Origin of the sequence: Agromyces sp. LHK192, from assembly GCF_004006235.1 — a bacterium.
In the GTDB taxonomy this organism is placed as follows: domain Bacteria; phylum Actinomycetota; class Actinomycetes; order Actinomycetales; family Microbacteriaceae; genus Agromyces.
Genome location: NZ_CP034753.1, coordinates 1,777,149 through 1,891,353, shown reverse-complemented (window position 1 = coordinate 1,891,353; position 114,205 = coordinate 1,777,149). Strand labels below are relative to the sequence as shown.

Sequence of the window (114,205 nt, the reverse complement as noted above, 5' to 3'; positions counted from 1 at the left end):
GCGCCGGTGCCGGACGGGCCAGCACGTCGCACACCGCCGATCCGGAACGACGGCGCACCCCTGCGACGCCCAGTGCGATCATGGCGACCGCCCAGGCGACGACCGGCGCCAGCCAGCCCGACACCCCCAGGTCGGGCAGCCCGGTCGCGACCCATCCTGCCGCCCACGCCGCGGCCGCGGGTGCGAGCAGCCGCAGATCACGAACGCGCACCGCACCTGCTCGGGCCGGTCCATCCGTCGCGACGGTCACAGCGCGACGAGGTCGACGAGGCCCGAGAAGGTGGCGTCGCCGATCCCGGCGACCTCGCGGAGCTGCTCGACGCTCGTGAACCCGCCGTTCGCCTCGCGCCAGTCGAGGATGCGCTGGGCCATCGCCGGGCCGATGCGCGGCAGGGTGTCGAGCTCCGCGAGCCCGGCGGAGTTGAGGTGCACGAGCCCGTCGGCCGGCGCTGCAGCCGAACTGCCCGCACCCGAGCCGGCCTCACCCGAGCCGCCGGCACCGGGCAGAACCTCCCCCGCCTTCGGCACGACGAGCTGCTCGCCGTCGCCGACGGGGCGCGCGAGGTTCACGCCCGCGGGATCCGCCTCCGGGGTGAACCCGCCCGCGGCCGACACCGCGTCGACCACCCGGGCGCCCGGGGCCAGTTCGACGAGACCCGGTTCGACGACCGCACCCAGCACGTGCACGAGCAGGTTCGGCTGGACGCCCGCCTCCCCGCCGCCGGCACCGCCGGATCGCCCGCCCGATCCACCCGCGCCGTCGCCCGCGGAGGCATCCGGCCCCGATCCGTGCGCGGAATCGAGCCCGATGGTCTCCTGGACTCCCCCACCGGCCGAAGCGGCGGACAGGACCGCCGCGACCGCGACCGCGGCGACGAAGCAGACGACGGCGGCACCGACAGCGATCCGCGCGCGCCGTGGCGCACGACGCGCCGACGGATCGAGCAGCGCGAGGCCGTCACTCGTGTCGGGCGGGAACCCACCGTCGACCGGCTCGCGAACGGTTCGTGGCTCGGGCATACGGCGACGCTAGGGTCGCCGGGTGCTCCATCCACGGTCCTCGCGGAGAGGTGTGGGGCGATCCGTTCGACGACCGCCTGTCAGGGAGCAGTCACGACGCGCACACGGGCCCATCGCGCAGCGCATCAGCTCGGCTGCGCGTCGGCTCAGCCGCGCGTCGCGATGCTCACGATCTTCGGCGCCCGCACGATCACGTTGACGATCTCACGGTCGCCCACCGAGCGCTGCACGGCGGCGGATGCGCGAGCGAGCTGCTCCAGCTCGTCGGCGGAGACCTTCGCCGAGACCTCGAGGCGGTCGCGCACCTTGCCGTCGACCTGCACGACCGCGGTCACCTGCTCCTCGACGAGGAGCGCCCGGTCGGCCTTGCGCCACGGCACGAGCGCGACGGACGGCTCGTACCCCAGTCGCTCCCACATGTCCTCCGCCGTGTAGGGGGCGAACAGGTCGAGGATCATCGCGGTGACCTCGGCCGCCTCGCGCACCGCGGCATCGCCCGGGCCGGGGCCCTGGTCGATCGTCTTGCGGGTCGCGTTCACCAGTTCCATCAGGCGGGCCACGATGACGTTGAACTTGTAGGACTCCGCGAGGCCCGGGGCATCCGCCAGCAGTCGGTGCGTGACCCGGCGCAGCGCCGGGTCGCCCGACTTCCACTCGACGTCGGGGCTCGAGGTCACCTCTCCGGCGATGCGCCAGGCGCGGGCCAGGAACTTCGCCGAACCGACCGGCGAGAGGTCGGCCCAGTCGATGTCGTCCTCCGGCGGGCCGGCGAACGCCAGCGTGACGCGCAGCGCGTCGGTGCCGTGTGCGTCGAGCTCGGTCGCGAACTCGACCAGGTTGCCCTTCGACTTCGACATCTTCGAGCCGTCCATGAGCACCATGCCCTGGTTCAGCAGCGACGTGAACGGCTCGGTGAAGCCGAGGTACCCGAGGTCGAACAGCACCTTCGTCACGAATCGCGAGTACAGCAGGTGCAGGATCGCGTGCTCGACACCGCCGACGTACTGGTCGACGGGCGCCCACTTCTCGGCCTGGGCCGGGTCGAACGCACGGGTGTCGTCATTCGCGTCGAGGTAGCGCAGGTAGTACCACGAGCTGTCGACGAACGTGTCCATCGTGTCGGTGTCGCGCTCGGCGGGACCGCCGCACGACGGGCACGAGACGTTCACCCAGTCGGTCGCGGCGCCCAGCGGGCTCTTGCCCTTCGGCTTCAGGTCGAGCCCCGCCGAGTCGGGCAGGCGCACCGGAAGGTCGGACTCGGGCACCGGCACCTCGCCGCACGTCGGGCAGTGGATGATCGGGATCGGCGTGCCCCAGTACCGCTGGCGGGAGATCAGCCAGTCGCGCAGGCGGTAGTTCTTCGCCGGACCGCCGAGTCGGCGCTCCTCGAGGATCTCGACCGCGCGGCGGATCGCGTTCGACTTGCTGAGCCCGTCGAGCGGGCCCGAGTTGATGAGCCGGCCCTCGCCGGTCAGCGCGACGCCGGTCGAGGCGGGGTCGAGCGGCGGCAGGTCCTCGGGCAGCATCGGCACGCCGTGCTCGTCGAGAGGGATGACCGGGATGACCCCCGTCACGGGCTGGTTGACGTCGACGACGACGCGCACGGGCAGGTCGAAGGCGCGTGCGAAGTCGAGGTCGCGCTGGTCGTGCGCCGGCACCGCCATGATGGCGCCGTGTCCGTAGTCGGCCAGCACGTAGTCCGCGGCCCAGATCGGCAGTCGCTCGCCGTTCAGCGGGTTGACGGCGTAGCGCTCCAGGAAGACGCTGGTCTTCGGCCGGTCGGTCGACAGCCGGTCGATGTCGCTCTCGGCGCGCACCGAGTCGACGTAGTCGGCGAAGCGCGCCTGCACCTCGGCGGAGGCCCCGGCGGCGAGTTCCGCGGCCAGCGCCGCATCCGGGGCGACGACCATGAAGGTCGCGCCGTACAAGGTGTCGGGCCGCGTCGTGAACACCGTGATGGGCTCGTCACGGCCCTCGATCTCGAACGCGACGTCGGCGCCGCTCGAGCGACCGATCCAGTTGCGCTGCATCGAGACGACCTTGGCGGGCCAGGCGCCCTCGAGCTGGTTCAGGTCGTCGAGCAGGCGGTCGGCGTAGTCGGTCACCCGGAAGTACCACTGGGTCAGCGGCTTCTTGGTGACGACGGCCCCGCAGCGCTCGCAGTGCCCGTCGACGACCTGCTCGTTCGCGAGCACCGTCTGGTCGACGGGGCACCAGTTGACCATGCCGTCCTTGCGGTAGGCGATGCCCTGCTCGTACATCTTCAGGAACAGCCACTGGTTCCACTTGTAGTACTCGGGGTCGCTCGTGTGCAGCTCCCGCGACCAGTCGAACGACGGTGCGTACCGGCGGAACGAGCGTTTCTGCTGGGCGATGTTGTCGTAGGTCCAGGCACGCGGGTCGGCACCGCGCTTGATGGCGGCGTTCTCGGCCGGGAGGCCGAACGAGTCCCACCCGATGGGGTGCAGCACGTCGAAGCCCTGGTGCCGCCAGTACCGAGCCGAGATATCGCCGAAGCCGAACGCCTCGGCGTGGCCCATGTGCAGGTCGCCCGACGGGTACGGGAACATGTCGAGCACGTACTTGCGCGGGCGGCGATCGCCCTCACGGCCCGCCCGGAACAGGTCGAGTTCCTCCCACCGCGGAAGCCACTTGTCCTGCAGCGCAGCGAAGTCGTAGGCGCCGGCGCGCTGGGCCTGCTCGGCGTTCTCGGGCGTGGTGGTGTCCTGCTCGGTGGCCACTGGTCTCGCAATCGTGTTCGTGCTCGGCCGCGATGCGGCCTGCTGACGGGCGCGCGGAACGGGGAGCGCGCACTCCGAGGAACCAGCCTATTCGATTCCGGGGTCCTGCCGCCCGGCTGTCCGGCCGCCCGGTCCGGACGTCACCCGTCCGGACACCGCGCCCGCCCGGACGCCACCGACCCGGACCTCACCCGGTCGAGTCGGATCCGAGCAGCACCTCGAGGAGCGCCCTGGCCTTGATGCGCGTCTCCTCGATCTCGGCTTCGGGCTCGGAGAGCGCCGTGATGCCGCCGCCCGTGCCGATCGACGCGCCGTCGGCGGTGAGCACGATCGACCGGATCACCATCGCGAGGTCGGCGCTGCCGTCGACCGCGAGCGTCCCGAAGGCGCCCGAGTAGACGCCGCGCGGACCGCGCTCGAGCGTGTACAGGATCCGCATGGCGCTCTCCTTCGGCGCGCCGGTCATCGACCCGGCCGGGAATGCCGCGGCCACTGCGTCCACGGCGGTGAGCGGAGGCCGCAGGCGCGCGCTGACCGTCGAGACGAGCTGGTGCACGTGCGCGTACTCCTCGGTCTCGAGGAGCACCGGCACGTGCACGCTGCCCGGCGCCGCGATGCGCGTGAGGTCGTTGCGCATGAGGTCGACGATCATCAGGTTCTCGGCGCGCTCCTTGTCGCTGGCCGCGAGCTCGGCCCGCAGCATCCGATCGATCTCGGCGTCCGCGTCGCGACGCCGTGTGCCCTTCATCGGTCGGGTCGACACGGTGCCGTCGCGCTCGACGAACAGGAACTGCTCGGGCGACGCCGACAGCAGCGCGACGTCGCCGAACCGGAGGAATCCACCGTGGTGGCTCGGGCTCGATCGGCGCAACCGGAGGTACGCCTCGACGGGGTCCGGGCGCACGTCGACGTCGACCCGGTTGGTCAGGCAGAGCTGGTACGCGTCTCCGCGCACGATCGCGGCCCGGCACTCGGCGATCATGCGCGCGTACTCGACGTCGTCGTGCCGCCAGTCGACCGTGGGAGCAGGGGTCGCCGGATCCGGCGCGCGGCCGCGGTGGGAGGGCACGGTCGACGCGACGTCGGCGAGCCGTTCGATGCGCTCGGCCGTCACGTCGGCCCACTCGGCCCCCGACGCCGAACCGGATGCCCCGAGGTCGAGCCATTCGAGCCGAACCCGGCGGGCGGCGTGGTCGAACACGACGACGCGCTCGACGAATACGAACGCGGCGTCGGGGGTCGAGGCCGCGGCGACCGGAAGTCCGAGGGCGCGTGCGCCGAACTCGTACCCGAACCAGCCGATCCACCCGAGTGCGGTGCGCTCCGCATCGGACGCTCCCCCGTGCCCGTCCCGTGTGCCGGCGCCGATCCCGTCCCGCGCCTCGTCTCCGTCGTCGATCACGGCTCGGAGCGCGGCGAGCCGTGCGGCGAGGTCGTCGAGCACCGTCCGGGGATCCTCCGCGTTGTGCACGACGAGCTCCGGGCTCGACTCGTCGACGACCGCGATGACGCTGCGCCCCGAGACGGCGTCGATGCCGCCGTCGAGCCACGCCGCCGTCGACCGGCCGGCCGTCAGCTCGAGGAACACGCGCTCGGGGTCGACCCAGCGCGCGAGTTCGCGGACGCGGACGGTTCGGGGCATCCCACCAGCGTACGTCGACGGGCTCAGCCGGCGGCCCGGGCGCCGAGTTCGACGACCCGATCGATGCCCGCGGGAATCCGGTCGGTGTGCATGATGAGCAGCACCGTGCGATCGGCCGCGGCGGCGAGCAGGTCGGCGAGCAGCCGGTCGGCGGTCTCCGGGTCGACGTTCGCGGTGGGCTCGTCCAGCACGATCACCGGGAAGTCGGCGAGCATCGCCCGAGCGAGCGCGATGCGCTGCGCCTGCCCGCCGGAGACGAGGGCGCCCCGCTCCCCGACCCGGCTGTCGAGTCCGCCTCGCTCGCGCACCCAGTCCCCGAGACCGACCCGCGCGAGCGCATCGAGCAGGTCGTCGTCATCGGCCGTGTCGCGCGCGAACAGCAGGTTCTGCCTGAGGTTCTCGTCGAACAGCCACGGACGCTGCTCGAGGAGCCCGATCCGCCGCCGCACCGCGGCCGGTTCGAGCCCGCGAGCCTCCACGCCGTCGATCAGGTAGGAGCCCTCGTAGTCGAGGAACCGGACGAGCACGTGCGCGAGGGTCGTCTTGCCGGCGCCCGACGGACCGCGCAGCAGCACGCGCTCGCCGGGGCGGAGGTCCAGGTCGACGCCGTCGATCGCCGCGGGCGTTGCTGCTTCGGTCTGGTCGCCGGAGCTCCGCGGCCAGTGCGCGCGAACCCCTTGCAGGACGAGGGTGGGTGCGACGCCCGATACGAGGGAGTGCGCGACCGGCGACGCCTCGCTGCCCTCCGCTGCAGCCGTCGCACGTTCGGCAGGTGCGTCAGCCGCCCGCAGGACCACGGCCGCCGGGATCCCGGCCGGCGGCTGCTCCGGAACCGCGGACGCGACGCGTTGCGCGCTGACCGTCGCCGAACGCCACGCGGCGACCGCGACCGGCACCGCCGCGGCGACCTCCGCGATCGCCAGCGGTACGAGGCACAGCACGGCGAACGTCGGGCCGTCGATGGAGCCCGCGGCGAGCCCCTGCGCACCGCCGCCGATACTCGCGAGCGCGGCGAAGCCGCCGAGCGCGCTCATCACCGCGGCGGATGCCCCGACCGACGCGGCCTGCACGCGCGTCGCGCGCGCGAGCCGCTCTCCGATCCGTTCGATGCGCGCCCGGCTCTGCGCGGCCGCGTCGAAGGCCACGAGCACCTCGAGGGCGGCGACGTGCTCGACGATCGCCGACTGCAGTTCACCGCGGATCGGCGCGACCCGACGGGCGCCTCGATCGGCGGCGAAGCGCTCGGCGAGGACCGCGACGGCGATGCCGACGACGAGGCATCCGAGGATGCCGGCGGCCGAGGCCGGCGCCACCAGCATGACCCCGACCAGGGCCGCGACGAGCACGATGCCCGCGCTCACGAGCGGCTGCACGGCGCGCAACGAGACGAACTGGAGGTCGTCGACGTCGTCCGTGAACCGGGTGAGCAGTTCGCCGCGGCGGAGCATGGCGACGCCGTCGGGCGCCGAAGGCAGCAAGCGCTCGTAGATGCCCGTCCGGATCGCGGAGAGCCTGCGGAACGCGGCATCGTGCCCGGCGAGGCGTTCGAGGTAGCGGAACGTGGCGCGGCTGAGCGCGAACGCCCGAACACCGACGACGCCGAGCGAGAGGTACAGGATCGGCGGCTGCTCCGCCGCGCGCGTGATCAGCCACGCCGAGCAGGCGAGCAGGGCGACGCTGGACCCCGCGGACACCACACCCAGCAGGATCACCGGGATGAGGCGACGCGCGGGCGGCACGGCGGAGCGGAGCATCGCGCGCGTTCGACGCCGGTCAGCCATGGTCGGCTCCATCCCTGCGCGACGACCCGTCGACGCCGATGGGCTCGGCGGCTGCCTCCTCGGCCCGAGGGGCGGGTTCGACGCGCACGATCCGATCAGCGGATGCCGCGAGCCCCGCACGATGGGTCGCGATCAGCACTGCGCGTCCCTGGACGGCGAGTTCCTGCAGCCCTCGGCCGAGCGCCGTCTCGCGATCGGCATCGAGCGCCGAGGTCGGCTCATCGAGGATGAGGAGCGGCAGATCCCGTGCCAGCAACCGGTGGATCGCCCGCGCCACGGCGACGCGTTGCGCCTGGCCGCCCGAGAGTCCGCGCCCGTCGGTGCCGAGGACGAGGTCGAGGGGCACCTCGTCGGCCGCGGCGAGTCGCAGTGCGGTCGACGCGAGGTGCGGCGGGGCATCCGCGTCGCCGAGACGCACGTTGTCGGCCACGGTGCCCGCCTGCAGCGCCGCGCGCTGCGGCGCCCAGGCGACCGCGCCGTGCCCGGCGAGCTCGACGCCGTCGATCGCGACGGTTCCGTCGGCGCCGGTGAAGCCGAGGATCGCTGCGATCACGCTCGACTTCCCGGAACCGCTCGGCCCGGTGAGCGCAACGACCTCACCCGCGCCCACGTCGAGGTCGAATCCGTCGATGACGAGCACGCCGCCGCGCCGCACGCCGAGCCCGCGGGCCTGCAATCCGGACGCCGAGGCGGCGGGCGTGGCGGCCCGCGAACCCGATCCAGCGCCCTCCCCTGCACCGTGACCCGCCCGATCCCCGATGTCGACCGACCGTTCGTCGAGCGGGCGTGCCCCGGCGGCCGCCAGCAGGTCGAGGGCAACACCCGACGCGGTCACGCCACCCGCGGCGGAATGGAAGGCGGCGCCGACGTTGCGCAGGGGCAGGAACACCTCGGGCGCGAGGATCAGCACGAACAGGCCCACCACCAGGGTCAGTTGGCCTTCGACCAGCCGCAGCCCGATCGAGACGGCGACGAGCGCGACCGAGAGGCTCGCCGCCAATTCGAGTGCGAAGCCCGAGAGGAAGGTCACGCGAAGCACCCGCATCGTCCGCCGGCGGTAATCCTCGGTCGTCGCGCGGATCCGCTCCACCTGCCGGCGTTCACGGCCGAACACCATCAGCGTCGAGAGCCCGCCGAGCACCTCGAGGAACGCGCGCGAAAGCATCGTGAGGCTGTCCCACTGGCGGCGCTGCACCGCCTGCGTGGCCATGCCGATGAGTGCCATGAACACCGGGATGAGCGGCAGCACGATGAGGAAGGTGAGCCCCGACAGCCAGTCCGCCCACCAGGCGACGGCGATGAGCACCGGCGTGGCGACCACGGTCAGCACCAATTGCGGCAGGTACCTGCCGAAGTACTCGTCGAGGGCGTCGAGTCCCGGCCCGAGCAGCGTGGCGATCCGCGCGGTCGGGAACGCGGGCACCCCCTCGGGCCGCCCGTCGAGCGCGGAGAGCAGGTCGGACCGGAACTCGAGCTTGACCCGCTGTGCACCGGCCGAGCTCGCGACGTCCCACCCCCACGCGGCGACCGCCCGCACGACCACGGCCGCAGCGACGAGGGCCGCATCGGTTGCGAGCCCCGCAGTGCCGCCTCCGAGGAGTCCGGTGACGAGGCCCGCGAGCGACCATGCGAACACCACGATCGCCCCCGTCTGCACGATCGCCAGCACCGCACCGATCAGCAGGAATCGGCGGGCCGCGCGTGAGCGGCGAACCAGCCTCGGGTCGAGCGGTCTCACGTCAGTGCGCGGCCCCTTCGACCACGCTGCGGGTCACGCGCTTGCGGAACACCCAGTACGTCCAGCCCTGGTACAGCAGGATGAGCGGCAACGAGATCACCGCCACCCAGGTCATCACCGTCAACGTGTACTCCGTGCTCGACGCGTTCTCGATGGTGAGGCTGTTCGCGGGATCGTTGGACGCCGGCATCACATCCGGGAACAGTGCCGCGAACAGGGCGAGCACCGCGGTGGCCACCGTGACGCAGAGCAGGGTGAACGAGACGCCCTCGCGTCCGCGCAGGTTCGCGAGCCACGCGCCGATCAGTGCCACGGCCGCGACGGCCGCCAGGCCCCAGAACCACGCCGTGCCGAACGCGAGGCCGGTCCACAGCAGGAACGCCGCGGCGACCACGATCGTGACGACGCCCGACCTGGTCGCGAGCCGTTGCGCGCGCAGGCGCAGGTCGCCGTCGGTCTTCAGCGACGCGAACACCACGCCGTGGGTGAAGAACAGCAGCAGCGTGGTGAGTCCGCCGAGCAGTGCATAGGGGTTCAACAGGTCGAACAGGGTGCCCGTGTAGTTGTGGTCCGCGTCCAGCGGGACGCCCTGCACGATGTTCGCGAACGCGACGCCCCAGAGCAGTGCCGGCACGGCCGACCCGACGACGATCATCCAGTCGAACCGGCGCTTCCACTCGGCCTCGGGTCGCTGGTGCCGGTACTCGAACGAGACGCCGCGCGCGATGAGCGCGAGCAGGATCAACAGCAAGGCGAGGTAGAAGCCCGAGAACAGCGTCGCGTACCACTCGGGGAAGGCGGCGAACAGGGCCGCGCCCGCCACGATGACCCACGTCTCGTTCAGGTCCCACACGGGGCCGATGGTGTTGATGAGCACCCGACGGTCGGTGTCGTCCTTGCCGAGGAACGGCAGCGACATGCCGACGCCGAAGTCGAACCCGTCGAGCACGAAGTAGCCGACGAACAGCGCAGCGACGATCCAGAACCAGATGACGGCGAGATCCATGATCGGTTCCTCCTAGTAGACCGTCGTGGCCGGTTCGACGCGGCCGGACTCGGGATCGGGCTCCCCCACCTCGGGTGGGCCCTTCTGGATCGAGCGGATGATGAGCTTGAACTCGACGACGGCCAGGATGCCGTAGATCACGGTGAACGCGACGAGCGAGATGAGCACGTCGAGTCCCGTGACGTTCGGCGAGACCGCGGATTCGGTGGGGAGCAGGCTGAACACGATCCAGGGTTGGCGCCCCATCTCGGTGAAGATCCAGCCGACGATCATCGCGAGCAGCGACAGCGGGAAGCTCCAGATCGCGATGGCCCACACCCAGCGCTGCTTGGGCAGCCGGCCCTTGCGCGTGAGCCAGAGGCCGACGACGGCGACCGCGGCGTGCGCGAGGCCGAGTCCGATCATCCAACGGAACGACCAGTAGGTGACCCAGATGATCGGCGTGTAGTCGCCCGGTCCGTACAGCTCCTGGTACTGGGCCTGCAGGTCGTTGATGCCCTCCACGCAGCCGTCGAACGTGTGCGTCGAGAGGAACGACAGGAGGTAGGGCACTCGGATCGAGAAGAGCTCCGTGGTGCCGTCCGGCGTCCCGAGGGTGAACAGCGAGAACGAGGCGTCCGCGCCGCACACGGTGTCGTACGTCGCCTCAGCGGCGGCCATCTTCATGGGTTGCGTCGCCACCATCGCGAGGCTCAGCTGGTCGCCGAACAGCGTGGTGAGGATCGCGGATCCGACCATCGTCCACAGGCCGAACTTCAGGGCCGGCCGCATGGTGTCGAGGTGCTGTCCGCGCGCGAGGTGCCAGGCCGCGGCCGAGATGATGAGGCCGGCGGCCACCATGAAGGATGCCGCGATCGTATGCGGGAACGCTGCCAGCGCCACGGGATTCGTGAGCAACGCCCCGATGTCGACGAGCTCGGCCCGCCCGGCCTCCGCGTTCATCTCGTACCCCACCGGGTTCTGCATGAACGCGTTCGCGGCGATGATGAAGTAGGCCGAGAGGATCGTGCCGACCGCGACGCACCAGATCGTCGCGAGGTGCACTCCGCGTGGCAGCTTGTCCCAGCCGAAGATCCAGAGGCCGATGAACGTCGCCTCGAAGAAGAACGCCAGCAGGCCCTCGAGCGCGAGGGGCGCGCCGAACACGTCTCCGACGAACCGCGAGTACTCCGACCAGTTCATGCCGAACTGGAACTCCTGCACGATGCCGGTGACGACGCCCATCGCGAAGTTGATCAGGAAGATGTTGCCGAAGAACCGGGTGATCCGCAGGTACTCGAGCTTGCCGGTGCGGTACCAGGCGGTCTGGAAGACGGCGGCCGAGGTGGCGAGCCCGATCGTGATCGGAACGAAGAGGAAGTGGTACACCGTGGTGAGGCCGAACTGCCACCTCGCCAGGAGCAACGGATCCAGCAGGTCGTTCACGGATGTCCCCTCTCGTGGCCCCGCCCGCCCCGTTTCCGGGACGATCTTCTACACAGCGTAGAACATACACCGCAGAAGCGATACTCTCGAAGCATGGCGGGTCTCGGCGAACTCGAGCGCTCCGTGATGGAGCAGCTCTGGGCGGCCGACGCTGCCCTGACGGCGAACGAACTCCGCGACCGGCTCACCCTCGTCGGAGACCACAGCGACCGGGCTCCCGCCACCACGACGGTCCTGACCGTCCTCGCGCGGCTCGAACGCAAGGGGTTCGTCACCCGCGCTCGCGACGTCCGCCCGCACCGCTACCACGCCCTGCTCTCCCGCGAGGAGCACACCGCGGAGCTCATGCACGAGGTGCTCGACCGCGCCAGCGACCGCGACGCCGCACTGGCGCGATTCGTCGGCACCGCCTCTCCGGGCGAGACCGCCACGCTCCGCCGACTCCTCGACGAGCTCGCCCGCCGCTGACGATGCTCGCGATCGCCGCCCTGCTCGGCGCGCTGGCGGTCGCGCTCGCGTGGCCCGTCCCCGTGCTGCTGGCCAGGGCGACCTGGCCGTCGCGCGCGCCCGGACTCGCCCTGGCCCTCTGGCAGGCGATCGCGCTCGGCGGCGGACTGTCCATGATCGGATGCCTCGTCGTCATCGGCACCGCTCCCGACGGCTCGCTCGGCGGTTCGGTCGCAGCCCTGCTCCCCCACCTGCTGCACGGGCCCATCCCGCCGGAGTTCGGCGTCGTGCACCTCGCCGCGCTCACCCTCGCCGCCGGTCTCGCCGCCCACCTCGCCCTCAACCTCGTCACGACCGCGATCCGCGCCGAGCGCGAGCGACGCCGGCAGCACCAGCTCATCGCCATCCTGAGCGACCCGCTGCCCGGGGCGCCGAGGACCCGGGTGCTCGCGCATCCGGTGCCCCTGGCGTACTGCGTCCCCGGCCTGCGAACCGCGACGGTGCTCACCGAGGGCCTCGTCGCCGCGCTCTCCGCCGACGAGCTGCGCGCCGTCGTCGCCCACGAACGCACCCACCTCGAGCAACTGCACCACCTCGTCCTGCTGACCTTCCGCGCGTGGCATCAGGCGCTGCCATGGTTCCCCATCGCGAACCGGGCGGAGCGCGCAGTCACGATCCTGACCGAGATGCTGGCCGACGACGGGGCGCGCCGGGAGACCGGCCCGGCATCCCTCGCGGGCGCACTCGAACGACTCGGGGCCGACGCCGAGCCCGGCGCATACGCGGAATCCGGCGGCGTCGCCCCCGACCGCGAGATGGTCGATGCCCGACTCGCGCGACTGCGCGAGCCCGGTCGCCCGCTCGGCCCAGGCGCCCGGTTCGGCGTCGGGGTGATCGCGGTCGCGCTGGTCGCGGTTCCGACGGTGGCGATCGCCGTCGCGCTCTGAACGGAACCCGCGACCGGCTGGGCCCGCCGACCTCATGTGTCGGACCGAACGCGGGCTGAGCCGAACCCTGTCAGTCGGCCGCGATCATCCGCCGGAGTGAGGCGCTCGACCGTGCCGGCTCGTAGGCTCGACCCGTGAACGACCTGCTGGACTGGATCCTCGACACGGTACAGGCGGTCGACCCTGTGCTGCGGACGTTGCTGGCAGGGCTCGCCATCATGCTCGAGACCTCGATCCTCATCGGCCTCATCGTTCCGGGCGACACCGTCGTGATCGTCGCCTCGACCGCGATCGAGGGTTGGCCCGAGTACGTCGCGCTCGTGATCACCGTCATCGTCGGCGCACTCGTCGGCGAGAGCATCGGGTTCGCCCTCGGCCGCTGGTTCGGCCCGCACATCGTCGACTCCCGGCTGGGCCGGCGCATCGGCGAAGACCACTGGCGTCGCGCACAGCTCTACCTCGATCGACGCGGCGGACCGGCGGTGTTCATCTCGCGCTTCCTGCCGGTGCTGCACTCGCTCGTTCCGCTCATCGTCGGGATGAGCACGATGAGCTACCGCCGGTTCCTCGCCTGGACGGCGCCGGCCTGCGTCATCTGGGCGTTCGCCTACGCGACGGTCGGCTGGCTGGCCGCGGGCAGCTATCGCGAGCTCAGCCGCGACCTCCACTGGGCCGGCTACATCTTCGTGGCGATCATCGCCGTGTTCCTCGTCGCCGTGTGGGGCGCGAAGAAACTCATCATGCGGGCCGAGGCGCGACACCTCGCGTTGCACGAGGATCCGAAGTCCGACCGAGGGCCGGATGCCGCCGATTCCGGGCAGGCATCCGACCCCTCGGTCGACGACGCGGCCAGGTGAGCCGCGCCGGGATCCCGCCTAGGCGAGGCCCTTCTCGGCGAGCCAGTCGGCTGCGATGTCCTCGGCATTGCGCTGCTCGTTCACGCTCTGGTCGTTCAGCGCGACGAGGTCGGCGGCGCTCATCGCCGCGCTCACCTCGTCGATCACGGCCGCGATCTCGTCGGTGACCTTCTCGCTCGCGATCGGCACCACGTGCGAGGCGAGGAACAGGCCCTCCGGGTCCTCGAGGGTCACGAGGTCGTTCGTCGCGATATTGGGGTCGGCGCTGTAGATGTTCACCATCTGCACCTGGTCGTCGACCAGGGCCTTGACCGTGAGTGCACCGCCCGAGTCCTCGATCGCCGTGAAGCCGACATCGACGCCGTAGGTCGCCTTCAGGCCCTCGGGGCCGTACGGCCTCGTCTCGAGTTCCGCGTTGCCACCGAGCGTGATCGGCTCGGTGACGCCCGCGAGGTCCTCGAGGCTCGTGACCCCGAACTCCTCGGAGAAGGCCGAGGTGACGTTGTACGAGTCCTGGTCCGTCGCGGGCGACTGGTCGAGCGCGCGGAGCCCCTCGGGGAGCGCGCCGGTCAGCTCCTCGTACACGGCCTCTGACTCCGTCGCCTCCGTGTCGGGGACGTAGTACTGCAGGAGGTTGCCCGTGTACTCGGGGAACAGATCGATCTCGCCCGCCTCGAGCTCGGGCAGGTACACCTCGCGCTGACCGATCTCGAACTCGCGCTGCACCGTGTACCCCTCGGCCTCGAGCGCCTGCGCGTAGATCTCGGCGATGATGACGTTCGAGTAGTACGCCTGCGATCCGATGACGATGGTCTCGCCGCCGCCGGACGTCTCCCCACCCGACCCCTCGTCCAGCGGATCACCCGATGCGCACCCTGCCAGGGCCACTGTCGCCCCGACCGCGACCGCCGCGAGCGCGACGAGCCGGCCTCTTCCAGTTCGGAACATGATGGATTCCCTTCGGTGACGGGCCTCAGCCCATGGCCGCGCGCGCCCGTGGCGTGCGTGCGCGGAGGTTCTGGTCGGTGCGCCCGGCCCGGACGCCCTCGGGCACCACGAGCCGTTGCACGATCGCGAACACGCCGTCCAGCGCGAGCGCGAGCGCGATGATCAGGATCGACGAACCCAGCATGACGGCGTAGTCGCGTGTCTTGAGCCCGAGGAACAGGTAGGTGCCGAGCCCGCCGGCGCCGACGTACGCGGCGAGCGTCGCGGTCGCGACGACCTGGAGCATCGCCGCCCGGATCCCGCCGATGATCGTCGGCAGGGCGAGCGGAAGTTCGACGCCGAGCACGATCTGCGACTCCCGCATGCCCATCGCGCGCGCCGCGTCGACCGTGCGACGGTCGACCGCACCGATACCCGCGTACGCCCCCGCGAGCACCGACGGCAGGGCGAGGACGACGAGTGCGATGAAGGGCGCCACCGCGCCGATGCCGACCGCCAGCGCGACGAGCGTGAGCAGGCCGAGCGTCGGCAGCGCGCGCAGGCCGCCCGAGACGAGCACGGCGGACTCGCGGCCCCGGCCCGTATGGCCGACGTAGGCGCCGATCGGCAGCGCGACCACGCACGCGACCGCGACCACCGCGACGCTGAACACGAGGTGGTAGGCCAACTGGGCACCGATGCCGTCGGGACCGGCCCAGTTGGCCGGGTCGAAGAGCCACGCGAATGCCTCGGCGAAGACGTTCATGCGGTCGCCTCGATCTCCACGATGCGGGACACGCCCCGCCGCCGTCGCTGGAGGCGCGTCCACGGCATGAGCAGTCGACCTGCGAGCACCGCGGCGACGTCGAGCGCGAAGGCGAGGAGCAGGGTGACGACGATCCCGGTCACGATCTCGACCGGGATGTTGCGCTGCAGCCCGTCGGTGAACAGGCTCCCGAGGTTCGAGATGCCGAGCACCGCGCTCACGGTCGCGAGGCTGACGGTGCTGACGATCACGACGCGCAGCCCCGCGAGCAGGGTGGGCCCGGCGAGCGGGAGCTCGACCGCGAAGAACCGGCTCACCGCGCCGTAGCCCATCGCCGTCGCGGCCAGCCGGACGTCGCGATCCAGGTCGCCGAAGGCGTCGGCAGCCGTGCGGACCATGAGCGCGACGCCGTACAGCGTCAGGGCGATCACCACGTTCAGCGGCGACCGCAGCGGGGTGCCGATGATCCCCGGCAGCGCGATGAAGAGCGGGAGGGACGGGATCGCGTACAGGATGCCGCAGAGGCTCAGCAGCACACCGCGCGACCAGCGGTACCTCCACGCGGCCCAACCGATCGGGATCGACAACACGAAGCTCAGTATGATCGCGGGCACCGACAACGCGACGTGGACGGCGAGCAACTCGCCGACGCGGTCGAGGTTCGACCAGAGCCAGTTCACCGTTCGAGCACCCCGGCCGGCCGGCCGGCCGCATCGACCACGATGCGGCGACCGTCGACCTCCTGGATCTGCAACGTCCGCTGGGCGCGGTCCGCGCCGATGAACCCGGCGACGAACTCGTCGGCGGGGGCCGCGAGGATCTCCGCCGGCGTCCCCTCCTGGACGATCCTTCCGCCGGATCGCAGGATCGCGACGCGGTCGCCGAGTCGGAACGCCTCCTCGATGTCGTGGGTCACGAACAGCACCGTCTTGCCGAGCTCGCGCTGCAGGCGCAGCAGCTCGTCCTGGAGCTCGGTCCGCACGATCGGATCGACGGCCCCGAACGGTTCGTCCATCAGGAGGATGTTCGGGTCGACCGCGAGTCCGCGGGCGACGCCGACCCGCTGCTGCTGCCCGCCGGAGAGCTGGGACGGGTACTTGCGTGCCAGCGATCGGTCGAGCCCGACGGTGTCCATGAGCTCGAGCGCCCGGGCCTGGGCATCCCGCTTGGACTCCCCCCGCAGTATCGGCACGGTCGCGATGTTCTCGACCACCCGACGGTGCGGCAGGAGGCCGGCGTTCTGCATCACGTATCCGATCGATCGGCGCAACTGCACGGCATCGACCGAGGCCACATCCTCGCCGTCGATCAGCACCTGGCCCTTCGACGGATCGACCATGCGGTTCACCATTCGCAGCAGCGTCGTCTTGCCCGAGCCCGACGAACCGACGAGGACGGTCGTCGTGTGCGGCGCGACCACGAGGTCGACGTGCTCGACGGCGACCGTGCCGTCAGGGAACTGCTTGCCGACGCCGCGGAACTCGATCATGCCGTCTTCCCCACCCGGGACGATCGGCGCCCCGCCGGTTCAGCCAAACACGTCCGGCCCATCCCGGCAAACCCTTGCGCCCGGTTCGCCCGCTCGGTAAGGCCGGACGACGCGTCGCGGCTCAGGCCGCCTTGGGGTGGGACGCGTGCTCGAGGTGCGTCGCGAGGTACTCGCGCACGACCACGCGCGCCTCGGAGAGGTACCGTGCGTCGCCCTCGGGGTTCCGGCTGAACGCACGGTGCACCAGGGTCTCGCCGAGTTCGAGCGCGATGCCCAGACGGAACCGGAGGGTCTCGGCGTCGGCGGGCTCGCCGAACTCCGAGATGATGAGGTTCGCCATCCGTGCCGCGAATTCCGGCTCCCCGCCGTCGGCCGACAGTTCCCGGTCGTCGCCGTGCACGACGCCGAAACCGGGTTCGTCGCGGTAGAGGTCGACGCTCGCGTCGAGGGCGGCCACGATCAGGTCCCACCAGGTCTCCGGCCGGATCTCGTCGATCCGCGCCGCGACACGGGCGCGGAAGCGCTCGACGCAGCGGTCGCGCAACCCGTGCAGGATGGCGACGCGGTCCGGGAAGTACCGGTAGACGGTGCCGATCGAGGCGCCGGCTCGTTCCGCGACCATCTGCGTCGTCAGCCGGTCGAACCCGATCTCGTCGACGAGTTCGGCCGCGGCATCGAGCAGCGCATCGAGGCGCTGCGTGCTGCGCCGTTGGGTGGGCTCGGTGCGGATCGCACGTCGTCGCCCTGGGTCCGCCCCAAGGATCAGGTCGATATCGGGCACGGATCCTCCTCACTTGCGGCCACTACTCTAACCCGGCGCGGAGGGCGGATCCGACCATCGCGGGCCCGGATCGACGAGCCTCCGCCGGGCGTGCGAGACTGTACGGATGCCGGAGACCAGCCCAGAACCGGCCGGATCCCGACACAGCACGGTCCGGCACCGCGCTGCACGCTTCGAGGACCGAGTGCACGGCATCCGTGCCCGGTGCGCACGGCGTCGCGGACATGTGCCGACCGTGATCCCCTACGTCGGATACGGATCGAACGGCTGGGTCCGCGTGCTCTGCCGGGTCCTGCTGTCGAAGCCCGCCCGCGGCGAGGAGCGATCCGAGCGGCGGAACCCCCGCGAGGGCATCCGCGGCTGGCGCAGTTTCACGAGCGTCCCCGTCGGCGACGTCGACGTCACGATCGAGGTCGGGGGCCAGCGGATCGAGGTGCCGGCCGACCGCGGCGGCGTCGTCGACACCCGCGTGCCCGTCGACCTCACTCCCGGTTGGCATGTCGCCACGCTCCGGGCGGCGGGGTCCGCCCCCGTCGAGGCGCAGATCCACGTCATCGACGCCGCCACCGAGTTCGGCATCATCTCCGACGTCGACGACACGGTCATGGTCACGGCGCTCCCCCGCCCCCTGCTCGCGGCGTGGAACACGTTCGTGCTCGACGAGCACGCGCGTATCCCGACGCCCGGCATGGCGGTGCTGTTCGAGCGCCTCGCGCGCGAGCATCCCGGCGCTCCCGTCATCTACCTCTCGACCGGCGCCTGGAACGTCGCCCCCGCGCTGTCCCGCTTCCTGGCACGGAACCTCTACCCCCTCGGCCCGCTGCTGCTCACCGACTGGGGACCGACCCACGACCGCTGGTTCCGCAGCGGTCGTGCGCACAAGGAGGAGAACCTGCGCCGACTGGCCGAGGAGTTCCCCGCGATGCGCTGGTTGCTCGTCGGCGACGACGGGCAGCACGACGAGGAGCTCTACGCCCGCTTCGCCGAGGAGTACCCCGACCGAGTTGCCGCGGTGGCGATCCGGCGGCTCTCCACGGGCGAGGCCGTGCTCGCCGGCGGGCGCACGAACATCGGCGGTCCCGCAGCCGACGTCCCCTGGGTGAGCGCCGGAGACGGGTCGACCCTCGCCGACGGGCTCGCCGAGGCCGGCATCATGCGCGACGAGGACGCCGGACCGAGAACCGACGCCTGATCGGATGCGCCGTGCGACGGGCAGTGGTGCGACGGGCCGTGCGCACGCGCAGCCGTGCGCGCCCGCGCCCGTTCAGGCGACGCGAGCCCGGCGCTCCTTCGCGAAGCGTTCGAGGCCGCGGTTCACCGCCCGCGCCCAGAGCGGGCCACGGTAGATGAACGCCGAATACCCCTGCACCAGCGTCGCTCCGGCGTCGAGTCGGTCCTGCACGTCCGAGGCCGTCTCGACGCCGCCGACCGAGATGACGCAGAGTTCGGCGGGAACGTGCGCCCGCACCAGCCGCAGCACCTCCATCGAGCGGTCGCGCAGCGGGGCGCCCGACAGGCCGCCGGCGCCGATCCGCTCGATCTCCGCGGCCGAGGCCCGGAGGCCGTCGCGGGAGATCGTCGTGTTCGTCGCGATGATGCCGTCGAGGCCGAGGCGGACCGCGAGCTCGCAGATCCGCCGGATCTCGTCGTCGGCGAGGTCGGGTGCGATCTTGACGAGGAGCGGCGTGCCCCCCGAGGCCAGCCGGACCGCCTCGAGCAGCGGCGCGAGCGCGTCGAGTTCCTGGAGCCCGCGCAGGCCCGGCGTGTTCGGGGAGCTCACGTTCACGACGAGGTAGTCCGCGAACGGGGCGAGCACCTTCGCGCTGCGCTCGTAGTCGGCGACGGCGTCCTCGACGGGGGTCACCCGGCTCTTCCCGATGTTCACGCCGAGGACGGGACGCACCCGACGTCGCGACAGTCGAGAGAGCCTGCCCGCCGCGGCATCCGCCCCGCCGTTGTTGAAGCCCATCCGGTTGACGAGCGCCCGGTCGCCGATCAGGCGGAAGAGCCTCGGCCGGTCGTTGCCCGGCTGCGCGATCGCGGTCAGCGTGCCGACCTCGACATGGCCGAAGCCGAGCTGGCCGAGCCCGCGGACCGCGAGCCCGTCCTTGTCGAAGCCGGCTGCGACGCCGAACGGCGAATCGAAACGCAGGCCCAGCGCCTCGACCGCGAGCTCGGGCGCCGGCTTGGTGAACCGGTTCACGAGGCGCCCGATGCCGAGCGTGGGAAGCGCACGGATGACCCGGAAGGCGAGGTGGTGCGCCTGTTCGGGATCCATGCGCGAGAAGACGAGGGAGAAGAGGAGTCGATACATGCCGGGTTCAGGCTACTCGACGCTACTCGACCGGCCGTGCCGGGAGCCGGCCGTGCTCCGCGCGGAGCGCGCCGATCGCCGACTCGAAGTCCTCGAGCGACTCGAAGGCCTGGTACACGCTCGCGAACCGCAGGTAGGCGACCTCGTCGAGTTCGCGCAGCGGCGGGAGGATCGCGAGGCCGATGTCGTTGGCCTCGATCTGCGAGGCGCCCGTCGAACGGATCGTCTCCTCGACGGTCTGCGCAAGCACGGCCAGGTCGGCGTCGGTCACCGGACGGCCCTGGCAGGCCTTCCGCACGCCCAGGACGACCTTCTCGCGGCTGAACGGCTCGACGACACCGCTGCGCTTGATGACCGAGAGGCTGGCCGTCTCGGTCGTCGAGAATCGGCCGCCGCACTCCGGACACTGCCGGCGACGCCGGATCGAGAGGCCGTCGTCGCTGGTGCGGGAGTCGATGACCCGGGAATCGGGGTGGCGGCAGAAGGGGCAGTACATGGTGCTCCCAGACTAGCGGCGCGCGCCGCGCCGGCGCCGCCGGAGCGCGGCACCCGCCGTCAGGATCGCTCGAAGCGCGCGGTGACCGCCTCGCCGTGCGCGGGGAGTTGCTCCTCGGCCGACAGCGCCGCGATCACGGGGGCGACCTCGCGAAGCGCCCGCTCGTCGTACCTGACGACCTGCTGCGGCCGGAGGAACGTCGCCGCGGACAGCCCCGCGACGAACTTCGACGTGCCGCCCGTCGGCAGCACGTGGTTGGACCCGGCCGCGTAGTCGCCGAGGCTGACCGGCGAGAACGCCCCCAGGAAGATCGCCCCGGCGTTCTCGATGCGCGCGAGCGTCGCGTCGACGTCGGCGACCTGGATCTCGAGGTGCTCGGGTGCGAACGCGTTCGAGAACGCCGCGGCCTGCTCGAGGTCGTCGACGAGCACGAGCGCCGACTGCGGCCCCTCGATCGCCCGGCGGACGCGTTCCGAGTGCCGGGTCGCTGCCACCCGGGCGGCGAGCCGTTCGAGCACCGCGTCGGCAAGCTCGGCGGAATCGGTCACGAGCACGGACGCCGCGAGCTCGTCGTGCTCGGCCTGGCTCACGAGGTCGGCGGCCACGAAGTCGGCGTCCGCGCCCGCGTCGGCGATGACCAGGATGTCGGTGGGGCCGGCCTCGGCGTCGATGCCGGTGACGCCGGCCACGAGCCGCTTGGCGGCGGCCACGAAGACGTTGCCGGGGCCCGTGACCCGCTGCACCGGCACGAGGCCGAGGTCGTCGACGCCGTACGCGAACGCGCCGATCGCACCCGCGCCGCCCATCGCGTAGACCTCGTCGATGCCCAGCAGCGCCGCGACGGCCGCGATCGTCGGGTGGACCCGCCCGTCGTGGTCGGCCTGCGGCGGCGACGCGAGCGCGATCGAGCGCACCCCGGCGACCTGGGCCGGCACGACGTTCATCACGACGCTCGACGGGTACACGGCCTTGCCGCCGGGCACGTAGAGCCCCACGCGCTCGACCGGCTGCCACCGCTGCTCGATCACCGCACCCGAACCGAGTGTCACGATCTGCGATGCGGGAACCTGCGCGGCGCTCGCGACGCGAACGCGCTCGATCGTCGACTCGACCGCCCGGCGGATCTCGGGGTCGAGCGCGTCGAGCGCCGCCCGGAGCTCCTCGGCCGGCACCCGGACCGAGCGCGGCCTCACCCCGTCGAACCGCTCGGCCTGGTCGAGCAGCGCCCGCGCGCCGTGTTCGCGCACCTCGTCGATGATCCGGCGGGCCGGGTCGAGCGCTCTCGAGACGTCCGTCTCGGCGCGGGGCACGAGGGCGAGCAGCTCGGTGGGCGACGGGCGGGTGCCGCGGAGGTCGATGGTGCGCAACATGATCCCCAAGCGTAGTCAGCGCCGCCGGCGCGGATTCGGCCCGGCGTCACAGCAGGCAGTTCGGACCGAGCAGCCCCTTCAACTCGCCGTAGAGGTCGGCGGTGACCTTGACCGGGTATTGCGGCACCTCGAACACGCGCCCGACGCGACCCTTCGTCAGGGTCAGCCGCACCTCGGCATCGCCGCGGTGCCGCAGCAGGATCTCCTTCAGCGCCGCCGTGAGCTCGGGCGTGGCCCGCTGATCGGGCAGCGTGAGCTTGACGAGCCCGGTGTCGTCGTCCTGTCCGAGGTCGGGCGTGAACACGCTGTGGGCGTGCAGGTTCATCCCGTCGTCGCGCATGCTGACGCGACCGCGCACGACCGCGATCGTGTCGGCCTGCAGCCCGGGGGCGAACTCCTGGTACGCCTTGCCCATGAACATCACGGTGACCTCGCCCGAGAAGTCCTCGACCTGGATCATGCCGTACTGGTTGCCCGACGACTTCGCGATGCGGTGCTGCACGCTCGTGACGAGCCCGGCTACGACGACCGTGTCGCCGTCCTGCGTGGACTCGGAGGTCGTCAGGTCGAGGATCGACGCCGACGCGTGCTTCGCGAGCGCGACCTCGAGGCCGTCGAGCGGATGCTCGGAGACGTACAGGCCGAGCATCTCGCGCTCGAACGCGAGCTTCTGCTTCTTCGGCCATTCCGGACGCGTCGGCACCTGCGACGAGGCATCCGATCGTTCGGCGTCGTCGAAGAGGTCGTCGAAGTCGAAGCCCGCCTGCCCGGTGGCCTCGACGCGCTTGGTCGCGACCGCACCGTCGACCGCGGCCTCATGCGCCTCCATCAGCGCGCGTCGCGTGTCGCCCATCGTGTCGAAGGCGCCGGCCTTGATGAGGGATTCGACCGTGCGCTTGTTCGCGACCTGCAGCGGCGACTTCTTCAGGAAGTCGTGGAAGTTCTCGAAGCGCCCCTCCTGTTCGCGGGCCGCACGGATCGCGTCGACGACGTTGAAGCCGACGTTCCGCACGGCGCCGAGCCCGAATCGGATGTCGTCGCCGACGGCGGCGAAGAACCCGATCGACTCGTTGACGTCGGGCTGGAGCACCTGGATGCCCATCCGCCGACACTCGTTCAGGTACAGCGCGAGCTTGTCGCGCGCGTCGCCGACGCTCGTGAGCAGCGCCGCCATGTACTCCGCCGGGTAATGGGCCTTCAGGTACGCGGTCCAGTAGCTGAGCACGCCGTAGGCGGCCGAGTGCGCCTTGTTGAAGGCGTAGTCGGAGAAGGGCAGGAGGATGTCCCAGAGCGTCTTGATCGCGGCCTCGGAGTAGCCGTTCGCGATCATGCCACCGGAGAAGCCCTCGTACTGCTTGTCGAGCTCGGACTTCTTCTTCTTGCCCATCGCGCGCCGCAGGATGTCGGCCTGGCCGAGCGAGAACCCGGCGACGCGCTGCGCGATCGCCATGACCTGCTCCTGGTAGATGATCAGGCCGTAGCTCGTGTCGAGGATGTCCTTGAGCGGCTCCGCGAGCTCGGGATGGATCGGCGTGATCTCCTGCAGGCCGTTCTTGCGCAGCGCGTAGTTCGTGTGGGAGTTCGCGCCCATCGGTCCTGGACGGTACAGCGCGATGACCGCGGAGATGTCCTCGAAGTTGTCCGGCTTCATGAGCCGCAGCAGCGCGCGCATCGGCCCGCCGTCGAGCTGGAACACGCCGAGCGTGTCACCGGAGCCGAGCAGGGCGTAGGCGGCCTGGTCGTCGAGGGCGAGGTCTTCGAGCACGGGCCGGAAGCCGCGGTTCGCCTCGATGTTGTCGAGCGCGTCGTCGATGATCGTGAGGTTCCGCAGGCCGAGGAAGTCCATCTTGATCAGGCCGAGCGACTCGCACGCGGGATAGTCGAACTGCGTGACGATCTGGCCGTCCTGCTCCCGCTTCATGATCGGGATGATGTCGATCAGCGGATCGCTCGACATGATGACGCCTGCGGCGTGCACGCCCCACTGGCGCTTGAGGTTCTCGAGGCCGAGCGCGGTGTCGAACACCGTGCGCGCTTCGGCATCCGTCTCGATGATCGCCCGGATGTCACCGGCCTCCTTGAACCGCGGGTGATCGCGATCGAGGATGCCCGAGAGCGGGATGTCCTTGCCCATGACGGCCGGCGGCATCGCCTTCGTGAGCTTCTCGCCCATCGAGAACGGGAAGCCGAGCACCCGGCCCGAGTCCTTCAGCGCCTGCTTCGCCTTGATCGTGCCGTACGTCACGATCTGCGCCACGCGCTCCGAGCCGTACTTCTCGGTGACGTACCTGATGACCTCGCCGCGCCGGCGCTCGTCGAAGTCCACGTCGAAGTCGGGCATCGACACGCGATCGGGGTTCAGGAACCGCTCGAAGATGAGGCCGTGCTGCAGCGGGTCGAGGTCGGTGATCTTCATCGCGTACGCGGCCATCGACCCGGCGCCCGAACCACGGCCTGGACCGACCCGGATGCCGTGCTCCTTCGACCAGTTGATGAAGTCGGCGACGACGAGGAAGTACCCCGGGAAGCCCATCTGGCTGATGACGCCCACCTCGTAGTCGGCCTGCCGACGCACGTCGTCGGGGATGCCGCCCGGGTACCGCACGTGGAGGCCGCGCTCGACCTCCTTGACGAACCAGCTCTCCTCGTTCTCGCCGTCGGGTACGGGGAACCGCGGCATGTAGTTGGCCGACGTGTTGAACTGCACGTCGCAACGCTCGGCGATGAGCAGGGTGTTGTCGCACGCCTCGGGGTGGTCCCGGAAGACGTGCCGCATCTCGTCGGCGGTCTTCAGGTAGAAGTCGTCGGCGTCGAACTTGAACCGGTTCGGGTCGTCGAGCGTCGACCCCGACTGCACGCACAGCAGTGCCGCGTGGCTCTTCGCGTCGTGGGCGTGGGTGTAGTGCAGGTCGTTCGTCGCGACCAGCGGGAGGTCGAGCTGCTTCGCGAGCCGCAGCAGGTCGTCCATGATGCGCTTCTCGATACCGAGCCCGTGGTCCATGATCTCGGCGAAGAAGTTCTCCTTGCCGAAGATGTCGCGGAAGTCCGCCGCCGCCTTGACGGCCTCGTCGTACTGGCCGAGCCGGAGGCGGGTCTGCACTTCGCCGGAGGGGCATCCGGTCGTCGCGATGAGCCCCTTCGAGTACGTCTGCAGCAGTTCGCGATCCATGCGGGGCTTGAAGTAGTAGCCCTCCATGGACGCCAGGCTCGACAGCCGGAAGAGGTTGTGCATGCCCTCGGTCGTCTCCGAGAGCAGGGTCATGTGCGTGTACGCGCCGGCACCCGACACGTCGTCCCCGCCGCCGTCGCCCCAGCGCACGCGCGTCTTGTCGCCGCGGGCCGTCCCCGGCGTCAGGTAGGCCTCGGTGCCGATGATCGGCTTGATCCCGGCGTCCGTCGCCTGCTTCCAGAAGTCGTAGGCGCCGAACACGTTGCCGTGGTCGGTCATCGCGACGGCGGGCATGCCGTACCCGGATGCGGCCTTCATGAGCTCGCCCACCCTCGCGGCGCCGTCGAGCATCGAGTACTCGGTGTGCACGTGCAGGTGGACGAAGGAATCGGCGGCCACTGGGCTCCTCATCGGGTACTGCTGGTGGAACTGGATGGTCCCGAGTCTATGGCGACCCGGTGACGCCGCCGGGGCGACCCGACGGCCTCGGGTCAGTCGCCGCGGAGGACGTCCAGCGCGTGCGCCAGGTCGGCGGGATACGTCGACTCGAAGACCGCCCACTCCCCCGTCGCGGGGTGCACGAACCCGAGCTCCTGGGCGTGCAGCCACTGGCGGGTGAGCGCCAGCCGCGCCGACAGCTTCGGGTCGGCGCCGTACATCGCGTCGCCGACGCACGGATGCCGCTGCGCCGCCATGTGCACCCGGATCTGGTGCGTGCGGCCGGTCTCCAGGTGCACCTCGAGCAGCGACGCGTACGGGAACGCCTCGACCGTCTCGTAGTGGGTGACGGCGTGCTTGCCGTCCGAGGTCACCGCGAACTTCCAATCGGACCGCGGATGCCTCCCCACGGGCGCGTCGATCGTGCCGGCCAGCGGATCGGGATGCCCCTGCACGATCGTGTGGTAGATCTTCTCGACCTCGCGGTCGTGGAACGCCCGCTTGAGCGCCGAGTAGGCGCGCTCCGACTTGGCGACGACCATGAGGCCGCTCGTGCCCGCATCGAGCCGGTGCACGATACCCTGACGTTCGGGCGCGCCCGAGGTCGAGATGCGGAACCCGGCCGCTGCGAGTGCGCCGCCGACCGTCGGGCCGTCCCACCCGACCGATGGGTGGGCGGCGACGCCGGCGGGCTTGTCGACCACGACGAGATCGTCGTCGTCGTGCACGATGCCCAGGTCGGGCACGGCGATCGGTTCGACCTCCAGGGCACGCGGCGGTTCCCAACTCACCTCGAGCCAGGTGCCGCCCTTGAGGCGGTCGGACTTGTCGGCGGGGCGGCCGTCGACCTGGACGCCGCCGGCAGCGGCGATGTCGGCGGCCTGCGTGCGCGAGAACCCCAGCAGCTTCGCGAGGCCCGCGTCGACGCGGCTCCCGTCGAGCCCGTCCGGTACGGGAAGCGATCGGTACTCCATCGGCGTCACCGCTCGGTCGGCAGTGCCGACCCGGACGACGGCGCCTGGTCGTCGCCCGCGGCGACGGAGTCGACCGCCTCGGCCCGCGTTTGCTCGCGCGTGCCGTCCAGCCCGATCCCGCGGATCGTGAGGATCATGAAGAGCACCATGCTGGACACGATCGCGATGTCGGCGATGTTGTAGATCGCGGGAAGCATCCACGGTGTCGAGATGAAGTCGACGACGTGCCCGAGGCCGAAGCTCGGCTCCCGGAGGAGCCGGTCGGTGAGGTTTCCGAGCACCCCGCCGAGGAGGAGTCCGAACACGACGCCCCACGCGACCGAACGGATCCGCCTCGCGAACCAGATGATGAACGTGATGACGCCCGCGGCGAGGATCGTGAAGATCCAGGTCATACCGCTCGCGATGGAGAAGGCCGCCCCCGGATTCCGGACGAACTGCCACTGCAGCACGTTTCCCAGAACGGGGACGACCTCTCCTTCTGCGAGGTTCGCGACCACGAGCGCCTTGGTCAGCTGGTCGACGCCGTAGGCGACGACGGCCGCGCCGAGGAGGACGAGGAGCGCGGTGGTGGAGCCGGCTGCCTTGCCGTCCGGCTCAGCCGCCAAAGCCCTGGAACGTCGGCGCCGGCGCGGAGTCGCCCTGACGCGACGGCGCGCTCACCGGAGCCGAGAAGCCCTGGTTGCCGGCGACCTGCACGGGCGCCGCGGTGTCGAGGTCGCGGAGCTGGCCCTCGATGTAGCTCTTCAGCTTCTGGCGGTAGTCGCGCTCGAAGTCGCGCAGCTCGTCCACGCGCTTCTCGAGCGCGACACGCTCCTGGTCGAGCACGTTCATCTGCTGGCGCGACTTCGCCTCGGCCTCGGCCACGACGCGGGCAGCGGTCGCGTGTCCTTCGGCGATGAGCGCGTCGCGCTTCTCGACGCCCTCGCGCACGTGCTCCTCGTGGAGGCGGCGCGCGAGCTGCAGGAGGTTCGTCGTCGAGGTCTGCTCGTCGAGCTCCGACTGCGGCGCGGCGACCTGCGTGGGTACGGCCACCGTGGGCGGCGGAGCCGCCGGCTCGGTGTACGCCGGCTGCGTCGGCGCAGGCGCGGCGGATGCGGTGCGCGCAGCCTCGGTGGCACGGGCCTCCGCGGCGGCCAGACGCTGACGCAGGTCGTCGTTCTCCTGGTTCAGTCGACGCAGCTCGACGACGACCTCGTCGAGGAAGTCGTCGACCTCGTCCTGGTCGTAGCCCTCACGGAACTTCGTCGCCTGAAAGCGCTTGTTGACCACATCTTCCGGAGTTAGCGCCATGGCTGCCCACCCTCACATCTGTCGATAACGGTTCGGTCGGTTCTGCCAACGTTAGCAGGGTCGTCGGAGTCGAAGCAGTGCCGTTCGTCTCGTCCGCGATGCTTGCAGAAGATCGTCAGGTGCGCCAATCGACTACGCCATCGCCGAGGTCGCGACGGACAGCCCGGAGACGATCGTCATGAGGACGATGACGAGCAGCATCGCCAGGCTCCACCCGAGGTCCAGCGCGATCTGGCCGATGCGGATCGGCGGCACGAGCCTGCGGAAGAACCGCACCGGCGGATCGGTCACGGTGTACACCGCCTCCACCACCACGAGCCAGAACCCGCGTGGGCGCCACTGGCGGTTGAACGTGCGGATCAGGTCGAGCACGAACCGTGCCCACATCACGAAGAAGTAGATGACGAGGATCGTGGAGAGCGTGCTCCAGACGAATGACAGAACTCCCACGTCGGGAGAGTCTACGCGTGCGAGAAGAAGGTCGAGTCCTGTTCGCCGTCGCCGTCCGCCGTGTCGCCCGAGACGACGACGTGCGCCGGCGAGAGCAGGAACACCTTGCTGGTGACGCGCTCGATCTTGCCGTGCAGGCCCTGCGAGAGCCCGCTGGCGAAGTCGATGAGGCGACGGGCGTCGCCGTCGGACATCTGCGAGAGGTTGATGATGACCGGCACCCCCTCGCGGAACGATTCGGCGATGACCTGCGCATCGCGGTACTGGCGGGGGTGGACGGTCAGGATCTCGTTCATCTCAGCCTGCGGAGGGGTCGGTTGCGGGGTGGACTTGCTGCGCAGCGGCGTGACGGCCGCTCCGCCCTTGTGCACGGGCGCCGGTGCGACCGGTGCGGGTGCGGGTGCCGCGGCTTGGACCTGCTGCGCAGGCGGGGCCTCCGCCTCGAGCTCCTCGTCGGCGAGTCCCAGGTAGACCATCGTCTTCTTCAGCGGGTTCGACATCGCTGCCCTCCGTCGTTGTTCCGTCTGGTTCGAGGCTAGCCTCAGGCCGGCCGATTCCCCGTGATTGCGGTTCCGATGCGAAGGTGTGTCGCACCCTCCAAGATCGCATCCGAATAGTCGTGGCTCATCCCCATCGACAGCGCCCCGGCGTCGGGCGCGATGCGGCGGATCCGCTCCGAGAACCCGCGCACCCGCGCGAAGGCGGGTCGGGCCGGTTCACCGAGGGGTGCAACCGCCATGAGGCCCCGCAGGCGGAGACCCGGCGACGACACGACGTGCTCGACGAGCGCCTCGAGCTCGGCCGGGGCCACCCCGCCGCGCCCGGGGTCGTCCGTCAGGTTGACCTGGACGAATGCGTCGAGCTCGGACTCGTCCGATGCCAGCGCGTCGACCAGGGACGGTCGGTCGATGGAGTGGATCGCCCCCGCGTAGGCGCGAACCTGACGCGCCTTCTTGCCCTGCAACTGGCCGATGAAGTGCCAGGTGACCTCGAGGTCGGCGAGCTCCGCCGCCTTCGCACGCGCCTCCTGGTGCCGGTTCTCGCCGATGTCGTGCACGCCGAGCGCGGCGAGCTGCGCGACGAGCGACGCGGGGTGGAACTTGGTGACGACGATCGTCGTGATCTCGTCGGGCTGCCGCCCCGCGGTCAGGGCGGCAGCCGAGACATCCGCTCGCACGCGTTCGAGGCGCGTCGCGAGGCCTGGATCCGGGTGGTGCTCGTCGGTCACTTCAGGAAGTCGGGGATGTCGAGGTCGTCGCCCCCGTCGTCGAACGCCGGGTCGCTCACGATCTGGTCGCCGGTGGACGTGGGCAGCTCGCCCCAGTTCGCGGACTCGACGAGTTCCTCGATGTCGAGTTCGCCGATCGTGTCGCCGGTCTCTGCCGACGACGACGACGCAGCGGATGCCCCTGCGCCGGCCGCGACGCCCACTGCCGCGCCGACGGCGGCCGGCACCAGGTTCGAGCGGCGGGCGTCGACCGCGGAGTCCTTGGCCTGCGGTTCGCCGCCGTCGAACCCGGCGGCGATGACGGTGACCCGCACCTCGTCGCCGAGGGTGTCGTCGATCACCGCACCGAAGATGATGTTGGCCTCGGGATGCACGGCCTCCTGCACGAGGCGCGCGGCGTCGTTGATCTCGAAGATGCCGAGGTTCGACCCGCCCTGGATCGAGAGCAGCACGCCGTGCGCACCGTCGATCGACGCTTCGAGCAGGGGACTCGCGACCGCGAGCTCCGCCGCCTTGATCGCCCGGTCGGCTCCCCTCGACGAGCCGATGCCCATGAGCGCGGAACCCGCGCCCTGCATCACGGACTTGACGTCGGCGAAGTCGAGGTTGATCAGGCCCGGCGTGGTGATGAGGTCGGTGATGCCCTGGACACCTGCGAGGAGCACCTGGTCGGCGGTCGCGAACGCCTCGAGCATCGAGATGCCGCGGTCGCTGATCTCGAGCAGGCGATCGTTCGGCACCACGATGAGGGTGTCGACCTCTTCCTTCAGCCGCGCCACGCCCTGCTCGGCCTGGGTCTGCCGGCGCTTGCCCTCGAAGCTGAACGGCTTGGTGACGACACCGATCGTGAGCGCGCCGATCGACTTCGCGATGCGCGCGACGACCGGGGCGCCGCCGGTGCCGGTGCCGCCTCCCTCGCCCGCGGTCACGAAGACCATGTCGGCGCCTGCGAGCGCCTCCTCGATCTCCTCGGCGTGGTCTTCGGCCGCCCGGCGGCCGACCTCGGGGTCGGCGCCCGCGCCGAGGCCTCTGGTGAGGTCGCGGCCGACGTCGAGCTTGACGTCCGCGTCGGACATCAGCAGCGCCTGGGCGTCGGTGTTGATCGCGATGAACTCGACGCCGCGGAGGCCGAGCTCGATCATGCGGTTGACGGCGTTCACGCCGCCGCCGCCGATGCCGACGACCTTGATGACGGCGAGGTAGTTCTGGTTTGTCGACATGTCCGGCCCTTCGTGCGAACTCTGGAACTTTGAACCTCTAGTCGAAGGTTAAAGTCTTGCCGAGTATGCAATTCCTGTGACAGACGGTAGGCGGTGCTCCCCCGTCGGCGTTCCAGCCGCGCCCGCGTGTCGCGAACCGATCCCGAGATCGGTCGCGGGTCACCCCGTGACGGGATTCATCGGCGCCGACACGTCGTAGTGCGACACCGTGTCGGGCGGCGCCGAAGCCATCATCCGCGCCAGCACGGTCGCCTTCGTCGACGAGTCCTCGCTGCTGCCCCAGAGCACGGATGCCCCGCCCGCCAGCTCCAGCCGGACGTCGTCCACGGTCTCCGCCGTCGCGCGGACCACCTGCCCGCGAACCTCCGGCGGCAGGCTCCGGACGACCGCGGCCGCGGCGCGGAACCCCTTCGACGCCACGCCGCCCGCATCGATGAGCGGCTGATCGGCCGGCCGCTCCTCCGGCCGGTCGATGACCACCCCGGCGGCGTCCACGAGTTCGAGTCCGCGCGGGGTGTCCACGACGCCGACCGGGGTCCGCTCGACCACGCGGACGACGAGCGTCCCGGGCGGCACGGTCTCGGTCGAGTAGGTCTCGATCAGCGGGAACTCCCCGAGCGCGGACCGGACGTCTGCCGACGTGATGAGCGGCAGCGGCGTGCCGTAATCCTCGGCGAACGCGGCCTGGAGCTCGCCCACCGGGATGCGCTGCGCACCCTCCACCCGGACCTCGCGCAGCGCCATCAACGGCGAGTACGCCGCACCGACGAGGCCGCCGGACACCACCACGACCGTGCCGGCGCCGACCAGCCAGGCGAATCGCCGATGCCGGGAGCGGGCGGTGAACCTCCGCACCTCCTCGCGCTCGTAGCGCCTGCGGTCGCGCATCGCCTTCGCGTGCGCGCGACGAGCCGCCTTCGGATCGGGGTCGGAGCCTGCAGCACTTCCCACGACGCTTCCGGGCCGCGTCCCTGCGGCCCCGGCAGCGGGGTCACCGCGCTCGCGGCCCGCCCGTTCGCGATCCGGCCCGGCGATCGTCGGCGCCTGCACCCGCGCCGTCTCCGGCTCCGGCGCCGCCACGATCGCGATCGGCTCCGTCGTCACGCGGTCCTGCACGGTCGTGACGGCATCACCGGCGTCCGCTGCGGCGTCCGCCCGCGGATCGCGCGACTCCGGGACGACCGGACCGGGACGCCCCGGTCGCGGACCGTCGAAGCCCTGCGGCCGCTTCACGAACCGGCCTCGTTCACCCGCGCTCACGCTCCAGCGCGGCGAGCAGCTGCGGCACGATCCGGTAGACGTCCCCGCAGCCGAGGGTGATCACGTAGTCGCCATCACGGGCGATCTGCGCCGTGCGGTCGGCGGCCTCCTGCCAGTCGGGGATGAAGGCGACGCGGCCCTGGTCGGCGAAGCGCTCGCTGACGAGCGCACCCGTGACGCCGGGCACCGGGTCCTCGCGTGCGCCGTAGACGTCGAGGACCACGGTCTCGTCGGCGAACTCCTCGAGCACCTCCGCGAACTCCTTCGCGAACGCCTGGGTGCGGCTGTACGTGTGCGGCTGGTGCACGGCGATGATCCGGCCTTCGCCGACGACGGTGCGTGCCGCTGCGAGTGCGGCCGCGACCTCCGTCGGGTGGTGGGCGTAGTCGTCGTACACGCTCACGCCGCCGACGGTGCCGTGCAGTTCGAACCGGCGTCCCGTCCCCGCGAACCGCTCGATTCCCGTCAGCGCGACCTCGGGATCGATGCCCAGCTGCACGAGCACCGCGAATGCGCCCGCCGCGTTGACGGCGTTGTGCCGCCCCGGCACGCGGAGCCTGCCGTGGAACGTCCGACCGTCGTGGTCGATCGCGAACGCGACCGGGCCGTCGGTCACGATCGAGTGGACCCGCACGGTCGCGTCGGCGGCCTCGCCGAAGGTGACCACGTTGCGGTGCGCGAGCCGCGCCGAGACGCGCAGCGCACTCGCATCGTCGCTCGAGATCACGACCGCCTCGCGCGCCCGGTCCGCGAAGTCGACGAACGCCTGCTCGAAGGCCTCCCGCGAACCGTAGTGGTCGAGGTGGTCGGGGTCGACGTTGGTGATGAGCGCGATCGAGGTGTCGTACAGCAGGAACGAGCCGTCCGACTCGTCGGCCTCGACGACGAAGAGCTCGCCGTTCCCGGCCGCGGCGCTCACGCCCAGCTCCTCGATCACGCCGCCGTTGACGAAACTCGGGTCGGCGCCCGCGCCCAGCAGCGACGTGACGATCATGCCCGTGGACGTCGTCTTCCCGTGCGCACCGGCCACCGACACGAGGCGTCGACCGCCGATCAGGGCGGCGAGGGCCTGCGATCGGTGCAGCACCGGCACGCCGCGCTGGAGGGCGAGCTGGTACTCCGGGTTGTCCTGCCAGAGTGCCCCGGTCACGACGACCGTGTCGACGTCGTCGGGCAGGTGCTCCGCCGCATGGCCGATCGCGACCCGAGCTCCCAGCGCGCGCAGCGCCTGGATGTTCGCGGACTCGCGCGCGTCCGAGCCCGTCACGCGGTGACCGTCGCCCAGCACGAGTCGGGCGATGCCGCTCATGCCGGAGCCGCCGATGCCGACGAAATGCACGTTGCCGAGGTCGGCGGGGATCTGAACGGTCGGGTCGGGCTTGATGGTCACGTGCGAGGGGCCTTCCAGCGGTGCTCGGTCTGCGGGTCGCGGCTTCGGTGCCGCGGCGGAAGCCGGGGGCGTCCGCGGTTCCAACGTTACGCGGGTTCGCGATCGTCGCGGGCTCCCCCGCCGGATCCGCCGGCACCGAGCGCCCGGTCGACGAGGGCGACCATGCGATCGGTCCCGTCGAGGAACCCTGCGGAAGCCGCGGCATCCGCCATCGCGCGCACCCGGCCGCCGTCGGCCAGCAGCGGCAGCAGCTCGCGCGACACCCACGCCGGCGTGAACTCCGCGTCCTCGACGAGGATGCCTCCGCCGGCGACGACCACGGGCGCGGCGTTGAACCGCTGCTCGCCGTTGCCGACCGGGTACGGGACGTAGACGGCGGGGATCCCGAGCGCCGCGAGTTCGCTCACCGTGCTCGCACCCGCGCGGGACACGGCCAGGTCGGCCAGGGCCAGCGCGAGGTCCATCCGGTCCGCGTACTCGACCATGCGGTAGTCCGCGAGATTCGGGTCGGACACCTCGCTCTTCGCGCCCGTGATGTGCAGCACCTGCCACCCCGAACCGGCGAGCTCGGCCGCGCTCGCGACCATCGTGGCATTGATGCGCCGAGCGCCGAGCGACCCGCCCGTCGCGAGCAGGACCGGGCGCGCGGCATCCAACCCGAAGAACGCGGCGGCCTCGTCGCGCAGGCCCGACCGGTCGAGCCGTTCGATCTCATGCCGCAGCGGCATCCCCACGACCTCGGCCCCCCGCAGCGGCGTACCCGCGAAGGCCACGCCGACCGCCTCGGCGAAGCGGGCGCCGAGGCGATTCGCGAGTCCGGGTCGGGCGTTCGCCTCGTGCACCGCGAGCGGGATGCCCGCGCGGCGGGCCGCGAGGTAGGCGGGCGTCGACACGTAGCCGCCGAAGCCGACGACGACATCGACGCCCCGATCGGCGATGATGCGCGACACGTCGGCGACGGAGGCGCGGAAGCGCCCGGGGAACCGCAGTGCGGCGCCGTTCGGCCGACGCGGGAACGGCACCTTGGCGATCGTGAGCAGTTCGTAGCCGCGTTCCGGCACGAGCCGGGACTCGAGCCCCTCCGCGGTGCCGAGCACCAGCACGACCGCGCCGGCGTCGCGCTCGCGCAGGCGATCGGCGACGGCGAGCAGCGGATTCACGTGGCCGGCGGTGCCCCCGCCGGCGAGGAGGTACGTCGTCATCGGGCGGACCGGCCCGACGCCTTCACGCGTCCCGCGCGTCGCGCGGCGACCCGCGCAGCGTGGCGCGCCGGAGCCTCGGGATCGCGGGCGACCGACAGGACGATGCCGATGGCGAACAGGGTGGTCATGAGCGCCGTGCCGCCTGCGGAGACGAGCGGGAGGGGGACGCCGAGGACGGGGAGGACCTTGAGCACGACTCCGATGTTGACACACGCCTGCCCGATGACCCACACCATGACCGCGGCGGTGACCGTCTTCGCGAACGGGGTCCGGGCGTTGCGGAGGATGCGCGCGAACGCGATCCCGAGCATCACGAACAGCGCGAGCACCACGACGGCGCCGATCAGTCCCAGCTCCTCGCCGATGATCGCGAAGATGAAGTCGTTGTCGGCCGCGGGCAGCCACGACCACTTGGCCGCGGAGTTGCCGAGCCCGACACCGAACACACCGCCGTTCGCGAGGGCGAACATGCCGTGCTGCACCTGCCAGCAGTCGTCCTGGTCGATCGTCGTGCAGTTCTCCTGCAGGAACGACGTGATGCGCCGCACGCGGCTCTCGCTCGAGGCGGCGACGATGCCGAACACGAGCCCTCCGACGAGCAGCGGCACGAGCAGGAGGCGGAAGCGGACGCCGATGAGGAACAGCGCGCCCAGCAGCATGGCCGCCATGATCAGCACCGTGCCGAGATCCCCGCCGAGGAGGACCAGCGCGATCGCTCCACCGCCGACGAGCAGGATCGGCAGGATCCCGTGCACGAGGTCGCCCAGGCGGTCCTGCTTCTTGGTCACGATGAGCCCGAGCCACATCACCATGGAGACCTTGATCATCTCCGACGGCTGGAACTGGAACCCGGCGATGTTGAGCCAGTTCGTGTTGCCGCCCACCGAGACGCCGAGATCGGTCGCCACGACCAGCAACTGCAGGGCGCAGGAGATCGCGAGGGCCGGCCAGGCCAGACGCATCCAGACCCGTTCGGGCACGCGGCTGGCGAGGAGCATCAGTGGAACGCCGAGGAGCGCCCAGATGCCCTGCCGCGCGGCCTGCGCGAGGAAGTCGCCCTCCTCGAGCTTCGACTGCACGAGCGAGGACGAGAACACCATGACGAGGCCGAGGACGACCAGGAACAGCGTCGTGCCGAGCAGCAGGAAGTAGTCGGCCGATTCGGCCTGGAACACCCGGCCCAACCTGATGCGTGCGGCGGTGACGCCGCGCGCGTCAGCCGTCTTCGCGGGGCGGCCGGCCTTCTGCGGATTCGCCACCGGCCTCACCTCCCAGCATCGCGCGGACCGCCTCGTGGAACCTGCGCCCCCGGTCGGCGTAGTCCGCGAACTGGTCCATCGACGCGGCCGCCGGCGCCAGGAGCACGGTGTCGCCCTCCTCGGCGACGGCCGCCGCGAGTGCGACCGCCTCGGGCATCACCAGCCCAGTGTCATCCGCGGTCACCTCGAACAGGGGCAGCTCCGGCGCGTGTCGGCCGAACGCGGCGACGAGGGCGACGCGGTCGCGCCCGATCACGATCGCCGCTCGCAGGCGCGACACGTGCGCCGCCACCAACGCATCGGCGTCGACCCCCTTGAGCAACCCGCCCACGATCCAGACGACCTGGCCGAACGCGCGGAGGGATGCCTCCGCAGCGTGCGGATTCGTCGCCTTCGAGTCGTCGATCCAGCGGATGCCGCCCGCCAGGGCGACGGTCTGGATCCGGTGCGCGTCGAGCCGGAAGCCGAGCAGCGCATCATGCACCACGGGCACGGGTACGTCGTAGGACCGTGCCAGCGCCGACGCCGCGAGGATGTTCGCCACGACATGCGGGGCGCTGAGCCCCAGCGGCTCCAATTCCTCCAGCGTGACCAGTTCGAGCGCCGCGGTCCGGCGCTCCTCGAGGAACGCCCGATCGCACAGGATGCCCTCGACCACGCCGAAGTCGCTCGGCCCCGGGGTGTCGAGCCCGAACCCGATCGCGCGGGCGCCCTCCTCGACGTCGGCCTCCTCGACCATTCGCCTGGTCGCCTCGTCGGCCCGGTTGTACACGCATGCGACCCGGGTGTTCGCGTAGACCTTCGCCTTCGCCGCCGCGTATGCCTCAGCCGTGCCGTGCCAGTCGAGGTGGTCGTCCGCGAGGTTGAGGCAGACGCTCGCCCACGGGTGGATCGCACCCGGGCCCTGCGTCGGGAGGTGATGCAACTGGTAGCTCGACAGCTCGACGACCAGCACGTCGAATCCGCCGGGGTCGCGCACGGCGTCGAGCACCGGTACGCCGATGTTGCCGCACGGCGCCGCAGCGAGCCCGTTCGCGGCGAGCAGCGTCGCCGCGAGCTGCACGGTGGTGGTCTTCCCGTTCGTCCCGGTGACGAGCATCCAATCGGCGGACCTCACCTTGTCGCGCACCCGCCAGGCCAGCTCGATGTCACCCCAGACCGGGATGCCGCGGGCGTGCGCCCATTCGAGCACCGGATGGTCGGGGTGGAAGCCCGGGGAGGCGACGAGGAGCTCGGCGTCGAACGACTCGAGTTCGACGGGGACCTGCTCGAGCGGGTCCGTGACCAACCGGGCGCCGATGACCTCGAGGATCTTCGCGCGGTCGTCGTCGCGGGCGGGCGCGAGCACGAGCACCTCGGCGCCGAGCTCGGTGAGCGTGTCGGCGACGGCGAACCCCGTGACGCCGAGGCCGAGCACGGCGACGCGCAGCCCGCGCCAGTCGGCATGCCAGCTCGTCAGCGCGTCGAGCCGTGACGACGCAGCATCCGGACCGGTCATTGCTGCAGCCACTCGAAGTAGAACGAGCCGACGCCCGCCGCGGAGAGCAGGCCGCCGATGATCCAGAACCGGACGACGATCGTGACCTCCGCCCACCCCTTCAGTTCGAAGTGATGGTGGATCGGGCTCATGAGGAAGATGCGTTTGCCGCCGGTGATCTTGAAGTAGGCGCGTTGCACGATCACGGAACCGGTCTCGATGACGAACAGGCCGCCGATCAGCAGGAGGAGCAGCTCGGTCCGACTCAGGATCGCGAGCGCGGCCAGCGCCCCGCCGAGGGCGAGCGAGCCGGTGTCGCCCATGTAGATGTGGGCCGGATTCGTGTTCCACCACAGGAACCCGACCAGTCCGCCGACGATCGCCGTCGCGACGATGGCGAGGTCGAGCGGGTCGCGCACGTCGTAGCACCGGTAGGCATCGGAGTCGTTCAGGTTCTCGCCGAAGCACGACTGGTTGAACTGCCAGAATCCGATGATGATGAAGGAGCCGATCGCGAGGATGGATGCTCCCCCCGCGAGTCCGTCGAGGCCGTCGGTCACGTTGACGCCGTTCGAGGCCCCGGCCGCGAGCAGGCAGATCCAGACGACGTACAACGCGACGCCGACGACGGTGCCGAACACCATGAAGTCGAGCGGCAGGTCGCGGATGAACGAGATCTTCGTCGACGCGGGCGTCTCCTGCTGGGCGTTCGGGAACTGCAGCGCGAGCAGGGCGAAGACCCCGGCGACGAGGACCTGGCCGGCGACCTTCGCCCAGCCGCCCAGCCCGAGGCTCTGCTTCTTGCGCGTCTTGAGGAAGTCGTCGACGAACCCGACGATGCCGAGTCCGACCATCATGAACAGCACGAGCAGTCCCGATGCCGTCGGCGGCTCGTTGCTCACGAGCAGCGTCGCCGTGAAGTAGCCGAACAGCGTGCCGAGGATGAAGATGATGCCGCCCATCGTGGGCGTGCCGCGCTTCACGTGGTGACTCTGGGGACCGTCGTCGCGGATGAACTGGCCCCAGCCGAGCTTCGTGAAGAGCCGGATGAACAACGGGGTCAGGAAGAGGGTGAAGGCGAGCGACAGCGCACCCGCGGTCAGGAGGGCTCTCACGCGGACCACGCTCCCAGCCGGTCGCCGCGGAAGCCCGCGAAACCTGCAGCCCCGCTGCGTCCTCGAACCGCGCTCACGCGAACCATTGCGCCCTCACGGTCGCCGCGGAAGCCCGCGAAACCTGCAGCCCCGCTGCGTCCTCGAACCGCGCTCACGCGAACCATTGCGCCCTCACGGTCGCCGCGGAAGCCCGCGAAACCTGCAGCCCCGCTGCGTCCTCGAACCGCGCTCACGCGAACCATTCTCCCAGTCGGTCGCCGAGGAAGCGGAGACCCGCCGAGTTCGACGATTTCACCAGCACGGTGTCTCCGGGCTGCACGTACGACGTGACGAGGTCGAAGGCCTCGTCGGCCGTCTCGACGAATGCCGATTCGCCGTCCCACGAGCCCTCGTTGATCGTCGAGATGTGGAGGCGCCGCGCCCCCTGGCCGACGACGACGAGCTGCGAGATGCCCAGGCGCACGGCGAGCAGCCCGATCCGGTCGTGCTCCTCCCCGGAGAATTCGCCGAGCTCGCTCATCTCGCCGAGCACGGCGACGGTACGGGTGCCGGGCGCCTGGATCTGCGCGAGGGTCTTCAGCGCGGCGGCCATCGAGTCCGGGCTGGCGTTGTAGGCGTCGTTGATGACGGTGATGCCGTCGCGGCCGCCCTGCACCTCCATCCGCCAGCGCTCGGCGAGCGTGACCTCCTCGAGGGCGTCCGCGATCGTCGTCAGCGGGACGCCGAGTTCGACGGCCGCCGCGGACGCCGCGAGCGCGTTCATGACGTGGTGCTCGCCGAGCACGCCGAAGTGGACACGAGCGGATGCCCCGCCGGGAACGGTGACCGTGAACTCGGTGCCGCGCGAGTGGAGCTCGACCTCGCTCGCCCGGACGTCGGCGTCGTCGCCGAGGCCGAAGGTCACGACGCGAGCTCGCGTGAGTCCGGCCATCGGAGTGACGCGGGGGTCGTCCGCGTTGAGGATCGCGACGTCGCCGTCGAGGAGGTCGGTGACCATCTCGGACTTGGCGCGCACGGTCTGCTCGATGCCGCCGAACTCGCCGGCGTGCGCGAGGCCGACCTTGAGCACGATGCCGACGTCGGGTCGCGCCATCCTGACGAGCCTGGCGATCTCGCCGACGCCGGAGGCGCCCATCTCGGCGACGAGGAACTCGGTGGTCTCCGTGAGTTCGGACATCGTGATCGGCCCGCCGACCTCGTTGTTGAACGACTTGCGGCTGGCGACGGTCTCTCCGACGCGCTCGAGGATCGTTCGCAGGAGGTTCTTGGTGGTGGTCTTCCCGTTGGATCCGGTGACGCCGACGATCCTGAGCCGGCCGAGGGCGCGGACGCGGGCGACGACCTCGGTCGCGAGCGCGCCGAGCGCGTCGACGGAGTCGGCGACCACGACCTGGGCGACCGGCAGGTCGAGTTCGTGCTCGACGATCAGGAGCGCTGCGCCGCGCTCGACCGCGGACGGCGCGAAGCGGTGGCCGTCGTCGAACTCGCCGCGCTTGGCGACGAAGATCCAGCCGGCTTCGACTTCGCGGGAGTCGGTGGTGACCGGGCCGGACACCACCACGTCCGCCGTGGCGTCCTCGATGAGGTGCAGCCGCCCGTCGACCGCTTCGGCGATCTCCGCGAGGGTGAGGGCGATCATTCGAGCCACCCCGCTTCGCGGAGCGCCAGTCGGGCGTCGTCTCGTGCCGAGTAGGGGATCTTCACTCCATTGACCTCGTGGTAGTCCTCATGGCCTGGGCCGGCGTACAGGATCGCGTCGCCGTCCTGGGCGAGCGCGAGTGCGGCGCGGAAGGCCGCTCGCGGGTCGGGCACTTCGTGGATCTCCGCGTCGGGCACCGCTGCGCGGGCGCCCGAGATGAGCGCCGCGCGGATCGCGGCCGGGTCCTCGGAGCGCGGGTGGAAGTCGGTGATGACGACGACGTCCGCACCGCGTGCGGCGATCGCGCCCATCTCCGCGCGCTTGGTCGTGTCGCGGTCGCCGTCGGCGCCGAACAGCATGATCAGGCGGCCCGCGACGAACGAGCGGATCGCACCGAGGGTCTGCAGGAACGCGTCGGGACTGTGGCCGTAGTCGACGTACACGACGGGTCCGCGTTCCCCCGAGACCCGTTCAGCGCGACCGGGGATGTACGCCCGGACACCCCCGTCGCGTTCGAGCGCGTCACGGATTCGGCGGGCATCGACGCCCGACTCGACGAGCATGACGATCGCCAGCGCCGCGTTCGCGGCCATGTACCAGCCGAGCAGCGGAACGCTCGACGCGATGCTGACCCCGTCGGGGCCCTCGAGCACGAAGTCGGTGTGGGTCGCGGTGGCCTCCCCGACCGACAGGCGCCAGTCCGCTTCGACGCCTTCGACGGACGTCAGCGTCGTGACCGGGACGCCGCTCTCGGCGGCGAGCCGTCGGCCCCACTCGGAATCCACGGTGACGACGGCTCGGCGGACCCGATCCGGCTGGAAGAGCCGGCGCTTCGCGAGGTAGTACTCCTCCATCGACTCGTAGTCGTCGAGGTGGTCGTGGGTGAGGTTGGTGAACCCGGCGATGTCGAACACGATGCCGTCGACCCGGTGCCGGGTGAGGGCCTGGGCGGAGACCTCGACGCCCACCGCGGCGACGTCGACCTCCCGCATCCGGGCGAGGAGCGCGTGCAGTTCGCTCGCCTCGGGCGTGGTGAGCGAACTGGTGACGGCCTCGTCGCCGATCCGACGCTCGGCGGTCGAGGTGAGCCCCGCGATCACGCCGAGCTGGCGGAGGATCCCGTACAGCAGGTAGACGACGCTGGTCTTGCCGTTGGTGCCGGTGACGGCGAAGAGCGTGGCGGGATGCTCGGAGGTCCGGTGGATCCACGCGGCGACCTCGCCGAGGGCGGCGCGCGCGTCGTGGACGACGAGCACGGGAAGGCCCGGCGCGGTCTGCGCGACGATGCGTGCGCCGTCGTCGTCGGTGAGCACGGCGACGGCGCCCGCCTCGCGGGCATCGGCGGCGAACCGCGCGCCGTGCACGTTCCGACCGGGCACGCCGACGTACAGGTCGCCGGGTTCGACGGCCTTCGACGACAGGCTGACGCCGGACACCTCGAGGTCGCCGAGTTCGCCGCGGACGTCGAACGCGAACGCGTCGGCGAGTCCGCGCAGCGACCTCGGGATCGGATGCCGCGGCCGGAGAGCCGCGTGGGGCGTTCCGGTCACGAACCCAACTTTCTCACCAGGTTGCTGGCAGTTCGGGCGCCGGGGCGCCGGATGGAGCGGTCCGATACTTCTTCAGCACCTGGCTCATCACGTCTCGGAAGACGGGGGCGGATGCGGCGGACGAGTTCATCTTAACGGGATCCATGATGCTGACCGAAACGACGTACTCGGGATCGTCGGCCGGCGCGAAGCCGGCCACGGACACCAGGTAACCGCTGCCGTAGGCGCCCGACCCGTCGGAGACCTGCGCGGTTCCCGTCTTCGCGGCGACCCGGTATCCCGGGATCTCCCACTCGTCGGCCAACCAGCCGTCCTGGTAGACCATCTCGAGCATCTGGGTCACCTGGTCGGCCGCCTGCTCCGACACCACCTGGCGCCCCTTGGTCGAGGCACGTTCGGTCACCTCGCCGTCGGGCGTGGTGCAGTGGTCGACGAGGGTCACCGGCATCCGGACCCCGCCATTCGCGATCGTCTGGTACGCGCTGGCGAGCTGGACCGCGGTGACCGTCATGCCCTGGCCGAACATGGTCGCATACCTGGTCTGCGCCTCCACGCCCCAGAGATCGGGACCGCCGTGCAGGTCGCCGGACGCCTCGGCGGGAAAGCCGACCTCGGATTCGACGCCGAAGCCGAAGTCGAGCATGTCCTGGTACCGCTGTGCATCGGGGACGCGCTCGCCGAACAGCGACATCCCGGTGTTGGACGACTCGATCATCATCCCCGTCATCGTCAGCGGCAGGTCGTCGTGGACCGACGAATCGTTGATGTCCGCGCCGTCGGGCCTGATGCGGTACGGCGCGGTGATGCGGCTCAGCGGGTCGCCCTGACCGGCATCGATGACGGATGCCGAGGTGATCGCCTTGAACGTCGACCCGGGCTCGAACGGGGCCGTGAACGCCCTGGAGCCGCGATCCTCGGCCGCCACGTCGCTCGGCTCGTTCGGGTCGACCGTCGGCACGTCGGCGACCGCCAGCAACCGACCGGTCTTGGCTTCCATCACCGTGACCGTCGCCCATTTGGCGCCGAGCGCCTGCACCTGCGCGGCCGCGATCCGCTGGACCGCGAACTGCAGGTCGGAGTCGATGGTCAGGTGCAGCGTGCCGCCGTCCTCGGCCTGCTCGATCACCCGCTCGCTGCCGGGGATCGTGATCCAGTCCTCGAGGCTGCGGAGCGTGGAGACCGCTCCATCCCGACCTGCGAGGCACGCGTCCTCCGACAGTTCGAGCCCTGCCTGAGGTGCGCCGTCGGGGTCGGAGAACCCGACCAGGTTGCCCGCGACCGCGCCGTTGGGATACCGCCTGCTCGGATGCGCCTCCGCGTAGACCCAGGCGATGTCGAGCGCATCGACGGCCTCGTAGGTCTCGGTGTCGACCAGCTTCGAAAGGTATGCGTAGTCGGAGTCGGGGTCGGCGGCGAGGGCGTCGTCGACGACCTGCAGCACCTGCTCGGCCGTCATCCCGAGCAGGCCGGCGACCTCGGCTGCAGCCTGCTCGATCGGGACGTCGACCGACGTCCTCTTCGTCGGATCGGCCGGGTCCTCGATCTCGCGCTGGAACGGGGCGGACCTCGCCTGCTTGGGCGAGATCACGATGTCGTACCGCATGACCGAGTCGGCGAGCACCACGCCGTTCGCGTCGACGATGTCGCCGCGCGAGCCGAACACGGCGACCTCCCTCGAACGCACCGCGTCCGCGGCCGCGTTGTACTCGTCCGCACGGACGACCTGGATGTCCACGAGCCGCGTGATGAACACCCCGACGACGGTGACGAGCACGACCCCGGCCGCGACGACCCGGCGCATGGGGTGCGTGCTCGTCCGTCGCATCCTGGTGGTTCCTCCGTCGTCGTGGTTCGGGTTCAGTGCGTGGCCGGTGTCGGAAGGCCCACGGCCGGTGCGACCGCCGCGCCGTCCGCCGGGGCCGCCGCTCCCCCGGCGCCCGGGCCTGCTGCGTCAGTCTCCCCCGCCGCCCCGGTCGCCGGTGCCTCCGCGCTCGGCACGTCGTCGATCAGCGCGTTCGGCACGAGCGACGAGGTCGCGACACCGCCGCCCGCCGCCGCCGTCGGCTGGCCGAGCACGGCGCCGTCCGACAGGCGGAGGTAGACCGGCGCCGATTGCGGGACCATGCCGAGCGCTTCTGCCTGCGCCGCGATCGACTGCGGCGACTCGAGTGCGTCGATCTGCTCGCGGAGCTTCTGCTGTTCGCGCGCCAGTTCGATCTTCTGCAGCTCGTAGCCGTCGATCTCGTACGCGCCCTCGGTCATCGCGAAGGAGAGGACGAGGCGTGCCACAACGATGACGGCGATGCTCGCGACCGCGACGACGGCGTACGCGAGGCGGGGCCGACGGGTGTCGGGCTCGGGCGCGGGGCGGAGGCGACGCTCCGGTCGCTGCTCGTCGCGGCGACGCGGTGCGGGCAGGGTCCCGGTCGGCAGGGCAGCGGTCATGACGACCTCCTCACGCGTTCCGCGGCTCGCAACCGCACCGGCTTCGCACGCGGGTTCTCCGCCTGCTCGGACTCGCTCGCGAGTTCCGCGCCTCGGACCAGCAGCTTGAACTGCGGGCGGTGCTCCGGCAGTTCCATGGGCAGTCCGGCAGGGGCCGTCGAGCTCGACGCCGCCTGCAGCACCCGCTTCACGATGCGGTCCTCGAGCGACTGGTACGACAGCACGACGGTGCGGCCGCCGATGGCGAGCACGTCGAGTGCCGCAGGAACCGCACGCTCGAGCACGGACAGCTCTTCGTTGACCTCGATGCGCAGTGCCTGGAACACCCGCTTCGCCGGATGCCCCGCCCGCTGGAGGGCGGCAGGCGTCGCCCGGTCGATGATCTCGACGAGCTCGGCCGACCTCAGGATCGGCCGCTCGGCCCGCGCGCGGACGATCGCCCGCGCATACCTCGCCGCCAGCTTCTCCTCGCCGTAGTCGAGGAAGATCCGGCGCAACTGGTCCTCGTCGGCCTCGGCGAGGACGTCTGCGGCCGTGCGCCCGCGCGTCGCGTCCATCCGCATGTCGAGCGGTGCGTCCTTCGCGTACGCGAATCCGCGCTCGGCCCGATCGAGCTGCAGCGAGGAGACGCCGAGGTCGAACAGGACGCCCTGGACCTCGTGGAATCCCTGGGACCGCACGGCCCGCCCGATGCCGTCGTAGACGGTGTGGACGAATCGTGCCCGGTCGCCGAAACGCGCGAGCCGCTCGCGCGCGATGGCCAGCGCATCCGTGTCGCGGTCGAGGCCGATCACGGTCAGCCGCGGGAAGCGTTCCAGCAGCGCGCCGGTGTGACCGCCCATGCCGAGCGTCGCGTCGACGAGGACCGCGCCCTCACCGGAGACGGCCGGCGCCAGCAACTCGAGCGTTCGCTCGAGCATGACGGGAGTGTGAATGCGTTCGATGTCCATAGTGCGTTCGGGACCTCTGACCCGAATTCCGATCCCCATCCGTTCGTCCTGTCGCGGGGAAGTGCGTCAGGCGCGTACGGCTGGGAGTCGCAATCCGAGTCAGAAGAGACCCGGGATCACCTCCTCCGCCGTATCCGCGAAGGCCGCCTCCTGCTCGGCGAGGTACGTGTGCCACGCCTGCGCATCCCAGATCTCCACCCGGCTGCCTGCGCCGATGACCGCGAGGTCCCGGTCGAGCCCCGCGTAACCGCGGAGCGAGGCAGGAATGGTGATCCGGTTCTGCTTGTCGGGGGTCTCCGCGGACGCCCCCGAGAGGAAGACGCGCATGTAGTCGCGCGCTTGCTTGCTCGTCACTGGGGCCTGGCGGATCTTCTCGTTCATGCTCTCGAACTCCCTCGCGCTGAACACGTAGATGCAGTGCTCCTGCCCACGTGTGAGAACGAGGCCGTTCGACAGCTCCTCCCTGAACTTGGCCGGAAGAATGATGCGGCCCTTCTCGTCGAGTTTGGGCTCGTACGTACCAAGGAACACTGCATCGCCCCCTTTTCCTCCGGCCGGGATCCAGGTGACACCACTTTACTCCACTCTCATCCACAACACCAACGATTCTTGCGTGTCGGAGGTCCCCGGAGGTCAGGGGCAGCCCTGATTCCCGCGCAATTCCGCCGATCTCCCAGGGTGGATCGCAGTGGAGGGAAATTCCGCAACGGGGCGCCTCATCGCCATACGGATGCCGCGTACGGGGCTCCGCAGAGGCGCGTCCGCTGCACCTGACGCACGAAAACGGGCCGATCGAGATCGATCGGCCCGTGGGGTGGTGCGAAGTGGAGTGCGGCTAGTCGCTGCCGTCCTGCCGGCGATCCCAGCGCTCGTTCAGGCGGTCCATGAAGCCGGAGTGCTCAGCCCCCCGCGATGTGGCGGGACGAGCGGCAGGTCCGGCCTGCGCGGCGGTGGCCCCGCGCTTCGACGGCGTGATCGCCAGCAGGACGCCGACGAACATGACGGCGAACCCGATGATGCCGACGACGAGCAGTTGGAGCGCGACGCCGGCGATGAGCCCGCCGATGCCGACGACCGCGAGCAGGACGCCGAGCACGATGGATCGGTAGTTCGGGCGTCCTCGCCCGCTGACCGCGGCGACGAAGTCGGCGTCGTTGCGATAGAGGTTGCGCTCCATCTCGTCGAGAAGACGTTGCTCCTGCTCTGAAAGCGGCATCTCATTCCCCTCAGGTCCGGGATCGACGCGTGGTCTTGACATTCTAGCCCCGCGCGCCGTCGGTAGGCTAGGCGGGTGGCACACGGTTCCGAGCTCGTCGACCTCGTTCACCATCGCATCGAGGACTTCCTCGCCGACCGCTCTACGATTCTCCGCTCCATCAGCGCCGACTTGGGACCGCTCGACGCATTCTCGAAGCGATTTCTCAGCGGCGGCAAACGCTTCAGGGCGCGCTTCTGCTACTGGGGATGGGCGGCGGTCGCACCCGGCGGCGACGACCTGGCCGCCGAGAGGGATCCGATCATCGCCGCGGCGGCCGCACTCGAGCTGTTCCACGCCGCCGCACTGGTACACGACGACCTCATCGACAATTCCGACACCCGACGCGGCGCACCGAGCGCCCACCGGCTCTTCGAGAGCCTGCACGCCACGTCGGGATGGACCGGCGACGCCGGCGAGTACGGTCGCGCCGCCGCGATCCTCCTGGGCGACCTGCTGCTCGGCTGGAGCGACGAGCTCCTCGACGAGGGACTCGACCTGCTCGAGGAGCGGACGACCGTGCGCGCGGCCAGAGCCGAGTTCATGCGCATGCGCACGGAGGTCACCGCCGGACAGTACCTGGACATCCTCGAGGAACGGGCGTGGCTCACCCGCCCCGATAGCGAGCAGCGGTCGCGCGCCGAACGCGTGATCGTGTACAAGGCTGCGAAGTACTCGGTCGAGGCCCCGCTCGCGTTGGGGGCGGCCATCGCGAGCGCCGCCCCCGCGCAACTCGACGCGCTGCGCGCATACGGGCTGCCGCTGGGCATCGCCTACCAGCTTCGCGACGACCTGCTGGGCGTGTTCGGCGACCCGGAGGTCACGGGCAAGCCCGCCGGGGACGACCTGCGCGAGGGCAAGCGCACCATGCTGATCGCCATCGCCCGCGAGCGTCTCGCGCCCGGCGAACGCGTCCGCCTCGACGAACTGCTGGGCGACCCCCTGCTCACCGCCGAGCAGATCTCCGACCTGCAGTCGTCGATCCGGCGGTCGGGTGCGGTCGACGACGTCGAGTCCCTGATCGCCGGGCACCTGGCCGCCGCGACGTCCGCGCTGGAGGGCGCCCCGCTCGACCCGGCCGCGACGTTTGAACTGCGCGCACTCGCCGAGGCCGTCTCACGACGGATCAGCTGAGCCGCCGCCTGTCCCCTACAGCGCGAGCGCCTGCGCGACCCGTCGCACTTCGGATTTGCGCCCGGCGAGCAGCGCCGCGATCGGGGTGGTTCCCAGGCTGTCCTCCGCGGTGATCAGCCACTCGAGCGCCTCCTGGTCGGTGAATCCGGCGTCGGCGAGCACCATCGCGGTCCCGTGGATCTCGGGGAGCGGGGCGTCGTCGCGCAGGAAGGCGGCGGGCACCTTCAGCACGCCGTCGATGCGCGTGGCGAGCAGGTGTCGCTCGTCGATCAACTTGCGGATGCGGCTCGGGCTCTCGCCCAGGCGCTCGACGAGGTCGGGAACGGTCAGCCAGTCGGTCTCTGCGGCGTCGGTCACGGGTCAAGCCTGCCATGGGGTGCGGGCGCACGGTAGCCGACGACGCGCCGGAACCTCGCATCGGATGACTCGCGGCGAGGGTCGTTGACTCGGCCGGGGGCGCGTGCGACGGTGGCCTCGATCCGGGGGGATCGTTCAGGGGGAACGCATGTACGACGCAGAGGCGGTCGGAGGCGGATCGCGACCGGAACGTCGGGGCAGTGTCCTCCGACGGCTGCTGGCGGTGCCGACCGCCATCATCGGCACGGTCGCGCTCGCGCTCGGCTCGGCCGCCCCCGCTGAAGCCGACACGACCCAGGCGCCCAAGCGGCAGCCGAAGCCGAAGGCCACGGCGCGCACCGCGGCACCCGCGGCCTCGCCCGCCCAGGCGGGTGCGACGCCGATCGCGCCGACCGAGTACGTCGTCGCGGCGGGCGACACCGTGAGCGGCATCGCGGAGCGCTACGGCATCCCGACCGCGGAGGTGCTCGCCCGCAACGGGCTCGGCTGGTCGACGCTGATCTTCCCCGGCCAACGCCTCATCCTCGCCGCAGCGCCGGCCGAGCCCGCGAGCGCCCCCGCCCCGCCCGCGCCCGCGCCCGTCGAACTCGGAATCAGCCGCTACACCGTCGTCCGGGGCGACACCCTCATCGGCATCGCCGAGACGCACTCGGTGAGCCTGGAGGACCTGCTCAGCGTCAACGGACTGAGCCGGTCCAGCCTGATCTTCCCCGGTCAACCGCTGGTCCTCCCGGGCGCGCCGGCGGCCTCGGCGGAGGCGCCGCCCGTCCCGCCGACACCGGTCACGGACTCGGCGGCGCCGGTGGAGGTCGCGCTCGTCGCATCCGTCTCGATGCCGTTGACCCACGAGACGCGCGCGAACGCGCGCGTCATCGTCGACGTGGGACGGGCCGTCGGCGCGCCCGATCGCGCCATCGTCATCGCCCTCGCCGCAGCCGCACAGGAGTCGGGCCTGCGCAACCTGCACCACGGCGACCAGGACTCGCTCGGCCTGTTCCAGCAGCGACCGAGCCAGGGCTGGGGAACTCCGGAGCAGATCCTCGATCCCGTCCGGGCGGCGACCGCCTTCTACGGCGGCGAGGCGAACCCCAACCCGGGGCTCACGGCAGGGCTCCTCGACGTCCCCGGCTGGGAGTCGCTGAGCCTCACGCAGGCGGCGCAGGCCGTGCAGCGCAGCGCACACCCCGACCACTACGCGAAGTGGGAGCAGCAGGCCGCGGCCTGGCTCTCCGAACTCGGATGACCCTCGACCCGATGCGGGCGCGGCCCCCGCTCGCGCCCATGGCATCACGATGGCGTTTCGATTCGCGCCGCACGCGGTGTCTATCCAGCCCCGGACATATACCGCTTCGTACACTCGTCTGGTGACCACCGCGCCTGCCGACCCGATGATCGGCCGTCTCGTCGACGGCCGGTACCAGGTGCGCTCGCGCATCGCGCGCGGCGGCATGGCCACGGTCTACCTCGCGACCGACCTGCGTCTCGAGCGCCGGGTCGCGATCAAAATCATGCACGGCCACCTCGCGGACGACAACACGTTCAAGACGCGCTTCGTGCAGGAGGCGCGCAGCGCCGCCCGGCTCGCGCACCCCAACGTGGTGAACGTCTTCGACCAGGGCCAGGACGCCGACATGGCGTACCTCGTCATGGAGTACCTGCCCGGCATCACGCTGCGCGATCTCCTGAAGGACTACCGCAAGCTCACGCCGGAGCAGACCGTCGACATCATGGACGCCGTGCTCGCCGGGCTCGCCTCCGCGCACAAGGCCGGCATCGTGCACCGCGACCTCAAGCCCGAGAACGTGCTACTCGCCGACGACGGACGCATCAAGCTCGGCGACTTCGGGCTGGCGAGGGCGGCCTCGGCGAACACCGCGACCGGGCAGGCGCTCCTGGGCACGATCGCGTACCTGTCCCCCGAACTCGTGACCCGCGGCGTCGCCGACGCGCGCAGCGACATCTACGCCGTCGGCATCATGATGTACGAGATGCTGACCGGCGAGCAGCCGTACGTCGGCGAGGCGCCGATGCAGATCGCCTACCAGCACGCGAACGACTCGGTGCCGACGCCGAGCTCGAAGAGCCCGGCGGTCCCTGCGGAACTCGACGAACTGGTGCTCTGGGCGACGGCGCGCGCACCCGAGGAACGCCCCGTCGACGCCCGCGAGATGCTGGACCGGCTCCGCGAGGTCGAGCCGGAGGTGCGGGGCGCGGTGCCCGCGATCACCCAGGCGACGGCGGTGCTCACCGACGCGATGGCCGTGACCGGGGCGACGCGGGTGCTGGAGCCGGCCGGCGCGACGGCGCTCGCGACGCTTCCCGCAGTCGCTGAATCGGTCGACGACCCGGATGCCCCGGGCGAGGACACCGCGGCGCTCACCGCCTCCGCCGATCGACGCAAGCGCCGCGGATACTGGCTGTTCGCGCTCGTCCTCGTGCTGGCCGGACTCGCCGCCGGAACGGGTTGGTATTTCGGCCAGGGCCCCGGCGCACTCGCCACGGTTCCGGCGATCTCCGGGCTGGAGCCCGCCGCGGCCACCGAGGTGCTCGAGGAGGCGGGGTTCGAGGTCACGACCGAGCAGCGGAACGACCCGGTCGTGCCCGAGGGCCTGGTCGCCGGCAGCGATCCCGCCGAGGGCGCGGAAGCCCAGCGCGGCTCGACGGTGACGCTGCTCGTCTCGCTCGGACCGCAGATCCTCGACGTGCCGGATACGGTCGGGCTGCCGGAGGCCGAAGCGCGAGCACAACTCGTGGCGTTCACGGTCGCGACGGAACCGCAACGGCAGTTCTCCCCCGACGTCGAAGCCGGGATCGTCCTCGCGGTGCTCGACGCGGACGGCAATCCGATCCCGTCGCAGTACGCCGAGCTGGGCGCCGTCACGCTGGTCGTCTCGGCCGGTCCGGTGCCGGACGTCCGCGGGCTCGGCGTCACCGACGCGCAGGCGGCGCTCGCGGAGGTCGGACTCACGCTCAACGAGGTCGGGGCGGAGTTCGACAACTCCGGCGAATTCCCCGAGGGAACCGTGCTCAGCGCCACCACCACGACCGATCCGGTGCGGCCCGGCGACCCGGTCGACGTGGTCGTCTCGAAGGGACAGGACCTCGTCGCCGTGCCGAACGTCGTCGGGATGACGCTGGACAAGGCGATCGAGGCGCTGCACGCGGCGGAGTTCACCGTGGACCACTCGTTCCCCGAGCTCTTCTGGCCCGCCGTGAGCGTGACCGCCCAGGATCCCGCCGGGGGCGCCGAAGCCGTGCGCGGCAGCTCGGTCCGGCTTACCGGGACGCTCACCCTCTGATCGACGTGCCGTCGACGGAGTGACCGGCAGGCCATCGGACCGCCGTCGGCGACGGCAGGTCGCGTTCGGCGTACGCCGATGGCACGGACGTACGCGGAGGCATCCGGAGCGGTATCCGGATGCCCCCCACGACGGCTGATCGAAGTCGCGTGCTCAGCGCGACGCGAGCTCCTCGGCGACCAGGAATGCGAGCTCGAGCGACTGCATGTGATTGAGGCGCGGGTCGCAGAGCGACTCGTACCGGGTCGCCAGCGTCGCCTCGTCGATGTGCTCCGAGCCGCCGAGGCACTCGGTGACGTCGTCGCCCGTGAGCTCCACGTGGATGCCGCCCGGGTGCGTGCCCGCCGCGCGATGCGCCTCGAAGAATCCCTTGACCTCGTCCACGACGTCGTCGAACCGACGCGTCTTGTATCCGGTGGGCGTCGTGATGCCGTTGCCGTGCATCGGGTCGGTGACCCACAGCGGAGTCGCGTCGCTGCGCTTGACCGCCTCGAGCAGCGGCGGCAGTGCCTCGCGGATCTTTCCCGCGCCCATGCGCGTGATGAAGGTCAGGCGGCCCGGTTCGCGCTCGGGGTCGAGCTTCTCGATGAGCTCGAGCATGACCTCGGGCGTCGTGGTCGGGCCGAGCTTCACGCCGATCGGGTTGCGCACCCGCGAGAGGAAATCGACGTGGGCGCCGTCGAGTTCGCGCGTGCGCTCGCCGATCCAGACGAAGTGCGCCGAGGTGTTGTACGGCGTGCCCGTGCGCGAGTCGATGCGGGTCATCGGTCGCTCGTAGTCCATCAGCAGGCCCTCGTGCCCGGTGTAGAACTCGGTGCGCTTGAGCTCGTCGAAGTCCGCACCGCAGGCGTCCATGAACTTCACGGCACGATCGATCTCGCGGGCGAGCTTCTCGTACCGCGCGTTCGCCGGGTTGGCGGCGAAGCCCTGGTTCCACTGGTGCACCTGGCGGAGGTCGGCGAAACCGCCCTGCGTGAACGCGCGGATCAGGTTCAGCGTGGAGGCGGCCGTGTGGTAGCCCTGCACGAGTCGTCGCGGGTCGGCCGCTCGGGATTCCGGCGTGAAGTCGTAGCCGTTGACGATGTCGCCGCGGTACGCGGGCAGGGTGACGTCGCCGCGCGTCTCGGTGTCGCTCGACCGCGGCTTCGCGAACTGTCCCGCCATCCGGCCCATCTTGACGACCGGCATCGAGGCGCCGTACGTGAGCACGACCGCCATCTGGAGGACCGTCTTCACGCGATTGCGGATCTGATCCGCCGTGGCGCCGGCGAAGGTCTCGGCGCAGTCGCCGCCCTGCAGCAGGAACGCCTCGCCCCGAGCGGCTGCACCGAGCCGCGAGCGGAGCATGTCGACCTCACCCGCGAACACCAGCGGCGGGAGGGTGGCGAGCTCGGCCGACGCGGACTGGGCCGCGATGGGGTCGGGCCACTCCGGCTGCTGCTTGATCGGCAGTGTGCGCCAATAGTCGAGGCCCGCGATCACGGAGGGATCTGCGTTCACGATGGGCTCGACGAGCTGGGTCACTGGAATCGTCCTGGGGTTCGGGGCGCTGGCGCGCAGGGAATGGAGAAGGCGGCGCCGCCGTGCGGACACCGCTCGGACGAGCCTATCGCGACTGCGAGACGCGCTGTTCCTTCACCGAACTCGCATACACGTCGACGTATTCCTGCTCGCTGAGCAGGCGGAGTTCGCGGACGAGCTCATCCGTCACACTCCGCAACACGAACCGGTCGCCCTCGAGCCCCTCGAACCGGCTGAAGTCCATCGGCTCGCCGATGATGATGCCGATGCGACGGACCTTGGGCAGTCGCGTGCCGATCGGCATCACGTGCTCGGTGCCGATCATCGCGACGGGCACGACGGGAGCCCCGGATTCGAGCACCATGCGGGCGACACCCGTCCGGCCGCGGTAGAGCTTGCCATCGGGACTGCGCGTGCCCTCCGGGTAGATGCCGAGGATGCTGCCCTCGGCCAGCACCCGAAGCCCCGTGTTGAGCGACGCCTCGGACGCCTTTCCCCCTGAGCGGTCGATCGGCAGCTGGCCGGCGGACTGGAAGAACATCCGGGTCGCCCAGCCTTTGAGGCCCTTGCCCGTGAAGTACTCGCTCTTCGCCAGGAACACCACCGGGCGGTCCACGACGAGCGGCAGGAAGATCGAGTCGATGAACGACAGGTGGTTCGAGGCCAGGATGACCGGGCCGTTCGCGGGGATGTGCTGCAGGCCGACCACCCAGGGTCGGAAGATCGAGAGCAGGATCGGGCCGACGATGATGTGCTTCATCACCCAGTAGAACACCCGGCCTCCTTCCCGACGGACCGCCCCAGCCTACTCGCCCGGGGCTCAGGCGTGATCGGCGACCCAGACGCGTGCCAGGTCGGCGGCGCCGACGACGCCGGCGTCGTTCACGAGCTCGGCGATCACGAAGTCGGGTTCGGGGTGATACCCCCGCGCGGGGAGGTGCTCGAGGTAGGACTCGCGGATCGGGTCGAGCAGCAGTTCACCGGCGGCTGCGACGCCGCCGCCGAACACGAACCGCTGCGGGTCGAGCACGGCCGACAGGCTCGCGGATGCCTCGCCGAGCCATCGACCCAACTGGCGGAGCGCCGCGATCGCACCGGGGTCCTCCTGCGCGATGAGGTCGCCCACGAGCCCGCCGTCGAGCCTGCCGTGCTCGCTCCGGAGGCGCGCGAGATGCTGCCCGATGCCGCCGGCATCCGCGATCTCGTTCGCCATGCGCAGGAGCGCCCGGCCGGAGCCGTACATCTCGAGGCACCCGAACTGGCCGCATCCGCAGGCGATGCCGCCCGGCACCAGGCGGAGGTGACCGAGTTCCGCCCCGGCGCCGAATCCGCCGCGGAACAGGCGATCGCCCGCGACGATCGCTCCGCCGACGCCGGTGCCGACGGTGAGCATCACCATGTCGCTGACCATCCGCCCGGCGCCGAACCGGAACTCGGCCCATCCCGCGGCGTTCGCGTCGTTGTCGACGACGACCGTGCCTCCGGTGCGGGCTTCGAGCTTCTGGCGGAACGGTTCGTTGCGCCAGTCGATGTTCGGCGCATAGTAGACGGTGGACTGCGCGGCGTCGATGAATCCCGCCGCCGCGACGCCGACCGCCTCGATCGGCTCCTCCGCACGGAGGCCCTCGATCATCGCGACGACCGCGTCCTCCAACGCCCCCGTGTCGGTGGGCGTGGGCACGCGGTCGTGACGGACGATCTGCCCCTCGTCGTCGACGACCGCCCCCGCGATCTTGGTGCCGCCGATGTCGATGCCGATCGCGTGCGCCACGGGTGCCGCCTTCCGAGGTGGGGAGAGAGTCGAGGAGAAGCACCGCCGCCCGCGCGAACATGCCTTCCCGGCCGACGCCACGGAGCGGAGGAACGACTAGAGTGTAGCCAACCCCATGCCCTGGGCCGCACGGGCCCGAACCCCGTGGCGACCCATCCGGTGCCGAAGGAGCTACCGTGACCGAATTCATCACTCCGCCCCTCGTTCCCGCCGACCCGACGGCGAATACGACCGACCTCCTCGTGGAGCGGGTGAAGGCGACCCCGGACCGCGTGCTGTTCTCGCGGCCCACGACCGACGGCGGGTGGTCGCCGATCACGACCGCCGAGTTCCATGCCCAGGTCGTCGCACTCGCGAAGGGCCTCGTGGCCGCCGGCATCCAGCCGGGCGACAAGATCGGCCTGATGAGCAAGACGAGCTACGAGTGGACGCTCATCGACTTCGCGACCTGGTTCGCGGGCGCCGTCCTGGTCCCCGTCTACGAGACCAGCTCCCCCGCGCAGGTGCGGTGGAACCTGAGCGATTCGGGTGCCGTCGCGGTGATCCTCGAGACGCCCGATCACTTCGCACGCTTCGACGAGGTGCACCCCGAACTCCCGGCGATCCGGAACGTCTGGCAGATCGAGCTGGGCGATCTCGACAAGCTCGCGGCGAGCGGCGCGGAGGTGGCCGACGAGGAGATCGAACGACGCCGCAACCTCGCGAACGGCGACGACATCGCGACCCTCATCTACACGTCCGGTTCCACCGGGAAGCCCAAGGGCTGCGTCCTGACGCACTCGAACTTCGTCGAGCTCTCGCGGAACTCCGCGGTCGCGCTCCAGGAGGTCGTGGCCGACAGGAACGGGGCATCGACGCTCCTGTTCATCACCCTCGCGCACGTGTTCGCCCGGTTCATCTCGGTGCTCAGCGTGCACGCCGGCGTGCATGTCGGCCACCAGCCCGACACGAAGCAGCTCCTGCCCTCGCTCGGCAGCTTCAAGCCGACCTTCCTCCTCGCGGTGCCCCGCGTCTTCGAGAAGGTCTACAACGTCTCCGAGCAGAAGGCCGAGGCGGGCGGCAAGGGCAAGATCTTCCACAAGGCCGCCCAGACCGCGGTGGAATATTCGACCGCCCTCGAGGCCGGTCACGTGCCGCTCGGTCTCAAGCTCCGGTTCAAGCTGTTCGACACGCTGGTGTTCTCCAAGCTCCGTGCCGCGATGGGCGGCAACGTGAAGTACGCCGTGTCGGGGTCCGCGCCGCTCGGCCCGCGCCTCGGGCACTTCTACCACGCGCTCGGGATCACGATCCTCGAGGGCTACGGCCTCACCGAGACGACGGCGCCGGCGACGGTGAACCTCGCCACCAAGTCGAAGATCGGCACGGTCGGCCCCGCCCTCCCGGGCGTCGGGGTGCGCGTCGCCGAGGACGGCGAGATCCAGGTCAAGGGCGTCAACGTCTTCAAGGAGTACTGGAAGAACCCGGAGGCGACGGCCGACGCGTTCGAGGGCGATTGGTTCAAGACCGGTGACATCGGTGCGTTCGACGCGGACGGATTCCTCACGATCACGGGTCGCAAGAAGGAGATCATCGTGACGGCGGGCGGCAAGAACGTGGCCCCCGCCGCGCTCGAGGATCCGATCCGCGCCAACCCGGTGGTCGGCCAGGTCGTCGTCGTCGGCGACCAGAAGCCGTTCATCGGCGCGCTCGTGACGCTGGACACCGAGATGCTCCCCGTCTGGCTCAACAATGCGGGCGAGGACGCCGGCATGAGCCTGGAGGAGGCGGCGAAGCACCCGGTCGTGCTCGCCGAGGTGCAGCGGGCCATCGATGCCGCCAACGAGACGGTGTCCCGCGCGGAGTCGATCCGCAAGTTCACCGTGCTCGCCACCGAATGGACCGAGCAGAGCGGTCACCTGACGCCGAAGCTCAGCATCAAGCGCAACGTGATCCTCGAGGACTTCGCGGTCGAGGTCGAGGGCATGTACTCGGGTGCGCCGGCGACCGAGGGCCACTCCATCGTGAGCTGAACACTCCGCGGCCGCCGGATGCGGCCGCCGCGACGACGACGGCCCCGGGGAGCACCTCCCCGGGGCCGTCGTCGTTCGTCCGGACTCGCCGATTCAGAACCAGTCGGACTCCCGCACCTGACGCATCGCGACTCGGCGCTCTTCCTTCTCGAGGCGGTCGAGGTAGAGCAGTCCGTCGAGGTGGTCGACCTCGTGCTGGAGCGCCTGCGCGAGCACGCCGGTGCCCGAAACCTCGATCGCGTTGCCGTCGAGGTCGATGCCGCGGACGCGTGCGAACGGATGGCGGGGCGTCCGCGCCCACTGGTTCGGCACGGAGAGGCATCCCTCGTCGATCTTCTCGGCTTCGCCGCTCACCTCGACGATCTCGGGGTTGATCACGTAGCCGATCCGGCCGTCGACGTTGTAACTGAACACCCGCAGGTTGACGCCGATCTGCGGTGCCGCGACACCGGCCCTCCCGGGAATCCGCACGCTGTCCAGGAGGTCGGCGACGAGCGAACGAACGCCCTCGTCGATCTGGTCGACGGGGGCGGACACGCTCTTCAGGACGGGGTCGCCGAAGAGTCGGATGGGTCGTTCCGGCACGGATGCTCCAATCAGTGCCCGCGGTCCGCGGGCAGGCCCTCCACCACCTGCGCGGCGAGGTCTCTGGCCGCGTCGCGGGTGACCTGACGCAGCGCCTTCCAGTGCACCACCGAACCGGCGGCCAACTGCGGGTCGTAGGGGATGCGGACGATCTCACGCACACGGGAGGCGAAGTGCGCCTCGATCTCGTCGACCTTGACGAGGTGGGTTCCCTGGGTCGCGAGGTTGATGGCCACGACGGCATTGCGCACCAATTCGCCGAACCCGTTCGCCTCGAGCCAGGTCAACGTCTCGGAGGCCAGTCGGGCCTCGTCGACGCTGCCCCCGGAGACGATGACGATCGAGTCGGCCCGCTGCAGCGTCGCCCGCATCACGGAGTGCACGATGCCGGTGCCGCAGTCCGTCAGCACGATCGAGTAGTAGCGGGCGGCGAGTCCGGCGACGACGTTGTAGTCGTTGTCGTCGAACGCCTCCGACAGCAGCGGATCGGTGTCGGACGCCAGGATGTCGAGTCGAGTCTCGTCGCGCGAGACGAACGTCGAGAAGTCGGTGTACCCGCCGATCGACGAGGCCTTCGAGACCACATCGCGCACCGTCTCGCGGGTCTGCCGGTCGACCCGCTCGGCGAGGGTCCCGCGATCGGGATTCGCGTCGATCGCGATGATCCGGTCATCGCGGGCGTCGGCGAGTGCCATGCCGAGCAGGGTCGTGATCGTCGTCTTGCCGACGCCGCCCTTCCGGGTGAGGATCGGCACGAACCGCGCTCCACCGTCGAACCGCTTGCCGATCCGCTCGTTCATCGCCTTGTGCGCTCGGACCTTCGCGGAGTCGCCCAGGTTCACGACGTGGAACGTCGCGTGGTAGAGGAAACGGTTGAGCCCGCCCTGCGGAGCCGGCCGTGTCGCACGATTGAGGTCGATGAGCCGATCGGCGGTCAGCGATTCGCTCGGCTCGGGCGCCTCCGGCAACTGCGGCTGCACGGCCTCCTCGGCCACCGCGACCGACGTCGTCGACGCGTCGCGGGCGCTCCGATCACGGCGCTGGGCCGCGTCCGAGGCGAGCAGCGCGCTGTACGGCGACGCGTCGCGCCGACCGGCGCCGACATAGCTCCCGCCGCTGGCGACCACGTCGATCGAGCGCGTGGTCGGTCCGTTGGAGCCGGCGGCGCCGGGGTCGACCGAAACGTCGTCGATCGCGACGGCGGTCTCCTCGGCAGGAGCCTGGCGGCGCGGCGCCGGTGGCAGGTCCACCCGGATGTTCAAGCTGTCCGGGAGGCTCCCCGCGGCGTGCGCTCCCCCGCTCGGCGGCAGCGTGCCCCGTTCGGGTCGTCCCTCATCGTCGTGCTTGTCAACCACCGACACCCCTCCGATCAGCGTCGAACACTTGCCCCACCTTAGCGCGGGCGCACGACGACGAGCAGATCGCCCGCCTCGACCTGCTGCGTCTTCGGGATCGCGATGCGCTCCACGACGCCGGCGAGCGGCGACGTGATCGCGGCCTCCATCTTCATCGCCTCGATCGATGCGACGGCCTGACCGGCCTCGACCTCGGCACCCGGCTCGACCTGGAGCGTGACCACGCCCGAGAACGGTGCCGCGACGTGTCCGGGTTGCGAGGCATCGGCCTTCTCCGCCGACCGCGACTCGACGACGATGGATCGATCGCGCACGAACACGGGCCGCAACTGGCCGTTGAGGATGGTCATGACGGTGCGCATGCCCTTGTCGTCGGCCTCGCCGATCGCCTCGAGGCCCGCGTACAGCCGGACCCCGCGGTCGATCTCGATCACGTGCTCCGCGCCGGAGCGCAGTCCGTACAGGTAGTCGGCGGTGTCGACGACGGAGAGGTCGCCGAACAGCTCGCGGATCTGCTCGAACTGGCGGGTGGGCGCGGGGAACAGGAGGGTGTTCAGCATCGACCGGCGCGTCACGGCGTCGCCCTCGAGCGCTTCGCGCTGTTCGGGCGTGAGTTCGGCGACGCCGATCCGCACGTCCCGTCCGGCGAGGACCTTCGAGCGGAAGGGTTCGGGCCACCCGCCGGGGAGGTCGCCGAGTTCGCCGGCCATGAAGCCGATGACCGAGTCGGGCACGTCGTACTTCTCGGGGTTCGCCGCGAAGTCGGCGGGGTCGGCCTTGACGGCCGCCAGGTGCAGGGCGAGGTCGCCGACCACCTTCGAGGACGGCGTGACCTTCGGCACCCGGCCGAGGATGTCGTTCGCTGCCGCATAGAGGTCTTCGATGAGCTCGAAGTCATCGGCGAGGCCGAGAGCGATCGCCTGCTGACGCAGGTTCGACAACTGGCCGCCCGGGATCTCGTGGTGGTACACGCGTCCGGTCGGACCCGGAAGCCCGGACTCGAAGGGCCGGTACAGCCGGCGCACGGCCTCCCAGTACGGCTCGAGGTCGGAGACGGCCTGCAACGAGATGCCGGTGTCGCGGTCGGTGTGCGCGAGCGCCGCGACCAGCGCGGACGCCGACGGCTGGCTCGTCGTCCCCGACATCGGGGCGGACGCCACGTCGACCGCATCGACCCCCGCGCGGCTCGCCGCGAGCAGCGTGGCGAGCTGGCCGCCCGCCGTGTCATGCGTGTGCAGGTGCACCGGCACGTCGAAGCGCTCACGCAGCGCGCCCACGAGCTTCTCGGCTGCCGCCGGACGCAGGAGCCCCGCCATGTCCTTGATGGCGAGGACATGCGCGCCCGCACTCACGATCTTGTCCGCGAGGCGGAGGTAGTAGTCGAGCGTGTACAGGTCCTCCGAGGGATCGAGGAGATCCCCCGTGTAGCAGAGCGCGACCTCGGCGACGGCGGTGCCGGTCTCGAGGACCGATTCGATCGCCGGGCGCATCTGCGAGACGTCGTTCAGCGCATCGAAGATGCGGAAGATGTCGACGCCCGTCGCGGCCGCCTCGCGGACGAACGCATCGGTGACCTCGAGCGGGTACGGCGTGTACCCGACGGTGTTTCGACCGCGGAGCAGCATCTGGATGTTGATGTTCGGAAGCGCCTCCCGCAGCGCCGCCAGGCGCTCCCACGGGTCCTCGCCGAGGAACCGGAGCGCCACGTCGTACGTCGCGCCGCCCCAGGCCTCGACCGAGAGCAGCTGCGGCGTCAGCCGGGCCACGTGGGGGGCGACCGCGACGAGGTCCTTGGTGCGCACCCGGGTCGCGAGCAGCGACTGGTGCGCGTCGCGGAACGTCGTCTCCGTCACCGCGAGCGGCTTCTGCGCGCGCAACGCGGCGGCGAACCCGGCCGGCCCGAGTTCGAGGAGTCGCTGCCGCGAACCGGCCGGCGCAGGCGCCGAGAGGTCGATCACGGGAAGCTTCTCGACCGGGCTCACCGTCGTCGGGGCAGCTCCGTTCGGCTGGTTCACGGTGACGTCCGCGAGCCAGTTGAGGATCTTCGTGCCGCGGTCCTTCGACTGCCGACCGCGGAGCAGCTCGGGCCGCTCCTCGATGAACGAGGTGCTCAGGTCGCCCGCCACGAAGGATGCGTCGTCGAGCACGCCCTGCAGGAACGGGATGTTGGTCGAGACGCCGCGGATGCGGAACTCCGCGAGGGCGCGCCGTGCACGGGCGACCGCCGCCGGGTAGTCGCGACCGCGACAGGTCAGCTTCGCGAGCATCGAGTCGAAGTGCGGGCTGATCTGCGCGCCCGGGTTCACCGTTCCGCCGTCGAGCCGGATGCCGGCCCCGCCCGGCGAGCGGTACGTCGTGATCTTGCCCGTGTCGGGCCGGAACCCCGCGGTGGGGTCCTCGGTCGTGATGCGGCACTGCAACGCCGCACCCCGCAGCCGGATCTGGTCCTGGAGCAGGCCGAGGTCGGCGAGGGTCTCCCCCGCCGCGATGCGCATCTGCGACACCACGAGGTCGACGTCGGTGACCTCCTCGGTCACCGTGTGCTCGACCTGGATGCGCGGATTCATCTCGATGAACACGTGCTCGCCGGCGCGCTCGCCGGCCGTGTCGAGCAGGAACTCGACGGTTCCCGCGTTCACGTACCCGATCGAGCGCGCGAAGGCGATGGCGTCGCGGTAGAGCGACTGACGGATGTCATCGGAGAGGTTCGGCGCCGGCGCGATCTCGACGACCTTCTGGTGCCGCCGCTGCACCGAGCAGTCGCGCTCGAACAGGTGCACCGTCTCGCCGGTCGCGTCGGCGAGCACCTGCACCTCGATGTGCCTGGGCCGGAGCACGGCCTGCTCGAGGAACATGGTGGGATCGCCGAACGCGCTGTCGGCCTCGCGCATCGCCTCCTCGAGTGCGGGGCGCAGCTCCTCGAACGTGTTGACGCGGCGCATGCCGCGGCCGCCGCCGCCCGCTACCGCCTTCGCGAAGATCGGGAAGCCGATCTCGTCGGCTCCGGCGAGCAGCTCCTCGATGTCGCGCGACGGCGGCGTCGACTTCAGGACCGGGACGCCTGCGGCGATCGCATGCTCCTTCGCGGTGACCTTGTTGCCCGCCATCTCGAGCACACGCTTCGGCGGACCGATGAACGCGATGCCCGCCTCGGCGGCCGCCTGGGCGAGTTCGGGGTTCTCGGAGAGGAAGCCGTACCCCGGGTAGATCGCGTCGGCGCCCGATTCCTTCGCGACGCGGATGATCTCGGACACGTCGAGGTAGGCGCGGACGGGATGCCCGGGTTCGCCGATCTGGTAGGCCTCGTCGGCCTTGAGCCGGTGCAGGGAGTTGCGGTCTTCGAAGGGATACACCGCCACGGTCTTCGCGCCGACCTCGACGGCCGCCCGGAATGCGCGGATGGCGATCTCACCGCGGTTGGCAACCAGGATCTTCGTGAACATGCAGTCCTTTCGACACGCGTCGTCGCACAGCCAACGTTTAGCTTTCGTCCGAGGACTAAAGGTAACGTATCTGTTCGTGCACGTTCTCTCCGTCAGCTCCCTCAAGGGCGGCGTGGGCAAGACCACCGTGACCCTCGGTATGGCGTCGGCGGCCTTCGCCCGCGGCGTCCGGACGCTCGTGGTCGACCTCGACCCGCAGTCCGATGTCTCGACCGGTATGGACATCCAGGTCGCCGGCCACCTCAACGTCGCCGACGTGCTCGCCTCGCCGAAGGAACGCATCGTGCGCTCCGCCATCGCGCCGAGCGGGTGGGCCCGCTCGAACCCCCAGTCGACCATCGACGTCATGATCGGCAGCCCGGCGGCGATCAACTTCGACGGACCGCACCCCTCGATCCGCGACATCTGGAAGCTGGAGGAGGCGCTCGCGAACGTCGAGGCCGACTACGAGCTCGTCCTCATCGACTGCGCGCCGTCGCTGAACGCGCTGACCCGCACCGCGTGGGCCGCGAGCGACCGCGTCGCCGTCGTCACGGAGCCGGGACTCTTCTCGGTGGCCGCCGCCGACCGTGCGCTCCGGGCGATCGAGGAGATCCGACGAGGACTCTCGCCCCGGCTCCAGCCGCTCGGCATCATCGTGAACCGCGCGCGCGTGCAGTCGCTCGAGCACCAGTTCCGCATCAAGGAGCTGCGCGACATGTTCGGTCCGCTCGTGCTCTCGCCGCAGTTGCCCGAGCGCACCTCGCTGCAGCAGGCCCAGGGTGCCGCGAAGCCCCTGCACATGTGGCCGGGCGAGAGCGCCGAGGAGATGTCGGGCCACTTCGACCAGTTGCTCGACCGCGTGCTGCGCACGGCGCGCATCGGCGAGTACGCGACGGGTCCGATCCCGCAGGTCCCGCAGTACCAGATCGAGTCGCACTCGATCTGAGCCGGCGGCCACCCGACTCGGCGCTCCACGCCGAGTAGGCAGCGGGCAGCGGATCCGAGCGCGCCGTATGTGCGTCGATCCCGAGCGGTCCGGATGCCCCGGAGGGTCAGGAGATTCGGCGCGCCTTCGCGCCTCGGCGCGCGGCGAGTTCGTCGACCTCGTCGGCCGGCTGGCGGTCGAGCTCGACGAGGGTCGACTCGACCTCGCGGAGGACCTTGCCGACGGCGATGCCGAAGACGCCCTGCCCACGGTTCACGAGGTCGATGACCTCGTCGTCGGAGGTGCAGAGGTACACGCTGGACCCGTCGCTCATGAGCGTCGTCTGCGCGAGGTCCTGGACGCCCGCCTCACGGAGTTGCGTCACGGCGGTGCGGATCTGCTGGAGCGAGATACCGGTGTCGAGCAACCGCTTAACGAGCTTCAGCACGAGGATGTCGCGGAACCCGTACAGGCGCTGCGAGCCGGATCCGGCCGCGCCGCGGACGGTCGGCTCGACGAGTTCGGTCCGGGCCCAGTAGTCGAGCTGACGGTAGCTGATGCCGGCCGCACGGGCCGCCACGGCGCCTCGGTAGCCGATCGCCTCGTCGTGCTCGGGCAGGCCGTCGGTGAAGAGCAGGCCGAGGTCGTAGCGCGACTTCTCGCTCCGCTCGAACTCAGTCATCTGGCCGCCCCTCTTCTCGTCACCGCCCTCGGCGGCGCGGGTTCCACGCTACCGACCCGACCTGCGCCGACCAAACACATCCGGCCGTTCGTCACGGCGTGTCGCGATCAGCGTCCGAGTCTGCCGAGGGTGTGGCGGACGACGCTCGCGTGCACGGTCTCGAGATGACGTCCGAGTTCGCGGGCGCGCTCGACCGCGCGCGCCTTGTCCGCCGGATCCGCGCGACGCGATGGCGCGAGCGCCTGCTCGATGAGCGCGGCTTCGCGTTCAGCGGCGATCCGCATGCTGCGCAGGTGCCTCGGTTCGATGCCGACTGCGCGCAACGCGGCGAGCGACCGGAGCACGGTGAGCGCCTCCTCGCCGTGCTGCTCGGTCGCGGAGAGGAGCCCGGCCGAGACGGCGTCGTCGACGAGGGACGCCGGAGCACCGACCTCGGCGGCGAGCTCGTCGCGGCGGAACCTGCGCGCCGGTGCCGGGGCCGGTACCGGCGCGGCGCCGGGCAAGGCCGGCGTGGCTCCGGCGTCGATCGACTCGAGGTGGGCCCGGATGACCTTCAACGGAAGGTAGTGGTCGCGCTGCATCGACAGGACGAAGGCGATGCGGTCGACGTCGGCCGCCGAGAACTTGCGGTATCCGGCGGGGGTACGCGCCGGGGCGACCAGGCCCTGTTCCTCGAGGAATCGGAGCTTCGACGGCGTCAACTCCGGGAAGTCCGGCTGCAGCCGCGCCATCACCTGGCCGATGCCGAGCAGCGGCGTCGCACCGGTGGCGGTGGCACGCGAGGCAGCCGGGCGGCCCACTAGCCGCCCGCCACCGGAGCGAGGTCTCGCCGCGACGCGTAGAACGTCAGCCGGAACTTGCCGACCTGCACCTCTGCACCGTCGGACAGCAGTGCGGTGTCGATGCGCACCCCGTCGAAGTAGGTGCCGTTGAGGGAGCTCAGGTCCTTCACCTCGAACGCCGTGCGATGGCGGACGAACTCGGCGTGCTTCCGCGAGACCGTGACGTCGTCGAGGAAGATGTCGGCGTCCGGGTGACGCCCGACCGTAGTCACGTCCTGGTCGAGGAGGAACCTCGCCCCGCTGTTCGGCCCTCGGCGCACGATCAGGAGCGCCGAGCCGCTGGGCAACGCGGCGATCGCCTCCTGTTCCTCCGCGGAGACCTCGGAGTCCAGGCCCGCGAGGGCGGCGGCCGCCTCGCGACTGAATCCGATGGTCGAGTCGTCGGAACCGCCCGGTCGCTGTACGCCCTCTCGCGAATCGCTCGCGTCCTGCGTCTCGCCTGCGCGGGTGCTGTCGTCTTCGGCCACGGCTAACCTCCCTGTCCAAGCGTATCGGATCGGGGGTCTCCCGCCACCCGTGCCGTGCGGATCGCGCGGACCGTCTCGATCGCGTAGATCACGCCGGCCCACCAGTAGAGGAACGCCCCCCAGATCGTGATCGCCCAACCGATGGGCGCGCTCACCTGTTCGACTGCCGGGAACGCCGGGCCGAGCATGATCACAGGCAGCCCCGTGAAGAGCGCGAACGTCGCGACCTTGCCGAGCTGATGCACCGGCAGCGGCCCGAATCCGTGGTTGGCGAGGATGATCCCGAGGACGACGAGGAACACGTCGCGGGCGACGATGATGGCGACGATCCACCAGGGCACGAGCTGCTGGGCGGCGAGGCCGATGAGCGCGGCGAAGATGTAGAGCCGGTCGGCGGCGGGGTCGAGCAGTCGTCCGAGCCGGGTGATCTGTCCGAGCCGTCGGGCGAGGAATCCGTCGAGCAGGTCGGTGAGGCTCGCCAGGACGAGCACGATGAGCGCCGCGACGTAGTCGGCGCGCACGATGAGCACGAGGAAGACGGGCACGAGCACGAGTCGGAGCATGCTCAGCACGTTCGGGATCGTCCAGATCCGCGTGCTCTCCACGACCCCCCGATCCGCGCCCACGCCTCGATCCTATCGACGCCATAGAATCGCGCCCATGAACGCCCTCGTCGTGTCCGCGCTGCTGTGCGCGCTCGTCACCGCTGGAACATGGCTCGCATCCGTGCTCTCCAAGGAGCACTCGTGGGTCGACCGGATCTGGTCGATCGCGCCGATCGCGTACGTGTGGATCTTCGCCGCCGGCGACGGCTTCTCCCCCAGGCTCGTGCTGATGGCGTCGCTCGTGACGTTGTGGGGCATCCGGCTCACCTTCAACTTCGCGCGGAAGGGCGGATACCGTCCGGGGCTGGGCGAGGACTACCGGTGGGCGATCCTGCGCGGGAGGATGCCGGGCTGGGCGTTCGCCCTCTTCAACATCGGCTTCATCTCGATCTACCAGAACCTGCTGATCCTCGGGTTCACGCTCCCGGCCTTCACCGCTTCGGCTTCGCCGCAGCCGCTCGGCGCGTGGGACGTGGCGCTCGCCGTCGTCTTCCTCGCCTTCCTCACCGGCGAGACGATCGCCGACGAGCAGCAGTGGCGATTCCACCGGTGGAAGGACGGTGAGCGCGCCGCCGGGCGCTCGCCCCAGCCCGGGTTCCTCCAGACGGGCCTGTTCCGTGTGTCGCGGCATCCGAACTTCTTCTTCGAGCAGGCGCAGTGGTGGGTGTTCTACGGGTTCGCCGTCGTGGCCACCGGGGTCTGGCTCCACTGGACGGTGCTCGGTGCGGTCCTGCTGACCGTGCTGTTCATCGGATCCACGGTGTTCACCGAATCGATCTCGCGATCGCGGTACCCCGCGTACGACGACTACCGGCGGCGGACGTCGATGCTCGTACCGTGGTTCCCGCGGCATCCGCGGACGGCGGCCGCGGAGGTCGACGCGGCGTAGCACCGCTCGGCCGGAACGCGGGGCCGGTCAGGACGCCTGCGAGATCCTCGCGGCCAACGCCGGCCAGGCTTCGGCGAACCTCGGATGCAGCGGCATCCCGCCGACGTCGTCGGCCGGAACCCAGCGGAGTTCGATGCTCTCCCGGTCGGCCACGATCGGTTCGAATCGGGCGCGCGCGTCGGCCACCACGGTGGTGTACGACCAGAACCCGAGGTCGAGCACCGAGGTGAATCGCACGTCGAGTACGTCCGACGGCACGCCCGCCTCCTCGTTCGCCTCCCGCACCGCCGCGTCGACCGCGGACTCGTGCTCGTGCCTGGCGCCGCCCGGCAGGCCCCACGTGCCGCCGAAGTGGCTCCACTCGGCGCGGTGCTGGAGCAGGACCTCGCCCCGTGGGCTGACCACGAGCAGCCCGGCGGCACCGAAACGCCCCCAGTACCTGACGCCGCCCGGACCCTCCGCCCAGGCGTCTCCACTTGCACCGCTCACCCATCCAGCATGGCGCACGGATGCCCCGGCGCCGGCACCGACGTCGTCCGGATGACGTCCGGCGACGATCCGGCGCGGCCGCGCGCACGGAGGCGCGACGTAGGCTGGCCGGGTGGACGACGAATCACCGGTGCGGGTGGACGCCTGGCTGTGGGCGGTCCGGCAGTTCAAGACGCGCTCTGCGGCGACTGCGGCCTGCCGCGCCGGACACGTGCGCGTGAACGGCGAGCGGGCGAAGGCCGCACAGGTCGTCAGGCCCGGCGACGAGGTCCGAGTGCGCGTGGCCGGCTTCGACCGGCACCTCGTGGTTCGTCGCACCATGGTGAAGCGCGTGTCCGCGGCGCTTGCGGCCACGGCCGTCGACGACCGGACTCCCCCGCCGCCGCCGCGGACCGAACAGGCCATCCTCCCCGTCCGGGACCGGGGCGCCGGACGGCCGACGAAGCGGGAGCGACGCGACCTCGAACGGCTGCGCGGTCGCTGACCGGGCGTAGCCTGAACCCCGTGGACCACGACATCTCGCACGAACCCGACGCTCGTCGATACGTCCTCCGCATCCGCGGGGTGCCGGCGAGCGTGCTCGACTACCGGATCCTCGGCGACTCGGTCGCGTTCACGAGGACGTTCACGAATCCGCCGTATCGCGGGAGCGGGCTCGCCGGCGCGGTCGTCGCGTTCGCCGTCGACGACGTGGAGGCGAACTCGAGACTTCGGATCGTGCCGAGCTGCTGGTACGTGGGCGAGTGGTTCGACCGGCACCCCGATCGCGCGCACCTGCTCGACCCACGGGCGGTCTGAGACCATGGTCGCCGGATACTCGGCCGCGCAGGTACGTGCGGCGGAAGCCCCGCACCTCGCGGCCGGCGTTCCGCTCATGCGGATGGCCGCGGCGGCGCTCGCGGCCGCGCTACGACGAGAGCTCAGACGGGTGGATGCTCCGGAGGGGCCCGTCCTCGCGCTGGTCGGCGCGGGCGACAACGGCGGCGACGCGCTCTACGCGGCATCCGAACTGGCCGGCGAGGGCGTCGACGTGACGGTCGCCGCTACCTCGACGCGGATGCATCCGGATGCCGCCGCAGCCGCGCGCGATGCCGGGGCGCGCTTCCTCACGGCGCCGCCCTCGGGCGCAACGGCCGTCGGTCGCGAGTTCGCGGTCTCGGCGGAGCGCGCAGCGCTCGTCGTCGACGGCATCCTCGGCACGGGCAGCACGTCGCCGGCCCTGCGCGGCGCCGCCCGCGAACTCGTCGCCGCGCTGCGGCCGGTCCTCGAACGGACGGGAGCTCCCGTGATCGCGGTCGACCTGCCGAGCGGCATCCACCCGGACGACGGTTCGGTGCCCGACCCCACGGTGCTCCGCGCGGTGCGAACGGTCACGTTCGGGGCCGCGAAGGCGGGCCTGCTCATCGAGCCTGGCGCCGACTACGCAGGTGCGATCGAGGTCGTCGACCTGGGACTCGGCGCCGAGTTGGCGAACGTGACGCCGCTCGTCGAGCGCGCCTAAACCGGCGCGACCGCGCAGACCTGCCTGAGCCGGCACGACCGCGCCGACGCAACCGCGCAGACGCGAATCGGCCGGCCGCGAGGGCGGTCGGCCGATTCGGTTCCGGAGGTCGAATCCGGATCAGTACCAGTTGACCGACTGCGAGTGCGACCACGCGGCGCACGGCGTCCCGTAGGAGCCCGCGATGTAGCCGAGGCCCCAGCGGATCTGGGTCTGCGCGTTGGTCTGCCAGTCGGCGCCGGCCGTGGCCATCTTGGTGCCGGGCAGCGACTGCGGAATGCCGGCGGCGCCGCTCGAGGCGTTCATCGCCTCGTAGTTCCAGCCCGACTCCTTCTGCCACAGGTTGACGAGGCACTGGAACTGCGAGTCGTTCCAGCCGTACTGCGAGGCGGCGAGGTCGCGCGCGAAGGCCTTCGCGCCATCGGGCGTGTTCGCCGCGGCCAGCGCGGCGGCCGCAGCCGCGGCCTGCTCGGCGACGACGCGGTCGTGCTCGGCGGCCGCGGCGACGGCCTCGGCGGCCTGCGTCTTGGTCTGGCGGGTGAGGTCGACGATCGAGTCGATCGGCATCGTCTCGTACTCGCCCAGCGAGGCCACCGACGAGGCGAGCGCGGAGGCGTCGACCTTCCCGTCGGCGGTCTGCAGCGCGGACTGGGCGACGGCGATCGTGTCCTGCGCGGAGTGGATCGCCTTGGCAGCGGCCACGGTCGAGTAGGCGCCGAGCTGGTCGCGGTGCAGGCCCGTCGCGTCGGTGACCGCGGCGGTGGCCTCGATCCGGGCCTGGGCGTCGGCGGCCGACTTGACGGTGAAGCCGGTGCCGACGAGCGCGCCGACGGCGACGAGGGCGCCGATGCCGATGAGGCGTCGGCGGCCGATCCGGCCGCGGCGGATGGCACGGCGGGTCTCGGGTTGCTCTGTGGTGTCGGCGGTGGGTGCGTTCTGGACGTCGGGGTTCGCGGGGGAAGTCTGGTTTCGCATAGTGGTACGGCTCGACAGGGGGTCGGGGGTGCTGCGCCCGCCGAGCAGAGGCGCACAAGTCGAACACCCTGCACGGCGAAACTGGACAGAACCTCAGGTCTTCCTGTGCGAACCATGACCGGGCGCGTCCGCTGCGCCAGCCGAGTCCGCCGCGATGCCCGGAACGACGGGCATACTCGAGGGATGCCCGATCGTTCCGCAGAATCTCCTGTGCTCGCCCCCGGCGAACGCTGCCCGTGCCGCAGCGGTGCGATCTTCGGCGACTGCTGCGCACCGTTCCTCTCCGGTTCCGCGCAGGCCCCGACCGCCGTGCAGCTCATGCGGAGCCGCTACACGTCGTACGCGATCGATGCGCCGGCCTACCTCCTCGAGACGTGGCATCCGTCGACCCGTCCGACGTCGCTCGAGCTCGACGCGGCGACGACCTGGCGGTCGCTCGAGATCGTCGCGACCGAGCGCGGCGGGCCGTTCGACGACACGGGCGTCGTCGAGTTCATCGCGCGCTACCGCGACGCCGAAGGGCCGGGCGCCATGCGGGAGCGCAGCCGTTTCCTCCGTGAGGACGGTCGCTGGCGGTACGTCGACGCGATCGACTGAACGCCGGCGGACGTCGTCGCTCAGTCGGAGGGCGGCGCCGCGCCTCGGCTCCGCTCGGAATCCGTGGCGAACCCTGCCTCGGCCGCACGCTCGTGGCTGTCGGCGAGCTCCTCGAACACCGTGATCGTGAGGTCGGCGGGGGCGTCGAGCCGCGAGTTCAGCGAACGCCAGGGCGTCTCGACCGGCTCCGCCACGACCGTCGCGCCCGCGGCCTCGAGCCGGCGCGTCGTGCCCGTGGCATCCGCGACCTCGAACGCGAGCCGGATGCGCGGACTCTCGCGCCCGCCGGCCTCGATGCGGTCGATCTCGCGACGGTGCCCCGGACTCGCGATCTCGAGCGTCGCCCGGCCGACCTCGAGGATCGAGACCCGGTCGTCACCGCCCTCGGCGTACGCGACCGTCTCCGGCAGGCCGAGCACATCGCGGTAGAACGCGACCGCCTCGTCGAAGTCGGCCGCCTCCACGACGACACGGAGCTGGGAGACCATGGGGCGCGGGGCATCCGTCATGCCGCGATCCTCGCAGCCCGGGGCCGGCCACGCGAGATCCACCGGCGAATCAGAGGGGATTCGAAGACTGGCCGCGTACCGTGGCGGCGTGACCCCCCTCGACGGCACCCCGCCCACCCGGAACTCCCCCGGCCTGCCGATGCTGACCGCACGCGCGCAGCAGTCGCTCGACACGCTCGACGCCCAGGCGCTCGCCGAGATCCGGACGCTGCGCGACGAGACCGAGCGGTTCATGCTGCGCTACAAGTTCGGCATGGACGAGGTGATCACGAAGCTCTCGATCCTGCGCGAGGAGTTCAACCAGGCCCACGACTACAACCCGATCGAGCACGTCTCGAGCCGCCTCAAGAGCCTCGACAGCGTCATCGCCAAGCTGCAGCGCAAGGGCATCGAGCCGAGCTTCGAGTCCATCACCGAACGCGTCACCGACATCGCCGGCGTGCGCGTGACGTGCAGCTTCGTCTCCGACGCCTACCGGATCTTCGAACTGCTGACCGCGCAGCCCGACGTCACCGTGCTCAGGGTGAAGGACTACATCGCCTCGCCGAAGGCGAACGGGTACCAGAGCCTGCACGCCATCATCGAGGTGCCCGTGTTCCTCTCGACGGGCGCGCATCCCGTCGCCGTCGAGGTGCAGATCCGAACGATCGCGATGGACTTCTGGGCGAGCCTCGAGCACAAGATCTACTACAAGTACGACCGGCAGGTGCCGGACAGCCTGCTCGATCAGCTCACCGATGCAGCGCGCACGGCCTCAGAACTGGACGAGCGGATGGAGACGCTGCATCGACGGGTGCACGGCGAACCCGTGCCACGGCACGGCGGTCACGGACCCGTCGCGGTCTGAGGACCCTGCGGGTCACTCCCAGTTCGCCTCGTTCTTGCGGCTGGGCTGCACGCGCGGCGGCTCGCCGGGCATCTTCGGGAAGTCGGGCGGGAACGGCAGCTCGCCGAGCCCGTCGTCGAGGTCGCGCTGCCACCACTCGAGCAGGGCGTCGATCCGGCCGGGCTCGTCGTGCAGGCTCGCCCACGGGTCGCCGCGTTCCGCGAGCCGCGCCGGCATGGTGAGCACGGTGAAGTCCCTCGGATCGGCCTGCTCGACCTCGTCCCACCCGAGCGGCGCAGACACCGGCGCCCACGGCAGGGCACGCGGGCTGTACGCCCCCGCCATCGTGCGATCGCGGTTGGCCTGGTTGTAGTCGACGAAGACGCGGTCGCCGCGCTCCTCCTTCCACCACGCGGTGGTGACCTGATCGGGCATGCGCCGCTCGAGCTCTCGCGCGACGGCGATCACGGCGTGGCGGACGTCGAGGAACTCGTGGACCGGTTCGATGGGGGCGAACACGTGGATGCCCCGATTGCCCGAGGTCTTTGCGAATGCGGTGAGCCCGACCTCGGCGAGCAGGTCGCGCAGGGCCAGCGCGGCGGGAACGGCCTCGGCGTACCCCGTGCCCGGTTGCGGGTCGAGGTCGATGCGCAACTCGTCGGGGAAGTCGGATGCATCGGCGCGGGAGGCCCAGGGGTGGAACACGATCGTGTTCATCTGCGCCGCCCAGACCGCCGCCGCGGGTTCATCGATGACCAGTTGCGGGTGCGACCTGCCGCTCGGGTAGGTCACCGGGACGGACCGCACCCATTCGGGGACGCCCCGCGGCGGGTTCTTCGAGTAGAACTGCTCGCCCTCGACACCTTCGGGGAACCGCTGGAGCGAGACCGGCCTGGCGCCGTTGGCGGCGACGAAGGCGTCGCCGACCGCGACGAGGTACTCGGCCAGCGCGAGCTTCGTGATGCCGGCGTCGGGCCAGAGCACCCGCGACGGACTCGAGATGCGCACGTCGCGATCGCCGTGCGGGCCGGGAACGGTGAGGATGACGGCGTCGGAGGCCATGCGGCAGACGCTACCGCACCCGACCGACGCCCGTCCCGCGCACGGGCTGCAGCCGGAACAGCCGGACGACGCGGCCCGAGTCCCGCTCGTACCCCCGGTACCCCGGCCACTGCGCTTCGATCCGGTCCCAAGCCGCATCGCGCTCGGCGTCGGCGATGAGCGTCGCACGGACCGGCATCCGCCTGCCCCTGACCGTGATGGCGGCATCCGGATGCGCCAGCAGGTTGTAGGTCCAGCCAGGGTGACGGTCGCGCGCGAAGCTCGTGCCGGCGACGATCGCACGCCCGTCGCCGTCGGGCGTGTACATGAGTTCGGTGTCGCGCGGCTCCCCCGTTCGCGCACCCCGCGTGTGCAGCACGAGCGAGGGAACGAGCAGCGCGCTCAGCTGCACCCGCCCGCCGGTCAGCCGCGCGAGGTAGCGCTCGACGTTCGGGAGGACCACCGGCGCCCAGCGACGGAACAGCCTGGTCCTGGTCAGCGGGGCGACCATCCGTCGCAGCGCCTGCTGGACGTTCACCGCCGATCCGCCTCGCCGAGCGCCTCGTGCGCCGCCTGCACCTCGGCCGCCGCCTCGTGCGCACGCCGTTCGGCACGCTTGAGGCGTCGCAGTGCCATCGACCTCGCCCCGAAGCGTTCGGCGACGCGATCGCGCCGCTCGTCGATGCCCGTGATGATGTAGGCGCCCGCGATGAGGATCACCTGCGCCGAGAAGTTGAACCAGATCAGCAGCGCGATGATCGTGCCGAACGACGCGAGCAGCGGGTTGCTCGTCGCCCCGCCGACGAACAGGCCCGACAGCACCTGGAGCACCGTGAGCCCGATCCCCCCGAGGATCGCCCCCACCCAGAGCTCACGGGCGCTCGGCCGCTGGCCCGAGAGGAGCCGGAAGAGGCCGGCGACGGCGACCGTGTCGATCGCGAACGTCACCAGGATCGAGATCGCGCGGGTGGTGAACGCCGAGAAGCCGTCGTCGGCGGTGATGCCGAACCAGCCGAGCATGAGCGCCACGGCGCCGGTGCTGAACACCGTGGCGGCCGCCGCTGCGGCGAGCAGCACGCCGAACCCGACCGCGATCGCGAGGTCGCGCAGCATGACCCAGACGAAGAGCGTCTGGTCGTCGGGCAGGTCGCCGAGCTGGCGCAGCGCGAGCCGGAGGCTCGAGATCGCACCGATCGCGGCGCCCACGAGGCCGATCAGCGCGAGGGTTCCGGCGATGCCGAAGGTCAGGGGCTGCACGAGATCCTCGGGGCGGATCAGGGCATCGGCGCCGATGAGCCCCGGGATCGCGGTGTCCACGGCGGCGATGAGGGCGTCCATCGCCTCGGGGTTGCCGGCGAGCCAGATGCCCGCGATCGCGAACCCGAGGAAGACGCCGGCGAAGACCGAGAAGAGGGCGCGATACGTGACGCTGTCGGCGAGCATGGCGCCCCGATGCTCCTGGTAGAGCAGGAACGCGCGCGCGGGCTTCGTGCTGAGCACCCATTCGACGAGCCGTCGGGCGCGTGCGACGACGCCGCCGGAATCGCCGTTCGCCTGACCGCCGTCGGATGCCATGGCCACAGGCTACCGGCGCGCCGGGGACCTCGGCACGGCGCTTGACAACCCGCGGTCGGACCCCGCAGACGGCGACGGCCCCGCCGCACGATGAGGTGCGGCGGGGCCGAGGCGGTCGGTTCGACCCGGACTCAGTACCAGCCCTTGGCGTTGAACGAGTCCCATGCGCCGCAGGGGGTGCCGTAGCGCCCGGCGACGTAGCCGAGGCCCCACGTGATCTGCGTGGCGGGGTTGGTCTGCCAGTCGGCCCCGGCCGAGGCCATCTTCGAGCCGGGCAGGGCCTGCGGGATGCCGTATGCGCCGCTCGAGCCGTTCGAGGCGTAGACGTTCCAGCCGGACTCGTGGTTCCACAGGGAGACGAGGCATCCGAACTGGTCCTCGCCCCAGCCGTACTGGGCGAGCATGAGGTCGCGGGCGATCGCCTGCGCACCGCTCGGGTTCGCCGGGCCGGTCGGGCGCGACGAGGTCGACGTGCCGGACGAGCTCTCCGCGGCCTCAGCGGCTGCGGCGGCCGCCGCCTCCTCGGCGGCCTTCGCCGCCGCAGCAGCGGCAGCCTGCTCGGCGGCGACGCGGTCGAACTCGGCGACCTGGCCCTGCACGGTCGCGGTGGCCTCGTTCGCCTGCTTGGCGAGCGCGAAGACGCGCGACGGCGAGAGGAACTCGTAGTCGTCGAGGTTGGCGACGGTCGCGGTGAGCGCCGCGGCGTCGACCTTGCCGCTCGCGGCGGTGATCGCATCGCGTGCCGGAGCCAGGGTGTCCTGGGCGACCTTGGCGGCGCGGGCGTCGAGGATGGTGTCGTGCGCGCCGAGCTGCTCGGCGTCGGGGTTGGCGGCCGCGGTCATCGCGGCGGTCGCCTCGACGCGGTCGTTCTGCGCGGCGACCGCGGAGTCGACCGCGAATCCGCTGCCGACCACGGCGCCGACGGCGACGACGGCTCCTGCGGCGAGGGCGTAGCGGTTGCGCGCGATGCGCGCCGCGCGCCGTTCGGCGCGGGTGCCGCCCTGGGCGGCGGGCTGGGGCGTGCGGGTTTCGGGGGAAATCTGGTTCTGCATGCTCACATGCCGGGCACACCGGTGCTGTCCGGGGGGCGCCGACGGGTCGGTTTCACTGGTTCGGTGCGGGGGTCGCCGAGGCGAAGCCGCCAGTCTGCACAGGCTTTCTCCACGAGTCCTCACCTTTGTCTGTGAATGTCGTGCATGCCGATGCGGCGGCGCCGGCACCGTGATAACCGCGAGGAAGCCTCAGTGATCGCCCGGAATCGCCTCGGCGAGGACCTCACGCAGCGGCTTCCTCGTCGCGCTCCGCCCGGAGGTCGAGGCTGATCTGGTCGGCGTCGAGGGTGTCCAGCGCCTCGGCGAGCATCGCCGAACTGTAGAGGCCGTCGTCCCGCGCGGCGAGCAACGCCTCGCGCTGCGCGCGGATCGCCTCGAGGCGGACCTCGCGGATCTGCGCGGGCGTGCCCGTCTCCCGCGAGAACCCCTCGTGGCGCGCGAGGACCCGATCCGTCACCTCACCGAGCAGGGCCGCGATCTGCTGTCGTTCCGCCGCGACAGCCCCGCGATCGATCCCCGCGGGCTTCACCAGCCGGACCAACCACGGGAGCGTGCCGCCCTGGCCGATCAGCGAGATCCCGGCGACGAAGAACGCGGTGAGGACCAGCAGCGATCGCGCCGGAGTGTCGGCCGGCAGCGTCTGTGCAGCCGCGAGGGTGATCGCCCCGCGCATGCCGGCCCAGACGATCACCGTGCCCTCGCGCCAGCCGAGGGGGACGGCGAGGAAGTAGTCGAGGTCGGCGACCTTGCGGCGGATCCGCACGCGGAAGCGCGCCATCCGCTCCGCGCTCGGAACCCGGCCGACGCCACGACCGGTCGCGGCGGCACGCTCGGCGATCTCCTCCGTCATCTGCTGGAGGTCGCGCGACTCGAGTCGATCCTTCACGGCGGTCAATCGCGGCTTCATCGCGGCGGCGCGGCGGTTGCGCCTCGCGAACACCGCGAGCGTCGGGAACACCCAGGCCGCCCGCACCAGCAGCACCACGACGAGCGCGATCGCGGCGAGGAGGAGCCCGTGGTGGATGCCGTACGCCGTGTCGGCGAGGTCGTCGAGGATCGCCGCCATCTCGAGGCCCATGACGAGGAAGACCCCGCCCTCGAGCACGAGCTCGATCGCCCGCCACGTCTGCGCGTCGGAGACCCGATGCTGCGGCGGCAGGCTGCGGATCGCGTTCCGCCCCGTGACCAGCCCGGCGACGACGGCGGCGACCAGGCCGGACCCGCCGAGCGCCTCCGCGGGAAGGCTCGCGAGGAACGGCACGGTGAGCGAGATCACCGTGTTCACCGTGGCATCCTTCACGCGCGACCTGACCCAGAGGTTGACCCGGCCGACGACGAAGCCGAGCACGACGGCCACCGCGACCGCCCACAGGAAGTCGCCCGCGATGCTCCAGAACGAGAGGGATGCCGCGCCGGCCGCGATCGCGGACCGCAGCAGCACGAGCGCCGTCGCGTCGTTGAGCATGCTCTCCCCCTCGAGCACCGTGACGATGCGGGGCGTCACGCCGACGCGCTTCACGATGGACGTGGCGACCGCGTCGGTCGGGCTGACGATCGCGCCGAGGGCGATGCCGCCCGCGATGCCGAGCTCGGGGATGATCGCGGCGAACAGCAGGCCCAGCACGACCGAACTGACGACCACGAGTGCGATCGAGAACCCGCTGATCGCACTGAACTCGCGACGGAACTCCATCGAGGGCATCGCCACCGACGCCGAGTACAGCAGCGGCGGCAGCACGCCCGCGAGGATCCACTCGGGATCGACGACCACCTCCGGCACGAACGGCAGGAAGCTCACGAGGATGCCGACCACGACGAGCAGCAGCGGCGCGGAGACGCCCAGGCGCGGACCGATCGCCGTCGCGCCGGCGATGCCGAGCAGGCCCAGCACGAGCACGACGAGCAGTTCCATCGCTTCCCCTTCGCGCCGTGGCATCCGGCAGCCGCCCACCGGCTCCGGCCTGCCCGGCACCAGTCTGCCCGGCACCAGTCTGCACCGTCGGCGAGCGCGTGCGCAGCACCGTCGGATGCGCGTTCACAGCGAACCCGAAGGTGCCGGGCCGTTTCGGTGGAACAGGCATCCGCCTCGCACTGTTCTCTCCAGTGGCGCAGCAGCCGGCTGCGTCGGACAAGGAGCACGATCGTGACCGACTATCGAAGCACTCCCGAGGCGGTCGACCGCCTCACTCCCCTGCAGCGCAAGGTGACGCAGGACGACGCGACGGAGCCCGCGTTCCGGAACGAGTTCTGGAACCACCACGAGGACGGCATCTACGTCGACGTGGTCTCGGGGCAGCCGTTGTTCAGCTCGACGGACAAGTACGACAGCCGTTCGGGCTGGCCGAGCTTCACGCGTCCGATCGAGGAGGCGTCCGTGAAGGAGCACGTCGACCGCTCCTTCTTCATGAAGCGCGTGGAGGTGCGCTCGGCGGGCGCCGACAGCCACCTCGGACACGTGTTCGACGACGGCCCCGTCGACGACGGGGGCCTGCGGTACTGCATCAACTCGGCGGCCCTGCGGTTCGTGCCTGCCGAGCAGCTCGAGGCCGAGGGGTACGGCGAGTACACCCGGCTGTTCCCGGACGCCGTGCAGGCGACCGGTACCATGACCGCGTCCACGAAGGAGGACCACTGAGATGACCGACACGGGCACCATCACCCGTCTCCCCGGAACCGACACGGCTGTCCTGGCCGGCGGTTGCTTCTGGGGCATGGAGGACCTCATCCGCAAGCAGCCGGGCGTCGTGCAGACGCGCGTCGGCTACACGGGCGGGCAGAACGAGCACGCGACGTACCGGAACCACCCGGGGCACGCTGAGGCGATCGAGATCGTGTACGACCCCTCGAAGACCTCGTACCGCGACCTGCTGGAGTTCTTCTTCCAGATCCACGACCCGACGACGGTGAACCGGCAGGGCAACGACGTCGGCACGAGCTATCGTTCGGCGATCTTCCCGATCGACGCGGAGCAGGAGCGCGAGGCGCGCGAGACGATCGCCGACGTGGATGCCTCCGGCCTGTGGCCGGGCGACGCCGTGACGACGATCGAGCCTTCGGGCCCGTTCTGGGAGGCCGAGCCGGAGCACCAGGACTACCTGGAGCGCATCCCGTGGGGCTACACGTGCCACTTCGTGCGGCCGGGCTGGAAGCTGCCGAAGCGCGAGTCGGCGGGCGGCAGCGCGGGCTGATCCTGCGGTTCGGCGTCGCCCGGGACGGGCGGCGCCGGACCGGCGTCCGCAACTTCTCTCGGCGTTACTTGCGTTTACGTGACGAAACGCAAGTAGAATGGCGGACGATTGCGGATGCCCCGGAGGGAGCGCATGGCTCGAGGCGAACATCCGTCCACGACGGGGTCGTGGCCGGCCCACACCACCGAACGCCTGTCCTGGCGCCAGTCGACCCGTGGCGGAACCCGCGCCGACCGCATGCTCGACCACGTCGAGGCCGGCATCCCGCCGTTCATCGCCGACCTCGACCACTCCCCGTCCCCGGGCACGACGACCGCGATCGAGCGGGCGGCCGCAGCGGTCGCGACCGCCGAGGCCGAGGTCGTCGGCGGCCTCAGCGCACTCGGCCAGTTCCTGATCCGCACCGAGTCCGTGGCGTCGAGCAAGATCGAGCACGAGGACGCCGACGCCCTCGCGTTCGCGCGCGCGATCGCCGGGAGCCGGGCCAATTCGTCGGCGACGCTGATGGTCGCGGCATCCGAGGCGCTGACCAGGTTCGTCGAGGAGGCGGGCGCGACCGGGCGGATCGACGAGTCGCAGATCCTGGGCGCACACGCGGCGCTCTTCGCCGACGACCCCCATGAGCGACGCTACGCCGGGCGGTACCGCGACGTGCAGAACTGGATCGGCGGCAGCGACCACTCCCCGAGGAACGCGCTCTTCGTGCCACCGGCCCCCGCACGCGTGCCCGACCTGATGCGCGACCTCGTCGACTACGCGAACCGCGACGACCTGCCCGCACTCGTGCAGGCGGCCGCGGCCCACGCGCAGTTCGAGTCGATCCATCCGTTCACCGACGGCAACGGGCGCATCGGGCGAGCGCTCGTGAACGCCATCCTGCGCCGTCGCGGACTGACCGCGCGCAGCGTCGTCCCGGTCGCCGGCGCGATGCTGGCCGACCGCGACGGGTACTTCGCGCTGCTCGACGGCTACCGCACCGGCGACCTCGACGCGTTCGTGCACCGCATGGCCGTGTCCGTGGAGGTCGCAGCCCGCGAGGCCCGCACGTCGGCCGCGCGCATCGACGTGCTCCCGGCGGAGTGGTCGGCGATGGTCGGCGCGAGGTCCGGTTCGGCCGCGCAGAAGCTCATCGGCGTGCTCGCGGAGCATCCGGTCTTCTCGGGCGACCTCGCCGCACGCCTCATCGGCTCGCCTGCCCCGAACACCAACCGCGCCATCGAGACGCTCGAGACGGCGGGCATCGTCCGGGAGATCACCGGCCGCAAGCGCGACCGCGTCTGGGTGTCGGTCGACCTGCTCGGCGAACTCGACGACCTGCAGGAGCGCATCGCCGCGGCGCTCCCGCCGCTCGCGGCGAGTTGAGCCGCGCGCGGCGAGCCGGGCGCGGCAGGCCCGCCCGACTCAGTCGACACCGCGGAAGTCCGGATAGCCGCGGAACGGCGCGGGGCCATGGCTGCGCACGAACCGGGCGTGCACCTCGCGGCAGGCCGCGCGCAGGTTCGTGAAGTAGCCGATGAGCGCCCCCTCGCCGTCGTCGGCTCGATAGCCGACCTCGTCGCCGATCCTCAGGATGCGGACCACCCCGTAACAGCGCCCGTACTGGTCGCGCAGCTCCCAGCGACCCGCGGTCGGCTCCTCCGCCGCGAGGATCGGATGCCACGTGACCATGCATCGAACATACGTTCGAATACGCTGCGCGCCAACTCCCAGCCGTGCGGGGATAGCGTGGACGGGTCGTCCATCCTGAGGAGCGTCGTGACGAATCCCCTCCAGCCCGTGCCCGACGAGCCCGGCGCCCAGGCCACCGCCCGTGAGCTCAGCGGCACCGCGCCCATCCCGACCCCCGTCGGCGACACCATGAAGCACGCCTTCCGGATGCATCCGGCCGGCATCGCGCTGATCACCGCGGCGACCGCGACCGGACCGGTCGGGCTGGCCGCGTCGAGCGTGGCATCCGTCGCCGTCGACCCGCCGGCGATCTCGTTCTCGGTGACGCGGGCGACCGGCACGGCCGGCGCCCTGCTCGCGACGCACACGTTCGCGGTGAACTTCCTCGCCGAGCAGCACGCCGACCTCGCTCGCGTGTTCGCGAAGTCCGGCGCGCCGCGATTCACCGGCGAACAGGGCTGGGAGCGGCTGCCGACCGGCGAACCGTTCCTGCCCGACGCGACCGCGGTGCTGCGGTGCCGACCGCTCGAGCTCGTGCCGGTCGGCAGCTCGACCCTGGTGCTCGCCGAGGTGCTCGCCGTCACCATCGGACCGGATGCCCCACCCCTCCTCTTCCGCGATCGCAAGTTCCTCCGGCTGGATCCCGACGCCGAGCTCTGAGCGCACTCCCGCGCGAGCCGCCGGGTCGCTAGGCTCGACCGGGGCGCGCTGGAAGGAAGTCGGATGAGGGTCGCGGTCACGGGTGCGAGCGGATTCGTGGGCGGCGCGATCGCCACCGCGCTCGCGGACGACGGGCATCGCGTCGTCGGCTACGGACGGCGCGCCGGAGGATGGTCGCATCCGTCGGCGACGTACCGCGTCTGGGACCTCGCGCGCGGGCCGTTGCGCGAGCCCGACCGCGTCGACGCCGTCGTGCACGCCGCGGGGCTCACCGACGTGTGGGCGGGCTTCGAACGGGCCCTCCTGGCGAACCGCGACGGCACCCGCTCGGTGGTCCGGACCTTTCCGAACAAGCGGATCGTGCACGTCTCGACGTCGGCGGTGTACGACGACGCCGGCCCGAGCGTGCACGTCGCCGAGGACGCCCGCCTCCCCGAGCGGCACCTCAGCCCCTACGGCGCCACCAAGGCGCTCGCCGAGGGCGAGCTGAGCGGCCGCGACGTCGCGATCCTGCGGCCGCACCTCGTCTACGGACCCGGCGAACGGGCCATGGTGCGCGGGCTGCTCGCCGCCGTGCGCGGCGGCCGGCTCCTCCTGCCGGCCGGCGGCGAGGTTCCCCACGCGCTCACGCACATCGACAACCTGGTCGCCGCCGTGCGATCGGCGGTCATCCCGTTCGGCCCCAAAGGCGTGTTCAACGTGACGGATGCCGCTCCCGTGCTGCTCTCCGACGCGATCGGCGAACTCCTCGAACGCCGCGGCGTCGAGGCGCGCATCGTCGGCGTGCCGACGCCCGCGGCGTTCCGCGCGGCGCACGCCGTCGAACGTGCCGCGCGCATCGCGCGGACCCGGCCGCCGCTGACCCGGTTCATGGTGAACCGCCTCGGATACGAGCGCACCTACAACCTGACTGCGGCCCGCGAGCAGTTGACCTATCGTCCGCGAGCGACCAGCTTCGACGGCGCGGAGGCCTGGTAGCGGCATCGGTCAGGAATCGAGAAGTGTCGCCCGACGGGCCTCCGTAGCGTCGCAGGCATGAACACCATCACCGATACCAGCATCGAGTCCATCACCATCGAGGCCGCCGACCCCGACGCCACCCGCGAGTTCCTCGCGGCCGCGTTCGGGCTCGGCGGCCGCATCCGGGTCCGTCGCTCGGAGGCCCCGACGACCGGCTTCCGCGGATTCACCGTGTCGCTGATCGTCGCCCAGCCGTCGACCGTGCACAGCCTCGTCGGCACCGCGCTCGCGGCCGGCGCCGTCGAGATCAAGCCCGTCGCCAAGTCGATGTGGGGCGTCGGCGGCACCGTGCAGGCACCCGACGGCACCGTCTGGAAGGTCGCGACGTCGGCCAAGAAGGACACCGGCCCGGCGACGCGCGAGGTCGAGAAGGTCGTGATCCTGCTCGGCGCCGAGGACGTCGGCGCGAGCAAGCGGTTCTACCTCGACCGCGGGTTCACCGTCGACAAGAGCTTCGGATCGTACGTCGAGTTCGAGACGCCCGGCAGCCCGATCGGCCTCGGCCTGTACCGTCGCCGCGCGCTCGCGAAGGACGCGGGCGTCGACGAGTCGGGCTCGGGATCGCACCGGGTCGTCATCTCCGGGCCGGCCGGCACCGACCCCGACGGATTCGCGTGGGAGCCGAACCCGTCGGAGCAGTGATCGCGCCCCGCCCGGCACCTGACGCCCAGCGCAGCGGAGGACACGCGTGAAGCGCCGGCCGACCGGGTGGTCGTCCGGGGCTTCGCACGCTCGACGCGTCAGCGCGCGGCTGCGAGCCGTTCGAGCTCGCCCAGGCGATCGTCGCCGACCGGGGTCAGCACGACGGTCGTCGCGCCGGCGCGGTGCCGTTCGGCGACCAGTTCGCGGACCCGTTCGGCGGTGCCGGCGAGCGCGAGTCGTGCGATCCATTCATCGGGGATCGCCTCGGCGAACGCCGCGGGCGAGCCGGCCCGCTTCCGCAGCTCCGCGAGGTCGGCCGCGAACGGCAGGCCCGCGAGATGCGGCGCCCAGTCCGGTTCGCCGAACCACGCGAGCGCGGGCCGGACGCGCGCGAACGCGGCGGCATCCGTCTCCGCGACGGCGGCGACGTCGTAGGTGACCACGCGCGGGGCGGACGCGCTGCGGCCTGCGGTCGCGGCGCCGCGTTCGACGTGGGCGATCGAGGCCTCGATGTAGGTCGGATCGGCCGGCTCCGCGAGCACGACTCCGTCGGCGACCTCGCCGGCGAGCTCGAGCGACCGCGGTCCACGGACGCCGAGCAGGATCGGCGGCACGCGCTCGGGGCGCTCGTCGAGGACGAGTCCGGATGCCTCGATGTAGCGGCCCCCGTCGGGCGCCGGCTCTCCTGCGAGCAGGGCGCGAAGGGTCAGCGTCGTCTCGCGCAGCAGCGTGAGCGGGCTGGCGGGCCACGCGCCGAGCTGCCGCATCCACTGCGGCATCCCGTGACCGAGTCCCACGATGACACGGCCCGGGAAGAGCTGCTCGAGGGTCGCGATCTCCATCGCGGCGAATGCCGCGAGGCGGGCCGCGGCGGGGAGGATGCCGATGCCGACCTCGATGCGCTCGGTCGCGCCGAGCACGGCGGCGGCCTGCGCGAATCCGCCCCGGAACCCGAGGTCCTCGACGACCCACAGCTCGTCGAAGCCGAGCGCCTCCGCCCTGCGGGCGAACGGCAGCACGTCGGCGACGGGAAGGTCGCGGGGAAGCATGACGCCCACGCGACCCGTCTCGACCGCGCTCGGCGCTGCCGTGGCATCCGTCATGCGCGCAGCACCTTGTCCATCGCCTTGCCGCGGGCGAGCTCGTCGACGAGCTTGTCGAGGTAGCGGATCTGCTGCATGAGCGGGTCCTCGATCTGCTCGACGCGCACGCCGCAGATGACGCCCGTGATGAGCGACACGTTGGGGTTGAGCTCGGCCTCGGCGAAGAACTCCTCGAACGTGGTGCCGTCGTCGAGTCGGCGCTGCACCTCGGGCTTGTCGAAGCCGGTCAGCCAGGTGATGACCTCGTCGAGCTCCTCCTGACTGCGGCCCTTCCGCTCCAGCTTCGTCACGTAGAGCGGGTAGACCCGTGCGACGGGCATCGTGAAGATCCGTTCCATGGTGCAAGCGTACGCGCGCCGACCGTCTCGGATCGGGCTGGAGGACGGTGCCGGATGCGACGAGACTGACCGTATGCCGACCCTCACCGCCGTGCTCGGCGATCTCACCGACCAGCACGTCGACGTCATCGTGAACGCCGCGAGCAACGCCATGCGCGGTGGCGGCGGGGTGGACGGCGCGATCCACCGCGCCGGCGGTCCTGCGATCCTCGCCGACTGCATCGCCCGGTTCCCGAACGGGCTCGCGACGGGCGACGCCGGCTGGACGACCGCGGGCGACCTGCCGGCACGGTGGGTGGTGCACACCGTCGGCCCGAACTTCGCCGCCGGCGAGCGCGACCGCTCGAGGCTGCTGTCGTGCTACCGGCGGGCCCTCGAGGTCGCCGACCGGCTCGGCGCGTCGAGCATCGCGTTCCCGCTGATCAGCGCCGGGATCTACGGGTGGCCGCGTGCCGACGCGATCGCGGCGGCGCTCGAGGCGATCCGCTCCTCCGACGCCCTGGTCGACGACGTGCGGATCGTCGCGCGCGACGCCGCGATCCACGACGAGGTGCGCGCTGCGATCCAGGCGGCCGAGCCGTCGTGATCGGATGCCGCGTCAGGCGATCGCGCGGCGCGGGCGCCGACCTGCGATCCGCCGGCCGATCACGCCCTGCCGCGGGCTGAACAGGTAGACGAGCGCGAACACGACCCCCTGCACCACGACCACGAGGCCGCCCGAGGCCGCGTCGATCCAGTAGCTGAGGTAGATGCCCACCACCGATGAGACGGCCGAGATCGCGGGTGCGATGAGGAGCATCCTGCCGAACCGGTCGGTCAGCAGGTACGCGGTGGCACCCGGGATGATGAGCATCGCGACGACGAGGACGACCCCGACCACCTGCAACGCGACGACCGCGGTGAGGGCGAGCACCGCCAGCAGCAGCGCGCCGAGGAACCGCGGCGAGAGCCCGATCGCGAACGCGTGCGTCGGGTCGAACGCGTAGAGCGTGAGGTCGCGCCGCTTCACGATCAGCACCGTGAACGCGACGGCGGCGAGCACGGCGACCTGGACGAGGTCGGCGACCGAGACGCCGAGGATGTTGCCGAAGATGATGTGGTTGAGGTCGGTCTGGCTCGGCGTGACCGAGATCAGCACGAGGCCGAGGGCGAAGAGCGTCGTGAACACGATGCCGATGGCGGCATCCTCCTTCACCCGGCTGGTGCCGCGGATGAGGCCGATGAGCGCGACCGCGAGGAATCCGAACACGAGCGCCCCGATCGCGAACGGCGCGCCGACGATGTACGCGAGCACCACGCCGGGGAGCACGGCGTGCGAGACGGCGTCGCCCATGAGCGACCAGCCGACGAGCACGAGCCAGCACGACAGCACCGCGCAGACGATCGCCGCGATGACGGTCGTGGCGAGGGCACGCACCATGAACTCGTACTGCAGCGGTTCGAGGAGGAGGTCGATCGGGTTCACGCCGCCTCCCCCGGTCCGAGCAGGTCGAGCCCGAACGCCTGCGCGAGCCGCTCGGGTCGCAGCGCCTCGTCGACGGAGCCGTGGAAGACGACGCGATGCAGGAGCAGGACGGCTTCGTCGGCGAGCGCCGGCAGCGCGTGCAGGTCGTGCGTCGACACGAGGATCGTGCGCCCGTCGGCGGCGAGTTCGCGCAGGAGCCGCACGATCGTCGCCTCCGAGGCCTTGTCGACGCCCGCGAACGGCTCGTCGAGCAGCAGGATGCCGGCGTCCTGCGCGATGCCGCGCGCCACGAACGCGCGCTTGCGCTGCCCGCCCGAGAGACGCCCGATCTGGCGGTCCGCGAGGTCGGTGAGCTCGACACGTGCGAGCGCCTCGTCGACCGCGGCGCGATCGGCCGCGCGGGGCCGCCGGGTGATGCCCAGATGGCCGTAGCGGCCCATCATCACGACGTCGCGCACGGAGACTGGGAAGTCGAAGTCGACGTCCTCGCTCTGCGGGACGTAGCCGACGTCACCGCGCTTGCGCGCCGCGGCGGGAGTCTCGCCGGCGATCCGCACCCGCCCCGTCGCCGGGCGGATCATGCCGGTGGCGGTCTTGAACAGCGTGGACTTGCCCGATCCGTTCATGCCGATCAGCGCGGTCACCCGCCCCGCGCGGACCTCGAGCGAGACGCCGTCCAGCGCGACGACCTCGCCGTACCGGACGGTGACGTCGTCGAGCGCGATCGCGACCGTCACCCGGCACCGCCGGTCAGGGCCGCGAGGATCGTCTCGGTGTCGTGACGGATGAGGTCGAGGTAGGTCGGCACCGGTCCGTCGGCCTCGGAGAGCGAGTCGACGTACAGGATGCCGCCGAACTCGGCGCCCGTGGCATCGACGACCTGCTGCATGGGCTTGTCGGACACGGTCGATTCGCAGAAGACGGCGGGCACGTCGTCGGCCTCGACGAACTCGATCGCCGCGGCGATCTGCTTCGGGGTCGCCTGCTGCTCGGCGTTCACCGGCCAGATGTACGACTCGGCGAGTCCGGTGTCGCGTGCGAGGTACGAGAACGCGCCCTCGCAGGTGACGAGCGCACGCTGGCGCGCGGGCAGCGCGGCGAGGCCGGCGACCAATTCGTCCTCGACCGCCTGCAGCTGCTCGTTGTACGCCGAGCCGTTCGCCGCGTAGTCGGCGGCGTGATCGGGATCGAGCTCGCTGAAGGCGTCGACCATGTTGTCGACGTAGACCTGCACGTTCGTGGGGCTCATCCACGCGTGCGGGTTCGGCTTGCCGGCGTACGCGTCATCCGTGATGTCGATCGCCTCCACGCCGTCGGAGACGACGACGTGCGGCACGTCGACACTGTCGACGAACTGTTCGAACCACGATTCCAGGCCGAGCCCGTTGTCGAGGATCAGGTCGGCCTCGGATGCCTTGGCGATGTCGAGCGGGGTCGGCTCGTAGCCGTGGATCTCCGCGCCGACCTTCGTGATCGAGGCGACCTCGAGGTGGTCCCCCGCGACGTTCCGGGCGATGTCGGCCAGCACGGTGAACGTCGTGAGCACGACCGGCCGGTCGTCGGCGCCGTTCGCCGAGGCATCGACGCCGGAGCATCCGGCGAGCGCGGCTGCACCGAGGAGTGCGGTGACGGCGACGGCGCTCGATCGGCGAATGCGACGTTGCGATTTCGGCATACCGAAAAATTACCTTTTCGGTGCGCCGAAATCAAGCGCGGACCGCCGGCGCGGCCGGCAGTCGCACGATGGCCCGCAGGCCCCCGCCCTCGCGCGGTGCGAGCTGCAACTCGCCGTCGTGGGCTCGCACGATGCTCGACACGATCGCGAGGCCGAGGCCGACTCCGGCATCGTCGGCGCGGATGCGCTCGGTTCCTCGCTGGAACGGCTCGGTGAGCGTCGCGACGAGTGACGGAGGGAGCGCGGGACCGGTGTTCTCGACCGTGAGGCGAGCCGCGCCGGCCGTGTCGACGACGGTGTGCAGGTGCACGCTTCCGCCGCCCGGGCCGTTGTGCACGATGGCGTTGTGCACGAGGTTCGTCGTCATCTGCAGCAGCAGCGACGGCGACCCGATCGCCGCGGCGACCTCGCCGGAGGCCGCGAGCTCGACCCGCCGCTCCTCCGCGAGCGGAAGCAGCGTCTCGATCGACTCCTCCACGAGCAGCGAGAGGTCGACCGATTCCCGCCCGAACGACCGGGCGTCGGCACGGCTGAGCACCAGCAGCGCCTCCGTCAGCTCGATCGCCCGCGTGTTGACCGAGCGCAGGCGATCGAGGACCGCCGCGGTGTCGCGATCCGGGTCGGTCCGCGCGACCTCGATCAGGGTCTGCGTGATCGCGAGCGGGGTGCGCAGCTCGTGCGACGCGTTCGCCGCGAACCGCTGCTGCTCGGCGACCTGCGCCTCGAGGCGTGCGAGCATCGCGTCGAAGCTGTCGGCGAGTTCGCGGAACTCGTCGCGCGGGCCGTCGAGCTCGATCCGGTGCGAGAGCGAACCCGCGGCGGCCTGACGTGTCGCGCGAGTGATCCGCGTGAGCGGCGCCAGCATCCGTCCCGCGAGGATCCAGCCGCCGAGCAGGCCGAAGAGCAGCAGGAAGCACACCACCCAGGCGGCCGCGGGCGCGAAGGCGCGCACGAGGTCGTCGCGGCCGGGTACGAAGCCGCCGATCGTCTGCGCGGCCTCCGCCGGGACGTACCGCAGCAGGAACACCCAGACCACGCCGAGCAGCAGGCCGACGGCGACGACGAGGAACCCGGCATAGCTGAGCGCGAGCTTCACCCGGACGCTCAGCCCTGCCCGCCTATCCACGCGTCCCGCCCGGGTCACGCTGCCCGGGACCGGTGTCGATCCGGTATCCCACCCCCGGCACGGTCGCGATGATCCACGGTTCGCCGAGCCGCTTCCGCAGCGCCGACACGGTGATCCGGACGGCGTTCGTGAACGGGTCGGCATTCTCGTCCCACGCGCGCTCGAGGAGCTCCTCCGCGCTGACGACCCCGCCTTCCGCGCCGACGAGCACGTCGAGCACGGCGAACTGCTTGCGGGTCAGCGCGACGTACCGGCCGTCACGGAAGACCTCCCGCCGGAACGGGTCGATGCGGAGTCCGGCGAGTTCGCGGACCGGCGGGCGGAAATGGGCACGTCGGCGTTCGAGGGCGCGGAGCCGCAGCACGAGCTCGCGCAGCTCGAACGGCTTGGTGAGGTAGTCGTCGGCGCCGAGCTCGAATCCGCTCGCCTTGTCATCGAGTCGGTCCGCCGCGGTGAGCATCATGATCGGCATGCCGCTGCCGGATGCCACGATGGCCCTCGCGATCTCGTCCCCCGTCGGCCCCGGGATGTCCCGGTCGAGCACGGCGATGTCGTACTGGTTGATCCGGAGGAGTTCGAGCGCGGCGTCGCCGTCCGGCGCGAGGTCGGCGGCGATCGAGTCCAGCCGGAGCCCCTCGCGGATCGCCTCCGCGAGGTACGGCTCGTCCTCCACGATCAGCACCCGCACGCACCCATGGTACGAACCGAGGCATATCGTCCGCGTATCGGAATCCGCATACGCCACCGCAACACGACATCGCGTGGACTTCTTCCATGCAGTCCGTACGATCCATCCGACCCACCCGTGCACGTCCGATCCTGCTGCTCCTGATCGCCCTCGTCGCCGCCGCCGTGCTCGGCGCCGTCCTGATCGGGCAGGCGGCGGCCGATTCCTCGCCGTCGTCGGTGTCGGGCGTTCCCGGTGCGCCGCCCGATGGCACGCCGCCCGACCGCACGGTGCCCGACACCGCTTCAGGCTCCGGGTCGAACGGCGACGACGACGGCCGTGTCCCCGATGGCACGACCGTCTTCGACGATGGAGCCGCTCTGGCGAACCTCGACCCCGACCTGCTCGACGCGGTCCGCCGGGCGGCGACCGACGCGGCGGCCGACGGCGTCTCGTTCGTCGTGAACAGCGGGTGGCGGTCGGCCGAGTACCAGGGCCGGCTCCTCGACGAGGCCATCGCCGAGTACGGTTCCTCCGACGAGGCCGCGCGCTGGGTCGCGACGGCCGAGACCTCGCCGCACGTGCACGGCGACGCGATCGACCTCGGCCCGTGGGAGGCCCTCGACTGGCTCGCGCAGCACGGCGACGACTACGGACTCTGCCAGGTGTACGCGAACGAACCGTGGCACTACGAGCTGCGGCCCGACGCGGTCGGGAACGGATGCCCCGCCCAGTACCCGGATCCCACCCACGACCCGCGGATGCAGGGGTGAGCGCCGCCATGACGGGCGCGACGGGGGCGCCGCGAGCGCCGCGCACGGTGGCGGCGCTGTTCGCCCTCTACCTCGTGCTCCTGGTGTGGCTCGTGCTGTGGAAGCTGCACGTCCCGCACGTCGGCGGAGAAGAACGCGTGCTCAAGCTGATCCCGTTCGTCGCGAGCGGCGGCGCCGGCGCGAGCCGCCCGGGCGAGGTCGCGGCGAACGTGCTCGTCTTCGTGCCCTTCGGCGTCTACGCCTCGTTCGTCGCACCGCGCTGGTCGTGGCGACGGCTGACAGCGGTCGCTGCTGCGGTCAGCATCGCGCTCGAGGCGGCGCAATGGGTGCTCGCGGTGGGACGATCGGATGCCACGGACGTCGTCGCGAACGCCGCGGGCGCACTCCTCGGCATCGGCCTGGTCGCTCTGGCTCACCGAGCCGGAACGCACGCCGGAAGGGTCGTGGTCGCGATCTGCACGCTCGGCACGGTGCTCGCGGTCGTCGCCGGCGTCATGCTCTCGATGGGACCGCGCGGATCGGCACCGGATCTCCCGACGCGCGGGCTCTCCTCGCTCACGCACGCCGGCGAACCCGCGCCGTAGGGCGCGGGATGCTCCCGCTCAGCCCTGCGGCTCGGAGCGTTCGGCGACCGGCTCCTCCACCGGTCGGTCGCCGCGGCGCTTCGAGCGCGTGTAGATCCGCTCGACGACCCACAGCACCACGCCGACGGCGAGGAGGACGAGGGCGATCCCGTACTGGCCGGGCGGCCTGCCGGACGTCCAGGGGAACACGAGGTAGAGGCACGACAGCGCACCGAGCACCGGCAGCACCACGGGGGTGCGGAAGTGCCCGTGGTCGACCGGTTGGCGTCGGAGCACGAGCACGGTCACGTTGACGACGGCGAACACGGTCAGCAACAGCAGCGACGTCGTCCCGCCGAGCAGCGCGACGATGGATCCCTCCGCGTCGAGCGACACGTACACGATGAGCCCGACCGCGAGCGCGCTCGTGAACAGGATCGCCGCCCACGGCGTGCGCCGCTTCGGCGCGACCTTCGCCAGGAACGGCGGCAGCACCTGCTGACGGCTCATGCCGTACAGCAGGCGGCTCGCCATCATCATGTTGATGAGCGCGGTGTTCGCGACGGCGAACATCGAGATGAACGGCAGCAGGTCGTTGATCGGGAAGCCGGGAGCCGCGGCCTCGACGGCGGTCACGAGGGGGGTCTCGCTCCCGACCAGGTCGCCGATGGGCACGAGCGCGACGACCGTGATCGACACGAGCACGTAGATGACGGCCGCGATGCCGAGGCCGGTGAGCATCATCCGCGGGAAGATCCGGCTCGGCTCCTTGGTCTCCTCGGCCATGTTCACCGAGTCTTCGAAGCCGACCATGGCGAAGAACGCGAGGGACGTCGCGGTGCTCACGGCCAGCAGCACGTTCTTGTCCTCCGGGGTCTCGAACGCGACCACCCTCGACCAGTCGGCGTTGCCGCCCGAGATCGCCCACATGCCGATCAGGATCACGAGGAGCAGGCCCGACAGTTCGACGAGCGTCAGCAGCACGTTGAGCCACACGCTCTCGGTCACCCCACGGAGGTTCACCAGCATGATGAGCACGATGAAGGCCAGCGCGATCAGCATGGTCGTCACCGTGGCATCCGGGATGCCGAACGCGACCAGCAGGTTCGCCGCGAACGCGCGGGAGGCGGTCGACGCCGACGTGATGCCCGAGGTCATCACGATGAAGCACACGATGAACGTGAAGAAGTGGATGCCGAACGCCTTGTGCGTGTACAGCGCCGCACCGGCGGCCTGCGGATACTTCGTCACGAGTTCCAGGTACGAGAACGCGGTGACGGTCGCGACCGCGAACGCGAGCAGGAACGGCAGCCACGCGGCTCCGCCGACCTCCGCGGCAACCTGGCCGGTGAGCGCGTAGATGCCGGTGCCGAGGATGTCTCCCACGATGAACAGGAGCAGCAGGCCCGGCCCGAGCACGCGTTTCAACTGCGGCTGCTCCGGCTCGGCGGTCTTGACCACCTGCGTCCAGGACGGATCCTTCGTCATCGGATGCCCCTTCCCCCGAGGTCAGCCGACCACATCCGCGATGCGCGGGCAACCCCTTGCGATCCGGCGAAATCCGGGATGCGGTCAGTTGCCCGGGGCCACCGCGTCGGGAGCCGGGCGGTCGCCGTGATCCGCGCCGGCGTGGGGCGACACCCTGACGGCCGCCACGCGTCGGCGATCGACCGCGACGACCTCGATCGCCGCGCCGTCGACGTCGACCCGGTCGCCGACGACGGCGAGCCGTCCGAGGTGCTCGGTGATGAAGCCCGCGATCGTGTCGGACGCTCCGCGCGGAAGCACCAGGCCCGTCGCCTCCTCGAACTCCTGCAGGTTGAGCCGGCCGTCCACGACACCGCCGACGGCGACCGGATCGGTCGCCGTGTCGTACTCGTCGAAGATCTCGCCGACCACCTCCTCGACGAGGTCTTCCAGCGTGACGATGCCGTCGGTGCCGCCGTACTCGTCCACGAGGACCGCGATGTGGTCGCCGTCCGCGCGCATCCGGGTGAGCGTGGGCAGCACGCGGGCGGTCGACGGCAGGAACGAGATCGGGCGGATGACGTGCTCGAGCGACCGGTCCGGGGCATCCGCCGCCGCCTCGAACAGGTCGCGAACGTGCACGAACCCGACGATGTCGTCGATCGACCGGTCCACGACCGGATACCGCGAGAACGGATGCTCGCGCACCAGTGCGACCGCGTCGGCGACGCTCGACCGCTCGTCCAGCGCGATCACCTCGGGTCGGGGTCGCATCACCTCGCTGACCTGACGGCCACGGAGCGAGAGCACGTCGTCGAGGATCTTGCGTTCGTCCTCGGGGAGCCCCTCGTGGGTTGCGACGATGTCGCGGATCTCCTCCTCGGTCAGCTCATCGGCGGTCTTGTGCGGGTCGCCGCCCAGCAGGCGCACCAGCGCGTTCGTCGAGACCGACAGCAACCAGATGACCGGTCGCATGATCGTGGCGAAGCCGTCGAGTGCCGGCGCCACGGCGTACGCGAACGACGCGTTGCGCTGGATTGCAAGACGCTTCGGCACCAGCTCGCCGAGCACCAGCGAGAGGTAGGCGATGACCAGCGTCAGCAGCACGGTGGCGATGGTGAACGCGACCGAATCCGGCACGCCGATCGCCATGAACAGCGGCGCGACGGACGGCGCGATCGACGTCGCCCCGTAGGCCGCGGAGGCGAACCCCGCGACGGTGACACCGATCTGCACTGCCGAGAGGAACGTGTTCGGGTTGCGGGCGAGGCTCGCGACCTTCGCACCGCGACGGCCACGGGCGGCGATCGCATTGATCTGGCTCTCGCGAAGGGTGACGAGCGCCATCTCCGTCGCGGCGAACACGCCGCCGATGAGGACGAAGACGAACACGAGGACGATGTTCCAGACGAGGTCGGCGGTCATCGGCGGGCCTCGGCGTCGAGGAGGGTGCCCGGGGTCTTCCGGGCGTCGGGTTGGTCCGGGGTGTCGGCGGTGGTGGCGCCGCTCGTGCTGGTCACGAAGGTTCCTTCTCGGTTTCGATGGCGGACTGGTCTTCGACGGTGGTCCCGTCGCGGCGGGTCTTCACGAGGCTCGCGATCGTCGCGACCGCGATGGTCGCGCCGATGAACGTGAGTGAGAACCAGATCGGGATCTCGGGCGACCACTCCACGTGCTCGCCGCCGTTGATGAACGGGAGCTCGTTGACGTGCAGGGCGTGCAGCACGAGCTTCACCCCGATGAACGCGAGGATGACGGCGAGCCCCTGCGCGAGGTACACGAGCCGCTCGAGCAGTCCCCCGATGAGGAAGTACAGCTGACGCAGGCCCATCAGCGCGAACGCGTTCGCGGTGAAGACGATGTAGGCCTGATCGGTGAGCCCGTAGATCGCGGGGATCGAGTCGACCGCGAAGATCAGGTCGACGAAGCCGATCGCGATGATCGTGAGCAGCATCGGCGTGACGAAGCGCCGGCCGTCCTTGCGAACGGTCAGCCGGTCCTCGTGGTACTCGTCGGTGACGGGAAGGTGCCGGCGGACGAACCGCATGGACTTCCACTCGGCCGGATTGCTCTCGTGGTCGCCGAAGGCCTGGCGCCACGCGAGCACCAGCAGGAGGGCGCCGAACAGGTAGAAGATCCACGAGAAGTTCGAGATCAGCGCGGCGCCGACCGCGATGAACGCGCCGCGGAGGATCAGCGCGATCACGATGCCGATCATCAGCACCTTCTGCTGGTAGATCTTCGGCACCGCGAACGCGGTCATCACGATGAGGAAGACGAAGAGGTTGTCGACCGAAAGGGCCTTCTCGGTGAGGTACCCGGCGAAGTACTCACCGCCGTAGGTCCAGCCGGAGACCATGCCGATGCCGACGCCGAACAGCAATGCGAGGCCGATGTAGAACGCCGACCAGCGGGCGGACTCGCCGATGCTCGGCTCGTGCGGCTTTCGCACGTGCGCGAAGAACTCGTAGACGAAGAAGGCGATCGTGACGAGGATCGTGACGATCCACACGAGCGGGGTGATCTCCAAGGATGCTCCAGACCTGGGCGCGAACGGATGGGCGCCAAGGTCTCTTCCGTTCCCGAGGTCGGGAACCGGCGGCCCGGGATGCGACGGTGCATCCGTAATGACGAGCCGACCGTGTCGGAGTACTCCCCTTGAGGTTCCGAGCCTAGGCGATCGGGGCGGGTCGTTCCTGTGGAAGCGCCGAGGACCGGGGCTCCATCAACTTCCGCTCGGCCGCCCCGCCTTGGCGGACGCGCGCTTCGCGGCCTCCGCCGCGCGCTCGACGCGCTGCTCGATGCGACGCAGCGCCTCCATCGCCTCCTCGTATCGCGTGAACGCGGCCGCCCTCGTCGACGCGCGGAAGTGGCGCCCGGTGCGGGCCGGGTTCCTCGTCGCGCGATCCGCATCGATGAAGGCCCGGTAGGCCTCGCGTGCCCGATCCCGCGCCTGCGGCAGCATCCGCGCATCGGCGAGGATCGCGGCGGCGACATCCCGGCCATGGGTGCGCGCATCGATCTCCTCGATCAGCATCTCGTACGCCTCGTGCGCGCGGTCGTTCGCGGCGATCGCCTCCCGGTACCGTGCACGGGCGTCGACGAGCCGGGGGTCGTTGGGCGGGAGATCGAGTCGCTCGATGAAGTCGAGTCGGCGCGCGGCGACCCCCAGCTCGTTCCGACGGATCTCTCCCGTGGCGTAGATCTCACGGCGTCGATCCCCGTTCGCACCGAACACGCCGTCGTAGAACGCGGCGGCCTCGGCATGGTGCAACTCCCCCGCCCGGAACGACTCGGCGGGCCGGGCCCCGGTCTGCGCCTCCCACGCCGCCTTGACCGTCTGCGGGTCGAATCCTGCGAGCACCGCATCGCCGGATGCCGCCGCGCGGACCTGGGCGAAGGATTGGCCCGGAAACGTGCGCTCGAGGTGCAGCCGTGCCATCCGGAACCACTGCAGGGCGTGTCGCCCCTCGTGTGCGATCGTGTCGCACGCCTCGGCGAACTGCTCGGGTGTCGGATCGCGGTGGTTGACGAGGTCGCGGTTGATGTGCAGTTCCCATGACGACGACGGCTGCTTGCCGAGCTGGTCGCGAGTCGGGCGGTGGAGGTGGTTGGGGATGAGCGGCGGCGCTCCTGCGGCGACGAGCCGGCGGTTCACGACCTCGAGGATCGCGTCGAACCTCGCCTCGGGGCCCATACGGCGGTACCGGTCGTACAGCGGCACGAGGTCTGCGGCGAGCGCACGCGCCTCCGCGCCGAGGTGCTCCGTCACACGCGCGGGATCGCGTCCACCCGGGCCATCCGTCGCGGTCGGCGACCGCGTCGACGCGGGATCGGCGACGAGCCGCACGTCGGTCTCGCGCGCCCAGCCCGGCGACTTCGCGTCGAGGTACTCGGTGGCGTGCTGCACGGTCTGCGCCGCGCCGTCGCCGACGAACCTGACCTCGACGCGCCGCCCTGCGTCCGAGTCGACGATGACGACCTCGCCGCCGAAGACGGCGCCCGCGTTCCGCGCGAGGCCCTCCCGGTGCGCCTCGAACCGTGCGATCAGCGACTGTCGCTCGGTGAGCGGAAGATTCGCCCCGAGGCCGGTTCCCGAGCGGAGTTCGTACTGGAGCCGTGGCCAGCCCCCCGGCGCCGACAGCAGCGACCGCACGGCCACGTCCGACAGCCGAGCGGATTCGCCGGTCGCCGCACGCGCGCGATCGGCGGCCCCGACGGCCCCTGCGGCCGCTCGACCGCCATCGGCGCCGGCGGCGGCATCCGTCTTCGTCGAGCCCGGGAGCGTGACCGCCGGCGAGCGCGCTCCCCCGCGCCACGCGTCGTACTCCTTCGCGACGCGGCTGTTGACCCGGGCGAATCCGAGGTCCATGGCGACGTTCTGCACCACGCCGTCGACGATGAGGTCGGCGAACTCGGCCGCGCTCTTCGGGAGCGCCTTGCCCTCGACGACGGACTTCAGCACGGTCTCGGTCGCCGTCAGGTAGACCGATGAGGTTCCTGCGGCCATCGCGCTCGAGGTGAGCTCGGCGAGCTTGGTGCCCGCGAGGTCGGGGATCCGGTCGATCCGCGCCTTGATGGCGACCTGGAATCGCGCCTGGAGAGCGCCGCCGAGGTAGGTCATGACGGCGCTGACGCCGGCGGCCTGCACGAGACTCGCGAGCCCGAGGCTCGTGCGCTGCCCGTAGTGGATCTCGGCGGCGCGTCCGAGTCCTTCCTGCGCGAGCGTGTAGCCGCCGGCGACGAGCGCCGAGCCGGTGAGGCCGAGCCCGCCTGAGGCGATGCCCGCGGCGATCGTTCCCGCGGTCTTCAGGCGGTTGAGCCACTTCACCGCGGTGCCCGCGCCGGTCATGACGCGGTTCTCGTAGGCCCCGAACCGCTTCGCCGCCTCGGCCGTCGACTGTTCCGCCATCGCGATGAGCGGGACGGCGAGTTCGACCTTCCGTTCGCGCAGGAGCGGCCACGCCCGTTCGATGAGGGCGCGCGGCTCGTCCCAGATGCGGACCGACGGGTATGGAGCGCTGCCCTCGCCGAGCGCCTCCGAGACATGTCGGATGGCGCCGAAGCCGATCCGCCGCGCGTTGATCGCGCTGCGCTCGAGGTGCATGGGCTGCAGCTCGTGCCAGACCGCCGTGGTCTCCTTGAGCGCCTCCCGGAGCTTCTGCAGTTCCTCGCGATCGGAGACTCGTCGGGCGTACTCCTCCGGGTACTCGTTGCGGAGGTCGTCGGCGGTGATGAAGCCCTTCGTCTTGCGCACGATCCCCGGCATCGGGTGCTGGCCGAGCGCCTCGCCCGGCGCCGGGCGCAGGTTCAGCTCGATGGGTTGTCGGGCGATCTGTTCGACCGCCCACTGGCGGAACCCGGTCTCGGCTCTCGCGTCCCATTCGGGCGGCGTATGCACGTCGTCGGCGAAGAGCAGCCGCGCATCCACGGTGAGGCGCTCGTCGGGCTTCGGCGGGACGGCCGCCAGCAGTCGTCGACGTTCGCTCAGATAGTCGGGATGCTGCGCGCGGACGGTCCCGTAGTACGAGAAGTCGTCCCAGAGCCGCCTGAGACGGCCGTCGATGTGCCAGCCGATCGTGTAATGGTCGACCACCTGCTGCCATCGGTCGAGCTGCGCCGAGGTGAGCGCGCCGAGGAGCGCCGGATACCTCGCCTGCAGGGCCGGGCGGACCTCGGGGCCGCGCTTCGGGATCGGCTCGCGGGCGTGGCGGCCCGCGAGGGAGTCCGGGGCGGGTTCGCGTTGGACGAGGCGCGCGACCGCATGGTTCCCGGCGTCGCGCTGGAGGTCGATGACGTCATCGGCGCTCAGCCGGCGGGTGTCGGCGGGCTTGCGTGCACGCGCGACGGCACGCTGGGCGGCGGCGCGCCTCGCGCGGATCGCGTCCGCACGTTGGCCGCCCCGTTCGACGTGCGCGCCCGGCACGCTCCGTCCGCCGTGCTCGTGGATCGGTTGGTCCTCCCTGGGGTACTGCAGAACCATCACCGCGCGCGGCACCCCGGGCGTCCAGTCGGTTCGGGCACCGAACGGTGCAGCAGGGCGTGCCCGCGCGGGCAGGGCGACCTCCGGCGTTCCCGAGGACTCGCCGCGAGATCACCTAGGCCCGGCACGGTCCGCAGCGCCGATGGCGCGGAGGACGAGCCCGACCCCCTCGGCGACGAAGTGCTCGCGGTCCAGCCCCGGACGCTGCGGGTAGTAGTAGGCAGCGCCGTCGACGAGATCGCGGATCATCCGGGCGACGAAGTCGGCGTCGAAGGCGCCGAAGCTGCCGTCGCGCTGGCCGGCCTCGAGCATGGCCCGCAGTGGCGCAATCGCGTCGCCATCCGGCACGGCGCCGGTGCGCCGGACGATCTCCTGGGTCGCGACGACGTGGTCGACGTGGTCCGCGATGAAGCGCAGGTTCGAGTCGAGGTACGCCTCGATCCGGTCACGGGGGGTGTCCGGCGCCGACAGGATCCGCTCGGTCATGAACGCTCGTCCCGCGTCGAACAGGCTGGTCGTCACCGCGGCGTAGAGCTCCTCCTTGCCGGCGAAGTGGTAGAGCGCCGTTCCCTTGCTGGTGCCCGCCTCCGCGGCGATCCGTTCGATCGATGCCGCTGCGATGCCCTCCCGGACGATCACGCGGACGGTCGCTGCGATCAGGTCATCACGGCGAGCTCGGCGGGTGCGTGTCATCGATGCCATGGGCGGAGTCTAGCGAGGTTCGTCCAAGCAGTCTAAACTTCGACCGCACGGTCGAATCTTGGCGGATCGTACGGATGCCTCCTCGAGAGATCCGGCCGTACGGAGCGAAACGGAGACAGCATGACGACCATCGAGGTGGACGGCCTCGTCAAGCGCTACGAAGGCCGAACCGTCGTGGACGGCGTCGGATTCACCGTGGACCGGGGTGAGATCTTCGGCATCCTCGGGCCGAACGGTGCCGGAAAGACCACCACGGTCGAGTGCATCGATGGCCTCCGCGTGCCGGACGGCGGCAGGATCCGGGTCTGCGGCATCGATCCGGCAGCCCAGGAGTCCGAGCTTCGGCTCGTCCTCGGCGCGCAACTCCAGGAGAGCGAACTGCCGGCGAAGCTCACCGTCGGCGAAGCGATGCGGCTCTACAGCTCGTTCTATGCCGCACCTGCGGATTGGCGGGAGTTGCTGGAGCGCCTGCGCCTCACCGAAACCCTTGACACGCAGTACCGGCGGCTCTCGGGCGGGCAGCAGCAGCGGCTGGCGATCGCGCTGGCTTTGCTCGGCGCCCCTCGTGTCGCGGTGCTCGACGAGCTCACGACCGGACTCGACCCGAACGCCCGGCGAGACACGTGGGAGCTCGTCGAGGGCATCCGCGAGCAGGGTGTGACGGTCCTCCTCGTCACGCACGTCATGGAGGAGGCCGAGCGACTGTGCGACCGACTCGCGGTGATCGACTCGGGCCGGATCGTGGCGATCGATTCCCCGGCAGGGCTCGTGGCACGCGTCGACGGCACGCAGCGGCTCCGCTTCCGCCCGTCGCCACCACTCGACCCGGCCGCCTTGAGCGCCCTCCCGCAGGTCGCCTCAGTCGAGCGCTCGGGCGAGGAGATCGTCGTGACCGGCGATGGGGATCTGCTCCTCGCGGTCGCGACGGTGCTCGCCGACCGTCGGATCACCGCTGCGGGGCTTCGGCTGGAGCAGGCATCGCTCGAGGACGCGTTCGTCCGACTCACCGGCCGGCACCTCGACTCCCGGCACGACGATGCACGGCGAATCGACACCGAGGAGCATCCCCGATGACGGCACTGCTCCGGCTCACCGCGACCGAGCTGCGCCTGTTCGGCAGGGAGCCGATGGAATGGGGGTTCTCCCTCGTCCTTCCGCCGTTGCTCCTCGTGATCCTGGGGCTCGTCCCCGCATTCGGCGAACCGCAGGACGGGCTCGGCGGAAGGCGGGTCATCGACCTCTACGCGCCGATCATCGTCGCCGTCGGCGTCACCGCGCTGGCCCTGCTCACCCTGCCGCAGCGCTTCGCGACCTACCGTGAGAAGCGGATCCTGAGACGGATGCGCGTCACGCCGGTCGGCCCGGCGCGGATGCTCGGAGCACAGCTCCTGCTCTGCCTGCTCCTGTCGGCAGCGACGACGACCGTGGTGCTCATGGTGGCGCTGCTGGCATTCGGGGTGCCGCTCCCGCTGCACGCGCCGGCGTACCTTCTCGCCTACCTCCTCTGCGTCGCGGCGATGCTCTCCCTCGGCCTGCTGGTGGCATCGCTGGCACCGACGGGAACGGCGGCAGGCGCGATCGGGACGGTGCTGTTCTTCCCGCTGCTCTTCCTCGGGGGCCTGTGGATCACCAGGCAGTCGATGGACGGGATGCTCCTCACGATCAGCGACTTCTCCCCACTGGGCGCCTCCGTGGCGGCGCTGCAGGACGCCACCGCAGGCAGCGGACTCCAGCCGCTCCACGTGCTCGTGCTCCTCGGATGGACGGCCGTCTGCGGAGGACTCGCCGCACGGTTCTTCCGATGGGAATGACCGGCTGGGGGCGCGGTTCACCGACGCGAGGGGTGTTCGCGAGAACGACGAAGCCCCGGTGAGAAGTTCTGCTCACCGGGCTTTCCGTCGGGCTGACAGGATTTGAACCTGCGACCCCTTGACCCCCAGTCAAGTGCGCTACCAAGCTGCGCCACAGCCCGATGTCCCCGGCGTTCCCGTCGAAGACAACTTGACCATCATAGCGGCATCCGGAGGGGTGCTCGTACACGCACCCACCCCCCTCGACGTCCGCCACGCGCCCCGCAAGACTGGAACTCCTCGCGGTTCGCCGCGAGCACGCCATCCGGAGGGGGAACCATGGCTCGCACCATCGCCGACCAGCTCGTCGCGCAGCTCATCGACGCGGGCGTCGATCACATCTACGGCATCGTCGGGGACTCGCTGAATCCCATCGTCGACGCCGTCCGCCGCTCGGGCGGGAAGGCGAAGGGCGGCATCGACTGGATCCACGTCCGCCATGAGGAGGCCGCCGCATTCATGGCCGCGGCCGAGGCGCAGCTCACCGGGAAGCTCGCGGTCTGCGCCGGCAGTTGCGGCCCCGGCAACCTGCACCTCATCAACGGGCTGTACGACGCGCACCGGTCGAAGGCGCCGGTGCTGGCGATCGCGAGCCACATCCCGAGCAGCCAGATCGGGCAGGGGTTCTTCCAGGAGACGCATCCCGAGCGCCTGTTCGTCGAGTGCTCGAACTACTGCGAACTGATCTCGACGGCGGCGCAGTCGCCGCGCGTGGTGAACGCGGCGCTTCGGCATGCGATCGCTGGCCCCGGCGTCGGCGTGGTGGTGCTGTCGGGCGACATCGCCGAATTCGAGGCATCCGCCTCGTTCCCGTCGCTCGTGCTGACCGATCAACCGACGCTCGTCCCCGCCGCGACCGACGTGCGCCGGCTCGCCGAGGCGATCGACGCGGCGAAGACCGTCGCGATCTTCGCGGGTGCCGGCGTCGAGGGCGCGCACGACGAGGTGATCGCGTTCGCCGAGCGCATCAAGGCGCCGATCGGGCATTCGCTGCGCGGCAAGCAGTGGATCCAGTGGGACAACCCCTACGACGTCGGCATGACGGGCCTGCTCGGCTATGGTGCGGCTCACGCCGGCATCCACGACGCCGACCTGCTGCTCCTGCTCGGCACCGACTTCCCGTACGAGCAGTTCCTGCCCGACCCGAAGAAGGTCGTGATCGCGCAGATCGATTCGGATGCCTCCCACCTCGGCCGACGCGTCAGCGTCGCCTACCCCGTGCACGGCGACGTGCGCGCCACGCTCGCCGCGCTCACCGGGCTGGTCGCCGAGAAGACCGACCGCAGGTTCCTCGACCGCACGCTGAAGAAGCACGACAAGCTGCTCTCCTCGGTCGTCGGCACATACACCGACGTCGACACGACCGCGCCGATCCATCCGGAGTTCGCCATCTCGGTGATCGACGAGGCGGCGGCATCCGATGCGATCTTCACGGCCGACACCGGCATGGGCAATGTCTGGCAGGCCCGCTACGTCACGCCGACATCCGAGCGGCGCATCATCGGCTCGTTCATCCACGGGTCGATGGCGAACGCGCTGCCCCACGCGCTCGGCGCGCAGGTCGCGTACCCCGGCCGTCAGGTCGTCGCCATCGCCGGCGACGGCGGGCTGTCGATGCTGCTCGGCGAACTCATCACCGCGACGGCGTACGACCTGCCGGTGAAGGTGTTCGTGTTCGACAACTCGACGCTCGGCCTGGTGAAGCTCGAGATGCTGGTCGACGGATTCCCCGATTTCGGCGTCGACGTGCCGCAGGTCGACTTCGCCGGCGTCGCCGCCGCGATCGGGTTCCACGCGGAGCGCGTCGAGGATCCGAAGCTGCTTCGCGACGCCGTCGACGCCGCGTTCGCGCACGACGGCCCTGCGCTCGTCGACATCAAGACCGACCCCCACGCGTTGTCGCTGCCGCCCGCGATCACGGGCGAGCAGGTGAAGGGGTTCGCGCTCGCGGTGTCGAAGATCGTGCTGCACGGCGGCGCCGCGGAGGCGGTCGCGATGGCGAGGTCGAACGTGCGGCACCTGCCGGGGCTGTGATCTCGCGGCGTCGACCGCCGAGACGGCCCAACCGCCGAGCCGCGTCAGCCGCCGAGACGGCTCAACCGCCGAGGGAATCAGGTACCGCGTCGATCGCCTCGTGGAGCCCGGCGACGGCGTCGGGCAGGCCATCGAGCAGGCGAGCCGCCTCCGCGAACGACGACGCCGCGATGCCGGCGAAGTCCGCCCTGGCATCAGCCGACCCGTCGCCCGCGTCGCGCGCCTCGGCGTCGATCTCGCGGACGTCGAGCGCGAACAGCATCGCGTCACGGTGGTCGCCGAGTACGTCCTGCACCGCCTTCGCCGCCTCGGCGAGCTTGACGACCGCATCGTGGTCGTCGCCGTGGAACACGACCGCGGGGTCTTCGGTGAACGCCTCGGCCACGTACCGGAGGCGGCGGGTCGCACGCCGGTATCGGTGCAACGAGTCGAGGTCGCCGAGCAGTGCGCGCTCGGCTCGGCCGACCCGACGGATCTCGCGCCGCAGCGCGGCCGCAGCCCCGCGCGGCGCCGGCCGCTCGGCGTGCGAACCCCCTGGCGCATCCGCGACGAACGCCGCCAGCGCATCGAGTCCTCGATCGGCGCCTTCGAGGTCGTCGACGAGCACCGCGTGCGCGTCCCGGTAGCGGTCGCGCTCGCGGACGATCAAGCGGTCGACGACGGCCGCGTCGGCACCCGCCGTCACCTGCGCCTCCGACTGCGCGATGCGCACCTCGAGGTCGCGCACGACGCCGAGGTCCTGCCCGATCGGTTCGAGCTCGTCGCGGAGGGCGTCGGCGCGTTCGCGTCCGAGTGCGCGTCGTCCGGCGGCGAGCACCCCGCGGGTGCGTCGCACGAGGATGCGGGCCTGGTGCACCGCATCGGGTTCGTCTGCGGCGGCGGCGCGGAGGAGCGCCGGGAGTTCGGCCGAGTAGCGGGCGAGCACCGCGACGAAGGCCTCACGCGTGGTCACGAGTGCGGCCGATCCGGTGGCTGCATGGTTCTCCTTCGAATCGTCGTCGCTGCGCCCGAGCGACCGCCGGCGCGGGTCGCACCACCGTAACAGCGGATGCGTCGACGACCGCGTTGCCTCGACACCGGGGCGCCCGAGGCCCGTTCGCCCTGAGCGGAATACCCCGAACGCCGCCGGAGTTGGCGTCAGGGTGAGCAGTTCCGAGACCGCCGGCGCCGGCGAGACCTCCGTCGGCTTCCGATCCGAGCGCGGTCCGATCCTGATCGCCCTGATGCTCACGACGGGCCTCATCGCGATCGACGCGACCATCCTCGCGACGGCGGTGCCGTCGGTCGTCGGCGACCTCGGCGAGTTCGACCAGTTCCCGTGGCTGTTCTCGGTGTACCTGCTCGCGCAGGCGGTCTCGGTGCCGATCTACTCGAAGCTGGCCGACACGGTCGGGCGCAAGCCGATCGTGCTGATCGGCGTCGGACTCTTCCTCGTGGGCTCGATCCTGTGCGCGTTCGCCTGGAACATGACGGCGCTCATCGTGTTCCGGGTGATCCAGGGCCTCGGGGCGGGGGCCGCGGCGCCCATGTCGATGACGATCATCGGCGACCTGTACACCGTGGCCGAGCGCGCGAAGGTGCAGGGCTACATCGCGAGCGTGTGGGCGATCTCGTCGGTCGTCGGGCCCGCGCTCGGCGGCGTGTTCTCGCAGTTCGCGTCGTGGCGGTGGATCTTCCTGGTCAACATCCCGTTGTGCCTCGTCGCCGGCTGGGCGCTGATCCGCTTCTACCGCGAGTCGGTCGAACGACGTCGACACCACATCGACTACGCGGGTGCGGCGCTCCTGACGGTCGGGCTCACGGCCGTGATGCTCGGCCTCCTCGAGGGCGGCAATGCGTGGGCGTGGGCTTCGCCGCAGAGCATCGGATGCTTCGCCGTCGGCGCCGCGGCCCTCGTCGGCTTCGTGCTCGTCGAGCGTCGTGCCGCCGAGCCGATCCTCGACCTGCGCATCTTCCGGCGGAGGCTCATCGCGTCGACCACGCTGGTGTCCCTCGGCGTCGGCGCGCTCCTCACCGGCGTGACGAGCTTCGTCCCAAGCTACCTCGAGACCGCGATCGGCGTCGTCCCGCTGCTGTCGGGGCTCGCGGTGGCCGCGCTCACCTTGGGGTGGCCGCTCTCGGCGTCGCTGTCGGGCCGGCTCTACCTGCGCATCGGCTTCCGGTCGACGGCGGTGATCGGCTCCGTCATCGCGACCGCGGGCGCCGTCGCGCTCGCGGTCAGCGCGCCGTACCCGAGCCCGTGGATCGTCGCCGCCATCGCGTTCGTGATGGGATTCGGTCTGGGCTGGGTCGCAGCACCGACGCTGATCGCCGCGCAGGCGTCGGTCGACTGGAACGAGCGCGGCGTCGTCACCGGCACGAACGCGTTCGCCCGCTCGGCGGGCTCGGCGCTCGGCGTCGCGGTCTTCGGCTCGATCGCCAACAACGTGATCGCCGCGAACGGCGGCGAAGCGGATGCCGCGACGATCGTTCCGGCGTCCGCCGCGGTCTTCATCGCCACCGCGGTGACGGCCGTGCTGATGCTCGCAGCATCCGCCTGGATGCCTCGAGACCGCGTCGCCGAGCCGGTCCGCTGAGCCGCACCGGGCGACTGACGATCATCCGACCCGCCCACGGATGTCGCCGGCTCGCGTTAGCGTGGGCGGATGGCCGACGACGATGCGACCCCTCCCCCGCTGCGCGTGATCCCCGCCGCCGAAGCGCCGTTCGGCGACGTCGAGCGCGTGTTCGGCACCCGCGGCGACCCCGCCTCCTGTTGGTGCCAGTGGTACAAGATCCCCGGAGCCGATTGGCGAGGCGTCGGGAAGGACGCGCTCCGCGATCGGCTCGAGGCGCAGATCGCCGAATCAGGGCCTGGACCGGGCCTGCTCGCCTACGAGGGCGACGAACCCGTCGGCTGGGCCGCGGTCGAGCCGCGACCTCGACTGCCGCGACTGCGCACGCGGCGCATCGTGAAGTCGGGCACCACGCAGCCCGACCTCGACGACGAGTCCGTGTGGGCCGTCACCTGCTTCGTCGTGCCGCGCGAACATCGCGGCCGGGGCGTCGCGACCGAGCTGGCCCGCGCGGCCGTCGACGCGGCGCGGGCCGGCGGAGCGACCGTCGTCGAGGCATACGCGGTCGACCCGACGACGGGCGCGAAGAAGAGCGCCGCAGAGCTCTTCCCCGGCACGGTCTCGATGTACGCCGCAGCCGGCTTCGCCGAAGTCGCGCGGCCGACCGCGTCGCGCGTGGTCATGCAGGTCTCGTTCGAGCGCTGATCCCGCCCGGGAAGCCGTGGGCGACGGCGAAGCGCCGCCCGCGGCATCCGCTCACTTGCGCTGGCGACGCTCCCGGACGCGCATGTTCAGCACGATCGGGCTGCCCTGGAAGCCGTAGATCTCGCGCAGGCGCCGCTGGATGAACCGGCGGTAGCCCGGGTCGAGGAACCCGGTGGTGAACAGCACGAAGGTCGGCGGACGCGTCGCGGCCTGCGTGCCGAACAGGATACGGGGCTGCTTGCCGCCGCGCACCGGGTGCGGGTGCTCCTGCGTGAGCTCGGTGAGGAACGCGTTGAACTTGCCCGTCGCGATGCGGGTGTCCCACGAGTCGAGCGCGGTCTCGAGGGCGGGCACCAGCTTCTCGAGGTGGCGCCCCGTCTTCGCGGAGATGTTGACGCGCGGCGCCCAGGCGACGTGGTGCAGGTCCTGCTCTATCTCGCGCTCGAGGTAGCGGCGGCGGTCGTCGTCGAGCTCGTCCCACTTGTTGTAGGCGATGACGAGCGCGCGGCCCGACTCGAGCACCATGTCGATGATGCGCACGTCCTGCTCGGAGATCGCCTGGGTCACGTCGATGAGCACGACCGCGACCTCCGCCTTCTCCAGGGCGGCCTGCGTGCGCAGGGTGGCGTAGAAGTCGGCGCCGTGCTGTAGGTGCACCCGACGGCGGATGCCGGCCGTGTCGACGAAGCGCCAGACGCGGCCGCCGAGCTCGACCTGCTCGTCGACGGGGTCGCGGGTCGTGCCGGCGAGCTCGTTCACGACGACGCGCTCCTCGCCGGCCGCCTTGTTCAGCAGGCTCGACTTGCCGACGTTCGGGCGACCGAGGATCGCGACGCGGCGGGGTCCGCCGACCTCCTGCTTGGCGACGGCCGAGATCTCGGGCAGCACCTTGAACACCTGGTCGAGGAGGTCGGCCACGCCGCGACCGTGGAGCGCGGACACCGGGTACGGCTCGCCGAGCCCCAAGTTCCACAGCGCTGCCGCCTCGGGCTCCTGGCGTGAGTCGTCGACCTTGTTCGCGACGAGGAAGACCGGCTTCTTCGTCTTGCGGAGCAGCCGCACGACGTGCTCGTCGGTCGCGGTCGCACCGACCATGGCGTCGACGACGAACAGCACGACGTCGCTCAGGTCGATCGCGACCTCGGCCTGCGCGGCGACCGAGGCGTCGATGCCCTTCGCGTCGGGCTCCCAGCCGCCGGTGTCGACGAGCGTGAAGCGGCGGTCGAGCCACTCGCCCTTGTACGAGACGCGGTCGCGGGTGACGCCCGGGGTGTCCTCGACGACGGCCTCGCGGCGACCGAGGATGCGGTTCACGAGGGCGGACTTGCCGACGTTCGGGCGTCCGACGATCGCGATGACCGGCAACGCCGGGAGGTACCGGATGCCCTCCTCGCCCTCCTCGGAGAGCTCGAGCAGGTCGAGGTCCTCCTCGTCGAGCTCGTAGTCGTCGAGGCCGCTGCGCAGCGCGGCCGCGCGCTGCTCGGCGAGCTCGTCGTCGACGTCGGCGAGGCGCTCGGCGAGGTCGTCGGCGGGTGCGTCGACGTCCGGCGCGTCGAACTCGGTGGCGTCGGACTCGGCAGCGTACGACTCGTCGTCGCGGTCGGTCATGGGTGTCTCCTCAAGGCTCAGCGGGGCGTTCCGCGGTCGTGCCGCGCGATGGCCCCTGCACCATTCAATCAGTGACCGGCTGAGAGTCCGCGATGACGGCGATCACGGCCGCCACGGTCGCGTCGAAGTCGAGCTCGGTGGAGTCCACGGTCGTCACCCCGTCGGCCGCGGTCATGAACTCCACGACCTTCGAGTCGGCCCGATCGCGCTCGCGCAACTGGGCGCCGGTCGCCGCGGCATCCTGGCCGGTGAGCTCGGCGGCGCGACGCGACATCCGCACCTCCTCGGTGGCGGTGAGCAGGATCCGGACCGGCGCATCCGGCGCCACCACGGTCGTGATGTCGCGTCCCTCGACGACGATGCCGGCACGCGTCTCGGCGGCCACGATCGCGCGGAACAGCTCGATGAGGTGCGTCCGCACCTCTGGGACGCGCGCGACCCGGCTCACGACGGCCGAGATTCCCGGTTCGCGGATCGCCTCGGTCACGTCGACGTCGCCGACGTGCACGCGGTACCCCGACGGGTCGGTGCCGATGCGGTAGTCGAAGCTGTCGAGGCATGAGACGACGGATGCCGCATCGTCGAGGTCGACACCGGATGCCTCGGCGTGCCAGGCGAGTGCCCGGTATGCGGCGCCGGTGTCGAGGAAGCCCCAGCCGAGCTCGCGCGCGACCTGCTTGGACACGCTCGACTTGCCGCTGCCCGCGGGGCCGTCGAGGGCCACGACGAAGGGGTGCACCACGTTCACGTTGTCGTTCATCCTGCGATCTTCCAGCCGCGTTCGGCCAGTTCGGTGGTCAGTCGGTCGGCGGCCTCGGGAAGCACCTGGATCTCCGCGAGGCCCACCTGGCGGCCCGGCGAGTGCTCGAGCCTGAGGTCTTCGAGGTTCACGCCGATTTCGCCGATCTCGGCGAGGAGCCGCGCGAGCTGGCCGGGCCGGTCGTCGACCATGACGATCACGGTCGTGAACCGCTTGTCGGTGCCGTGCTTGCCGGGCAGGCGTTCGACGCCGGTGTTGCCGCCCGCGAGCTCCTCGGCGACCCGGCGACGGGCACCGGGCGCCGCCGGGTCCTCGAGGGCATCGATGAACCGGTCGAGGTCGGCGCGGTAGGCGACGAGGACGTCGCGGACGGATGCCGCGTTCGCCCCGAGGATCTGCACCCACAGGTCGGGGTCGCTGGCTGCGATGCGCGTGACGTCTCGTGCGCCCTGGCCGGCGAGCCCCAGCGCCGCGTTCGGCGCGTCGATGAAGCGGCGCGCCATGAGGCTGGAGACGACCTGCGGCACGTGGGAGATCAGCGCGACCCCGCGGTCGTGCGCGTCGGGGGTCATCTCGACGAGCGTCGCCCCGAGGTCGAGGATCAGGTCGTCGATCGCGCTCGCGCGCCGGTAGCTGATCTCGTCGTGCGCGGCGACGACCCAGGGCCGCCCGGCGAAGAGGTCGGCGCGCGCCGCGAGCGGTCCGCCGCGCTCGCGCCCGGCGAGGGGATGGGACCCGATGTAGCGGCCCACGTCCGCGCCTGCGGCGATGAGTTCGTCGAGGATGCCGGCCTTGACGCTCGCGACATCCGTCACGATCGCGTCGGGGAACGACGCGAGTTCGTCGCCGACGACCCGCGCCGTGACGTCGGGCGGGACCGCGACGACGATCAGTTCGGGTGCATCGCCGGCGGTCGCGGCACGGCCCGCGCCGAGGTCGATCGCGAGGGCGACGTGGGTCGGCGAGGCATCCGCCAGGATGACCTCGAGCCCCCGCTCCCGGAGGCCGAGCGCGATGCTCGTCCCGAGCAGGCCGGTGCCCACGATGCGCACGGGTCCGGCGAGGCGCGACTCGACCACGTCAGTCCTTCCGCTTCGTGCCGGACCGATCGGTGCCGACCTGGTTCGTGCCGGACCGCTGCTCATCCGGCTGCTGCCGTTCGGCGCCTGCCGCACGCGAGATCGTCAGCAGCCGGCCGCGTTCGATCTTAGTCAGCTCGCGCAGCTCGCCCGACCGCAGGGTGCCGAGGTGCAGCGGACCGAACTGCCGCCGCACGAGGTCGACGACCGGATGCCCCACCGCGTCGAGCATCCGGCGCACGATGCGGTTGCGACCGGAGTGCAGCGTGACCTCGACCATGCTGTGCGCCGCGTCGCCCTGCGCTTGGAGGAGCTTTCCCCGGTCGATCGCGATCGGGCCGTCGTCGAGCTCGACACCCTGCTTCAGCCGCTGCAGCGTCTGCGCGGTGACCCGCCCCTTCACCTTCGCGATGTACGTCTTCTCGACGCCGAACGACGGGTGCGACAGCACGTGGGCGAGCTCGCCGTCGTTCGTGAGCAGCAGCAGCCCGCTCGTCTCCGCGTCGAGCCGGCCGACGTTGAAGACCCGCTCCTCGAGCGTCGACGTGAATCGGGTGAGGTCGGGCCTGCCCTGCTCGTCGCGCATCGTCGACACGATGCCGCGCGGCTTGTTGAGCATGTAGTAGCGCTTGGCGGCGTCGAGCTGCACGGCGACGCCGTCGACCGCGACCCGGTCGGTCGACGGATCGATGCGCGACCCGAGCTCGGTGACGACTCTGCCGTTCACCTCGACCCGACCCTCGACGATCAGCTGCTCCGAGACGCGGCGCGACGCGACGCCGGCCGCCGCGAGCGCCTTCTGCAGCCGTTCGCCGGCCGTGGACAGCGGCGCCGGCGACCCTGCGCCCGTCTCCCGATCAGATCCGGTCACTGTCGAATCCTTCCTGGCCGTCGTCGAGCAACGGCGAGATGCGCGGCAACTCCTCGATCGAGTTGATGCCGAGGTTGGTGAGCAGCAGGTCGGTGGTGCCGTACAGGATCGCCCCGGTCTCCGCGTCGGTGTCGACCTCGGTCACGAGGCCGCGGCCGAGCAGCGTCCGCACGACCGAGTCGACGTTCACCGCGCGGATCGACGCGACCTGCGACCGTGAGATCGGCTGCTTGTAGGCGATCACCGCGAGCGTCTCGAGCGCCGCCTGCGACAGCTTCGTCGAGGTCTGCGTGAGCACGAAGTCGGCGACGAGCGCGTCGTACTCCGTGCGCACGTAGAACCGCCAGCCACCGCCGACCTCCCGCAGTTCGAACCCGCGTCGGATGCCTCGGGCCGACGCATCGACGGATGCCTCGTCGGTGCGCGGCTCGCCCGAGGTGCCGGTGCCGTCGTAGTCCTGTCGCAGGCGTGCGATCGCCGCCCGCACCTCGGCGACGGGGCGCGCCACCGCCGCCGCGAGCGCGACCAGGCCGACGGGCTCGTCGGAGACGAACAGGATCGCCTCGATCGCGCGGTCGAGGTCGAGCCGCGGCTGTCCGGGCACGTCGAGCGGCGTCGCGACGGAGAGCTCGGGCACGGAGGCATCCGCCGATGCTGAATCCGTCGCTGCGGCATCCGTCTCTGCTGCGCCCACGTCTGCGGCATCCGTCTCATTCGTCGTCATAGTCGGCTCCCAGGCTGTCGAGTCGATCGTCGGTCCAGTGCTCGGCCGCCCAGCGCAGGGTGAGCTCGCCGAGCGGTTCGAGCTGCTCGAACCCGATCGCGGCGTGGCGGTAGAGCTCGAGCACCGCGAGGAATCGCGCGACGACCACCCCGCGTTCCTCGACCCCGGCGATGAGCTGCCGGAACGTGACCGGGTCCCCGCGGCGCAGCACCGCGACGACCTGCGCCGCCTGCTCCCGGATCGACACGAGCGGCGCGTGCAGGTGCGCGAGGCCCACGACGGGAAGCTCCCTCGGCGTGAGGGCCAACGTCGCCAGCGCGGCGAAGTCGTCGGCGGTCAGCGTCCAGCGCAACTCGGGCGCCCGCTGGCGGAACCGCTCCTCGAGTCGCACCGTGCGGGCGTGCCGCATCTGCTCGGCATCGAAGTGCGTCTGGAACCAGCGCGACGCCTCCTTGAACGCCCGGTACTGCAGGAGACGCGCGAAGAGCAGGTCCCGCGCTTCGAGCAGCGCGACGTCTTCCGCGTCGACGAGTTCACCCTGCGGCAGCAGCCCCACGACCTTGAGGTCGAGCAGGGTCGCCGCGACCACGAGGAACTCCGACGCCCGGTCGAGCTCCTCATCGGAGTCGAGGCCGCGCAGGTACGAGATGAACTCGTCGGTGACCTTCGACAGCGACACCTCGGTGATGTCGAGCTCGTGCTTCGCGATCAGCGAGAGCAGCAGGTCGAACGGCCCCTCGAAGTTCGTGAGCGCGACGCGGAAGCCGGGATCGGACGCCCCGTCGGCACCCGCGACGACTGACCCGACCGGCTCGGCCTCAGGCGACCGCGCCACGGAAGACCAGCTCCCTGGCGAGCTGGCGATACGCCCTCGACGCCTGGTGCTCGGGGGCGAACGTCGTGATGGGGGTCGCCGCGACGGTCGCGTCCGGGAACTTCACGGTCCGCGTGATGACGGTCTCGAGGACCTTGTCGCCGAAGGCGTCGACGACGCGCTCGAGGACCTCGCGCGAGTGCAGCGTGCGTGCGTCGTACATCGTCGCGAGGATGCCGTCGAGCTCGATCGCGGGATTCAGTCGGTCGCGCACCTTGTCGATCGTCTCGATCAGCAGGGCGACGCCGCGCAGGGCGAAGAACTCGCACTCGAGCGGGATCACGACGCCGTGGCTGGCCGTCAGGGCGTTGACCGTGAGCAGGCCGAGCGACGGCTGGCAGTCGATGAGGATGACGTCGTAGTCGGCCGAGACGCGGCGCAGCACTCCGGCGAGGATCTGCTCGCGCGCGACCTCGGTGACCAGGTGCACCTCCGCCGCCGACAGGTCGATGTTCGCGGGGATGACGTCGAGCCCCGGCACCTCGGTGTGCTGGATCGCATCGACCGGGTCGATGCTGCGCGAGAGCAGCAGGTCGTAGATGGTCGGGACGTCGTGCGTCTGCACGCCGAGCCCTGCCGAGAGTGCGCCCTGCGGGTCGAAGTCGATCGCGAGCACCCGGCGGCCGTACTCGGCGAGCGTGGCACCCAGGTTGATGGTCGTCGTCGTCTTGCCGACGCCGCCCTTCTGGTTGCACAGCGCGATGATGCGCGCCGGCCCGTGGGAGCGCAGCGGCTTCGGTTCGTCGAACTCGCGGATCGGGCGACCCGTCGGACCGACCTCGGGATCCAGGGAGGCTGTTCCGTCCGCCGGGTCCGTCAAGTGGTCGGTCACGTGCGAATCATCTCCTCTGCGCCTGCTCGGCTCGCGACGTCTTCGGTGCGCCTGCCGTTTCCCGTCCGGCAACCTGCCTCCGGGCCGCGTGCTCGCTCGATTCTAGCGAGCACGCGGGTGGGAGTGCGTGTACATCTCGCGGAGTGTGTCGGCTGTGACCAGCGTGTAGATCTGCGTCGTCGCGACCGACGAATGGCCGAGCAGTTCCTGCACGACGCGCACGTCGGCGCCGCCCTCGAGCAGGTGGGTCGCGAACGAGTGGCGCAGCGTGTGCGGCGAGACGGATGACTCGATGCCCGCGCGATCGGCGGCCTGCGTGATCGCCTCCCACGCGGCCTGTCGGCTGAGCCGGCCGCCCCGCGCACCGAGGAACAGCGCGGGCGTCGCCCGCCCGCGAGCCGAGAGCATCGGCCGGGCGCGCACGAGGTAGGCCTCGAGCGCGGTGCGCGCATAGCGCCCGACGGGCACGATGCGCTGCTTGCCGCCCTTGCCGAACAGCCGCACGACCTCGTCGTCGACGAGGTCGTCGACGTTCAGGCCGATGGCCTCGGACACGCGGGCGCCCGTGGCGTAGAGGAGTTCGAGCAGCGCCTTGTCGCGGAGGCGTCCGGGGTCGTCGCCGTCGGTCGCCGCGAGCAGCGCCTCGACCGTGGCGACGGGGATCGCCTTCGGCAGGCGCATCGGCAGTTTCGGCGGGGCGACGGCCCGGGCCGCGTCGTGGCCGATCCGTCCGTCCTCGAGCAGGAACCGGTGCAGGCCGCGGACCGCCGAGAGCACCCGCGCGACCGACGATGTCGCGAGCGCAGGCTCCCGCTCCGTCGACAGGAAGCGCAGGAAGTCGGCGAGGTCGGACTCCGTCACAGCGCCGAGCGCCGCGATCCCGCGCGCGTCGAGGAATCCGACGTAGATCGCCAGGTCGCGGGTGTACGACGCGAGGGTGTTCTTCGAGAGCCCGCGCTCGACGGCGAGGTGGCGCAGGTAGTCGCCGACGCCCCGGTCCCCGATGCTGCGGTCCGCGACGCCGTGGCCGTCGGGCTCACGGGCGTCGATCTCGTCGCCGCCCGCCGCCCGAGGGTCCGCCTGCTCGTCCGTCATGACGCCTCCGAAGCGGATGCCCCGGTCGCTTCAGCCCCGCCGACGCGCGATCGAGTCGCGCGTCGTCCACGGGGCATCCGCGGCCGCCAACGTCGACCATCCGCGCCCGCGCGCCGCGTGCGCGGCCAGGGCGGCGACGGCGAGCAGCGCGTTCTGCACCCGGCGTTCGAGCACCGCGTCGACGACCTCGTCGAGCGGCACCCATCGCGTCAGCATGTCGGCCTCCTCGTCTTCGCGTTCGAAGACGTCGGGTGCGGCGCTGAGGCCCCGAGCCAGGAACAGCCGGATCGTCTCGTCGCTGCCGCCCGGCGAGGTGAACACGTCGGAGAGCACGTTCCACTCGGCGGCGACCAGGTCGGCCTCCTCGGCGAGTTCGCGCTTCGCGGCCTCGAGGGGGTCCTCGCCGTCGATGTCGAGCAGGCCCGCCGGCACCTCCCAGTCGCGATGTCCGACGGGATGGCGGTACTGCTGGATGAGGAAGACGCGGTCGTCTGCATCGAGCGCGAGCACGCCGACCGCGCCGGGGTGGTCGACGTAGTCCCGGACGAGCCGGCCCTCGCCGTACTGCACCTCATCGCGTCGGATGTCCCAGACCCGGCCCTCGAAGACGCGCTCGCTCGAACGCACCTCCGGGTGGAACTCCTCGTCGGCGATCGCCCGGGCCATCGGCTCGGCACCCGGCTCGGCCGCGTCGGGCTCGGGCGACGACACGACGTCGCTCACGCGCTCTGCACGTCGTCGAAGAGCAGGCTCGACTGCTGGCGCTCGAGCGCTGCGGCGACGAGTCCGCGGAACAGCGGGTGCGCGTCGTTCGGGCGGCTGCGCAGCTCGGGGTGCGCCTGGGTGCCGATGTAGAACGGGTGCGCCTCGCGCGGCAGTTCGACGAACTCGACGAGGTTGCGGTCGGGTGAGAGGCCCGAGAACACCATGCCGGCCTCGGCGATCCGGTCGCGGTAGCCGTTGTTCACCTCGTACCGGTGGCGGTGGCGCTCGGAGATCTCCGACGAACCGTAGAGCTCGGCCGCGAGCGACCCCTCCGCGAGCTTCGCCGGGTACAGGCCGAGGCGCATCGTGCCGCCGAGGTCGCCGCCCGCGATGATCTCGACCTGCTCCTCCATCGTCGCGATGACCGGGAACTGCGTGTCGGGGTCGAACTCGCTCGACGAGGCGCCGGGAAGTCCGACGACGTTGCGCGTGTACTCGATGACCATGCACTGCAGGCCCAGGCACAGTCCGAGCACGGGCAGTCCGTTCTCACGCGCGAACCGCAACGCGCCCAGCTTGCCCTCGATGCCGCGCACGCCGAAGCCGCCGGGTACGCAGATGCCGTCGAGGTCCGAGAGGTGCTTGGCGGCGCCCTCGGGGGTGCGGCACTCGTCCGAGGGGATCCACTCGATGCGGACCTTCGCCTCGTTCGCGAAGCCGCCGGCGCGCAGCGCCTCGGTCACCGAGAGGTAGGCGTCCGGCAGGTCGATGTACTTGCCGACGAGCCCGATCGTCACCTCGTGCTTGGGCTCGTGCACGACCTGCAGCAGGCTGCTCCACCCCGACCAGTCGACGTCGTCGGCCTTCGCGTCGAGGCCGAGCGAGTCGATGATGTAGGCGTCGAGGCCCTGGTCGTGGAGCATCGTCGGGATGTCGTAGATCGAGGGGACGTCGACGGCGTTGACCACCGCGGCCTCGTCG

108 protein-coding genes and 1 tRNA gene (1 of these 109 running past the window's edge) are annotated in these 114,205 nt (G+C 71.1%); 29 read left to right on the top strand and 80 right to left on the bottom strand.

The window, feature by feature from the left end; all coding sequences use genetic code 11:
* Positions 1-246: 246 nt before the first annotated feature.
* The 7 genes from ELQ40_RS08445 to ELQ40_RS08415 all read right to left on the bottom strand — a co-directional run bounded on the left by ELQ40_RS08445 (position 247) and on the right by ELQ40_RS08415 (position 11,353).
* Positions 247-1,020 carry a helix-hairpin-helix domain-containing protein gene (locus ELQ40_RS08445; RefSeq protein WP_127793288.1) on the bottom strand — a complete coding sequence of 258 codons (774 nt, stop codon included), beginning with the start codon at positions 1,018-1,020 and terminating at the stop codon, positions 247-249.
* Positions 1,021-1,166: 146 nt separating this feature from the next.
* Entirely contained in the window at positions 1,167-3,761 is a 2,595-nt protein-coding gene (gene leuS / locus ELQ40_RS08440; protein WP_127793287.1) for a leucine--tRNA ligase, read from the bottom strand.
* Between the two features lie 187 nt (positions 3,762-3,948).
* Entirely contained in the window at positions 3,949-5,403 is a 1,455-nt protein-coding gene (gene pabB / locus ELQ40_RS08435) for an aminodeoxychorismate synthase component I (RefSeq protein WP_127793286.1), read from the bottom strand.
* Between the two features lie 23 nt (positions 5,404-5,426).
* The gene (gene cydC, locus ELQ40_RS08430; protein WP_240666007.1) at positions 5,427-7,184 is read right to left on the bottom strand and encodes a thiol reductant ABC exporter subunit CydC; all 1,758 of its coding nucleotides are present in this window, start codon (positions 7,182-7,184) and stop codon (positions 5,427-5,429) included.
* A complete protein-coding gene (cydD, locus tag ELQ40_RS08425; RefSeq protein ID WP_127793285.1) occupies positions 7,177-8,922 on the bottom strand; it encodes a thiol reductant ABC exporter subunit CydD in 1,746 nt (581 codons plus the stop codon). The genes cydC and cydD overlap by 8 nt, the downstream gene beginning before the upstream one ends.
* Position 8,923: 1 nt before the next feature.
* Entirely contained in the window at positions 8,924-9,928 is a 1,005-nt protein-coding gene (gene cydB, locus ELQ40_RS08420) for a cytochrome d ubiquinol oxidase subunit II (RefSeq protein ID WP_127793284.1), read from the bottom strand.
* 12 nt (positions 9,929-9,940) lie between these two features.
* Entirely contained in the window at positions 9,941-11,353 is a 1,413-nt protein-coding gene (locus tag ELQ40_RS08415) for a cytochrome ubiquinol oxidase subunit I (protein ID WP_127793283.1), read from the bottom strand.
* Between the two features lie 93 nt (positions 11,354-11,446).
* On the opposite strand from ELQ40_RS08415, the gene ELQ40_RS08410 reads away from it, so the two are divergent.
* The 3 genes from ELQ40_RS08410 (at position 11,447) to ELQ40_RS08400 (ending at position 13,604) form a co-directional block, all read left to right on the top strand.
* Entirely contained in the window at positions 11,447-11,821 is a 375-nt protein-coding gene (locus tag ELQ40_RS08410) for a BlaI/MecI/CopY family transcriptional regulator (RefSeq protein WP_127793282.1), read from the top strand.
* A 2-nt stretch (positions 11,822-11,823) separates the two neighbouring features.
* Positions 11,824-12,747 (top strand): M56 family metallopeptidase, encoded by a 924-nt coding sequence (locus ELQ40_RS08405; RefSeq protein WP_127793281.1) that lies wholly within the window; start codon positions 11,824-11,826, stop codon positions 12,745-12,747.
* Positions 12,748-12,881: 134 nt separating this feature from the next.
* Positions 12,882-13,604: a DedA family protein gene (locus tag ELQ40_RS08400; RefSeq protein ID WP_127793280.1), complete on the top strand. Its 723-nt coding sequence runs from the start codon at positions 12,882-12,884 to the stop codon at positions 13,602-13,604.
* A gap of 18 nt (positions 13,605-13,622) precedes the next feature.
* Here ELQ40_RS08400 and ELQ40_RS08395 read toward each other — a convergent pair whose 3' ends face one another.
* The 5 genes from ELQ40_RS08395 to ELQ40_RS08375 form a co-directional block, all read right to left on the bottom strand.
* Positions 13,623-14,552 carry an ABC transporter substrate-binding protein gene (locus ELQ40_RS08395; RefSeq protein ID WP_127793279.1) on the bottom strand — a complete coding sequence of 310 codons (930 nt, stop codon included), beginning with the start codon at positions 14,550-14,552 and terminating at the stop codon, positions 13,623-13,625.
* A 25-nt stretch (positions 14,553-14,577) separates the two neighbouring features.
* Positions 14,578-15,297: an ABC transporter permease gene (locus ELQ40_RS08390; RefSeq protein ID WP_127793278.1), complete on the bottom strand. Its 720-nt coding sequence runs from the start codon at positions 15,295-15,297 to the stop codon at positions 14,578-14,580.
* Complete coding sequence (locus tag ELQ40_RS08385) at positions 15,294-15,977, bottom strand: ABC transporter permease (protein ID WP_127793277.1); 684 nt, start codon at positions 15,975-15,977, stop codon at positions 15,294-15,296. Before ELQ40_RS08385 ends, ELQ40_RS08390 begins: the two co-directional genes overlap by 4 nt.
* On the bottom strand, positions 15,974-16,786 hold the full coding sequence (locus ELQ40_RS08380) for an ABC transporter ATP-binding protein (RefSeq protein ID WP_127793276.1): 813 nt from the start codon (positions 16,784-16,786) through the stop codon (positions 15,974-15,976). The genes ELQ40_RS08385 and ELQ40_RS08380 overlap by 4 nt, the downstream gene beginning before the upstream one ends.
* A 121-nt stretch (positions 16,787-16,907) precedes the next feature.
* A complete protein-coding gene (locus ELQ40_RS08375) occupies positions 16,908-17,567 on the bottom strand; it encodes a TetR/AcrR family transcriptional regulator (RefSeq protein WP_127793275.1) in 660 nt (219 codons plus the stop codon).
* A gap of 106 nt (positions 17,568-17,673) precedes the next feature.
* On the opposite strand from ELQ40_RS08375, the gene ELQ40_RS08370 reads away from it, so the two are divergent.
* Positions 17,674-18,759, top strand: coding sequence for an App1 family protein (locus tag ELQ40_RS08370; RefSeq protein WP_127793274.1), 1,086 nt, complete (start codon positions 17,674-17,676; stop codon positions 18,757-18,759).
* A gap of 72 nt (positions 18,760-18,831) precedes the next feature.
* On the opposite strand, the gene ELQ40_RS08365 is transcribed toward ELQ40_RS08370, so the two are convergent.
* The 24 genes from ELQ40_RS08365 to ELQ40_RS08250 form a co-directional block, all read right to left on the bottom strand.
* Entirely contained in the window at positions 18,832-19,881 is a 1,050-nt protein-coding gene (locus tag ELQ40_RS08365) for a quinone-dependent dihydroorotate dehydrogenase (protein ID WP_127793273.1), read from the bottom strand.
* Positions 19,882-19,903: 22 nt separating this feature from the next.
* Positions 19,904-20,377: a transcriptional regulator NrdR gene (nrdR, locus tag ELQ40_RS08360; protein ID WP_127793272.1), complete on the bottom strand. Its 474-nt coding sequence runs from the start codon at positions 20,375-20,377 to the stop codon at positions 19,904-19,906.
* A 59-nt stretch (positions 20,378-20,436) separates the two neighbouring features.
* On the bottom strand, positions 20,437-21,747 hold the full coding sequence (hisD, locus tag ELQ40_RS08355; RefSeq protein WP_127793271.1) for a histidinol dehydrogenase: 1,311 nt from the start codon (positions 21,745-21,747) through the stop codon (positions 20,437-20,439).
* Between the two features lie 46 nt (positions 21,748-21,793).
* Entirely contained in the window at positions 21,794-25,327 is a 3,534-nt protein-coding gene (gene dnaE / locus ELQ40_RS08350; RefSeq protein WP_127793270.1) for a DNA polymerase III subunit alpha, read from the bottom strand.
* Between the two features lie 80 nt (positions 25,328-25,407).
* The gene (locus tag ELQ40_RS08345) at positions 25,408-26,328 is read right to left on the bottom strand and encodes an RluA family pseudouridine synthase (RefSeq protein WP_127793269.1); all 921 of its coding nucleotides are present in this window, start codon (positions 26,326-26,328) and stop codon (positions 25,408-25,410) included.
* Positions 26,329-26,333: 5 nt separating this feature from the next.
* A complete protein-coding gene (gene lspA / locus ELQ40_RS08340) occupies positions 26,334-26,936 on the bottom strand; it encodes a signal peptidase II (protein ID WP_127793268.1) in 603 nt (200 codons plus the stop codon).
* Positions 26,926-27,621, bottom strand: a complete 696-nt coding sequence (locus ELQ40_RS08335; RefSeq protein ID WP_127793267.1) for a DivIVA domain-containing protein — start codon at positions 27,619-27,621, stop codon at positions 26,926-26,928. Before ELQ40_RS08335 ends, lspA begins: the two co-directional genes overlap by 11 nt.
* Positions 27,622-27,753: 132 nt before the next feature.
* Positions 27,754-28,071 carry a YggT family protein gene (locus ELQ40_RS08330; RefSeq protein ID WP_127793266.1) on the bottom strand — a complete coding sequence of 106 codons (318 nt, stop codon included), beginning with the start codon at positions 28,069-28,071 and terminating at the stop codon, positions 27,754-27,756.
* A gap of 11 nt (positions 28,072-28,082) precedes the next feature.
* The gene (locus ELQ40_RS08325) at positions 28,083-28,571 is read right to left on the bottom strand and encodes a cell division protein SepF (protein WP_127793265.1); all 489 of its coding nucleotides are present in this window, start codon (positions 28,569-28,571) and stop codon (positions 28,083-28,085) included.
* 41 nt (positions 28,572-28,612) lie between these two features.
* Positions 28,613-29,299, bottom strand: coding sequence for a YggS family pyridoxal phosphate-dependent enzyme (locus tag ELQ40_RS08320; RefSeq protein WP_240666006.1), 687 nt, complete (start codon positions 29,297-29,299; stop codon positions 28,613-28,615).
* Complete coding sequence (ftsZ, locus tag ELQ40_RS08315; RefSeq protein WP_127793264.1) at positions 29,296-30,519, bottom strand: cell division protein FtsZ; 1,224 nt, start codon at positions 30,517-30,519, stop codon at positions 29,296-29,298. Before ftsZ ends, ELQ40_RS08320 begins: the two co-directional genes overlap by 4 nt.
* A gap of 159 nt (positions 30,520-30,678) precedes the next feature.
* Positions 30,679-31,752: an FtsQ-type POTRA domain-containing protein gene (locus tag ELQ40_RS08310; RefSeq protein WP_127793263.1), complete on the bottom strand. Its 1,074-nt coding sequence runs from the start codon at positions 31,750-31,752 to the stop codon at positions 30,679-30,681.
* A 13-nt stretch (positions 31,753-31,765) separates the two neighbouring features.
* Positions 31,766-33,169 carry a UDP-N-acetylmuramate--L-alanine ligase gene (murC, locus tag ELQ40_RS08305; RefSeq protein WP_127793262.1) on the bottom strand — a complete coding sequence of 468 codons (1,404 nt, stop codon included), beginning with the start codon at positions 33,167-33,169 and terminating at the stop codon, positions 31,766-31,768.
* Between the two features lie 86 nt (positions 33,170-33,255).
* Positions 33,256-34,371 carry an undecaprenyldiphospho-muramoylpentapeptide beta-N-acetylglucosaminyltransferase gene (gene murG / locus ELQ40_RS08300; RefSeq protein ID WP_127793261.1) on the bottom strand — a complete coding sequence of 372 codons (1,116 nt, stop codon included), beginning with the start codon at positions 34,369-34,371 and terminating at the stop codon, positions 33,256-33,258.
* Positions 34,368-35,630: a putative lipid II flippase FtsW gene (gene ftsW, locus ELQ40_RS08295; protein ID WP_164863506.1), complete on the bottom strand. Its 1,263-nt coding sequence runs from the start codon at positions 35,628-35,630 to the stop codon at positions 34,368-34,370. Before ftsW ends, murG begins: the two co-directional genes overlap by 4 nt.
* The gene (gene murD / locus ELQ40_RS08290; RefSeq protein ID WP_127793259.1) at positions 35,587-37,128 is read right to left on the bottom strand and encodes a UDP-N-acetylmuramoyl-L-alanine--D-glutamate ligase; all 1,542 of its coding nucleotides are present in this window, start codon (positions 37,126-37,128) and stop codon (positions 35,587-35,589) included. The genes ftsW and murD overlap by 44 nt, the downstream gene beginning before the upstream one ends.
* Positions 37,125-38,222: a phospho-N-acetylmuramoyl-pentapeptide-transferase gene (gene mraY / locus ELQ40_RS08285; RefSeq protein WP_127793258.1), complete on the bottom strand. Its 1,098-nt coding sequence runs from the start codon at positions 38,220-38,222 to the stop codon at positions 37,125-37,127. Before mraY ends, murD begins: the two co-directional genes overlap by 4 nt.
* Positions 38,223-38,451: 229 nt before the next feature.
* Positions 38,452-39,861, bottom strand: coding sequence for a UDP-N-acetylmuramoyl-tripeptide--D-alanyl-D-alanine ligase (gene murF, locus ELQ40_RS08280; RefSeq protein WP_127793257.1), 1,410 nt, complete (start codon positions 39,859-39,861; stop codon positions 38,452-38,454).
* Positions 39,858-41,411, bottom strand: coding sequence for a Mur ligase family protein (locus tag ELQ40_RS08275; protein WP_127793256.1), 1,554 nt, complete (start codon positions 41,409-41,411; stop codon positions 39,858-39,860). Before ELQ40_RS08275 ends, murF begins: the two co-directional genes overlap by 4 nt.
* 13 nt (positions 41,412-41,424) lie before the next feature.
* On the bottom strand, positions 41,425-43,236 hold the full coding sequence (locus tag ELQ40_RS08270; protein ID WP_127793255.1) for a penicillin-binding protein 2: 1,812 nt from the start codon (positions 43,234-43,236) through the stop codon (positions 41,425-41,427).
* Between the two features lie 32 nt (positions 43,237-43,268).
* Positions 43,269-43,856 carry a hypothetical protein gene (locus tag ELQ40_RS08265; protein ID WP_127793254.1) on the bottom strand — a complete coding sequence of 196 codons (588 nt, stop codon included), beginning with the start codon at positions 43,854-43,856 and terminating at the stop codon, positions 43,269-43,271.
* Positions 43,853-44,806: a 16S rRNA (cytosine(1402)-N(4))-methyltransferase RsmH gene (gene rsmH, locus ELQ40_RS08260; RefSeq protein ID WP_127793253.1), complete on the bottom strand. Its 954-nt coding sequence runs from the start codon at positions 44,804-44,806 to the stop codon at positions 43,853-43,855. The genes ELQ40_RS08265 and rsmH overlap by 4 nt, the downstream gene beginning before the upstream one ends.
* A gap of 99 nt (positions 44,807-44,905) precedes the next feature.
* Complete coding sequence (gene mraZ, locus ELQ40_RS08255) at positions 44,906-45,337, bottom strand: division/cell wall cluster transcriptional repressor MraZ (protein ID WP_127793252.1); 432 nt, start codon at positions 45,335-45,337, stop codon at positions 44,906-44,908.
* A gap of 304 nt (positions 45,338-45,641) precedes the next feature.
* A complete protein-coding gene (locus tag ELQ40_RS08250; protein WP_127793251.1) occupies positions 45,642-46,022 on the bottom strand; it encodes a DUF3040 domain-containing protein in 381 nt (126 codons plus the stop codon).
* 75 nt (positions 46,023-46,097) lie between these two features.
* Here ELQ40_RS08250 and ELQ40_RS08245 point away from each other — a divergent pair, with 75 nt between their 5' ends.
* Positions 46,098-47,195, top strand: coding sequence for a polyprenyl synthetase family protein (locus ELQ40_RS08245; protein WP_127793250.1), 1,098 nt, complete (start codon positions 46,098-46,100; stop codon positions 47,193-47,195).
* Positions 47,196-47,210: 15 nt separating this feature from the next.
* Here ELQ40_RS08245 and ELQ40_RS08240 read toward each other — a convergent pair whose 3' ends face one another.
* On the bottom strand, positions 47,211-47,552 hold the full coding sequence (locus tag ELQ40_RS08240; RefSeq protein WP_127793249.1) for an Rv2175c family DNA-binding protein: 342 nt from the start codon (positions 47,550-47,552) through the stop codon (positions 47,211-47,213).
* Positions 47,553-47,700: 148 nt separating this feature from the next.
* Between ELQ40_RS08240 and ELQ40_RS08235 the strand changes: the two genes are divergently transcribed.
* Together ELQ40_RS08235 and pknB are read left to right on the top strand one after the other, a co-directional pair.
* On the top strand, positions 47,701-48,795 hold the full coding sequence (locus ELQ40_RS08235) for a LysM domain-containing protein (RefSeq protein WP_127793248.1): 1,095 nt from the start codon (positions 47,701-47,703) through the stop codon (positions 48,793-48,795).
* A gap of 121 nt (positions 48,796-48,916) precedes the next feature.
* Positions 48,917-50,851: a Stk1 family PASTA domain-containing Ser/Thr kinase gene (gene pknB / locus ELQ40_RS08230; protein WP_127793247.1), complete on the top strand. Its 1,935-nt coding sequence runs from the start codon at positions 48,917-48,919 to the stop codon at positions 50,849-50,851.
* Positions 50,852-51,004: 153 nt separating this feature from the next.
* On the opposite strand, the gene ELQ40_RS08225 is transcribed toward pknB, so the two are convergent.
* From ELQ40_RS08225 to ELQ40_RS08215, 3 genes are all read right to left on the bottom strand, one after another.
* Complete coding sequence (locus ELQ40_RS08225; RefSeq protein ID WP_127795211.1) at positions 51,005-52,333, bottom strand: class II 3-deoxy-7-phosphoheptulonate synthase; 1,329 nt, start codon at positions 52,331-52,333, stop codon at positions 51,005-51,007.
* A 124-nt stretch (positions 52,334-52,457) separates the two neighbouring features.
* Complete coding sequence (locus ELQ40_RS08220; RefSeq protein ID WP_127793246.1) at positions 52,458-53,147, bottom strand: 1-acyl-sn-glycerol-3-phosphate acyltransferase; 690 nt, start codon at positions 53,145-53,147, stop codon at positions 52,458-52,460.
* 45 nt (positions 53,148-53,192) lie between these two features.
* Positions 53,193-54,143, bottom strand: coding sequence for an ROK family glucokinase (locus tag ELQ40_RS08215; RefSeq protein WP_127793245.1), 951 nt, complete (start codon positions 54,141-54,143; stop codon positions 53,193-53,195).
* A 176-nt stretch (positions 54,144-54,319) separates the two neighbouring features.
* Between ELQ40_RS08215 and ELQ40_RS08210 the strand changes: the two genes are divergently transcribed.
* Positions 54,320-56,152, top strand: a complete 1,833-nt coding sequence (locus ELQ40_RS08210; protein WP_127793244.1) for a long-chain fatty acid--CoA ligase — start codon at positions 54,320-54,322, stop codon at positions 56,150-56,152.
* A gap of 93 nt (positions 56,153-56,245) precedes the next feature.
* Here the strand turns inward: ELQ40_RS08210 and def are convergent, their stop codons facing one another.
* The 3 genes from def to ELQ40_RS08195 are packed head-to-tail and all read right to left on the bottom strand — an operon-like array spanning position 56,246 to position 61,535.
* Positions 56,246-56,737, bottom strand: coding sequence for a peptide deformylase (gene def, locus ELQ40_RS08205; RefSeq protein ID WP_127793243.1), 492 nt, complete (start codon positions 56,735-56,737; stop codon positions 56,246-56,248).
* 11 nt (positions 56,738-56,748) lie between these two features.
* Positions 56,749-58,092: a MinD/ParA family protein gene (locus ELQ40_RS08200; protein ID WP_127793242.1), complete on the bottom strand. Its 1,344-nt coding sequence runs from the start codon at positions 58,090-58,092 to the stop codon at positions 56,749-56,751.
* 38 nt (positions 58,093-58,130) lie between these two features.
* Positions 58,131-61,535, bottom strand: coding sequence for a pyruvate carboxylase (locus tag ELQ40_RS08195; RefSeq protein WP_127793241.1), 3,405 nt, complete (start codon positions 61,533-61,535; stop codon positions 58,131-58,133).
* Between the two features lie 76 nt (positions 61,536-61,611).
* On the opposite strand from ELQ40_RS08195, the gene ELQ40_RS08190 reads away from it, so the two are divergent.
* Positions 61,612-62,463 (top strand): ParA family protein, encoded by an 852-nt coding sequence (locus tag ELQ40_RS08190; RefSeq protein WP_127793240.1) that lies wholly within the window; start codon positions 61,612-61,614, stop codon positions 62,461-62,463.
* A 106-nt stretch (positions 62,464-62,569) separates the two neighbouring features.
* Here ELQ40_RS08190 and ELQ40_RS08185 read toward each other — a convergent pair whose 3' ends face one another.
* From ELQ40_RS08185 to ELQ40_RS08170, 4 genes are all read right to left on the bottom strand, one after another.
* A complete protein-coding gene (locus tag ELQ40_RS08185) occupies positions 62,570-63,124 on the bottom strand; it encodes a MerR family transcriptional regulator (RefSeq protein WP_127793239.1) in 555 nt (184 codons plus the stop codon).
* Between the two features lie 107 nt (positions 63,125-63,231).
* Positions 63,232-63,924, bottom strand: coding sequence for a MerR family transcriptional regulator (locus tag ELQ40_RS08180; RefSeq protein WP_240666005.1), 693 nt, complete (start codon positions 63,922-63,924; stop codon positions 63,232-63,234).
* Positions 63,924-64,337 carry an FHA domain-containing protein gene (locus ELQ40_RS08175; protein WP_205649494.1) on the bottom strand — a complete coding sequence of 138 codons (414 nt, stop codon included), beginning with the start codon at positions 64,335-64,337 and terminating at the stop codon, positions 63,924-63,926. The genes ELQ40_RS08180 and ELQ40_RS08175 overlap by 1 nt, the downstream gene beginning before the upstream one ends.
* A gap of 98 nt (positions 64,338-64,435) precedes the next feature.
* Positions 64,436-65,059: a CDP-alcohol phosphatidyltransferase family protein gene (locus tag ELQ40_RS08170; RefSeq protein ID WP_240666004.1), complete on the bottom strand. Its 624-nt coding sequence runs from the start codon at positions 65,057-65,059 to the stop codon at positions 64,436-64,438.
* Positions 65,060-65,093: 34 nt separating this feature from the next.
* On the opposite strand from ELQ40_RS08170, the gene ELQ40_RS08165 reads away from it, so the two are divergent.
* Positions 65,094-65,927 carry a DUF1295 domain-containing protein gene (locus ELQ40_RS08165; RefSeq protein WP_127793237.1) on the top strand — a complete coding sequence of 278 codons (834 nt, stop codon included), beginning with the start codon at positions 65,094-65,096 and terminating at the stop codon, positions 65,925-65,927.
* Positions 65,928-65,954: 27 nt separating this feature from the next.
* On the opposite strand, the gene ELQ40_RS08160 is transcribed toward ELQ40_RS08165, so the two are convergent.
* Complete coding sequence (locus ELQ40_RS08160; RefSeq protein ID WP_127793236.1) at positions 65,955-66,416, bottom strand: NUDIX hydrolase; 462 nt, start codon at positions 66,414-66,416, stop codon at positions 65,955-65,957.
* A gap of 112 nt (positions 66,417-66,528) precedes the next feature.
* Here ELQ40_RS08160 and ELQ40_RS08155 point away from each other — a divergent pair, with 112 nt between their 5' ends.
* Genes ELQ40_RS08155 through ELQ40_RS08145 form a run of 3 tightly spaced genes read left to right on the top strand, consistent with a single transcriptional unit; the run spans position 66,529 to position 67,917 of the window.
* Entirely contained in the window at positions 66,529-66,900 is a 372-nt protein-coding gene (locus tag ELQ40_RS08155) for an RNA-binding S4 domain-containing protein (protein ID WP_205649458.1), read from the top strand.
* Between the two features lie 20 nt (positions 66,901-66,920).
* A complete protein-coding gene (locus ELQ40_RS08150; RefSeq protein ID WP_127793235.1) occupies positions 66,921-67,214 on the top strand; it encodes a GNAT family N-acetyltransferase in 294 nt (97 codons plus the stop codon).
* A 4-nt stretch (positions 67,215-67,218) separates the two neighbouring features.
* Positions 67,219-67,917 carry an NAD(P)H-hydrate epimerase gene (locus ELQ40_RS08145; protein WP_127793234.1) on the top strand — a complete coding sequence of 233 codons (699 nt, stop codon included), beginning with the start codon at positions 67,219-67,221 and terminating at the stop codon, positions 67,915-67,917.
* A gap of 120 nt (positions 67,918-68,037) precedes the next feature.
* Here the strand turns inward: ELQ40_RS08145 and ELQ40_RS08140 are convergent, their stop codons facing one another.
* Positions 68,038-68,892, bottom strand: coding sequence for a hypothetical protein (locus ELQ40_RS08140; protein ID WP_240666003.1), 855 nt, complete (start codon positions 68,890-68,892; stop codon positions 68,038-68,040).
* 183 nt (positions 68,893-69,075) lie between these two features.
* Here ELQ40_RS08140 and ELQ40_RS08135 point away from each other — a divergent pair, with 183 nt between their 5' ends.
* Positions 69,076-69,489: a YchJ family protein gene (locus tag ELQ40_RS08135; RefSeq protein WP_127793233.1), complete on the top strand. Its 414-nt coding sequence runs from the start codon at positions 69,076-69,078 to the stop codon at positions 69,487-69,489.
* A gap of 20 nt (positions 69,490-69,509) precedes the next feature.
* Here ELQ40_RS08135 and ELQ40_RS08130 read toward each other — a convergent pair whose 3' ends face one another.
* Positions 69,510-69,998 carry a VOC family protein gene (locus ELQ40_RS08130; RefSeq protein WP_127793232.1) on the bottom strand — a complete coding sequence of 163 codons (489 nt, stop codon included), beginning with the start codon at positions 69,996-69,998 and terminating at the stop codon, positions 69,510-69,512.
* Positions 69,999-70,137: 139 nt separating this feature from the next.
* Here ELQ40_RS08130 and ELQ40_RS08125 point away from each other — a divergent pair, with 139 nt between their 5' ends.
* Positions 70,138-70,845 carry a GTP pyrophosphokinase family protein gene (locus ELQ40_RS08125; protein ID WP_127795206.1) on the top strand — a complete coding sequence of 236 codons (708 nt, stop codon included), beginning with the start codon at positions 70,138-70,140 and terminating at the stop codon, positions 70,843-70,845.
* Between the two features lie 12 nt (positions 70,846-70,857).
* Here the strand turns inward: ELQ40_RS08125 and ligD are convergent, their stop codons facing one another.
* The 5 genes from ligD to ELQ40_RS08100 form a co-directional block, all read right to left on the bottom strand.
* Positions 70,858-71,886, bottom strand: coding sequence for a non-homologous end-joining DNA ligase (gene ligD / locus ELQ40_RS08120; protein ID WP_205649457.1), 1,029 nt, complete (start codon positions 71,884-71,886; stop codon positions 70,858-70,860).
* A 10-nt stretch (positions 71,887-71,896) separates the two neighbouring features.
* Positions 71,897-72,403 (bottom strand): nitroreductase family deazaflavin-dependent oxidoreductase, encoded by a 507-nt coding sequence (locus ELQ40_RS08115; protein WP_240666002.1) that lies wholly within the window; start codon positions 72,401-72,403, stop codon positions 71,897-71,899.
* Positions 72,400-73,440 (bottom strand): YihY/virulence factor BrkB family protein, encoded by a 1,041-nt coding sequence (locus ELQ40_RS08110; RefSeq protein WP_127793231.1) that lies wholly within the window; start codon positions 73,438-73,440, stop codon positions 72,400-72,402. The genes ELQ40_RS08115 and ELQ40_RS08110 overlap by 4 nt, the downstream gene beginning before the upstream one ends.
* Positions 73,441-73,571: 131 nt before the next feature.
* On the bottom strand, positions 73,572-74,492 hold the full coding sequence (locus ELQ40_RS08105) for a hypothetical protein (protein ID WP_240666001.1): 921 nt from the start codon (positions 74,490-74,492) through the stop codon (positions 73,572-73,574).
* Between the two features lie 223 nt (positions 74,493-74,715).
* Complete coding sequence (locus tag ELQ40_RS08100) at positions 74,716-76,404, bottom strand: sodium:proton antiporter (protein ID WP_127793230.1); 1,689 nt, start codon at positions 76,402-76,404, stop codon at positions 74,716-74,718.
* Positions 76,405-76,632: 228 nt separating this feature from the next.
* Between ELQ40_RS08100 and msrB the strand changes: the two genes are divergently transcribed.
* The 3 genes from msrB (at position 76,633) to ELQ40_RS08085 (ending at position 79,042) form a co-directional block, all read left to right on the top strand.
* Entirely contained in the window at positions 76,633-77,127 is a 495-nt protein-coding gene (msrB, locus tag ELQ40_RS08095) for a peptide-methionine (R)-S-oxide reductase MsrB (protein WP_127795202.1), read from the top strand.
* A 1-nt stretch (position 77,128) separates the two neighbouring features.
* The gene (gene msrA / locus ELQ40_RS08090; RefSeq protein ID WP_127793229.1) at positions 77,129-77,680 is read left to right on the top strand and encodes a peptide-methionine (S)-S-oxide reductase MsrA; all 552 of its coding nucleotides are present in this window, start codon (positions 77,129-77,131) and stop codon (positions 77,678-77,680) included.
* Positions 77,681-77,812: 132 nt separating this feature from the next.
* Positions 77,813-79,042, top strand: coding sequence for a Fic family protein (locus tag ELQ40_RS08085; RefSeq protein WP_305004459.1), 1,230 nt, complete (start codon positions 77,813-77,815; stop codon positions 79,040-79,042).
* Positions 79,043-79,081: 39 nt separating this feature from the next.
* Here ELQ40_RS08085 and ELQ40_RS08080 read toward each other — a convergent pair whose 3' ends face one another.
* Entirely contained in the window at positions 79,082-79,348 is a 267-nt protein-coding gene (locus tag ELQ40_RS08080; RefSeq protein ID WP_127793228.1) for a hypothetical protein, read from the bottom strand.
* Positions 79,349-79,435: 87 nt separating this feature from the next.
* Here ELQ40_RS08080 and ELQ40_RS08075 point away from each other — a divergent pair, with 87 nt between their 5' ends.
* The 3 genes from ELQ40_RS08075 (at position 79,436) to ELQ40_RS08065 (ending at position 81,670) form a co-directional block, all read left to right on the top strand.
* Complete coding sequence (locus tag ELQ40_RS08075; RefSeq protein WP_370296767.1) at positions 79,436-80,008, top strand: flavin reductase family protein; 573 nt, start codon at positions 79,436-79,438, stop codon at positions 80,006-80,008.
* 63 nt (positions 80,009-80,071) lie between these two features.
* A complete protein-coding gene (locus ELQ40_RS08070) occupies positions 80,072-80,986 on the top strand; it encodes an NAD(P)-dependent oxidoreductase (protein WP_127793227.1) in 915 nt (304 codons plus the stop codon).
* A gap of 57 nt (positions 80,987-81,043) precedes the next feature.
* Positions 81,044-81,670: a glyoxalase gene (locus ELQ40_RS08065; RefSeq protein WP_127793226.1), complete on the top strand. Its 627-nt coding sequence runs from the start codon at positions 81,044-81,046 to the stop codon at positions 81,668-81,670.
* 98 nt (positions 81,671-81,768) lie between these two features.
* Here the strand turns inward: ELQ40_RS08065 and ELQ40_RS08060 are convergent, their stop codons facing one another.
* Together ELQ40_RS08060 and ELQ40_RS08055 are read right to left on the bottom strand one after the other, a co-directional pair.
* Positions 81,769-82,773: an LLM class flavin-dependent oxidoreductase gene (locus ELQ40_RS08060; RefSeq protein WP_127793225.1), complete on the bottom strand. Its 1,005-nt coding sequence runs from the start codon at positions 82,771-82,773 to the stop codon at positions 81,769-81,771.
* A complete protein-coding gene (locus ELQ40_RS08055) occupies positions 82,770-83,111 on the bottom strand; it encodes a DUF2200 domain-containing protein (RefSeq protein ID WP_127793224.1) in 342 nt (113 codons plus the stop codon). The genes ELQ40_RS08060 and ELQ40_RS08055 overlap by 4 nt, the downstream gene beginning before the upstream one ends.
* Before the next feature lie 73 nt (positions 83,112-83,184).
* Between ELQ40_RS08055 and ELQ40_RS08050 the strand changes: the two genes are divergently transcribed.
* Positions 83,185-83,697, top strand: coding sequence for a macro domain-containing protein (locus ELQ40_RS08050; RefSeq protein WP_127793223.1), 513 nt, complete (start codon positions 83,185-83,187; stop codon positions 83,695-83,697).
* Between the two features lie 12 nt (positions 83,698-83,709).
* Here ELQ40_RS08050 and ELQ40_RS08045 read toward each other — a convergent pair whose 3' ends face one another.
* Genes ELQ40_RS08045 through ELQ40_RS08025 form a run of 5 tightly spaced genes read right to left on the bottom strand, consistent with a single transcriptional unit; the run spans position 83,710 to position 88,065 of the window.
* A complete protein-coding gene (locus tag ELQ40_RS08045) occupies positions 83,710-84,576 on the bottom strand; it encodes a metal ABC transporter permease (protein WP_127793222.1) in 867 nt (288 codons plus the stop codon).
* Positions 84,573-85,313 carry a metal ABC transporter ATP-binding protein gene (locus ELQ40_RS08040; RefSeq protein ID WP_127793221.1) on the bottom strand — a complete coding sequence of 247 codons (741 nt, stop codon included), beginning with the start codon at positions 85,311-85,313 and terminating at the stop codon, positions 84,573-84,575. Before ELQ40_RS08040 ends, ELQ40_RS08045 begins: the two co-directional genes overlap by 4 nt.
* The gene (locus tag ELQ40_RS08035) at positions 85,310-86,251 is read right to left on the bottom strand and encodes a metal ABC transporter substrate-binding protein (RefSeq protein ID WP_127793220.1); all 942 of its coding nucleotides are present in this window, start codon (positions 86,249-86,251) and stop codon (positions 85,310-85,312) included. Before ELQ40_RS08035 ends, ELQ40_RS08040 begins: the two co-directional genes overlap by 4 nt.
* A 31-nt stretch (positions 86,252-86,282) precedes the next feature.
* Positions 86,283-87,377 (bottom strand): HAMP domain-containing sensor histidine kinase, encoded by a 1,095-nt coding sequence (locus tag ELQ40_RS08030; protein WP_127793219.1) that lies wholly within the window; start codon positions 87,375-87,377, stop codon positions 86,283-86,285.
* On the bottom strand, positions 87,370-88,065 hold the full coding sequence (locus tag ELQ40_RS08025; RefSeq protein WP_127793218.1) for a response regulator transcription factor: 696 nt from the start codon (positions 88,063-88,065) through the stop codon (positions 87,370-87,372). Before ELQ40_RS08025 ends, ELQ40_RS08030 begins: the two co-directional genes overlap by 8 nt.
* An 86-nt stretch (positions 88,066-88,151) precedes the next feature.
* On the opposite strand from ELQ40_RS08025, the gene ELQ40_RS08020 reads away from it, so the two are divergent.
* Both ELQ40_RS08020 and ELQ40_RS08015 read left to right on the top strand, forming a co-directional pair.
* Positions 88,152-88,817 (top strand): M15 family metallopeptidase, encoded by a 666-nt coding sequence (locus ELQ40_RS08020; RefSeq protein WP_127793217.1) that lies wholly within the window; start codon positions 88,152-88,154, stop codon positions 88,815-88,817.
* On the top strand, positions 88,814-89,401 hold the full coding sequence (locus ELQ40_RS08015) for a VanZ family protein (RefSeq protein ID WP_240666000.1): 588 nt from the start codon (positions 88,814-88,816) through the stop codon (positions 89,399-89,401). The genes ELQ40_RS08020 and ELQ40_RS08015 overlap by 4 nt, the downstream gene beginning before the upstream one ends.
* A gap of 18 nt (positions 89,402-89,419) precedes the next feature.
* Here ELQ40_RS08015 and ELQ40_RS08010 read toward each other — a convergent pair whose 3' ends face one another.
* The 5 genes from ELQ40_RS08010 to ELQ40_RS07990 form a co-directional block, all read right to left on the bottom strand.
* On the bottom strand, positions 89,420-90,868 hold the full coding sequence (locus ELQ40_RS08010) for an APC family permease (RefSeq protein WP_127793216.1): 1,449 nt from the start codon (positions 90,866-90,868) through the stop codon (positions 89,420-89,422).
* Between the two features lie 84 nt (positions 90,869-90,952).
* Positions 90,953-92,272, bottom strand: coding sequence for a hemolysin family protein (locus ELQ40_RS08005; RefSeq protein WP_127793215.1), 1,320 nt, complete (start codon positions 92,270-92,272; stop codon positions 90,953-90,955).
* 91 nt (positions 92,273-92,363) lie between these two features.
* Entirely contained in the window at positions 92,364-93,377 is a 1,014-nt protein-coding gene (locus tag ELQ40_RS08000; RefSeq protein WP_127793214.1) for a TerC family protein, read from the bottom strand.
* A gap of 195 nt (positions 93,378-93,572) precedes the next feature.
* Positions 93,573-96,830, bottom strand: coding sequence for a hypothetical protein (locus ELQ40_RS07995; protein WP_127793213.1), 3,258 nt, complete (start codon positions 96,828-96,830; stop codon positions 93,573-93,575).
* 111 nt (positions 96,831-96,941) lie between these two features.
* Positions 96,942-97,532: a TetR/AcrR family transcriptional regulator gene (locus ELQ40_RS07990; RefSeq protein WP_127793212.1), complete on the bottom strand. Its 591-nt coding sequence runs from the start codon at positions 97,530-97,532 to the stop codon at positions 96,942-96,944.
* Positions 97,533-97,652: 120 nt separating this feature from the next.
* Between ELQ40_RS07990 and ELQ40_RS07985 the strand changes: the two genes are divergently transcribed.
* Both ELQ40_RS07985 and ELQ40_RS07980 read left to right on the top strand, forming a co-directional pair.
* Complete coding sequence (locus ELQ40_RS07985) at positions 97,653-98,606, top strand: ABC transporter ATP-binding protein (RefSeq protein WP_127793211.1); 954 nt, start codon at positions 97,653-97,655, stop codon at positions 98,604-98,606.
* On the top strand, positions 98,603-99,343 hold the full coding sequence (locus ELQ40_RS07980) for an ABC transporter permease (RefSeq protein WP_127793210.1): 741 nt from the start codon (positions 98,603-98,605) through the stop codon (positions 99,341-99,343). The genes ELQ40_RS07985 and ELQ40_RS07980 overlap by 4 nt, the downstream gene beginning before the upstream one ends.
* An 87-nt stretch (positions 99,344-99,430) precedes the next feature.
* Here ELQ40_RS07980 and ELQ40_RS07975 read toward each other — a convergent pair.
* A tRNA-Pro gene (locus ELQ40_RS07975) sits at positions 99,431-99,504 on the bottom strand.
* A 157-nt stretch (positions 99,505-99,661) separates the two neighbouring features.
* Between ELQ40_RS07975 and ELQ40_RS07970 the strand changes: the two genes are divergently transcribed.
* Positions 99,662-101,416 carry a pyruvate dehydrogenase gene (locus ELQ40_RS07970; protein WP_127793209.1) on the top strand — a complete coding sequence of 585 codons (1,755 nt, stop codon included), beginning with the start codon at positions 99,662-99,664 and terminating at the stop codon, positions 101,414-101,416.
* Positions 101,417-101,477: 61 nt separating this feature from the next.
* Here the strand turns inward: ELQ40_RS07970 and ELQ40_RS07965 are convergent, their stop codons facing one another.
* Complete coding sequence (locus ELQ40_RS07965) at positions 101,478-102,368, bottom strand: CHAD domain-containing protein (protein ID WP_164863505.1); 891 nt, start codon at positions 102,366-102,368, stop codon at positions 101,478-101,480.
* 271 nt (positions 102,369-102,639) lie between these two features.
* On the opposite strand from ELQ40_RS07965, the gene ELQ40_RS07960 reads away from it, so the two are divergent.
* The gene (locus ELQ40_RS07960; RefSeq protein ID WP_127793207.1) at positions 102,640-103,992 is read left to right on the top strand and encodes an MFS transporter; all 1,353 of its coding nucleotides are present in this window, start codon (positions 102,640-102,642) and stop codon (positions 103,990-103,992) included.
* A gap of 69 nt (positions 103,993-104,061) precedes the next feature.
* Positions 104,062-104,676 (top strand): GNAT family N-acetyltransferase, encoded by a 615-nt coding sequence (locus tag ELQ40_RS07955; RefSeq protein ID WP_127793206.1) that lies wholly within the window; start codon positions 104,062-104,064, stop codon positions 104,674-104,676.
* A gap of 51 nt (positions 104,677-104,727) precedes the next feature.
* Here the strand turns inward: ELQ40_RS07955 and der are convergent, their stop codons facing one another.
* The 10 genes from der to ELQ40_RS07905 form a co-directional block, all read right to left on the bottom strand.
* A complete protein-coding gene (gene der / locus ELQ40_RS07950) occupies positions 104,728-106,284 on the bottom strand; it encodes a ribosome biogenesis GTPase Der (RefSeq protein WP_127793205.1) in 1,557 nt (518 codons plus the stop codon).
* Between the two features lie 64 nt (positions 106,285-106,348).
* Positions 106,349-107,044: a (d)CMP kinase gene (cmk, locus tag ELQ40_RS07945; protein WP_127793204.1), complete on the bottom strand. Its 696-nt coding sequence runs from the start codon at positions 107,042-107,044 to the stop codon at positions 106,349-106,351.
* The gene (locus ELQ40_RS07940) at positions 107,041-108,189 is read right to left on the bottom strand and encodes a prephenate dehydrogenase (protein ID WP_127793203.1); all 1,149 of its coding nucleotides are present in this window, start codon (positions 108,187-108,189) and stop codon (positions 107,041-107,043) included. Before ELQ40_RS07940 ends, cmk begins: the two co-directional genes overlap by 4 nt.
* Positions 108,125-108,994 carry a pseudouridine synthase gene (locus ELQ40_RS07935; protein ID WP_164863504.1) on the bottom strand — a complete coding sequence of 290 codons (870 nt, stop codon included), beginning with the start codon at positions 108,992-108,994 and terminating at the stop codon, positions 108,125-108,127. The genes ELQ40_RS07940 and ELQ40_RS07935 overlap by 65 nt, the downstream gene beginning before the upstream one ends.
* Positions 108,981-109,718: an SMC-Scp complex subunit ScpB gene (gene scpB, locus ELQ40_RS07930; protein WP_127793202.1), complete on the bottom strand. Its 738-nt coding sequence runs from the start codon at positions 109,716-109,718 to the stop codon at positions 108,981-108,983. Before scpB ends, ELQ40_RS07935 begins: the two co-directional genes overlap by 14 nt.
* Positions 109,705-110,553, bottom strand: a complete 849-nt coding sequence (locus ELQ40_RS07925) for a ScpA family protein (RefSeq protein WP_127793201.1) — start codon at positions 110,551-110,553, stop codon at positions 109,705-109,707. The genes scpB and ELQ40_RS07925 overlap by 14 nt, the downstream gene beginning before the upstream one ends.
* Entirely contained in the window at positions 110,537-111,424 is an 888-nt protein-coding gene (locus ELQ40_RS07920) for a ParA family protein (RefSeq protein WP_240665998.1), read from the bottom strand. The genes ELQ40_RS07925 and ELQ40_RS07920 overlap by 17 nt, the downstream gene beginning before the upstream one ends.
* Before the next feature lie 102 nt (positions 111,425-111,526).
* On the bottom strand, positions 111,527-112,519 hold the full coding sequence (gene xerD, locus ELQ40_RS07915; RefSeq protein WP_127793200.1) for a site-specific tyrosine recombinase XerD: 993 nt from the start codon (positions 112,517-112,519) through the stop codon (positions 111,527-111,529).
* A 30-nt stretch (positions 112,520-112,549) separates the two neighbouring features.
* On the bottom strand, positions 112,550-113,185 hold the full coding sequence (locus ELQ40_RS07910) for an NUDIX hydrolase (protein ID WP_127795196.1): 636 nt from the start codon (positions 113,183-113,185) through the stop codon (positions 112,550-112,552).
* A gap of 53 nt (positions 113,186-113,238) precedes the next feature.
* Positions 113,239-114,205 carry the 3' portion of a CTP synthase gene (locus ELQ40_RS07905; protein ID WP_164863503.1) on the bottom strand. Its footprint extends 695 nt past the window's final position, so the window shows 967 of its 1,662 coding nt (coding positions 696-1,662); its start codon lies off the right edge, out of view; the stop codon is at positions 113,239-113,241.

Coding starts and splice junctions, on each gene's coding strand:
- ELQ40_RS08060 (WP_127793225.1), bottom strand. CDS start 82,773: ATGACGGATGCCACGGCAGCGCCGAGCGCGGTCGAGACGGGTCGCGTG.
- ELQ40_RS08135 (WP_127793233.1), top strand. CDS start 69,076: ATGCCCGATCGTTCCGCAGAATCTCCTGTGCTCGCCCCCGGCGAACGC.
- cydB (WP_127793284.1), bottom strand. CDS start 9,928: ATGGATCTCGCCGTCATCTGGTTCTGGATCGTCGCTGCGCTGTTCGTC.
- msrA (WP_127793229.1), top strand. CDS start 77,129: ATGACCGACACGGGCACCATCACCCGTCTCCCCGGAACCGACACGGCT.
- ELQ40_RS08125 (WP_127795206.1), top strand. CDS start 70,138: ATGCTGACCGCACGCGCGCAGCAGTCGCTCGACACGCTCGACGCCCAG.
- ELQ40_RS08100 (WP_127793230.1), bottom strand. CDS start 76,404: ATGGAACTGCTCGTCGTGCTCGTGCTGGGCCTGCTCGGCATCGCCGGC.
- ELQ40_RS08145 (WP_127793234.1), top strand. CDS start 67,219: ATGGTCGCCGGATACTCGGCCGCGCAGGTACGTGCGGCGGAAGCCCCG.
- ELQ40_RS08445 (WP_127793288.1), bottom strand. CDS start 1,020: ATGCCCGAGCCACGAACCGTTCGCGAGCCGGTCGACGGTGGGTTCCCG.
- cydC (WP_240666007.1), bottom strand. CDS start 7,184: ATGGCTGACCGGCGTCGAACGCGCGCGATGCTCCGCTCCGCCGTGCCG.
- ELQ40_RS08105 (WP_240666001.1), bottom strand. CDS start 74,492: ATGCAGAACCAGATTTCCCCCGAAACCCGCACGCCCCAGCCCGCCGCC.
- murG (WP_127793261.1), bottom strand. CDS start 34,371: ATGACGACGTACCTCCTCGCCGGCGGGGGCACCGCCGGCCACGTGAAT.
- ELQ40_RS07955 (WP_127793206.1), top strand. CDS start 104,062: ATGGCCGACGACGATGCGACCCCTCCCCCGCTGCGCGTGATCCCCGCC.
- ligD (WP_205649457.1), bottom strand. CDS start 71,886: ATGGCCTCCGACGCCGTCATCCTCACCGTTCCCGGCCCGCACGGCGAT.
- ELQ40_RS08405 (WP_127793281.1), top strand. CDS start 11,824: ATGCTCGCGATCGCCGCCCTGCTCGGCGCGCTGGCGGTCGCGCTCGCG.
- ELQ40_RS08130 (WP_127793232.1), bottom strand. CDS start 69,998: ATGACGGATGCCCCGCGCCCCATGGTCTCCCAGCTCCGTGTCGTCGTG.
- ELQ40_RS08165 (WP_127793237.1), top strand. CDS start 65,094: ATGAACGCCCTCGTCGTGTCCGCGCTGCTGTGCGCGCTCGTCACCGCT.
- ELQ40_RS08035 (WP_127793220.1), bottom strand. CDS start 86,251: ATGCCGAAATCGCAACGTCGCATTCGCCGATCGAGCGCCGTCGCCGTC.
- ELQ40_RS08250 (WP_127793251.1), bottom strand. CDS start 46,022: ATGCCGCTTTCAGAGCAGGAGCAACGTCTTCTCGACGAGATGGAGCGC.
- ELQ40_RS07995 (WP_127793213.1), bottom strand. CDS start 96,830: ATGGTTCTGCAGTACCCCAGGGAGGACCAACCGATCCACGAGCACGGC.
- ELQ40_RS08070 (WP_127793227.1), top strand. CDS start 80,072: ATGAGGGTCGCGGTCACGGGTGCGAGCGGATTCGTGGGCGGCGCGATC.
- ELQ40_RS07910 (WP_127795196.1), bottom strand. CDS start 113,185: ATGGCCCGGGCGATCGCCGACGAGGAGTTCCACCCGGAGGTGCGTTCG.
- ftsZ (WP_127793264.1), bottom strand. CDS start 30,519: ATGTCGACAAACCAGAACTACCTCGCCGTCATCAAGGTCGTCGGCATC.
- ELQ40_RS08395 (WP_127793279.1), bottom strand. CDS start 14,552: ATGTTCCGAACTGGAAGAGGCCGGCTCGTCGCGCTCGCGGCGGTCGCG.
- ELQ40_RS08270 (WP_127793255.1), bottom strand. CDS start 43,236: ATGCGACGGACGAGCACGCACCCCATGCGCCGGGTCGTCGCGGCCGGG.
- ELQ40_RS07990 (WP_127793212.1), bottom strand. CDS start 97,532: ATGGCATCGATGACACGCACCCGCCGAGCTCGCCGTGATGACCTGATC.
- ELQ40_RS08080 (WP_127793228.1), bottom strand. CDS start 79,348: ATGGTCACGTGGCATCCGATCCTCGCGGCGGAGGAGCCGACCGCGGGT.
- ELQ40_RS08365 (WP_127793273.1), bottom strand. CDS start 19,881: ATGTATCGACTCCTCTTCTCCCTCGTCTTCTCGCGCATGGATCCCGAA.
- ELQ40_RS08110 (WP_127793231.1), bottom strand. CDS start 73,440: ATGGCATCCGACGGCGGTCAGGCGAACGGCGATTCCGGCGGCGTCGTC.
- ELQ40_RS08050 (WP_127793223.1), top strand. CDS start 83,185: ATGCCGACCCTCACCGCCGTGCTCGGCGATCTCACCGACCAGCACGTC.
- dnaE (WP_127793270.1), bottom strand. CDS start 25,327: ATGAGGAGCCCAGTGGCCGCCGATTCCTTCGTCCACCTGCACGTGCAC.
- nrdR (WP_127793272.1), bottom strand. CDS start 20,377: ATGTACTGCCCCTTCTGCCGCCACCCCGATTCCCGGGTCATCGACTCC.
- scpB (WP_127793202.1), bottom strand. CDS start 109,718: ATGACGACGAATGAGACGGATGCCGCAGACGTGGGCGCAGCAGAGACG.
- ELQ40_RS08235 (WP_127793248.1), top strand. CDS start 47,701: ATGTACGACGCAGAGGCGGTCGGAGGCGGATCGCGACCGGAACGTCGG.
- ELQ40_RS08085 (WP_305004459.1), top strand. CDS start 77,813: ATGGCTCGAGGCGAACATCCGTCCACGACGGGGTCGTGGCCGGCCCAC.
- ELQ40_RS08195 (WP_127793241.1), bottom strand. CDS start 61,535: ATGTTCACGAAGATCCTGGTTGCCAACCGCGGTGAGATCGCCATCCGC.
- ELQ40_RS08055 (WP_127793224.1), bottom strand. CDS start 83,111: ATGGAACGGATCTTCACGATGCCCGTCGCACGGGTCTACCCGCTCTAC.
- ELQ40_RS08005 (WP_127793215.1), bottom strand. CDS start 92,272: ATGACCGCCGACCTCGTCTGGAACATCGTCCTCGTGTTCGTCTTCGTC.
- murF (WP_127793257.1), bottom strand. CDS start 39,861: ATGATCGCCCTCACCCTCGCGGAGATCGCCGAAGCGGTCGACGGGCGG.
- ELQ40_RS08065 (WP_127793226.1), top strand. CDS start 81,044: ATGAACACCATCACCGATACCAGCATCGAGTCCATCACCATCGAGGCC.
- ELQ40_RS08390 (WP_127793278.1), bottom strand. CDS start 15,297: ATGAACGTCTTCGCCGAGGCATTCGCGTGGCTCTTCGACCCGGCCAAC.
- ELQ40_RS07980 (WP_127793210.1), top strand. CDS start 98,603: ATGACGGCACTGCTCCGGCTCACCGCGACCGAGCTGCGCCTGTTCGGC.
- ELQ40_RS07940 (WP_127793203.1), bottom strand. CDS start 108,189: ATGAGCAGCGGTCCGGCACGAACCAGGTCGGCACCGATCGGTCCGGCA.
- ELQ40_RS08185 (WP_127793239.1), bottom strand. CDS start 63,124: ATGACTGAGTTCGAGCGGAGCGAGAAGTCGCGCTACGACCTCGGCCTG.
- ELQ40_RS07970 (WP_127793209.1), top strand. CDS start 99,662: ATGGCTCGCACCATCGCCGACCAGCTCGTCGCGCAGCTCATCGACGCG.
- ELQ40_RS08370 (WP_127793274.1), top strand. CDS start 17,674: ATGCCGGAGACCAGCCCAGAACCGGCCGGATCCCGACACAGCACGGTC.
- ELQ40_RS08410 (WP_127793282.1), top strand. CDS start 11,447: ATGGCGGGTCTCGGCGAACTCGAGCGCTCCGTGATGGAGCAGCTCTGG.
- ELQ40_RS08010 (WP_127793216.1), bottom strand. CDS start 90,868: ATGACGAAGGATCCGTCCTGGACGCAGGTGGTCAAGACCGCCGAGCCG.
- der (WP_127793205.1), bottom strand. CDS start 106,284: ATGACCGACCGCGACGACGAGTCGTACGCTGCCGAGTCCGACGCCACC.
- ELQ40_RS08325 (WP_127793265.1), bottom strand. CDS start 28,571: ATGTCGAACCCGCTGAAGAAGACGATGGTCTACCTGGGACTCGCCGAC.
- rsmH (WP_127793253.1), bottom strand. CDS start 44,806: ATGGACATCGAACGCATTCACACTCCCGTCATGCTCGAGCGAACGCTC.
- ELQ40_RS08335 (WP_127793267.1), bottom strand. CDS start 27,621: ATGGCGCTAACTCCGGAAGATGTGGTCAACAAGCGCTTTCAGGCGACG.
- pabB (WP_127793286.1), bottom strand. CDS start 5,403: ATGCCCCGAACCGTCCGCGTCCGCGAACTCGCGCGCTGGGTCGACCCC.
- ELQ40_RS08140 (WP_240666003.1), bottom strand. CDS start 68,892: ATGCGAAACCAGACTTCCCCCGCGAACCCCGACGTCCAGAACGCACCC.
- xerD (WP_127793200.1), bottom strand. CDS start 112,519: ATGACGGACGAGCAGGCGGACCCTCGGGCGGCGGGCGGCGACGAGATC.
- hisD (WP_127793271.1), bottom strand. CDS start 21,747: ATGTTGCGCACCATCGACCTCCGCGGCACCCGCCCGTCGCCCACCGAG.
- ELQ40_RS08020 (WP_127793217.1), top strand. CDS start 88,152: ATGCAGTCCGTACGATCCATCCGACCCACCCGTGCACGTCCGATCCTG.
- ELQ40_RS08265 (WP_127793254.1), bottom strand. CDS start 43,856: ATGACCGCTGCCCTGCCGACCGGGACCCTGCCCGCACCGCGTCGCCGC.
- ELQ40_RS08380 (WP_127793276.1), bottom strand. CDS start 16,786: ATGATCGAGTTCCGCGGCGTCGGCAAGCAGTTCCCTGACGGCACGGTC.
- ELQ40_RS08345 (WP_127793269.1), bottom strand. CDS start 26,328: ATGGAGTACCGATCGCTTCCCGTACCGGACGGGCTCGACGGGAGCCGC.
- cmk (WP_127793204.1), bottom strand. CDS start 107,044: ATGAACGACAACGTGAACGTGGTGCACCCCTTCGTCGTGGCCCTCGAC.
- murD (WP_127793259.1), bottom strand. CDS start 37,128: ATGACCGGTCCGGATGCTGCGTCGTCACGGCTCGACGCGCTGACGAGC.
- ELQ40_RS07960 (WP_127793207.1), top strand. CDS start 102,640: ATGCTCACGACGGGCCTCATCGCGATCGACGCGACCATCCTCGCGACG.
- ELQ40_RS07985 (WP_127793211.1), top strand. CDS start 97,653: ATGACGACCATCGAGGTGGACGGCCTCGTCAAGCGCTACGAAGGCCGA.